This is a genomic window from Blastococcus sp. SYSU DS0539 (assembly GCF_054050855.1).
Map to the genome: position 1 here is coordinate 226052 of NZ_JBJHAF010000004.1, position 82977 is coordinate 309028.

The 82977-nt window shown below is 75.4% G+C and carries 74 protein-coding genes, 1 pseudogene and 2 riboswitches; of the genes and pseudogenes, 39 read left to right on the forward strand and 36 right to left on the reverse strand.

Features of this window, described 5'->3' with window-relative positions; genetic code table 11:
• Positions 1-166: 166 nt before the first annotated feature.
• Complete coding sequence (locus tag ACI790_RS07295; protein ID WP_456569124.1) at positions 167-1786, forward strand: protein kinase domain-containing protein; 1620 nt, start codon at positions 167-169, stop codon at positions 1784-1786.
• Positions 1783-3378, forward strand: a complete 1596-nt coding sequence (locus ACI790_RS07300; protein WP_456569125.1) for a protein kinase domain-containing protein — start codon at positions 1783-1785, stop codon at positions 3376-3378. The genes ACI790_RS07295 and ACI790_RS07300 overlap by 4 nt, the downstream gene beginning before the upstream one ends.
• A 4-nt stretch (positions 3379-3382) precedes the next feature.
• On the opposite strand, the gene ACI790_RS07305 is transcribed toward ACI790_RS07300, so the two are convergent.
• Positions 3383-4108, reverse strand: coding sequence for a hypothetical protein (locus ACI790_RS07305; protein ID WP_456569126.1), 726 nt, complete (start codon positions 4106-4108; stop codon positions 3383-3385).
• Positions 4109-4252: 144 nt separating this feature from the next.
• Between ACI790_RS07305 and ACI790_RS07310 the strand changes: the two genes are divergently transcribed.
• From ACI790_RS07310 to ACI790_RS07340, 7 genes are all read left to right on the forward strand, one after another.
• Positions 4253-5536: a competence/damage-inducible protein A gene (locus ACI790_RS07310; protein ID WP_456569127.1), complete on the forward strand. Its 1284-nt coding sequence runs from the start codon at positions 4253-4255 to the stop codon at positions 5534-5536.
• A 117-nt stretch (positions 5537-5653) separates the two neighbouring features.
• On the forward strand, positions 5654-7282 hold the full coding sequence (locus ACI790_RS07315) for an acyl-CoA dehydrogenase family protein (RefSeq protein WP_456569128.1): 1629 nt from the start codon (positions 5654-5656) through the stop codon (positions 7280-7282).
• 174 nt (positions 7283-7456) lie between these two features.
• Positions 7457-9517 carry a putative bifunctional diguanylate cyclase/phosphodiesterase gene (locus ACI790_RS07320; protein WP_456569129.1) on the forward strand — a complete coding sequence of 687 codons (2061 nt, stop codon included), beginning with the start codon at positions 7457-7459 and terminating at the stop codon, positions 9515-9517.
• A gap of 116 nt (positions 9518-9633) precedes the next feature.
• Positions 9634-10335 (forward strand): NYN domain-containing protein, encoded by a 702-nt coding sequence (locus tag ACI790_RS07325; RefSeq protein ID WP_456569130.1) that lies wholly within the window; start codon positions 9634-9636, stop codon positions 10333-10335.
• 788 nt (positions 10336-11123) lie between these two features.
• The gene (locus ACI790_RS07330) at positions 11124-11762 is read left to right on the forward strand and encodes a flagellar brake protein (protein ID WP_456569131.1); all 639 of its coding nucleotides are present in this window, start codon (positions 11124-11126) and stop codon (positions 11760-11762) included.
• A gap of 53 nt (positions 11763-11815) precedes the next feature.
• Positions 11816-13513: an ABC transporter gene (locus ACI790_RS07335; RefSeq protein WP_456569132.1), complete on the forward strand. Its 1698-nt coding sequence runs from the start codon at positions 11816-11818 to the stop codon at positions 13511-13513.
• Entirely contained in the window at positions 13510-15123 is a 1614-nt protein-coding gene (locus ACI790_RS07340; protein WP_456569133.1) for a GTPase, read from the forward strand. The genes ACI790_RS07335 and ACI790_RS07340 overlap by 4 nt, the downstream gene beginning before the upstream one ends.
• 2 nt (positions 15124-15125) lie before the next feature.
• Here the strand turns inward: ACI790_RS07340 and ACI790_RS07345 are convergent, their stop codons facing one another.
• Positions 15126-15635, reverse strand: coding sequence for an ATP-binding protein (locus ACI790_RS07345; protein ID WP_456569134.1), 510 nt, complete (start codon positions 15633-15635; stop codon positions 15126-15128).
• 126 nt (positions 15636-15761) lie between these two features.
• On the opposite strand from ACI790_RS07345, the gene ACI790_RS07350 reads away from it, so the two are divergent.
• Complete coding sequence (locus tag ACI790_RS07350; RefSeq protein ID WP_456569135.1) at positions 15762-16451, forward strand: ANTAR domain-containing protein; 690 nt, start codon at positions 15762-15764, stop codon at positions 16449-16451.
• Here ACI790_RS07350 and ACI790_RS07355 read toward each other — a convergent pair.
• Entirely contained in the window at positions 16448-17395 is a 948-nt protein-coding gene (locus ACI790_RS07355; protein ID WP_456569136.1) for a nucleoside hydrolase, read from the reverse strand. The two genes, ACI790_RS07350 and ACI790_RS07355, sit on opposite strands and share 4 nt — an antisense overlap.
• A gap of 2190 nt (positions 17396-19585) precedes the next feature.
• Here ACI790_RS07355 and ACI790_RS07360 point away from each other — a divergent pair.
• Entirely contained in the window at positions 19586-22123 is a 2538-nt protein-coding gene (locus tag ACI790_RS07360) for a SpoIIE family protein phosphatase (protein WP_456569137.1), read from the forward strand.
• Between the two features lie 7 nt (positions 22124-22130).
• On the opposite strand, the gene ACI790_RS07365 is transcribed toward ACI790_RS07360, so the two are convergent.
• The 6 genes from ACI790_RS07365 to ACI790_RS07390 all read right to left on the reverse strand — a co-directional run bounded on the left by ACI790_RS07365 (position 22131) and on the right by ACI790_RS07390 (position 26907).
• On the reverse strand, positions 22131-22553 hold the full coding sequence (locus ACI790_RS07365) for an ATP-binding protein (protein ID WP_456569138.1): 423 nt from the start codon (positions 22551-22553) through the stop codon (positions 22131-22133).
• A 256-nt stretch (positions 22554-22809) separates the two neighbouring features.
• Positions 22810-23436 carry a thiamine phosphate synthase gene (locus tag ACI790_RS07370; protein WP_456569139.1) on the reverse strand — a complete coding sequence of 209 codons (627 nt, stop codon included), beginning with the start codon at positions 23434-23436 and terminating at the stop codon, positions 22810-22812.
• A complete protein-coding gene (locus ACI790_RS07375; RefSeq protein ID WP_347058794.1) occupies positions 23433-24260 on the reverse strand; it encodes a thiazole synthase in 828 nt (275 codons plus the stop codon). The genes ACI790_RS07370 and ACI790_RS07375 overlap by 4 nt, the downstream gene beginning before the upstream one ends.
• Position 24261: 1 nt before the next feature.
• Positions 24262-24462 (reverse strand): sulfur carrier protein ThiS, encoded by a 201-nt coding sequence (thiS, locus tag ACI790_RS07380; protein WP_456569140.1) that lies wholly within the window; start codon positions 24460-24462, stop codon positions 24262-24264.
• A 1-nt stretch (position 24463) separates the two neighbouring features.
• Positions 24464-25591 carry a glycine oxidase ThiO gene (gene thiO, locus ACI790_RS07385; protein WP_456569141.1) on the reverse strand — a complete coding sequence of 376 codons (1128 nt, stop codon included), beginning with the start codon at positions 25589-25591 and terminating at the stop codon, positions 24464-24466.
• Complete coding sequence (locus ACI790_RS07390) at positions 25588-26907, reverse strand: purine-cytosine permease family protein (protein ID WP_456569142.1); 1320 nt, start codon at positions 26905-26907, stop codon at positions 25588-25590. The genes thiO and ACI790_RS07390 overlap by 4 nt, the downstream gene beginning before the upstream one ends.
• Positions 26897-27008, reverse strand: a riboswitch (TPP riboswitch). It overlaps the preceding gene by 11 nt.
• 32 nt (positions 27009-27040) lie before the next feature.
• Between ACI790_RS07390 and ACI790_RS07395 the strand changes: the two genes are divergently transcribed.
• The 5 genes from ACI790_RS07395 (at position 27041) to thiD (ending at position 30616) form a co-directional block, all read left to right on the forward strand.
• The gene (locus ACI790_RS07395) at positions 27041-27631 is read left to right on the forward strand and encodes a thiaminase II/PqqC family protein (protein ID WP_456569143.1); all 591 of its coding nucleotides are present in this window, start codon (positions 27041-27043) and stop codon (positions 27629-27631) included.
• Positions 27628-28263 (forward strand): TenA family protein, encoded by a 636-nt coding sequence (locus ACI790_RS07400; RefSeq protein ID WP_456569144.1) that lies wholly within the window; start codon positions 27628-27630, stop codon positions 28261-28263. Before ACI790_RS07395 ends, ACI790_RS07400 begins: the two co-directional genes overlap by 4 nt.
• Positions 28256-28352, forward strand: a riboswitch (TPP riboswitch). It overlaps the preceding gene by 8 nt.
• Positions 28353-28359: 7 nt before the next feature.
• Positions 28360-29130, forward strand: a complete 771-nt coding sequence (thiM, locus tag ACI790_RS07405; protein WP_456569145.1) for a hydroxyethylthiazole kinase — start codon at positions 28360-28362, stop codon at positions 29128-29130.
• Entirely contained in the window at positions 29127-29783 is a 657-nt protein-coding gene (gene thiE, locus ACI790_RS07410; protein ID WP_456569146.1) for a thiamine phosphate synthase, read from the forward strand. Before thiM ends, thiE begins: the two co-directional genes overlap by 4 nt.
• On the forward strand, positions 29780-30616 hold the full coding sequence (gene thiD / locus ACI790_RS07415; RefSeq protein WP_456569147.1) for a bifunctional hydroxymethylpyrimidine kinase/phosphomethylpyrimidine kinase: 837 nt from the start codon (positions 29780-29782) through the stop codon (positions 30614-30616). The genes thiE and thiD overlap by 4 nt, the downstream gene beginning before the upstream one ends.
• Positions 30617-30620: 4 nt before the next feature.
• Here the strand turns inward: thiD and ACI790_RS07420 are convergent, their stop codons facing one another.
• Entirely contained in the window at positions 30621-31913 is a 1293-nt protein-coding gene (locus tag ACI790_RS07420) for an Nramp family divalent metal transporter (RefSeq protein ID WP_456569148.1), read from the reverse strand.
• A 97-nt stretch (positions 31914-32010) separates the two neighbouring features.
• The gene (locus tag ACI790_RS07425) at positions 32011-32730 is read right to left on the reverse strand and encodes a Mut7-C RNAse domain-containing protein (protein WP_456569149.1); all 720 of its coding nucleotides are present in this window, start codon (positions 32728-32730) and stop codon (positions 32011-32013) included.
• A 113-nt stretch (positions 32731-32843) separates the two neighbouring features.
• Here ACI790_RS07425 and ACI790_RS07430 point away from each other — a divergent pair, with 113 nt between their 5' ends.
• Together ACI790_RS07430 and ACI790_RS07435 are read left to right on the forward strand one after the other, a co-directional pair.
• Complete coding sequence (locus ACI790_RS07430) at positions 32844-33647, forward strand: SDR family NAD(P)-dependent oxidoreductase (RefSeq protein WP_456569150.1); 804 nt, start codon at positions 32844-32846, stop codon at positions 33645-33647.
• A 22-nt stretch (positions 33648-33669) separates the two neighbouring features.
• Positions 33670-34254, forward strand: a complete 585-nt coding sequence (locus tag ACI790_RS07435; protein WP_456569151.1) for a GNAT family N-acetyltransferase — start codon at positions 33670-33672, stop codon at positions 34252-34254.
• Positions 34255-34275: 21 nt separating this feature from the next.
• On the opposite strand, the gene ACI790_RS07440 is transcribed toward ACI790_RS07435, so the two are convergent.
• Genes ACI790_RS07440 through ACI790_RS07450 form a run of 3 tightly spaced genes read right to left on the reverse strand, consistent with a single transcriptional unit; the run spans position 34276 to position 36227 of the window.
• Positions 34276-34962, reverse strand: coding sequence for an alpha/beta fold hydrolase (locus ACI790_RS07440; protein ID WP_456569152.1), 687 nt, complete (start codon positions 34960-34962; stop codon positions 34276-34278).
• Entirely contained in the window at positions 34959-35177 is a 219-nt protein-coding gene (locus ACI790_RS07445; RefSeq protein WP_456569153.1) for a hypothetical protein, read from the reverse strand. The genes ACI790_RS07440 and ACI790_RS07445 overlap by 4 nt, the downstream gene beginning before the upstream one ends.
• 42 nt (positions 35178-35219) lie before the next feature.
• A complete protein-coding gene (locus tag ACI790_RS07450; protein ID WP_456569154.1) occupies positions 35220-36227 on the reverse strand; it encodes an NADP-dependent oxidoreductase in 1008 nt (335 codons plus the stop codon).
• A 95-nt stretch (positions 36228-36322) separates the two neighbouring features.
• On the opposite strand from ACI790_RS07450, the gene msrA reads away from it, so the two are divergent.
• The 5 genes from msrA to ACI790_RS07475 all read left to right on the forward strand — a co-directional run bounded on the left by msrA (position 36323) and on the right by ACI790_RS07475 (position 40854).
• Positions 36323-36976 (forward strand): peptide-methionine (S)-S-oxide reductase MsrA, encoded by a 654-nt coding sequence (gene msrA, locus ACI790_RS07455; protein ID WP_456569155.1) that lies wholly within the window; start codon positions 36323-36325, stop codon positions 36974-36976.
• Positions 36977-37069: 93 nt separating this feature from the next.
• Positions 37070-37987, forward strand: coding sequence for a haloalkane dehalogenase (locus tag ACI790_RS07460; RefSeq protein WP_456569156.1), 918 nt, complete (start codon positions 37070-37072; stop codon positions 37985-37987).
• Between the two features lie 8 nt (positions 37988-37995).
• On the forward strand, positions 37996-39126 hold the full coding sequence (locus ACI790_RS07465) for a methyltransferase (RefSeq protein ID WP_456569157.1): 1131 nt from the start codon (positions 37996-37998) through the stop codon (positions 39124-39126).
• A 170-nt stretch (positions 39127-39296) separates the two neighbouring features.
• A complete protein-coding gene (locus ACI790_RS07470) occupies positions 39297-40304 on the forward strand; it encodes an anti-sigma factor RsbA family regulatory protein (RefSeq protein ID WP_456569158.1) in 1008 nt (335 codons plus the stop codon).
• Between the two features lie 46 nt (positions 40305-40350).
• Positions 40351-40854 carry a MarR family winged helix-turn-helix transcriptional regulator gene (locus tag ACI790_RS07475; protein WP_456569159.1) on the forward strand — a complete coding sequence of 168 codons (504 nt, stop codon included), beginning with the start codon at positions 40351-40353 and terminating at the stop codon, positions 40852-40854.
• Positions 40855-40864: 10 nt separating this feature from the next.
• Here ACI790_RS07475 and ACI790_RS07480 read toward each other — a convergent pair whose 3' ends face one another.
• Both ACI790_RS07480 and ACI790_RS07485 read right to left on the reverse strand, forming a co-directional pair.
• Positions 40865-42715: a diguanylate cyclase domain-containing protein gene (locus ACI790_RS07480; protein ID WP_456569160.1), complete on the reverse strand. Its 1851-nt coding sequence runs from the start codon at positions 42713-42715 to the stop codon at positions 40865-40867.
• Between the two features lie 71 nt (positions 42716-42786).
• Positions 42787-43797, reverse strand: coding sequence for an ATP-dependent DNA ligase (locus ACI790_RS07485; RefSeq protein ID WP_456569161.1), 1011 nt, complete (start codon positions 43795-43797; stop codon positions 42787-42789).
• A 104-nt stretch (positions 43798-43901) separates the two neighbouring features.
• On the opposite strand from ACI790_RS07485, the gene ACI790_RS07490 reads away from it, so the two are divergent.
• On the forward strand, positions 43902-44381 hold the full coding sequence (locus ACI790_RS07490) for a DnaJ family domain-containing protein (RefSeq protein ID WP_456569162.1): 480 nt from the start codon (positions 43902-43904) through the stop codon (positions 44379-44381).
• Between the two features lie 175 nt (positions 44382-44556).
• Positions 44557-44733, forward strand: a complete 177-nt coding sequence (locus ACI790_RS07495) for a hypothetical protein (protein WP_456569163.1) — start codon at positions 44557-44559, stop codon at positions 44731-44733.
• Positions 44734-44794: 61 nt separating this feature from the next.
• Here ACI790_RS07495 and ACI790_RS07500 read toward each other — a convergent pair whose 3' ends face one another.
• Together ACI790_RS07500 and ACI790_RS07505 are read right to left on the reverse strand one after the other, a co-directional pair.
• Complete coding sequence (locus ACI790_RS07500) at positions 44795-46666, reverse strand: hydantoinase B/oxoprolinase family protein (protein ID WP_456569164.1); 1872 nt, start codon at positions 46664-46666, stop codon at positions 44795-44797.
• Positions 46663-48735 carry a hydantoinase/oxoprolinase family protein gene (locus ACI790_RS07505; protein WP_456569165.1) on the reverse strand — a complete coding sequence of 691 codons (2073 nt, stop codon included), beginning with the start codon at positions 48733-48735 and terminating at the stop codon, positions 46663-46665. Before ACI790_RS07505 ends, ACI790_RS07500 begins: the two co-directional genes overlap by 4 nt.
• A gap of 193 nt (positions 48736-48928) precedes the next feature.
• On the opposite strand from ACI790_RS07505, the pseudogene ACI790_RS07510 reads away from it, so the two are divergent.
• Positions 48929-49495: pseudogene (locus tag ACI790_RS07510) on the forward strand (peroxiredoxin family protein); the annotation flags it as partial.
• Here the strand turns inward: ACI790_RS07510 and ACI790_RS07515 are convergent.
• From ACI790_RS07515 to ACI790_RS07525, 3 genes are all read right to left on the reverse strand, one after another.
• Positions 49496-50062 carry a DUF421 domain-containing protein gene (locus tag ACI790_RS07515; protein ID WP_456569166.1) on the reverse strand — a complete coding sequence of 189 codons (567 nt, stop codon included), beginning with the start codon at positions 50060-50062 and terminating at the stop codon, positions 49496-49498.
• A 115-nt stretch (positions 50063-50177) separates the two neighbouring features.
• Positions 50178-50594, reverse strand: a complete 417-nt coding sequence (locus ACI790_RS07520) for a MarR family winged helix-turn-helix transcriptional regulator (RefSeq protein WP_456569167.1) — start codon at positions 50592-50594, stop codon at positions 50178-50180.
• Between the two features lie 64 nt (positions 50595-50658).
• Positions 50659-51207 carry a hypothetical protein gene (locus tag ACI790_RS07525; protein ID WP_456569168.1) on the reverse strand — a complete coding sequence of 183 codons (549 nt, stop codon included), beginning with the start codon at positions 51205-51207 and terminating at the stop codon, positions 50659-50661.
• A gap of 182 nt (positions 51208-51389) precedes the next feature.
• On the opposite strand from ACI790_RS07525, the gene ACI790_RS07530 reads away from it, so the two are divergent.
• Positions 51390-53261, forward strand: coding sequence for an ABC transporter ATP-binding protein (locus ACI790_RS07530; protein ID WP_456569169.1), 1872 nt, complete (start codon positions 51390-51392; stop codon positions 53259-53261).
• Positions 53262-53382: 121 nt separating this feature from the next.
• A complete protein-coding gene (locus tag ACI790_RS07535; RefSeq protein WP_456569170.1) occupies positions 53383-54462 on the forward strand; it encodes an alkene reductase in 1080 nt (359 codons plus the stop codon).
• Between the two features lie 64 nt (positions 54463-54526).
• Here ACI790_RS07535 and ACI790_RS07540 read toward each other — a convergent pair whose 3' ends face one another.
• A complete protein-coding gene (locus ACI790_RS07540) occupies positions 54527-55735 on the reverse strand; it encodes a globin domain-containing protein (RefSeq protein ID WP_456569171.1) in 1209 nt (402 codons plus the stop codon).
• Between the two features lie 168 nt (positions 55736-55903).
• On the opposite strand from ACI790_RS07540, the gene ACI790_RS07545 reads away from it, so the two are divergent.
• Positions 55904-56812 (forward strand): GGDEF domain-containing protein, encoded by a 909-nt coding sequence (locus ACI790_RS07545; protein WP_456569172.1) that lies wholly within the window; start codon positions 55904-55906, stop codon positions 56810-56812.
• An 11-nt stretch (positions 56813-56823) separates the two neighbouring features.
• Here ACI790_RS07545 and ACI790_RS07550 read toward each other — a convergent pair whose 3' ends face one another.
• Positions 56824-57465, reverse strand: a complete 642-nt coding sequence (locus ACI790_RS07550; protein ID WP_456569173.1) for an NAD(P)-dependent oxidoreductase — start codon at positions 57463-57465, stop codon at positions 56824-56826.
• 178 nt (positions 57466-57643) lie between these two features.
• On the opposite strand from ACI790_RS07550, the gene ACI790_RS07555 reads away from it, so the two are divergent.
• A complete protein-coding gene (locus ACI790_RS07555) occupies positions 57644-58777 on the forward strand; it encodes a serine hydrolase domain-containing protein (RefSeq protein WP_456569174.1) in 1134 nt (377 codons plus the stop codon).
• A 41-nt stretch (positions 58778-58818) separates the two neighbouring features.
• On the opposite strand, the gene ACI790_RS07560 is transcribed toward ACI790_RS07555, so the two are convergent.
• The gene (locus ACI790_RS07560; RefSeq protein WP_456569175.1) at positions 58819-59079 is read right to left on the reverse strand and encodes an MMPL family transporter; all 261 of its coding nucleotides are present in this window, start codon (positions 59077-59079) and stop codon (positions 58819-58821) included.
• Positions 59080-59162: 83 nt separating this feature from the next.
• On the opposite strand from ACI790_RS07560, the gene ACI790_RS07565 reads away from it, so the two are divergent.
• Together ACI790_RS07565 and ACI790_RS07570 are read left to right on the forward strand one after the other, a co-directional pair.
• The gene (locus ACI790_RS07565; RefSeq protein ID WP_456569176.1) at positions 59163-59717 is read left to right on the forward strand and encodes a hypothetical protein; all 555 of its coding nucleotides are present in this window, start codon (positions 59163-59165) and stop codon (positions 59715-59717) included.
• Between the two features lie 219 nt (positions 59718-59936).
• Positions 59937-60062 carry a hypothetical protein gene (locus ACI790_RS07570; RefSeq protein WP_456569177.1) on the forward strand — a complete coding sequence of 42 codons (126 nt, stop codon included), beginning with the start codon at positions 59937-59939 and terminating at the stop codon, positions 60060-60062.
• A 21-nt stretch (positions 60063-60083) separates the two neighbouring features.
• On the opposite strand, the gene ACI790_RS07575 is transcribed toward ACI790_RS07570, so the two are convergent.
• The 6 genes from ACI790_RS07575 to ACI790_RS07600 all read right to left on the reverse strand — a co-directional run bounded on the left by ACI790_RS07575 (position 60084) and on the right by ACI790_RS07600 (position 67293).
• Positions 60084-60914, reverse strand: a complete 831-nt coding sequence (locus ACI790_RS07575; protein ID WP_456569178.1) for an SDR family oxidoreductase — start codon at positions 60912-60914, stop codon at positions 60084-60086.
• 113 nt (positions 60915-61027) lie between these two features.
• The gene (locus ACI790_RS07580; RefSeq protein WP_456569179.1) at positions 61028-61708 is read right to left on the reverse strand and encodes a CoxG family protein; all 681 of its coding nucleotides are present in this window, start codon (positions 61706-61708) and stop codon (positions 61028-61030) included.
• Positions 61705-64128 carry an aerobic carbon-monoxide dehydrogenase large subunit gene (gene cutA / locus ACI790_RS07585; RefSeq protein ID WP_456569180.1) on the reverse strand — a complete coding sequence of 808 codons (2424 nt, stop codon included), beginning with the start codon at positions 64126-64128 and terminating at the stop codon, positions 61705-61707. The genes ACI790_RS07580 and cutA overlap by 4 nt, the downstream gene beginning before the upstream one ends.
• Positions 64129-64192: 64 nt before the next feature.
• Entirely contained in the window at positions 64193-64708 is a 516-nt protein-coding gene (locus ACI790_RS07590; protein WP_456569181.1) for a (2Fe-2S)-binding protein, read from the reverse strand.
• On the reverse strand, positions 64705-65574 hold the full coding sequence (locus ACI790_RS07595) for an FAD binding domain-containing protein (protein ID WP_456569182.1): 870 nt from the start codon (positions 65572-65574) through the stop codon (positions 64705-64707). Before ACI790_RS07595 ends, ACI790_RS07590 begins: the two co-directional genes overlap by 4 nt.
• Positions 65575-65817: 243 nt before the next feature.
• A complete protein-coding gene (locus ACI790_RS07600; protein ID WP_456569183.1) occupies positions 65818-67293 on the reverse strand; it encodes a uracil-xanthine permease family protein in 1476 nt (491 codons plus the stop codon).
• A 183-nt stretch (positions 67294-67476) separates the two neighbouring features.
• On the opposite strand from ACI790_RS07600, the gene ACI790_RS07605 reads away from it, so the two are divergent.
• The gene (locus tag ACI790_RS07605; RefSeq protein ID WP_456569184.1) at positions 67477-68982 is read left to right on the forward strand and encodes an FdrA family protein; all 1506 of its coding nucleotides are present in this window, start codon (positions 67477-67479) and stop codon (positions 68980-68982) included.
• 61 nt (positions 68983-69043) lie between these two features.
• Positions 69044-70465: a DUF1116 domain-containing protein gene (locus tag ACI790_RS07610; protein WP_456569185.1), complete on the forward strand. Its 1422-nt coding sequence runs from the start codon at positions 69044-69046 to the stop codon at positions 70463-70465.
• 46 nt (positions 70466-70511) lie between these two features.
• Here ACI790_RS07610 and ACI790_RS07615 read toward each other — a convergent pair whose 3' ends face one another.
• Complete coding sequence (locus ACI790_RS07615) at positions 70512-71252, reverse strand: PilZ domain-containing protein (protein WP_456569186.1); 741 nt, start codon at positions 71250-71252, stop codon at positions 70512-70514.
• Between the two features lie 475 nt (positions 71253-71727).
• On the opposite strand from ACI790_RS07615, the gene ACI790_RS07620 reads away from it, so the two are divergent.
• Positions 71728-73410 (forward strand): SpoIIE family protein phosphatase, encoded by a 1683-nt coding sequence (locus ACI790_RS07620; protein ID WP_456569187.1) that lies wholly within the window; start codon positions 71728-71730, stop codon positions 73408-73410.
• Between the two features lie 28 nt (positions 73411-73438).
• Entirely contained in the window at positions 73439-73966 is a 528-nt protein-coding gene (locus tag ACI790_RS07625; protein WP_456569188.1) for an RNA 2'-phosphotransferase, read from the forward strand.
• A gap of 35 nt (positions 73967-74001) precedes the next feature.
• Here ACI790_RS07625 and ACI790_RS07630 read toward each other — a convergent pair whose 3' ends face one another.
• The 3 genes from ACI790_RS07630 to ACI790_RS07640 all read right to left on the reverse strand — a co-directional run bounded on the left by ACI790_RS07630 (position 74002) and on the right by ACI790_RS07640 (position 77423).
• Complete coding sequence (locus ACI790_RS07630) at positions 74002-75090, reverse strand: PP2C family protein-serine/threonine phosphatase (RefSeq protein WP_456569189.1); 1089 nt, start codon at positions 75088-75090, stop codon at positions 74002-74004.
• A 252-nt stretch (positions 75091-75342) separates the two neighbouring features.
• Entirely contained in the window at positions 75343-76446 is a 1104-nt protein-coding gene (bar, locus tag ACI790_RS07635) for a barbiturase (RefSeq protein ID WP_456569190.1), read from the reverse strand.
• Positions 76447-76457: 11 nt separating this feature from the next.
• Entirely contained in the window at positions 76458-77423 is a 966-nt protein-coding gene (locus ACI790_RS07640) for a carbamate kinase (RefSeq protein WP_456569191.1), read from the reverse strand.
• 111 nt (positions 77424-77534) lie between these two features.
• Here ACI790_RS07640 and ACI790_RS07645 point away from each other — a divergent pair, with 111 nt between their 5' ends.
• Positions 77535-78704, forward strand: a complete 1170-nt coding sequence (locus tag ACI790_RS07645) for a benzoate/H(+) symporter BenE family transporter (protein ID WP_456569192.1) — start codon at positions 77535-77537, stop codon at positions 78702-78704.
• Between the two features lie 9 nt (positions 78705-78713).
• On the opposite strand, the gene ACI790_RS07650 is transcribed toward ACI790_RS07645, so the two are convergent.
• Positions 78714-79592 (reverse strand): PHP domain-containing protein, encoded by an 879-nt coding sequence (locus ACI790_RS07650; RefSeq protein ID WP_456569193.1) that lies wholly within the window; start codon positions 79590-79592, stop codon positions 78714-78716.
• A 35-nt stretch (positions 79593-79627) separates the two neighbouring features.
• Between ACI790_RS07650 and ACI790_RS07655 the strand changes: the two genes are divergently transcribed.
• Positions 79628-81844: a DEAD/DEAH box helicase gene (locus ACI790_RS07655; protein ID WP_456569194.1), complete on the forward strand. Its 2217-nt coding sequence runs from the start codon at positions 79628-79630 to the stop codon at positions 81842-81844.
• A 99-nt stretch (positions 81845-81943) separates the two neighbouring features.
• Complete coding sequence (locus ACI790_RS07660; RefSeq protein ID WP_456569195.1) at positions 81944-82570, forward strand: alpha-ketoglutarate-dependent dioxygenase AlkB; 627 nt, start codon at positions 81944-81946, stop codon at positions 82568-82570.
• A gap of 207 nt (positions 82571-82777) precedes the next feature.
• Here ACI790_RS07660 and ACI790_RS07665 read toward each other — a convergent pair.
• A partial coding sequence (locus ACI790_RS07665) for a hypothetical protein (RefSeq protein ID WP_456569196.1) occupies positions 82778-82977 on the reverse strand: 200 nt, incomplete at its 5' end.

Consider the following 82977-nt stretch of genomic DNA (forward strand, 5'->3'; position numbering starts at 1 on the left):
AGCGGGACCGGTCCGGAGCGCCCGCACCCGTCGGGGACGATGACGCCGAACCGTGATGTGTAACCCGGGCGCGGGTTGGACAGGGAACGGCGGGGCGCTGGGCGGCTCCCCGGACGATGACGGTCCGGTCCGTGCGCACGGACCGGACGGACGAGGAGCGACCTCCGTGGTGGAGCCAGGACGCAGGTGCCTGGGCAACCGCTACGAGCTGCACCAGCTGATCGCCGCCGGGGGCATGGGCCAGGTCTGGCGGGCGCTGGACACCGCGCTGCACCGCACCGTCGCGGTGAAGGTCCTGCGCAGCGAGTACACCGGTGACGCGACCTTCGTGGCCCGCTTCCGCGCCGAGGCGCAGCACGCCGCCTCGCTGAGCAACCCCAACATCGCCGCCGTCTTCGACTACGGCGAGGAGACCGCCCAGGACGGGTCGGGGGAGACCCTCGCCTACCTGGTGATGGAACTGGTGGAGGGCGAGCCGCTGTCGGCGCTGCTGCGGCGGGAGGGGGTGCTGGACCCGGAGACGACGCTGTCCCTGCTGCGGCAGACCGCCTCGGGGCTGGCCGAGGCGCACCGGCTGGGCATGGTGCACCGCGACGTGAAGCCCGGGAACATCCTCGTCGGCCCCGACGGCACGGTGAAGATCACCGACTTCGGGATCGCCTGGTCGGCGCGCAGCGTGGCGCTCACCCGCACCGGGCAGGTCATCGGCACCCCCCAGTACCTCTCGCCCGAGCAGGCCGAGGGTCGGCACGCCACTCCCGCGAGCGACGTCTACGCCCTCGGGCTGATCGGCTACGAGTGCCTCACCGGGCGCCCGGCGTTCGAGGGTGACAACGCGGTCACCATCGCGCTCAAGCAGGTGCGGCAGGAGCCGGACCCGCTGCCCGGGGAGCTGCCCCCCGGCGTCCGGACGCTGATCGGCCGCGCCCTGGTCAAGAACCCGGACGCGCGCTTCCCCGACGGCGCCAGCTTCGCCGCGGCCGTCGCCGACCTGCAGGCCGGCCTCCGGCCGGACCGGGGCATCCCCGCGGTGCAGTCGTCGCGGCCGCGGCGGCGGCCCGGTGGATCGCGACCGGCCGGGGCGCAGCCGGGCGGGCCGCCGACCCTGGCCGGCGTCACCCGGCCGCCGACGGCCCGCCGGCGTGGCCGGCTGACCGTGGTGCTCCTGCCGCTGCTGGGCCTGCTCGCCGGCGCGGGGATCACCGCCGTCCTGCTGCAGTCGCTGACCGAGGGCCCGCCGCCGGCGGCCGCGGCGGCCGTCGAGCAGCGCACCGCCGGCAGCATCGTGCTCGCGGAGGACGACTACGTGGGCCGGCCGGTGGGGGAGGTCGCCGAACGGCTGGCCGCGCTGGGGCTGACCGTCTCCGTGCGGGCCGAGGTGCGCGACGACGTCGTCCCCGACCGGGTGACCGGGGTGTCGCCCGCAGGCCGCCCGCTGCGGGACGGGGACCGGGTGGTCGTGCGCTACGCCGCGGCCGCCGCGGGGCAGCGCGAGGAGCCCCGGGCCCCGGCCATGACCGGTGCGGCCATCGACCGGGTCGCCCCGTCGAGCACGGCCCCGCCGCCCGAGCCGGCCGCACCGACGACCACCACCCCGGCCGCGGAGACGACCACGTCCACGCTCCCGGCGACGACTCCCGCCGGGACGCCGGAGGAGACGACGACGCCCGAGCCCACGGAGCCGACCGCGACGACCACCACGACCACGACCACTCCCACGGCCACCACGTCGAGCACCACGACCGCGCCGTCCACCACGTCGCCGACCACCCCCACGGTCCCGTGACGCCGGGGCGCCGGCCGCCCTCGACGAGGTTGCTCGGCGGCCGCTACGAGCTGCTCTCGCTGCTGGCCACCGGCGGCATGGGCCAGGTGTGGCGGGCGCGGGACGTCGTCCTCCAGCGGCCGGTCGCCGTCAAGGTGCTGCGCAGCGAGTACACCGGGAACGACACCTTCCGCGCCCGGTTCCGGGCCGAGGCGCAGCACAGCGCGCTGCTGACCCACCGCAACATCGCGGCCCTCTTCGACTACGGGGAGTCGACCGCCGACGACGGCGAGCCGCTGGCCTTCCTGGTCATGGAGTTGGTCGAGGGGGAGTCCCTCGCGCAGCTCCTGGCGCGGGAGGGCCGGCTGGCGGTCGACCGCACCCTGGAGGTGCTGCGCCAGACCGCCGACGGCCTGGCCGCCGCGCACGCCGCGGGGCTGGTGCACCGGGACGTCAAGCCGGGGAACGTGCTGGTCGGCTCCGACGGCACGGTGAAGATCACCGACTTCGGCATCGCCTGGTCGGCCGCGAGCGCCCCGCTGACCCAGACCGGCCAGGTCGTAGGCACCGCCCACTACCTCTCCCCGGAGCAGGCCGCCGGCAGCAAGGCCGGTCCGGGCAGCGACGTCTACGCCCTTGGCATGATCGGTTACGAGTGCCTCGCCGGGCACCGGGCCTTCGACGGCGAGAACTCGGTGCAGATCGCCCTGCGGCAGCTCCGAGAGGTGCCCGCCCCGCTGCCGGCCGACATCCCGGAGCAGGTCCGCACGCTCATCGACCGGGCGCTGCTGAAGGACCCCGTCGAGCGCTTCCGCGACGGCGCCGAATTCCGGGACGCGGTCGACGACGTCCGCGCCGGACGGCCGCTGCTCCCGGTGGACCCGCGCGGGGACACCCGGCCCTTCGCCGTCGGCGCCACCGCCGCGCGTCCCGCCCGGCATCCGGGCCGCCGGCGCCTCGTCGCCCCGCTCGCCGCGCTGCTGGTCGGCGCGGGCCTGGGCGTGGCCGCCCTGCAGGTGTGGGGAGACCCGCCGGTCGACCCCGGGACCGGGATCACCGAGGCGCCGGAGACGGTGGTGCTCGCCGCCGCCGACTACCTCGGGCGGCCGGTCGCCGACGTGGAGGCCGAGCTCGTCGCCGCCGGGCTGGGCGTCGACCTGGTCGCGGAGGAGAGCTCGGCGGTGCCCGCGGAGCACGTGCTGGACGTCGGCCCGGTGGGCACGCTGGCCCGCGGCTCCGTCGTCACCGTCACCTACGCGATCGCGCCGCCGCCCGCGCCCGAGCCGGCCCCCGCCCCGGCGCCCGTGGTCCCCCAGCCGGTGGACTCCGGCCCGGCTCCCGTCGACGGGGGCGGGGACGCGGAGCCGGCCGAAGAACCGGAGGAGCCCGAGGAGGGCGCCGACGAGGAGCCCGGGAACGGGAACGGCGGCGGGAACGGCAACGGCGGCGGGAACGGCAACGGGGGCGGTAACGGAAACGCCGGAGGGAACGGCAGCGGCGTCGCGAACGGCAGCGGCGTCGCGAACGGCAGCGGCGTCGCGAACGGCAGCGGCGTCGCGAAGGGCAACGGGGCCGCGAACGGCCGGGGCCGCGGTCCGGGCAGGGGGAACTAGCCGCTCACTCCGCGGCGGCCGGCTCCGCGCGGCCCGTGGCGAGCCACAGCGCGCCGCCGAGGGCGCCCAGGGCGGCGGTGAGCAGAAAGCCCCGGTCGCTGTCGGCGTTCGGCAGCACGACGAGCAGCCAGAACACCGCGAGCCCGGCCAGCCCGCCGGCGGCGATCCGCCGGCCGGTGCGTGCGCCCAGCCGCCGGCCGACGGGCACCAGCCCGGCGAACGCGGCCAGCCCGGCGACGACGCAGAGGGTTGCGAACGCCGACCACAGCGGCACGGCCGACCAGAACGAGCCGGTGCCGAACGCCAGTGCCAGCCCCAGCTCGAGCAGCACCAGGGCGAGCAGCACGAGGCCGGCGCCGGCCAGCGCGGTGCGGTCCCGGGGAGTGCGCGGTTCCGCCGGGGTTGCCGCGGCGTCGTCCTCCGAGTCGCCGGCCTCGAGGATCTCGGGCCACGACGACCGGTCCGCCTGGGCCGGCGGGGGAGGCGAGCCTGCGCCGGGCAGGCCCGGCACGAAGTCGACCGGACCGGTGGGCTGCGGCGCCGTGGCGGGGTCCGGCTGCGGCGCAGCGGCGGGCGACGGCGAGGACGGCGGCGGCAGCTGCTGCACCGTCGTCCTGGGCGTGGCGGGCGGGACCACGGGGATCTCTGCCGTCGTGGGCTGCGCGAAGCCCGAGCCGGCGGTGGCGCCGGAACCGGTGCCGGGGGTCTGCGGGTCGGACGGCGTGCTCACGGGTGCCTCCTCGGACGGCTCGGGCGGGGTCACCGGTATGTGCGGTGCGCTCCGCACGGTATCGGCGCGAGGGCGCTCGCGTCCGCACGCCACCCGGAGGCGTCCCCGTCTGCCGGAGCCGGTCCGCGCGCCTAGGGTCGGGCCGTGGTCACCCGAGCCGGAATCGTCGTCACCGGGACCGAGGTCCTCACCGGCCGGGTCGCCGACCGGAACGGCCCCTGGCTGGCCGAGCAGCTGCGGAGGATGGGCGTCGACGTCGGCCACGTCGTGGTGGTCGGCGACCGGCCCGAGGACCTCGCGGCCGCGCTGTCGTTCCTCACCGGCACCGGCGCCGACCTGGTGCTCACCACCGGCGGGCTCGGCCCCACCGCGGACGACCTGACCGCGCAGGTCGTCGGCGAGTTCCAGGGCCGGCCCTCGGCCGTCGACCCCGCGCTGGAGGAGCGGGTCCGGCAGGTCGTCGAGCGGCTGATGGCCCGTCGCGGCTGGCGGTCGGACCCGGCGGCGACCGCGGCCGGCGTGCGCAAGCAGTCCCTGGTCCCCGAGGGCGCCACGGTGCTCGAGCCGGTCGGCACGGCCCCGGGCCTGGTCGTGCCCCCCGCCGAGGGCCGCAGCGGTCCGCCGGTGGTCGTGCTCCCCGGGCCGCCGGGAGAGCTGCGTGGGATGTGGCCGGCGGCGGTCGCCGCGGAACCCACCCGCGCGGCGCTGGCCGGCGCCACGGAGCTGCGGCAGGAGACCGTCCGGCTCTGGGGCACCCTCGAGGCGCAGCTGGCCGCGACCCTCCGGGAGCTCGAGCCCGAGCTCGCCGGCCTGGAGATCACCACCTGCCTGCGCGAGGGCGAGCTGGAGATCGTGACGCGCTTCGCCGCCCCGGCGCAGCCGGCCTACGACCGGCTCGCCGCCGCCCTCGGCGAGCGGTACGCCGGCACGCTGTTCTCCACCGGTGCCACCCTCGACGAGCTCGTCGCCGGGGCGCTGACCGAGCGGGGGCTCACGGTGGCCACCGCCGAGTCGTGCACCGGTGGCCTCCTGGCTGCCCGGCTGACCGAGCGGCCCGGCGCCTCCGCCGCCGTGCTCGGTGGGGTGGTGGCGTACGCCGACGGGGCCAAGCAGCAGTTGCTCGGTGTCCCGGCCGCGGTGCTCGCCGAGCACGGCGCGGTGAGCCCCCCGGTGGCCCGCGCCCTGGCCGAGGGCGCGCGGTCCCGGTTCGCCGCCGACATCGGCGTCGGTATCACCGGCGTGGCCGGCCCCGGCGGGGGGACGGCGGAGAAGCCGGTGGGCACGGTGCACCTGTGCGTGCTCGGGCCGGACGGCGAGCGGACGCGGTCGCTGGCGCTGCCGGGCTCCCGGTCGGCGGTGCGGGACCGGTCCGTCACGATGGCGATGCACCTGCTGCGCGAACTGCTCCTGGGCGGCCCACCCGCCTGACTCCCGCCCCACCGGCCGGCCCCCGTGGCGAGAGCGCAGTTGCTGCCGCCCGCCGCGGCGTGTCCCGGCATGTCGGCGACCACAACTGCTCACTCGTGGGTCACTACGGTGCAGCCCATGGCCGCCACCCACGAGGTCACCAACCAGGTCCCGCCCCTGATCGGGCACGATCCGATCGCCGGGGACGCCGCCCTGGCCGAGGCCTGCGTCCGGCACGCCGACGAGGCGGCGCTGCGCTCCCTGGGCGGGCTCGGGCGGATCGCGGGGAGCGAGCAGGCGCAGGAGTGGGGCCGGCTGGCCAACGAGAACCCGCCGAAGCTGCGCACCCACGACCGCTACGGCCACCGGGTGGACGAGGTCGAGTTCCACCCCGCGTGGCACGAGCTGATGCGCACGGCGATGGAGCACGGCCTCGGCGGTGCGCCGTGGGCGGACGCCGCGGCCGGTGACCGGCACGCCCACGTGCGCCGGGCGGTCGGCTACGTCGGCTGGACGCAGGTCGAGATGGGCCACGGCTGCCCCACCACCATGACCTACGCCGTCGTCCCGGCGCTGCGCCGCGCCCCCGAGTTGGCCACCCGCTACGAGCCCGGTCTGACCGCGCGCGCCTACGAGTTCGGCCTCACCCCGCCCGCGGCCAAGAGCAGCCTGGTCGCGGGCATGGGCATGACCGAGAAGCAGGGCGGCTCCGACGTCCGCGCGAACACCACGCGCGCCGTCGCCCGAACCGACGGCAGCTACGCGCTCACCGGCCACAAGTGGTTCACGTCGGCGCCGATGAGCGACCTGTTCCTCGTGCTCGCGCAGCTGGACGAGGGCGTCTCCTGCTTCGCCGTCCCGCGGGTGCTGCCCGACGGCAGCCGCAACGTGCTCCGGCTGCAGCGGCTCAAGGACAAGCTCGGCGACCGCTCCAACGCCTCCAGTGAGATCGAGTTCGACGGGACCACCGGCTGGCTGGTGGGGGAGCCCGGCCGCGGCGTCCCCGCGATCATCGAGATGGTCAACATGACCCGGCTGGACTGCGTCCTCGGCTCGGCCGCGACGATCCGGGCAGCGCTGACCCAGGCGATCCACCACGCCCGGCACCGCCGGGCCTTCGGTGCCCTGCTGGCCGACCAGCCGCTCATGCAGAACGTGCTCGCCGACCTCGCCGTGGAGAGCGAGGCCGCCACCGCCCTCGGCATCCGGCTCGCCGCCGCGGTGGACGCCGGGGAGGGGGCGTTCCTGCGGCTGGCGGGGGCGGCGGCCAAGTACTGGGTCTGCAAGCGCACGCCCGGCGTCGTCGCCGAGGCCATGGAGGTGCTCGGCGGCAACGGGTACGTCGAGGAGTCGGGGCTGCCGCGCCTCTACCGGCAGGCGCCGCTGAACTCGATCTGGGAGGGCTCGGGCAACGTCATCGCGCTCGACGTCCTGCGCGCGCTGGAGCGCTCGTCGGAGTCGCTGGCCGCCGTCACCGCCGAGATCGAGCTGGCACGCGGCGCCGACCGGCGGTTCGACGACGCCGTCACGCGGCTGTCGGCCGAGCTCGGCGACCGGGCGGAGCTGCCGTTCCGGGCGCGCCGCGTCGCGGGCCTGCTGGCGCTGTGCCTGCAGGGCTCGCTGCTGCTGCGGCACGCGCCGGCGGCCGTCGCCGACGCCTTCTGCGCCTCCCGCCTGGGCGGAGACGCCGGCGCGGTGCTCGGCACCCTGCCGGCGGGGATCGCCGTTCCCGAGATCGTGCAGCGGTCCGGCGTCGCCCTGTCCTGAGGCGGGGCACCGGGCTATTACTCTCGGGGACGGTTCACGTGCTGCCCGTCGACACTGCGAGCGGTTCGTGCCAGAGTCCGCGGGAGCGGACCGGACCACCACCGGACGAGAGCGGGCAGCGTGCAACCAGGTGACGACCGGCCTCCCGAGGGCCGGCCGGACCCGTTGAGCGGCGTGCCCGATGCGGTCTACCGGCTGGACGCGCGGGGGTGCTTCGCCTACCTCAACGAGGCAGCCGAACGCCTCCTCGGGCAGCGCGCCGACCAGTTGCTCGGCCGGGACGCCCGCGAGGCGTTCCCCGGGCTGCGCGGCTCGGTGGCCGAGGAGCAGTACCGCCAGGTGCTGCGGGACGGCCGCTCGCGGGAGTTCCACTTCTTCTACGAGCCGCTGGGCCGCTGGTACGAGGTGCGGGTCTTCCCCGACCCCGCCGGCGCCGCGGTGCTGTTCCGCGACATCGACACCCGCCGGCGCAGCGAGGAGGAGCGGGACACCCAGATCCGGGAGCTGTCCGCCGTGCTCGAGGCGCTGCCGTCGGCGACGGTCCTGGTCGGCCCCGACGGACGCATCCTGTCGGCCAACGGGGCCTGGACGCGCAACGGGGAGCGCCTGCTGCCGGAGGGCGCCTGGCCCGCGCGGGTCGGCGAGGACTACCTGGCCACGATGACCCGCAACCTGGAGCGCTCCGCGCACGCCGACCTCGCCGCGGGCCTCCGATCGCTGCTCACCGACGCCGCGCACTCGGACGGCCGCTCGTTCCACCTCGACTTCTCCTGCGCGACGCCGGACGGGGTGAGCTGGTTCCACCTGCAGGCCACCCGGGTGGACGCCGCGGGGCGCGTGGTCATCACCCACACCGACGTCACCGACCAGGTGCAGGCCCGCGAGGAGCTGGTCTGGAAGGTCCGGCACGACGACCTCACCGGGCTGCCCAACCGGGCACGGCTGCTCGAGCTGACCACGGAGGCGCTGGCCGCCGACCACCGGGCCGGGGTTGCGCTGCTGGTCCTGGACCTCGACGCGTTCAAGACGGTCAACGACTCCCTGGGCCACCAGATCGGCGACGAACTGCTGCGCCTGGTGGCCGGCCGGCTCTCCGAGCAGCTCCGCCCGGGCGACGCCGTCGCCCGCCTCGGTGCCGACCAGTTCGTCGTCCTCGCCCACGGGTGCGACGCGTCGGAGGCCGCGGCGCTGGCCTTCCGGTTGCAGACGGCGTTCGCCCGCCCCTTCGCCGTCGGCACGATCACCGTGCCGCTGAGCGCCAGCATCGGCGTGGCGGTGGCCCGGCCCGATGTCCGCGACGCCCACCACCTGCTCAGCGACGCCGACGCGGCGATGTTCGCGGCCAAGAGCTCCGGCCGGGACCGGGTGCACCTGTTCTCGCCGGCCCTGCGGGAGGCGGCCCGCTGGCGGCTGGAGGTCGCCACCCGGCTGCGCGGGGAGGCCATCGACCAGCTGGTGGTGCACTACCAGCCGGTCGTCCGCCTGGACACCGGGGCGATCGAGGGTGTGGAGGCGCTGGTGCGCTGGCAGCACCCCGAGCGCGGCCTGCTCTCCCCGGACACCTTCCTGTCGGTGGCCGAGGAGACCGGCCAGATCATCCCGATCACCCGCTGGTTGCTGCGGGAGACCACCCGCAAGGCGGCCGAGTGGGCGGCCGAGGGGCTGCGCCTGCGGATGTCGGTCAACGTCAGCGCCCGCCACTTCTCCGCCGAGACGCTGGTCCGTGACGTGCGGGTGGCCCTGCAGCAGTCCGGGCTGCCGGCGGACCAGCTGGTCCTCGAGCTCACCGAGACCAGCGTCGCGGAGGACCCCACCCGGGCCGAGGACCAGCTCTCGGTGCTGCGCGGGTTCGGCGTCCGCGTGGCCATCGACGACTTCGGTACCGGCTGGTCTTCCCTGGCGCAGCTGTTCTCGCTGCCCATCGGCACCCTCAAGATCGACCGCTCGCTGCTCGCCGCGGCCGAGCGGGTGGCGGCCGGGGAGACCGGTGCGGTGCTCGCGGCGATCGTCGGGCTCACCCGGACCCTGGGCATCCGCTCGGTGGCCGAGGGGATCGAGACCCCGGAGCACCTCCGGATGGTCCGCGAGGCGGGGTGCGACCTCGGTCAGGGCTGGCTGCTGGGCCATCCGATGCCCGGGGAGCGGGTGCCGGGCTGGGTCCGCGAGGTGCAGCAGGCCGGAGGCGACCTGTGCGCCCTCGCGACGGCGGGCCACGCCGTTCCCGCGACCGGGTGACCGTCCGCCGACGGGCACGCCGCGCGACCGCGCCCGCCGGCCCACCGCGGGCCGCCGCCGCGCCGGTGCCGTCGCCCATGGGGACGCCGGGAAGCGGCGACGGGCAGACTGTCCCCGTGCTGGACACTTCCGAGGCTCCCGCCGGGATCGGCGAGGAGCCGGCGCGGGCCGCCGACGACGGCCGGCCGCGTCCTCCGCTGGACCTGCTCATCTGGGACGCCCCCAACATCGACATGACCCTGTCGACGGTGATCGGTGCCCGGCCGACGGCGGCCTCCCGCCCGCGGTTCGACGCGATCGCGGCGTGGTTCGTCGAGGGCGCCGGAGACCCGGCCGCACCCGACGCGTCCGACGTCGAGGCCTGCGTCTTCGCCAACATCCCCCCGCAGCCGGGGTCGTTGCAGCGCTGGGTCGAGGCGCTGCGCGGCTTCGGCTACTCGGTGTTCGCCCGGCCGAAGTCGCAGCCCGACGACGACATCGACCAGGACATGCTCGACCACATCGCCGTCCGGCAGCACAGCCACCGGCTGCGGCGGCTCGTGGTCTTCTCCGGCGACGGGCGCAACTTCGCCGGACCGCTGGAGGAGCTCGTCCGGCAGGGCACCCAGGTCGTCGTCGTCGCCTTCAGCGAGGTGGCCGGGTACGCGATCGGCTCGGACCTGCTGGAGTTCATCGACATCGAGGACGTCCCCGGCGCCTTCGTCGAGCCCCTGGACCGGGTCCGTCTCGACGCCCTGCCGCCGGACGGTGCCTGGCTGCGGCCGACCCGCAGCCTGCGCGACTTCGTCGCCGGGTTCACCGCCCGCCGCAGCGGCTGATCGGCCGGGTGACCTGGGCGGATGCCGCTCAGGTCACCCGCCCGGGGTGGGTCGGGCGGGGTTCGCTCAGGGAGGGGGGATCTGCCGATCGCAGAACTGTGCCGTTCTCTTCGTTCGACCGCCTGGTGGAGGTGCTGCGCCGGGGCGACGTGCTGCCCGCGGTGGCGCCCTCACCGTGCCGTCGGGTGAGCGGGCGCGTGCCGCGTCCCTCGACACGCTGGTCCGGGCCGTCCCGGGCCTGGCCGAGGAGCTGACCGAGCGCGCCCTGGCCGTCGTGCAGGTCGAGGTGGCGTGGATCGTGACGCGCTCGGCCGATCCGCAGTACCACCTGCTCGGCTTCACCCTCGCCATCTACGGCAGCGGCTGCGTGCTCGTCGCCCGTCCGCGCTGGACGGTGGCCCTGGTCGCCGTCTCCTGGGCCGCGCTGGGGCTCTTCTCGATCAGCGCGGGCGCCGGGCTGTCGGCCGCCGAGCTGCTCGCCGTGAGCGTCTACCTGGCCACCGCCTCGCTGATCGCCGTGCTGGCCCACCTGCGCCGGCACGCGCTCACCACCCGTGAGCTGACGACCCGCGAGAGCAGCTGCGAACCGCTCCGGCCGTTCCGGAGCTGCGGTCCGCCCGGTGACCGGGACCCGTCCCTCCGCCCCGCCCGGAGGCCCGGCGCGACGGCGTGTCGCCACGGCGTCGCCGGGTGGGCACCCCGGGAGCGGTCGTCCGCCGGGTTACCGTTCCCGCGCGGGTCGGCGGAGCACCAGAGCACGGCGCGAGCACCGATCCGGAAGAGGAGCCATGACCAGCGTTCCCGGCGTCGACCACCCGGCCGAGCAGAGCGAGGCCGAGGTGTGGCCGGCCGGCACCGACGTCGCGGTCAGCGCGCGGGTCGAGGTGGTCCACGCCGGGGTGATCTCCGTGCGCCCCTCCGTGGGCGAGTTCGTGGCGGAGTCCGTGGTCGAGCCCGGTGACGCCGTGGAGGTGTTCTGGCGCACCACGCACGGGCAGCGCGCGCTGCCGGCCGAGGTGCTCGACGTCCAGCACGGCCCGGTCGTGCGCTGGCGGCTCACCGTCACCGGTCCCGCCGAGCACAGCCAGCGGCGGGCGGCGGTGCGCGGCCGGGTGGTCGTGCCCGTGCAGGCGCGGCTGGGCCTCGTGGAGCTCACCGGCGAGACGCTGGACGTCAGCGAGGCGGGCCTGCGGGTGCAGTTCGAGGGCTTCGGCATGGCGCCGGAGGCCGGGACAGCGCTGGCGCTGACCGTCCACTTCGAGGACGGACCCCTCCGGACCACGGGCGAGGTGATCCGCCTGCAGGCCCGCGGCGCCCGCTGGGTGATGAGCATGCGGTTCGTCGACATCGCCGAGAAGGAGCAGGACCGGGTCCGGCGCCGGGTCTTCCAGACGCTGCGCGAGGAGCGGGCGAGGCTCGCGGAGTGACCGCGGCCGGAACCCGCGGGTAGCGGACGGTGTCCCGGGGCAGAGCAGCAGGTGTGACGACGTCCCCGCCTCGCCTGACCGAGGCCCTCACGGCCCTGCGGGACGGGCTGGCCGCCGCCCCCCTGGGCCTGGCGACCCCGGCGCGCGACGACGCCGCCCGGGCCGCCCGGAGCGTCGCCGACCAGATCGACGACTACCTGCTGCCCCGCTTGCTCGACCTCGACGCCCCGCTGCTCACCGTCATCGGCGGGTCCACGGGCGCCGGCAAGTCCACCCTGGTCAACAGCCTCGTCGGGGCACCGGTCACGACCGCCGGGGTGCTGCGCCCGACGACGCGCGCCCCCGTCCTGGTGTGCTCCCGGACCGACGCCGGCAGCTTCTCCGGCGACCGCGTGCTCCCCGGGATGGCCCGGGTCACCGGCGGTGACGGCGGCCCCGGGACGGTGCAGCTGGTCGTCCGGGACGACGTCCCGGCCGGTCTGGCGCTGCTCGACGCGCCGGACGTCGACTCGGTGGTGGCCTCCAACCGCGACCTGGCCGGGCAGCTGCTGGCCGCGGCCGACCTGTGGGTCTTCGTCACGACGGCGGCCCGCTACGCCGACGCGGTGCCCTGGGACGTGCTGCGCACGGCCGAGCAACGGGGGACGGCGCTGGCCGTCGTCCTCGACCGGGTGCCGCCGGAGGCCGCCGCGGAGATCTCGGCGGATCTCGCGGGCATGCTCGAGCGCTCCGGCCTGGCCGCGGCCCGGCTGTTCGTGATCGAGGAGCGCCCCCTGGTCGACGGGCTGCTGCCCGAGGACCAGGTGGCCCCGTTGCGGAGCTGGCTGCACGGCCTGGCCGCCGACCAGGAGCAGCGGGCGGCGGTGGTCCGCCAGACGCTCGGCGGGGCGCTGGACAGCCTGCAGGAGCGCACCGCGGCGGTCGCCACGGCGGTGGACGAGCAGCTCGCGGTGGCCGGTGCCCTGCACGACGCCGCGGCCGCCGCCTACGACGCGGCGCGGGACGGGATCGACCAGGGGGTCCGGAGCGGCAGCCTGCTGCGCGGGGAGGTTCTCGCCCGCTGGCAGGAGTTCGTCGGCACCGGCGAGTGGATGCGGACGCTGCAGAACCGGGTCGGCCGGGTGCGGGACCGGGTCGCGGCGGCGCTGACCGGGCAGCCGGCGCCGGCCGAGAGCCTGCAGGGCGCGCTGGAGAGCAGCGTGGAGCAGCTGCTCCGGGCCGAGGCCGACCGGGCCGCCGAGCGGACCGTCACGGCCTGGCGGGCGCTGCCCGCCGGACCGGCGCTGCTGGCGGGTGAGGAGCGCGAGCTGGCCGGTGTCTCCCCGGACTTCCCCGAGGCCGCCGCGGCGCAGGTGCGCGACTGGCAGGGCACGGTGCTGGACCTGGTGCGCAGCGAGGGGGCGGACAAGCGCTCGCGGGCCCGCCTGCTGTCCTGGGGGGTCAACGGTGCGGGAGCGGTGGTGATGGTGGCGGTCTTCGCCCAGACCGGAGGGCTGACCGGCGGCGAGGTGGCGGTGGCCGGCGGGACGACGGCGGTCGGCCAGCGGGTGCTGGAGGCGGTCTTCGGCGACGCCGCGGTGCGGTCCCTGGCGGAGCGGGCACGCGCCGACCTGGACGAGCGGGCGGAGACGCTGCTGGCCTACGAGCAGGACCGCTTCGACGCGCGGGTGGACGCGGCGGCCCCGGCGCCGGGCGCCGCCGACGAGCTGCGCGTGGCCGCCCGCGCCCTCACCGAGGCCCGCCGGGCATGAGGGGCGCGGAGAGATCGCTGGCCGACCGGCTGGCGGCGTTGCGGGAGGCGGTCGAGGTCGCCGACGGGCGGCTGGAGGTGCCGGAGATCGGCCAGGCCCGGGCCGTGCTGGCCAAGGCTGGTGCCCGGGAGGCCCTCGGGGACGCCACGGTGGTGGCGCTGGCCGGCGCGACCGGCAGCGGGAAGTCGACCCTGTTCAACGCCCTGTCGGGCAGCGAGGTGAGCACGCCGGGCGTGCGGCGCCCCACCACCGGCGTCGCGCACGCCACCGTGTGGGGGCGGCCGGGCGACGGCACCGACCGGCTGCTCGACTGGCTGGAGGTCCCCCGGCGGCACCGCCGGGAGCCGGAGGCCGCCCTGGACGGGCTGGTCCTGCTCGACCTGCCCGACCACGACAGCGTGCGCGTGGAGCACCGCCTGGAGGTGGACCGGCTGGTCGGGCTGGTCGACGTCCTGGTCTGGGTGCTGGACCCGCAGAAGTACGCCGACGCCGCCGTGCACGAGCGCTACCTGGCGCCGCTGGCCGGCCACGCGGGGGTGCTGATGGTCGTGCTGAACCAGGTGGACCGGCTGGACGAGGCGGCCGCCCGCGCGTGCCTGGCCGACCTGCGCGGGCTGCTCGACCGGGAGGGGCTGTCCGCCACGCCGCTGCTGGCGGTGTCGGCGCGCACCGGGGCCGGGCTGGCGGAGCTGCGCGGGGCGCTGGCCCGCCGGGTGGGCGCCCGCCGGGCGGCCGGGGAGCGGCTGCTGGCCGACGTGCGCGGCAGCGCCGCGGGCCTGGCGGCGCACTGCCCGGAGACGGGGGAGGGCGGCGGCCGCCGCTGGGGGCGTTCGGCCGCGGCCCCCGGCGCCGACGGGCTCGCCGACGACCTCACCGACGCCCTGGCCGACGCGGCCGGGGTGCCCACGGTGACCGCCGCCGTCGAGCGCTCGACCCGGCGGGAGGGGACCGGCCGCACCGGCTGGCCGCTGCTCCGCTGGACGCGCAAGCTGCGCGCCGACCCGCTGGACCGGCTGCACCTGGGCGACGCGCGGGCCCGCACCTCCCTACCGGCGGCCGGCGCGGTGGAGCGGGCGCGGATGGCGACCGCGGTGCGCGAGGCCCGTGACGCCGTCGGGGACGGGCTGGCGCCGGCCTGGCGGGACGAGCTGCGGCGGACGGCGGAGGTCTCCGAGGACCGGCTGGCCGATGCGCTGGACCAGGCGGTCGGCGGGACCGAGCTCGGGCCCGACCGGGTGCCGCTCTGGCAGCGGGCCGCCGCCGGCCTGCAGTGGCTGCTGATGGCCGCCGCCCTGGTGGGCGCGCTCTGGCTGCTGGCCCTCGTCGCGCTCGGCTTCTTCCAGCTCGACGACGTCGTGCCGCTGCCCCGGGTCGAGGGCGTGCCGCTGCCCACGCTGCTGGTGGTCGGCGGTCTGCTGGCCGGCCTGCTCCTGGCGCTGGTGTGCCGCCCGCTCGTGGCGCTGCGTGCGCGACGACGGGCCCGGACGGCCGACCGCCGGCTGCGGGCGGCCGTCCGCGCGGTGGCCGAGGAGGAGCTGCTGGCCCCGATGGTCGAGGTGCGCGCTGACGCCGGCCGGTTCTGCGCCGCGGTGGCCGCCGCCGCGCGCTGAGCTCAGTCCCGGGAGATCCCGGGCGAGCGCTGCTCGGGCAGCCGGTCGCGGAGCGGCCCGGCCGTCTCCCGGCCGGTCGGCAGCAGCGCCCAGACGTGCTTGCGGCCGGGCCGCTGCTCCCAGCCGTAGGCGGTGGAGAGCTGGGCAACCAGGTGCAGGCCCATCCCGCCGAGGGCGGGATCGCGGTCCACGGCCGGGACCGGCGGGCGGTCGGGGGCCTCGTCGCTCAGGTCGAGCAGCCAGCCGGCGGGGCCGGCCACCACCAGGGCGCGCACGTCGCCGCCGCCGTGCCGCAGCGCGTTGGAGGCCAGCTCCTCGAACACCAGGAGCAGCCCGTCGCGGGCGTCCTCGGTCGACGCCGCGGAGACCGAGGGGTGGGCGATCCGCGCGCGCAGGTCGGTGCGCACCCGGGAGACCACCTGCATGGCCTCCAGCTGCCAGTGCCAGACGTCGCCGGGGACGGAGGGGACGGGCGCGCTCGGCCACGCGTCGTGGGCCAGCTCGTCGGCCATCGCTTCCTCTCGCGTCTGCCTCGCAGGCGGCACCGGGACCCGGCTTGGTCGCACCATCCTGACCGATGCGGTCCCGGCGCGCGAAGGGGGGCGACCGGCGAGTTCCGCACCGGGCACACTGGGCGGGTGGACGACGCGCTGCGCGAGCTGAGCCGGGTGACCCTGGGCGGGCGGGAGCTCGCCGACGTCCTCGGGGAGATCACCCGCATCGCGGCCCGGGCGATCCCGGGTGCCGAGTCGGTCTCGACCACCCTCGTGCGGGGCGACACGGCCTTCACCGCCGCCCACCACGGCGCGATGTCGCTGGAGGCCGACGAGCTCCAGTACGCGGAGAACGGCGGCCCCTGCATCGACGCCGGCCGGGGCGGGGTCGTCCTGCGCATCGACGACGTGCACACCGAGGAGCGCTGGCCGACGTACATGGCCCGGGTCCGCGAGACCGCGGTGCGGAGCTCGCTGTCGGTGCCGCTGCCCTACCAGGGTGCGAGCATCGGGGCGCTGAACGTCTACTCCGCGCAGCCGGCGGCGTTCGCGTCGCCGGACTCGCTGGCCGCAGGGCTGGGCACGGCGGAGCTGATCGCGGTGGCGGTCGCCAACGCCGACGCGCACGCCCGGCTGGCCGACGACGCCCGCAACATGCGCATCGCCATGGAGTCGCGCGCGGTCATCGAGCAGGCCAAGGGGGTGCTCATGGCGCAGCGGCACGTCGACGCCGAGCAGGCGTTCGAGATCCTGCGGCAGGCCTCGCAGCGGTACAACCGCAAGCTCCGGGACATCGCCGCCGGCATCGTCGAGGGCACCCGGGCGGGCGGCTAGCGCCGATCCAGCGCCGCGAGCCGGGAGACGAGGAACTCCACGGCGGCGTCGCTGTCGACGCTCTCCGCCACCTCCACGGCCGTGCCGGTGGAGGAGACCGACCGGCGGTCGACCAGCGTCTGGCCCCGGCCGGCACCCAGCGTGGTGTCGACGACGACGTCGCGCCGCACCGTGCCCACGGTGCCGGGGACGATCGCCTCGGAGAGGGCCAGGGCGTCGTGCACCACGACGCCCGCGGTGCCGTAGGAGTCGCGGGCGTGGTCCACGTACTGCTGCAGGATCGCCGCGGCGGAGCGGCCGATCGGGCCCGCCGCGGCGAAGCGGGCGATGCCTTCCTCGGTCAGGACCGTGGGCAGGGTGACGTCCAGCCCGACCATCACCGTGGGCAGCCCGGAGATGAACACCGCCTGCGCCGCCTCGGGGTCGGACCAGATGTTGAACTCCGCCGCGGCGGTCACGTTGCCGCCCCGGCCGGCCGACCCCCCCATGACGACCAGCCGCCCGATGCGCGCGGCCGCCTCCGGGCGGACGGCCAGCAGCAGCGCGATGTTGGTGAGCGGGCCGATGGCGGCCACGGTCACCGGCACCGGGGACGCCAGCAGCAGCTCGGCCAGGGCGATCACGGCGGGGCGCGGGTCGGCCCCGGCCGGGGACGGCGGGAGCTCCACGCCCCCGAGCCCGGCGGCCCCGTGCACGTGCCCGGCCCGCTCCGGCTGGGGGTGGACGAGCGAGGCCCGCGCCCCGACGGCGACCGGCACGTCCGAGCGGCCGGCCAGGTGCAGCACCCGCAGCGCGTTCTCGGTGACCTGCTCCAGCTCGACGTTGCCGTGCACCGTCGTCACCAGCCGCAGGTCCACCTCCGGGCTGGCCAGCGCCAGGAGGACGGCGAGCGCGTCGTCGATGCCCGGATCGGTGTCGATCACCAGGGGGATGCGGTCGGTCACCGCAGCATCCTCCCAGCCGGCTCCGCGGGCGCCCGGGGCCGGTCGGGCCGGCGCCGTCCCACCACCACGGCGCCCGCGCCGATCCGGCGTGCGGCCGATCGGGCGGGAGCCCCCGACACGCCGGGCGCGTCGCGACGGTCCGGGGACGACCGGACCCGCGATCGGCCAATTCCACGCTCACGGGGCACCGCCGAGTCGACAAGGAAATGCGCTGGGAAAAGGGTCACCGGCCGTTCGGGAATGGCTCGGCAACGGTTCGGTCACGCGCATCCGGAGAGGTGTCCGAACAACGCCGTCCGGACGCGCCGGGTCCCTACCTTTCTCCTTGTCCGCGGCACCTTCCCCTGCTGCGGACACGACTTCGGGAGGCGACATGAGCAGCAGCCGGCGGGCCGTCCGGCCGGCTACCGCGGTTGTGCGCGCCGACCTGTCCGGTGGTGAGCCGGCCAGCACCCTGGCGGGCCTCATCGGCGTCCTCGACCGCGCCGACGACGCCCGACCGCGCCACCGCCCGCGTCCGGCTCCGCACCGCTCGGCCGCCCGGCCCGTTCCGCTGCGGTCGGTGCAGCCTGCGCCGCCGGCCCGCTCGGCGCGGATGCCGGCCCCGCGCGTGGTCGTGGTTCCCGAGCGCGTCCGCCGGCCGCTGGGCGGGCTGCGCGGCATCACCCGCCGGATGGCGCTGTGGGGCGCCGGCGAGCAGGGCGAGAACCTGGCCTGGCGGGTGCCCGCGCACGCCGCCCCGGTGCCGGGTCGCCGCCGCGCCACCGTGCGCGCCTTCACCCGCCGGATGGCCCTGTGGGGCGCCGGGGACGGTGCGCACCTCGCCTGGGGTGGACCCGCCCGCCCGGCGCCGCGCGACGTCGACGCGCCCGTGGTGCTGCGCGAGCTGCCCAGCACCCCCTCGATCCAGCCCGTGGCGTCTTCCCCCGCCGCGGCGCTCCTTCCCGCGGGACCGGCCTCGTCGCCGGGGTCGCGAACCGGTACGGCCGCACCTGACGCGACCGCCCGTCCCACCTCCCCGAGCTCTCCGGAACCCCCGGCACGGTCGCAGCCACGCGTCGGCTCGCGGCTCCCGCGGGACCGGTCGTCCTCGGGTCGGTACGGGGCGCGGTCCACGCCGCCGTCTCTCCCGGTCCGCACCTCCGGCCAGGGCCGCACCTCCGGGGTGCCGGCACCGAGATCCCCCGGAGGGTCCGGTGGCGCCGGGGCCCGGGGCGATCCGTCCGGCCACCCGGTCCGGGGTTCGCCCCTCCCCCCGCGACGAACCTGGCCCGCGAACGGCTCCGATCCCGGTCCGTTCCCCGTGCGGGCACCCTCGTCGCACCCCCGCCCGGCGCCGACCGCGCCGAGCTGAACGCGCCGCGCGACCACGGCATCCAGCCGCGGACCGCCGTCCTCCGCTCTCCTGTCGAGCACGCCGGAACCGGCCACCCCCTTCCCCGGGTGGCGCGGATCGTCGACTCGGTTCCCGAGCACGTCCCCCCCTCGGCCGACCTCGGCCGCACCTGGCCCACCTCCGACGGTGCCCCTCCGGGCGCCCGCAGACCGCTCCGCCCGACGTATCCGGCCTCGTCCCCCCCGCACGGCTCCTGCTCGCCAGGCAGCGCGCGGACCCTCCAGGGAGGCACGGATCGCCGGCGGTCCGGCCCGCGGACCCGGAACCGTCCCGCGAGGTGGACGACAGGTCTCCTGCCGGTGCCCGCTGGCGCGATGCTCCTCGCGACCAGCCGGGTCTCTGACCGGCCGGGGCCTGGCCCGGTGCGGCCCGGTGCGCCACCGGCCCGCCCGCCGGCAGGGGTGCGGACGTCCCGGGTCCGGGCCGGACGTCCAGGGACCGGCGCTCCGGGACAGCGCCGGGACGACGCCCCGGGAACCGTGGGCACGCGCCGGTGGACGGAGCCTCCCGTCCGCTCTTCCCGCCGGACGGCGGGCGCCCCGCCGGAGCGGGCCGGACCGCTCGACGGCCCGGCCCCCGGCCGGGCGCCCGCCCCGGCCCCCGGCCGGGCGCCCGCCCCGGCCCCCGGCCGGGCGCCCGCCCCGGCTCCCGGGCAGCGCCCGCCGTCCTGCCTCCGCTCCCCCCGCCCTCGACGCGCACCGCCGGTGCGGCGGTGTGAAACGATCTACCCCTCGCCGCGTACCGGAGCAACCGTGCCGTCGGCTACCGCGGACCGTCTGTGGAGGGAAGCCCCCGTGACCGCCGCCGAGCTCTCCGACGGGCCGGCCCCCCAGGGGGCCCACGCCGGAACGGGCGACCGCGCGGACCTGGTGCGCCGGCTGGCCGGGGAGGCGCTCGGTTCGCGCAGCCTGCAGCGGCTGACCGACCTGGCCACCCGGCTGCTCGACTGCGACTCCGCCCAGGTGTCCCTCGTCGGCGAGGTGCAGACCGCGGTGGCCGGCACCGGGTTGCCGCCGGGCGGCATCGGGGCCCGGCTGCCGCTGGCCGACTCGCTGTGCGCCGTCGCGGTCACCCTCGGCGAGCCGCTCGTCGTGCCGGACGCCACGCGGGACGAGCGGGTGTCCGACCGCGCCCCCGTCCGGTCGGGGGAGGTCGGCGCCTATCTCGGGATCCCGCTCGGGATCGCCGGCGGCGAGCCGATCGGCGCGCTGTGCGCGTACGGCGCCCAGGCACGCCCCTGGACCGACCGAGACGTCGCCCTGCTCCGGCAGCTCGCCGACTCCGTGGGCACGGAGCTGCAGCTCATGGCGCTCACGGCGGAGTACGAGGCCCACCGGCTGCGCTTCGAGCTGGCCATCGACGCCGCCGGCATCGGCAGCTTCGACTGGAACCTGGAGACCGGGCGGCTGCTCTGGGACGACCGGCTGCTCGCCCTGTTCGGCTACGAGCGGGCCGACTTCGACGAGACGATCGACTCGTTCGCGGCGCGGGTGCACCCCGACGACCGGGAGCGGACGATGGACGCGCTGCAGGCGGCCGTCGACGAGTGCGGGGAATACGACGCCGAGTTCCGCGTCGTGCTGCCGACCGGGGGGACCCGCTGGGTGCGGGGCAGCGGCCGGGCGGTCGCCGGCGACAACGGGACCGCCGTCCGGCTGCTCGGGGCCAGCTACGACACCACGCCCCAGCGGCAGGAGGACGTCCGCATCGCCCGCCTGCTGGAGGCGATGAAGGCCTCGTTCTTCTCCCTGGACCGGGAGTGGCGCTTCTCCTACGTCAACGCCGAGGCCGAGCGGGTGCTGGGTATCCCGCGCGAGGAGCTGATCGGCGGAGTGGTCTGGGAGCTGTTCCCCGCGGCCGTGGGCAGCGACTTCGAGCGGCACTACCGGGCGGCGGTGTCGACGGGCCGGGAGCAGGTGTTCGAGGCGTACTACCCGCTGCCGCTGGACGCGCTGTTCGAGGTGCGCGCCTGGCCTACGCCCGACGGCCTGTCGGTGTCCTTCCTCGACGTGACCGAACGGCGGGCGGCCGAGGAGCAGGCGCGGCGCAGCGCCGCCCGGCTCGCGCTGGTCGCGCACACCACGACGGCGATGGCAGCCTCGCTCGACAGCCGGGTGGACGAGGAGGCCGCGCTGCAGCGGGTCGCCGGGCTGCTCGTCCCGGAGCTGGGGGACTGGGTGATCCTCAGCTTCGTCGACGCCGACGGCCGGATGCGCGACGTCGCCAGCTCGCACCGGGACCCGGACCTCCGGGAGCTGGTGGCCCGGTACGCGGCCACCCGGCTGGCGGCCCTGCAGCCCGACGCCCCCGTCCTGCGGGCACTGGCGTCCGGCCAGGTGTTCGTCGTCCCCGACGTCGCCGCCGCCGTCGGCCGCACCCTGCCGCCGGGCCCGGTGAGCGAGGCGTTCTGGGCGCTGGCCCCCCGGTCGGCGGTGACGCTGCCGATGGCGGTCCGCGGCCGGACCCTCGGCGCGCTCAGCATCTACCGCTCGGCCGACCGGCCGGTGCCCGGGGACGAGGACGTCGCGACGGCCCGGGACGTCGCCGGGCGGGTAGCGCTGGCGCTGGACAACGCCCGCCTCTACGAGCAGCAGCGGCGGCTGGCCGAGGGGCTGCAGCGCAGCCTCCTCACCGCCCCGCCGCAGCCCGACCACTCCGAGATCGTCGTGCGCTACCACCCGGCGATGGCCGTCGCCGAGGTCGGCGGCGACTGGTACGACGCCTTCGTGCAGCCGTCGGGCGCCACGATGCTGGTGATCGGCGACGTCGTCGGCCACGACACCGAGGCAGCCGCGGCCATGGGGCAGCTGCGCGGCATGCTACGGGGGATCGGCTACCGGGCCGGCATGGGGCCCGCCGCCGTCCTGACCGACCTCGACGCCGCCGTCCAGGGGCTGGGCATGGGCACGCTGGCGACCGCGGCGATCGTGCGCATCGAGCAGACCGCCGGGGAGCGGGCCGCGGGCGTGACGCGGCTGCGCTGGTCGAACGCCGGGCACCCGCCGCCGCTGGTGCTCCGGCCGGACGGCCGGATCGAGGAACTGGCCGGCGAGCGGGCCGAGCTCATGCTCGGGGTGGATGCCGGGGCGCGGCGGACCGAGACGGTGGTGACCGTGCCACGCGGCACGACCGTGCTGCTCTACACCGACGGCCTGGTGGAGGGCCGCGACCTCTCGCTCGACGAGGGCACGGCCCGGCTGAGGGCGGCGCTGGGCGAGCTGGCCGGGCGGCCGCTGCCGGAGCTGTGCGACGCGGTGATCGAGCGGCTGCGGCCCGAGGGGCTGCAGGACGACGTCGCCCTGGTGGCCATCCGGCTGCACCCGCAGGACTGAGACGGGCTCAGTCCGCGAGCAGGGCCCAGACGTGCTTGGCGCCGTCGCCGACATACCACCCGTGCTTCGGCGCGAGCTCGGCGATGAGGTAGAGCCCCAGGCCCCCGAGGCTGGGGTCGCGGCCGACCGCCGGCGTCGGCGGGGTCTGCGCCGCCTCGTCGGAGACCTCGACGACGAACGCGCTGCCGGTGCTGCGCAGCGCCGCCCGGACGTTCCCGCCGCCGTGGCGCAGCGCGTTGGAGGCCATCTCGTCCAGGGCCAGCACCAGCTTGTCGAGGAGGTCCTCGACCGCGGACCCGTCCACGCGCTCCCGGACCTCGGCGCGGACGGCGGGGAGCTCCGCGACGGTCCGCAGCTGCCAGGAGAGCACGGTCTCGGCCGGAGGCGGGAACGCCGACGGCCAGATGGTGCCGGCCGCCTGCCCTGTCACCCGTGCTCCTCGGTCTCGGGCCGACGTGCTGCGTGTGCCGACCGAACAACCTCGTATCGGCTCCTGCGGGCCGGATCAAACCTGAAGTAGCCCAGATCACAACACCGGAGAGGGTCAGCCGATTCGGCGTGCTTCTCGCGAGCACCCTGGGTCAGACCGCTGACGACGCGCGGCGAAGGACCACAGCGTTCCCGTGCGGGCGTGGTGGAGCGCCATGTCCGGCGTCGCCGTGGACAGTCGGGCGAGCACGCCCGCATCAGGCTCCCGCACTCCCAGCGCCGAGGCGGTCCCCTGCTGCGCCCGTGGCTCTCGCGAGCGCAGCGAGGTGGTCGGCCACGACGGCGGGCTCCCGCATGGCCGCTCCCATGACGGCGACGCCGTGAGCGCCGGCAACCAGGCAGCCGGGGACGTGCTCCGGTCGCACGCCGCCCAGGGCGAGCACCGGCGGCGCCTCCGGGACCAGTGCCGCCAGCCCGTCGAGTCCGAGCGCCGGGCCGTAACCGGGCTTGGACGACGTGGGGAAGATCGGGGAGAGGGAGACCCAGTCACAGCCCTCGGCTGCCGCCCGGGCCAGTTCGGCCGCCGAGTGGCAGGAGCGCCCCACCAGCGGAGGGCGCACCGCTGGGAACGGGTCGTCGGCCGACAGGTGCACCGCCGTGCCTGCCGGCGCCCCGGCCGCGCCGCCCCACACCAGCAGGCCGCCCACCGGGTCGAGCACCGCACGGACCTTCCCGGCCAGGGCGCGCCGATCCCCGAGGGACAGGTCCTTGTCCCGCAGCAGCACCGCCCGCGCGCCGGCGGCCACGGCTGCGGCCACCACGTCCGGCAACGGCCGGGACGCCTGTGTCCGGTCGGTGATGACGAGCAGTCGGGGAACCGTCACAGCCCGGGCAGACCCTCGAACGACGTCGAGGCCTCGGCGTGCCAGCGGCGCGGGATGCGACCCGCGAGCTTCGCCGAGCGGCCGCCCTCGACCGCCTGGCGCATCGCCAGCGCCATGCGCTCGGGATCGCGGGCGCGGGTGACGGCCGAGGCCAGCAGCACCGCGTCACAGCCGAGCTCCATGGCCAGCGCGGCGTCGGAGGCGGTGCCGATGCCGGCGTCGAGGACCACCGGTACGGCGACCGCCTCGCGCAGGAGGGCGATGTTGTGCGGGTTGCGGATCCCCAGACCGCTGCCGATCGGGGAGCCCAGCGGCATGACCGCGGCACAGCCGGCGTCGGCGAGGCGGCGACCGAGCACCGGGTCGTCGGTGGTGTAGGCGAGCACGGTGAAACCCTCGGCGACCAGCTGCTCGGCGGCGTCGAGCAGCTCGACGGCATCGGGGAGCAGCGTGCGGTCGTCGCCGATCACCTCGAGCTTCACCCAAGGGGTGCCGAACGCCTCGCGGGCCAGCCGGGCGGTGCGCACGGCTTCCCTGGCGGTCCGGCAGCCGGCGGTGTTGGGCAGCAGCTGGACCCCGGCACGCTCCAGGACCTGCATCATCGAGCCGGACGCCGAAGCCTCCACCCGGCGCAGCGCCACGGTGACCAGCTGGGTGCCCGACGCGCGCACCGCGGCCTCGAGCGCCTCCAGGCTGGGTACCCCGCCGGTGCCGAGAAGCAGCCGCGAGCGGAAGGTCTGCCCGCCCAGCAGGAACGGGTCGGCCGTCTCCTCCCGCGCCAGCGCGGACGCCAAGCCCTCGGTGTGCACGTCGTCGGTCGTCATCTCAGCCTCCTGCGGTCGGGGCCAGCACCTCGACGGCGTCGCCGGGTGCCAGCGGGGTCTGCGCCCAGCTGCTGCGCGGGACGACGTCGCCGTTGCGGGCCACGGCGACGCGGTCGTGCCCGCCGGCACGGGCCGCCACCAGGTCGGCCACGGTCGCGCCGTCGCCCAGCTCGACGATCTCGCCGTTGACGGTCACCTGCATCTCAGCGTCCCTCCGACGTGCCGACGGCGAACCGGTCGGCGGTGAACGGCGCGGCCACCTGCGGCAGCGCGCCGGTGGACAGCAGCTCGCCGGTCGCCTCCGCCGTGACCGGGGTGAGCAGCACACCGTTGCGGTGGTGGCCGGTGGCGAGCACCAGGCCGGGCAGCGACGACGGACCCAGCAGCGGGGCGTTGTCCGGGGTGCCCGGGCGCCAGCGGGCCAGGGTCTCGGCCAGCTCCAGCTCCTCCACCTCGGGCACGACCTCGATCGCGTCGTGCAGCAGGTCGTGCACGCCGCCGGCGGTGACGCGGGCGTCGAAGCCACGGTCCTCCACGGTTGCCCCCACGATCAACCCGCCGTCGCCGTACGGGACGAGGTAGACGTGCCGGCCGCGGACCAGCGCCCGGACGGTGCCCTGCAGCAGGCCGTCGGCCCCGGCCAGCCGCAGGATCTGCCCCTTCACCGGCCGCACGGGCAGCGGCGGGACGCCGGCGAGGGCGCCGCTGTGCGCGCCGAGGGCCAGCACGGTGGTCCGGGCCGGGACGAGCCCGCCCGACACCAGCCGCACGCCGACGGCCCGGTCGTCCTCGACGACGACCTCCGCCACCCGCTCGCGCACCAGCTCCACGCCCGTCGCCCCGGCGGCGACCAGCAGCGCGGCGTGCACGGCGCGACCGTCCACGGAGTGGTCGCCCTCGACCAGCAGCCCACCGCGGACGCGCGGGGTGAGCGCGGGTTCCCGGCGGCGGGTCTCCCGAGGGGGGAGCCGCTCGGCGGCCAGGCCCAGCTCCCGCTGGAAGCTCAGCAGCGAGTCCAGCTCGCGGACGTCGTCCTCGTCGAAGCCGAGCACCAGGGTGCCGGCGGTGCGCAGCCCCACCGCGACGCCGGAGGCCGCCTCCAGCTCCGCGGCGAACGCCGGCCAGCTCGCCAGCGAGGCCAGGCCGAGCCGCAGCAGGCCCTCCTCGCGGTAGCCGGCCTCGGCCACCGGCGCCAGCATCCCGGCCGCGGCGGCCGACGCGCCCGCCCCCGGGGCGTCGTCGACGACGGTCACCGACAGGCCCCGGCGGGCGGCCCGCCAGGCCACCGCCAGCCCGATCAGCCCTCCGCCGGCGACGACGACGTCGGTCATCGGCGGCGTCGGGCGGCCAGCGCGACGGGCACGGTCAGGGCGACGGCCACCGCCAGACCGACCAGGGACGCCGACCACCCGTTGCCCGGATCGATGCCGAGGTCGGCCTGCCGCGCGCCCCACCACGCCGTCCAGCCCGAGCCCGGCCCGGGGAAGTAGGTGGGCAGCGTCAGCTGGTAGGCGACGAACCCGGTGACCCACGGCAGCAGGTACAGCGGCCGGGCCGGCGCGGTGTCGGAGGTGTCCCAGCCCCCGCGCGGGGTCAGCCAGTACGCCACCAGCAGCACGCCGGCCAGGGGCACGAACACCGCGCCGATGAGGAAGAGGAACGGCTCGTAGGCGACCACGTCGAGGCTGAAGGCCAGCAGCGTCGCGACGCCGCCGACGGCCACCGCCAGCACCCGCCGGTCGAGCCGGCCGACGACGTTCTGCGCGGACACCGCGGTCGAGTAGACGTTGGCGAAGGCTTCGTCGAGCTCCACGGTGACCAGCACCAGCACCGCCAGCGCGCCGAGCGGCACGGCCAGCAGCGCGTCGATCACGTCGAGCCCGCCGCTGCCGTAGGCGGCCAGCGCCAGCACGCCGAGGGTGAACATGGCGACCGTGGCGAGCCCGTAACCCACGCCCGCGCCCACGCCGGCGGCCCGGGTGCTGCGCGCGTGGCGGGTGTAGTCGGCGGCCAGCGGCAGCCACGAGACCGGTAGCGCGATGACGATGTCGGCCGCCGTCCAGAACGACGTCGCCCCGCCGCCCTCGAGCGGGGGCAGCGGCTCGGCCAGCACCTGCACGAACAGGTAGACCACGGCGGCCAGCGCGGCCCAGACCGCGTAGCGGGCCAGGACGCGGACGACGCCGAGCGGCCGCAGCGCCATCGCGGTCGCGAGCACCCCCGCGGCGAGGACGAACGGCCAGCGGGGTGCATCGAGCACCCGCGACGCGGCCTCGGCGATGATGACGATCTCGAACGTCGCCCAGCCGATGCACTGGACGAGGTTGAACGCGGTCGGCAGCCAGGACGTGCGCCGGCCGAGCAGGCCGCGCAGCAGCACCATCCCCGGTACGCGTTCCCGCGCACCCGCTGCCGCGACCAGCCCCAGCAGGACCGATCCGATGACCGCACCCACGGCGATGGCGGAGAGGGTCACCCACAGCGGCCGGCCCGGCAGCACGACGAAGACGGCCGCGACCGGCAGCAGCAGGCTGACGCCGAGGTTCGCCCAGAGGCCGAACGTGTCCCGGAGGCCGAGCGTGGGTGGTGGCGCCTCGCCGAGGGTGAGGGGTGCTTCTGTGGTCCGGACGTCGTCCGACGTGCTCATGGTCGCTCCCTACGCCGGCATTACCCGGACAGGTTCCAGCGGTCGGCGACGTGTCCAGTCGCCCTCTCAGCCCGGTGACCCGAGCTCCCGCACATGGCGCTGCCACCATACGCACGCCGTAGGGTTCCCGGCCGTGCCGGTCATCGACCTGCTCGCCCGCCACGCCGGTGCGTGGGGCCGAGCCACCCGACATCCCTTCCTCTCGGCCGTCCGCGACGGCACCGTGCCCGAGGCCGCGTTCGACACCTGGCTGGTGCAGGACGCGCACTTCGTCGCCGACCTGCTGCGCTTCCAGGCGCGGCTGCTGGCACGCGCCCCACGCGCCGCGCAGCCGGTGCTGGCCGCGGGGTGCGTCGCGCTGGTCGAGGAGCTGGCCTGGTTCGACGGGCAGGCCGCCGCGCGGGGGCTGGACCTGGGCCGGCCGCGGCTCCCGGCCACCGAGGCCTACGCGCGGCTGCTGGCGCGTCTCGACGACGCCGACGTCCCGACCGCGCTGACCGCCCTGTGGACGATCGAGCGGACCTATCTCGACGCCTGGTCGTGGGCCCTGCCCGGCGCACCGGCCTACCGCGCGTTCGTCGAGCACTGGACCGTTCCCGGGTTCGCCGCGTACGTCGCCGGGCTCGAGGCGGCCGCCGACGAGGCGGGGCCGGCCGGGGACGGGGTCTTCCTCGAGGTCGTCGACGCCGAGACGGCGTTCTGGCAGACGGCGCTGCCCGCATGACGCTTTCAGCCGCGCTGTGGTCCGGCAGCGCCGACCTCGCGCGGGCCGCCCTGGCGCACCCGCTCGTGACGGGGATCGCCGACGGGTCGCTGCCCCGCGAGCGCTTCGCCGGATACGTCGCCCAGGACGCGTTCTTCCTGGAGGCGTTCGCCCGCGCCTACGCCCTCGGGGTGGCGCACAGCCGCGACCGGGGCACGCTGGAGACGTTCACCGACCTGCTGGGCGGCGTGCGGGACGAGCTGCGCCTGCACGACGGCTACGCCGCCCGGTGGGGCATCGACCTGGCTGACGTGGAGCCCGCGCCGGCGACGCTGGCCTACACCGAGTTCCTGCTGGCCACGGCCGCGCTCGGCGACGTCGGGGAGACCTGCGCGGCCATGGTCCCGTGCATGCGGCTCTACGCCCACCTCGGCCAGGCGCTGGCGCCGCGGGCGGGCGGGCCCTACCGGGAGTGGGTGGACACCTACGCCGACCCGGGGTTCGAGCAGCTGGCCACGACGCTGGAGGCGCTGCTCGACCGGACGGCTACGGACACCCCGGCGGTGCGGCGGGCGTACCGCCGGGCGATGCAGCTGGAGGTGGACTTCTTCGGCGCCGCCGCCCGGGGGTGGGGTACCGTCGCCGCCGAGTGACACGGGGTGTCCGCCGTCGTGCGGACTGAGAGCACACCCGTCGAACCTGACCAGGTCATGCTGGCGAAGGGATGTCACGGCGTGGATGCCGCTGCGTTGACCACTGCCCGATCGGCGCTGACCGATGCCGTGCCGCTGGTGCACTGCCTGACCAACACCGTGGTGCAGACGCTCACCGCCAACGCGCTGCTCGCCGTGGGAGCCGCTCCGGCGATGGTGGACGAGCCGCTGGAGGCCGAGGGCTTCGCGGCCGTGGCCTCGGCGGTGCTGGTCAACCTCGGCACGGTGCACGAGCGCACCGCTGCCGCCATGCGGCTCGCGGCGCGGGCGGCCGCCGCGGCGGGGACGCCCTGGGTGCTCGACCCGGTTGCGGTGGGCGGGCTGGCCTTCCGCACCGACCTGGCCGCCGAGCTGCTCGACTCCCGGCCCGCCGTCGTCCGCGGCAACGCCTCGGAGGTGCTGGCGCTGGCCGGCGCCGGGGCGGGCGGGCGCGGGGTGGACTCGACGGCGACCGCCGACGACGCGCTGGAGGCCGCCACGGTGCTGGCGGCGCGCACCGGCGGGGTGGTGGCGGTCAGCGGGCCGGTCGATCTGGTGACGGACGGGTCCCGCACCGTGCGGATCGGGGGCGGGTCGGCCCTGCTCACCCGCACCACCGGGGCCGGGTGCGCCCTCGGCGCGCTGGTCGCCGCCTACGTCGCGGTCGCCGGCGACGCGCTGACCGGAGCAGTCGCCGCCCACGCGCACGTCGCCCTAGCCGCCGAGGCCGCGGCCGCCGTCGCCGCCGGGCCCGGCACCTTCGCCCCGCTCTGGCTCGACACCCTCGATGCGGTGACCGACCTCGGCCCGGCGCAGGTGACGGGGTGAGGCCGGCCTTCGACCCCACGCTCTACCTGGTCACCGACACGGCACTGGCCGGGGCCCGGGGCGTCCCCGACGTCGTCCGGGCCGCGGTGGCCGGCGGCGTCACGGCCGTGCAGGTCCGGGACAAGACGGCGTCGCGGCGGGAGCTGTACGACCTGACGGTGGCCGTGCGCGAGGCGCTGGCCGGCACGTCCGGGGTGGCGCTGTTCGTGAACGACGCGGTCGACGTCGCGCTCCTGGCCGGGGCGGACGGGGTGCACGTCGGCCAGGACGACCTGCCGCCCGCGGAGGTGCGGGCGCTGATCGGGCCGGACCGGCTGCTCGGTCTCTCGACCGGCGACGAGGCGGAGCTGGCCGTCGCGCTGGCGCTCCCGCCGGGCACGGTCGACGTCGTCGGCGTCGGCCCGGTGTGGTCGACGCCGACCAAGCCCGACGCCGGCGCCGGCCTCGGACCGGCGGGGGTCGCCGCCCTCGCCGCCACCGCCCGGCGCGGTGGCCTGCGCACGGTGGCGATCGGGGGCATCGACGCCGTCCGGGCTCCGCAGGTGACCGGTGTGGACGGGATCTGCGTGGTGTCCGCCATCTGCGCCGCCCCTGATCCGCAGGCGGCGGCCCGGTCGCTGCGGTCGGCCCTCGCCGGGCGGGAGCCGGCATGACGCCCGTCGCGCTCACCGTCGCCGGCAGCGATCCCAGCGGCGGGGCCGGCATCCAGGCGGACCTGAAGACCTTCAGCGCGCTGGGCGTCTACGGCACCGCCGTCCTCACCGCGCTGACCGCGCAGAACACCCGGGGCGTCACCGGAGTGCACCCCGTGCCGGCGGCGTTCGTGGCCCAGCAGATCGGCACGCTCCTCGACGACGTGACGGTGCACGCCACGAAGACCGGCATGCTCGGCACGGCCGACGTCGTCCAGGCCGTGGCCGCCGCACTGACCGGCCGGGCCGCCGGGCCGGTGGTGGTCGACCCGGTGATGGTCGCCACCAGCGGTGACCGGCTCGTGGACGAGGACGCGATCGCCGCCGTGCGCGACGTCCTGCTGCCGGTGGCCGACCTGATCACACCCAACGTGCCGGAGGCGGCGGCACTGCTCGACGTACCGCCGGCTGCAACGGCCGCCGAGCTGCCCGCCCAGGCACGGGCGCTGCTGGAGTTCGGCCCGCGGGCGGTCCTGCTCAAGGGCGGGCACCTCGGCGGGGCCGAGAGCGTCGACGTCCTGGCCACCGCGGACGACGTCCTGACGTTCGTGCGGCCACGGCTGCACACCCGGGCCACGCACGGCACCGGCTGCACGCTGTCGTCGGCGATCGCCGCCCTGCTGGCCCGCCGTCGCGCCGGGTCGGTGGACGTCTCCGTCGAGGTGGCCGACTGGGCGCCGGTCGTCGAGGGTGCCCGCGACTACCTGCAGGTCGCGCTGGCAGGGGGTGAGGCGCTGGGCGTCGGTTCGGGGCACGGGCCGGTGCACCACTTCGCCGGCATCTGGGACGCCTAGCGGGTCAGCCGGTCACCAGGCCGAGGAGCAGGTGGGCGTTGAGCCCGATGATGAGCGCCGCGATCACGGCGCCGGCGATCGTGGTGATCCGGCGGTTCACCCAGCCGGCCATCAGGTCGCGGCGGCTGGTCAGCCACAGCAGCGGGACCAGCGCGAACGGGATGCCGAAGGAGAGCACCACCTGGGACCACACCAGGGCGGTCGTCGGGTCGCCGCCGAGCACGAGCACCGCCAGCGCCGGGGCGAGGGTGATCAGCCGGCGGGTGAGCACCGGGATGTGCTTGCGCAGGAACCCGGCCATGACCACCTGACCGGCGTGCGTGCCGACCGAGGAGGAGGCGAACCCGGAGGCCAGCAGCGCGAGGGCGAAGGCGAGCGCCGCCCCGGTGCCGAGCTGGTCGCCCAGCCCGGCGTGCACGCCCTCGAGGGTGTCGGCGCCGCTGCCGCTGGTGAACAGCTGCGCGGCGATGATCAGCATCGCGGCGTTGACCAGCCCGGCCAGGCCCATCGCCAGCAGCACGTCCAGCCGCTGGGCCCGCAGCAGCCGCCGTCGTCCCTGGTGGGTGCGGCCGGCGGTGACCGCGTCGCCGTAGCGGCCGGGGGTCAGCGCGGAGTGCACGTAGATGACGTGCGGCATGACCGTGGCGCCGAGGATGCCGGTGGCCAGCACGATGCTGTCCGCACCCTCGAACGAGGGCACCATCCCGCCGGCCACGCCGCCCAGGTCGACGCCGGCGCCGATCAGCGTGTAGCCGAAGCCGAGGCCGACGACCAGCAGCAGCCCGGTGATGACCCGCTCGAAGGGCCGGTGCCCGCGGGACTGGGCCGCCAGCAGGACGAAGGCGACGACGGCCGTGATCAGCCCGCCGATCGGCAGCGGCACCCCGAACAGCAGGTTCAGCGCCACCGCGCCGCCGACGATCTCGGCGAGGTCGGTGGCGATGGCCACCGCCTCCGCCTGCAGCCACAGGCCCCAGGTGACCGGCCGGGGGAGGCGCTCGCGGCAGAGCGTGGCCAGGTCGCGGCCGGTGGCCAGCCCGAGCTTCGCCGTCAGCGACTGGATGAGCATCGCCATGAGGTTCGCCGCGACGATGACCCACAGCAGCGTGTACCCGAACGCCGCACCGCCGGAGAAGTTGGTGGCGAAGTTGCCCGGGTCGACGTAGGCGACGGCGGCGACGAAGGCCGGGCCCAGCATCGACCACAGCCGGCGCCGGCCCGGAGCGGGCGGTGCGGGGCGCGCGGGCGCCCCCAGCGTCGTGGGGAGGACGGCGGCCTCGGTCTTCGACAGGTACACGGCGGCCTCGCAGGCGGTTCGGGACTGGGCGGTCGCTCCTGTCCTGCCCGGCCGGGGTGTCACGCCGGGGCCGACCGGTGGCCCCCGGGGGCCAAGGTCAGGCTGGCCTTGCCCGCGCCCCCGCTGCGCGCACGAGGGCGTCGATGCGGCGGGCGTGCGCGCCGCGCCAGTACACCTGCCCGCAGGCGGTGCACCGGGCGAACTCGTCGACGCTGCGCCGCGTGCCCGGCTCGAGCAGCTCGGCGACCTCGGCCTTCGGCACCGGCCGGACGACGCCGCCGCAGGCGGGGCACCGGGTCAGCGGCGCCAGCGCCGGCGCGAAGCGGTCCAGGACGTCGGCGAGCTGCGCCTCGGTGCCCGCGCCGCGGACGAGGGCCCCGTGCCGCACGGCCGCGCGCATCAGCAGCCCGCGGTCCTGGGTGAGCAGCACCCGGTCCTCCGCGGCGGCGCGGGCCACGAGGTCGGCGTCCTCGGCCCGGTTCGACCAGGACGCGTCCAGGCCGAGCAGCCGCAGCCGGCGGGCCAGCGCGCCGAGGCCGACGTCGAGCAGGTAGCCGCCCGGCGGCGCGGCCTGCGGGCGGGCGCGCTCCTCGATCACCAGGGTGCTGCCCGGCCGGGCCCGGGCGGCGGAGGCGGCCGGCTCCCCGTCCAGCCGCAGGGAGCCGACCTCGGTCGGCGGCACGCCCGCTGCGCGCACCAGGTGGCCGAGCGTCGCGTCGGGATCGAACCGCAGCCGCCGGACGCCGACGGCGCGGTCCCGCGCCGGGAGCAGGAACCGCAGCGCGGGTGGCACCGCGACGGCGACGTCCACGGCCATGCCGGGGCCCCTACCCGGCCGGTCCGCCGGGCGACACGTGCGGCCGGCCCAGGAGTGGACCGCGCCGTCCCTGGGCACGGATCAGCCGTTCCCCGTCCGACCGTGGAGGTCCCGTGCCCGACACCGCAGTCCGCCCCCTCGCCCTCGTCACCGGTGCCTCCAGCGGCATCGGGTTCGAGCTGGCCAAGCAGTTCGCCGAGCACGGCTACGACCTGATCGTCGCGGCCGAGGACACCGGGCTGGAGGCGGCGGCCCTGCAGCTGCGCCAGCGGGGCGCCGCCGTCTCCCCGGTGCGCGCCGACCTCGCCCGCCGCGAGGAGGTGGAGAAGCTGGTGGCCGCCGTGCGTGGCGCCGGCCGCCCGCTCGACGCGGCCGCCCTCAACGCCGGTGTGGGCGTCGGCGGCCGCTTCGTCGAGACCGACCTCGAGGCGGAGCTGCGCCTGGTCGCGCTGAACTGCGTCTCGACGATGCACCTGGCCAAGCGGATCGCCCAGGACATGGTGGTCCGCAACGAGGGCCGGATCCTGTTCACCTCGTCGGTCGCGTCCCAGGCGCCGCAGCCCTTCCAGGCGGTCTACGGGGCGTCGAAGGCGTTCGTCCAGTCGCTGGCGCTGGCGCTGCGCGAGGAGCTCGCCGACACCGACGTGACGGTCACGACCATGCTTCCCGGTCCGACCGACACCGAGTTCTTCGACCGCGCCGACCTCACCGACACCAAGCTCGGCGCGTCGGACAAGAAGGACGACCCGGCGCAGGTGGCCGAGCAGGGCTTCGCGGCGCTGATGAAGGGCGAGGCCACGGTGTTCGCCGGCTCCCTGGCCAGCAAGGCCATGGGGCGCATGTCGGCGGTGACCCCCGACACGGCCGCCGCGAAGACGATGAAGCCGATGGCCGCCCCGGGCTCCGCCGAGGGGTGAGCCGTCCGGCACGATCGGGGACGTGACGCCGCCGCAGCCGCCCGGGCCGCTGGAGCCCGTCGAGCTGCCCGTCGGCCCGCTCCTGCTGCGGCCCTGGCGGGAGGACGACGTCGAGGCGGTGTGGGCGGCCTTCCAGGACCCCGGCATCCGGCTCTGGAACGGCGGCGGCGTGGCCTCCCGCACCGACGCTCTGGTGCTGCTCGGCCGCCGGATGGACTGGACGTCGGGCGACCACGCGTCGTGGGCGCTGGTGGAGCCGGTGACCGGGGAGCTGCTGGCGTCGGTGTCGCTGCACTCCATCGACCGGCTCCAGGGCGGTGCCGAGGTCGGCTACTGGACGGTGCCCGCCGCCCGGGGCCGGGGTCTCGCCGCCGCGGCGGTCGACGCCGTCTGCCGGTGGGCCTTCCGGGCGCTGCCGATCGACCGCATCGAGCTGTGCCACGCGGTGGAGAACACCGCCTCCGGGCGGGTCGCGGAGAAGGCCGGCTTCGGCTACGAGGGCCGGCTGCGGCGGTCCTTCCGCTACGGCGACGGCGTGAAGCACGACGAGCTGCTGTGGGCCCGGCTGGCCGGTGACCCCGCCCCGGAGGTCGCCGTCCGCGGCTGAGCTCCGGAGCGGGCGGCGTCCTCAGAGCGGAACGGCCAGGCCCTCCGGCGCCGGCCGGGCCAGCGCCTCGGCGACGTCGGGCCGCATCGGCGCCAGCCCTGCCCCGGCCAGGACGACGTCGCGGGTGAAGCCGTGCCAGCGGTGCGCGGAGCGCACCATGCTGTGCCCGCCCGCGACGGTGAACCGGGCCACCCGCGCCCCCGCCTGCTGGGCCCGCACGGCGAAGTCGGCCGAGAGCTGCGCGGGCACCCAGCGGTCGCCCCGGCCGTGCAGGATCGCGACCGTGCGGCCCCGCAGGTGCGCCACCGGCTCGCCGGGCGGCGTCCAGGGCGCCAGCGCGCACACCGCGGTGACGCCGTCGTGCCCGCCGGCGCGCAGCGCCGCCCGGCCGCCCATCGAGTGCCCGACGAGGACGACCGGCAGGTCGCCGTGCTCGGCGCGGATCCGGTCGAGGGCCCACCGGACGTCGGCGTAGGCGTCGGCCGCCGCACCGTTCCAGCCGGCCACCCGGTAGCGCAGCAGGCTGGTGGTGAGCCCCCGGCCGGCGGCGGCCGAGGAGACGAAGTGCTCGATCGCCCGCATCCGCACCAGCGACAGGGCGCGCTCCTTGGGCGGCTCCACGCTGGCCACCGTCCCGCCGTGGCAGAACAGCGCGACCGCGCGGGGTCCGGTGGTCGCCGGCCGGGTCTCGAGGACCGGCCCGGTCACGCCCGGCGGGATCGGCGGGACCGGCGGCCGCCGCCCAGGCTCGCCCGGGCGCGGTCGCCGAGGTCCCCGGCCTTGAGGAGCGCGTTGCTGACCGTGGAGGGGCCGCGGCGCTGCTCGAGCGCCCGCCCGAGCCGGCGCAGCACGCCGGTGGCCAGGGGGACGACGACGGTCAGGATCAGCCACATGCGCAGTCGGCGGGTGAAGAAGAGCCACATGAGGTGCACTCTGCCCCGTCGTCGTCCCCGGGAACCGCGGGGTCAGTCGGCCAGCTTGACGACCATCTTCCCGGTGTTCCCGCCCCGCAGGAGGTCGAGGAAGGTCTCCACCGCGTTGTCCAGCCCCTCGCGGACGGTCTCGCGGACCACCAGCTTCCCCGAGGTGAGCAGCCCGCCGACCTGCTCGGTGAACTCGTCGCGCAGGTCGGCGTGGTCACCGACGATGAACCCGCGCAGGCTGAGCTTCTTCGTCACGAGCATGAACATGTTGCGCGGCCCGGGCTGCGGCTCGACGGCGTTGTAGCCCGAGATGGCCCCGCACAGCGCGGCCCGGCCGAACTCGTTGAACGCGCCGATGGCGGCCTCGAGGTGCTCGCCGCCGACGTTGTCGAAGAAGACGTCGATGCCGCCGGGCGCCGCCGCCGCGAGCTGCTTCGCGACGGGCCCGTCGTGGTAGTCGAAGGCCGCCGTGAACCCCAGGTCCTCGGTCAGCCAGCGCACCTTCTCCGGCGTGCCCGCGCTGCCGACGACCGCCGAGGCCCCGAACAGCTTCGCGAACTGGCCGACCAGGCTGCCCACCGCGCCGGCGGCGCCGGAGACGAAGACGGCGTCGCCCTCCCGGAAGGCGGCCAGCCGGAACAACCCCGCCCAGGCGGTGAGGCCCGGCATCCCGAGGACGCCGAGGTGGTAGCTGGGCGGGATGCCCGGCAGCTCGGGCAGCACCCGGACGTGCGCGGCGTCGAGCACGGCGACGTCCCGCCAGGCCGCGTCGGCGAGGACCAGGGCGCCCTCGGGCACGTCGGGCGAGCGGGAGGCGACCACCCGGCCGACCGCGCCGCCCTTCATCGTCTCGCCGATCTCCCAGCTGGCGGCGTAGGACTTCCCGGCGTTCATCCGCCCGCGCATGTACGGGTCGACGCTCATCACGAGCATCCGGACGACGATCTGGCCCTCGGCCGGATCGGGCCGCTCCAACTCGACCAGGCGGAAGTCGTCGGGGGTCGGCTCGCCGTGCGGCCGGGCCGCCAGCTGCCATTCACGCGTCGTCACGGGCACGTCCGCCACTCTGCCCCGTGCAGGTCAGGGCTGCAGCGGGCGGTCCGGTCGTGCGCCGCCGGGTTGCGGCCGACGCCTACGCTCGGGGCATGTTGTTCTCCCGGTTCAAGACGCAGCCTGTCTCGGCCGAGGACGCGCTGCCCGGCCGTCCCGACCCCCTGCCGCACGTGCCCGAGGTGCACGCGATCAACGGCAACCGCATCCAGCCGCCGTTCCCGGACGGCATGCAGACCGCCGTCTTCGGCGCCGGCTGCTTCTGGGGCGTGGAGAAGGTGTTCTGGGAGCTCCCCGGGGTCTACTCGACCGCGGCGGGCTACGCCGGCGGGTACACGCCGAACCCGACCTACGACGAGGTCTGCTCGGCGCGTACCGGGCACACCGAGGTCGTCCTCGTCGTCTTCGACCCCGCCGTCACCTCCTACGAGCAGCTGCTCAAGGCGTTCTGGGAGGACCACGACCCGACGCAGGGCATGCGGCAGGGCAACGACATCGGCACCCAGTACCGCTCGGCGATCTACTACGCCTCGCCGGAGCAGGAGGCCGCCGCGGTGGCCACCCGCGACGCCTACCAGGAGCGGCTCAAGGCCGCCGGCTACGGCGAGATCACCACCGAGATCGCGCCGCTGGGGGAGTTCTTCTACGCGGAGGACTACCACCAGCAGTACCTCTACAAGGTGCCCAACGGCTACTGCCCGGTGCACTCGACCGGCGTCTCCTGCCCCGTCGGGCTGCCCGGCGTCTGACCCGCCCCACCTGCGCCCAGGGAGCTGTGCCTACGGTTCAGGCCCCGAGACCGTAGGCACGGCTTCCTGTGCCTGGAACGGAGAGGCCGGTTCATGGACATCCTGCGGACGCCCGACGAGCGGTTCACCGACCTGCCCGACTTCCCGTACGAGCCCCGCTACGTCGAGGTCGACGACGGCGAGGGCGGGCGGCTGCGGGTCGCCTACCTCGACGAGGGGCCGGCCGACGGCGAGACGGTGCTGCTCCTGCACGGCGAGCCGTCGTGGTCGTTCCTCTACCGGCGGATGATCCCGGTGCTGACGGCGGCGGGCCTGCGCGTCGTCGCCCCGGACCTGGTCGGCTTCGGCCGCTCGGACAAGCCGGCCGACCGGGCCGCCTACACCTACGCCCGGCACGTGGCGTGGATGCGCCAGGCGCTGCTCGACGAGCTCGACCTGCGCGACGTGACGTTCGTCGGCCAGGACTGGGGCGGGCTGATCGGCCTGCGGCTGGTCGCGGAGCACCCCGACCGCTTCGCCCGCGTCGTGGTCGCCAACACCGGCCTGCCGACCGGCGACCAGAAGATGAGCGACGCCTTCCTGGCCTGGCAGCAGTTCTCCCAGGAGAGCCCGGAGTTCCACATCGGCCGGATCGTCGCCAACGGCACCGTCGGCGGGCTCTCCCCCGAGGTGGTCGCCGCCTACGACGCACCCTTCCCGGACGACCGGTACACCGCCGGCGCCCGGCAGTTCCCCGCGCTGGTGCCGACCTCGCCCGAGGACCCGGCGGCGGCGGCCAACCGGGCCGCCTGGGAGGTGCTGTCGCGCTGGGACAAGCCGTTCCTGACGGCGTTCTCCGACGGCGACCCGATCACCGGCGGCGGCGACCGCGTGTTCCAGAAGCTCGTGCCCGGCGCCCGCGGGATGGCGCACACGACGCTGCCCGGGGGCGGGCACTTCCTCCAGGAGGACGTCGGCCCGGAGCTCGCCCGGGTGGTCGTCGACCTCGTCGCCGCCACCCCCCGACCCTGAACGCGGACGTGCCCGACTCCGCGGCGGAGGTGCTCGGGGCGCTGCGGCGCGCACCGGACGTCGAGGCGCCCGACCTGGTCGCCGTCGACGCGACCGACCGGCTGCTGCTCGACCTCGCGGCCGAGCTCGTCGCCGGCTGCGGCGGCGGGGAGGTCGCCGTCGTCGACGACTCCTACGGGGCGCTGGCCCTGGGGCTGGCCGCCCGGCACGGGCTCACCGGCATGCGGGTGAGCCAGGACCTGCTGGTGGGGGAGCGGGCGCTGGCCGCGAACGCCGAGCGGGTCGGCCTGGCCGGTAGCTACCGCTCGGTGCCACTGGGCCCGGAGCTCGCCGCCGGCGCCCGGGTGGTGCTGGTCAAGGCGCCCAAGGCGCTCGACGCGCTGCGCGAGATCGCCGAGGTGGTCGCCGCCTCCGCGGCCCCCGACGTCACCGTGCTGGTGGGCGGCCGGGTGAAGCACATGACGCTGGCGATGAACGACGTCCTCGGGGCGTCGTTCGGGGAGGTGTCGGCGACCCTGGCCCGGCAGAAGTCGCGGGTGCTGGTCGCCCGCGGGCCGCGACCGGGGCCGTCGTCGTTCCCCCGGCAGCAGGTGCACGGCGACCTGGGGCTGACCGTCTGCGCCCACGGCGCCGCGTTCGCCGGGACGAAGATCGACGTCGGCACCCGGGCGTTGCTGCGGTCGCTGCCGGAGCCGGCCGCCGACGTCCGGACGGCCCTGGACCTCGGCTGCGGAACCGGCGTGCTGGCCACCGTGCTGGCGCGCAGCCGGCCGGAGCTGCGGGTGCTGGCGGTGGACCAGTCCGCGGCGGCGGTCGCCTCCGCCGCGGCGACCGCCGCCGCCAACGGGGTCGCCGACCGCGTCGTGGCCCTCCGGGACGACGCCGCCGCCACGGTGCCCGACCGCAGCGTCGACCTCGTCGTCTGCAACCCGCCCTTCCACGTCGGCGCCGCGGTCGTGACGACGGCGGCCGACCGGCTGTTCGCGGCGGCGGCGCGGGTCCTGCGGCCCGGGGGTGAGCTCTGGACGGTCTACAACTCCGCGCTGCGCTACCGGCCGGTGCTCAACCGCGTGGTCGGGCCGACGCGGGTGGCCGGGCGCGACCCGAAGTTCACGGTCACGGTGTCCCGCCGCCGCTGACGTGCTCCACGTGGAACATCCCGCCCGCGACGTCGGCACCGGTAGCCGCCCCAAGGGGTGAACCAACCCGGTCTCGCCGTGCCCCGGCGGCGGAGCGTGACGGATGATGTCGCAGAATGCTCAACCAGTCGGCCGGGTCGGTCCCGGTCCCGGATGGCGCAGGGGGCTGGATGTCTCAGGTGGCGGAAGGGGATGCGGCCGTCGTCGGCCCGGTGCCCCCGCACGTCACCGCCGGTGGGCATCCGCTGCGCACCCACCTGGCCGCCCTCGTCGGCTCCGACGACGACCTCCTCGCCTGCACCCTGCCGTACCTGGACGAGGGCCTGCGCGGCGACGAGATGGTCGTCCTGTCCTGCCCGCCGGACACCGCGGCGCTGGTCTCGTCGGCGCTGGGCGAGCGGGCCGGGTCCGTCCGGTCCGACACGCGGTTGTGCCTGCTCGACACCGCCGTCCCCGACGCCGTCGCCGCCACCTGGGAGCTGATGCGGCGCGCGCGGGAGACCGGCTCGGGCCGGCTGCGCATCGCCGGCCAGATCGGGTTCGGCCCCGAGCCGCGGAACTGGCGGGAAGGGCTCCGCTACGAGGCCGCGGTGAACCTGCTCCTCGCCGCCCGGCCGGTGTCGGCGCTGTGCCTGTTCGACCGGCGGGTGCTGTCGCCCGAGGTCCTGGCCGGGGCGGCCGCCACGCACCCCGAGCTGATGGCCGGCAGCCACCCTCGCGCCAGCACCGAGTTCCAGGAGCCGGCCGACTTCGTGCGCCGGTTGCCCCTGCCGCGGGAACCGATGGAGGCGGCCGCGGCGGACGTCGCCATCGCGGACGCCCCCTCGCTGGCCTGGCTGCGCCGGGAGCTGCGAGGGGTGATCGAGGCGCGGGTACCGGATCCGGACCAGGCGGCCGATCTGCACTTCGCCCTCAGCGAGATCGCCTCCAACGCCTTCCGGCACGGATCCCGGCCGGTCTCGGCCCGCGTGTGGGCCGCCGCCGACCGGCTGGTGTGCACGGTGACCGACCAGGGCAGCGGCTTCGACGTGCCCTTCGCCGGTTTCCGCCCGGCCCACGGCGTGGACCTCGCCAACGGCGGCATGGGGCTGTGGCTGGCCCGCAAGCTGTGGGACCACGTCGACGTGCTCCCGGGGACGGCGGGGTGCACCGTCCGCCTCAGCACCCGGCTGCGCTGACGCGCGGCGCCGGGGTCCCGTGAGCCAGGCCACTACGGTGAGCGACGTGGATGACGCCGTCGACCTGATCCTGCGGCAGTGGGCTCGGGAGCGGCCGGACCTGGACTGCTCCCCGATGGGCATCGTCGGGCGGATCACCCAGCTCCAGCGGGAGGTGCACCTGGCGCAGCGGGCCACCTTCGCCCGGCACGGCCTGGACGCGCCGTCCTTCGACGTGCTGGCGGCGCTGCGCCGGGCGGGAGAGCCCTACCAGCTCACCCCCACCGCGCTCATGCGCACGGCGCTGGTCACCTCGGGGGCCATCACCCAGCGGCTGGACCGGCTCGAGGAGAAGGGCCTGATCACCCGCGAGCGCAGCGAGGCCGACGGCCGGGCCGTCGTCGTCACGCTGACCGAGGCCGGCCGGGCGGCGCTGGACGCCGCGCTGCCCGACCACCTGGACACCGAGCGGCGGCTGCTCGACGCGCTCCCGGCGGAGGACCAGGAGCAGCTGGCGACGCTGCTGCGCCGCGTCCTGGTCGGCCTGGGCCGGGTGCCGCAGGAGCCCTAGGGACTCCGGCTCAGGACAGCGCGGTCTCGGGGGCGCCGAGCAGGGCCCGGGAATCCTTGCCGGCCCGCTTGGCGGCGTACATGGCGGTGTCGGCCCGGTGCAGCAGCTCCTCGGCGGTGCAGCCGGCGTCGGCCAGCGCGCCGCCGACGCTCGCGGTCACCGTCAGCGAACGGCCGTCGAGCTCCACCGGGTCCCGCAGCGCGGCGAGCAGGCGGTCCGCGACGTCGCGCAGCCGCGCCCCGTCGGCGTCGGTGAGCAGGAGGGCGAACTCGTCCCCGCCGAGGCGCGCCACCACGTCGTCGCCGCGGACGGCGGCGGAGAGCCGGGCGGCCACCGCCAGCAGCAGCTCGTCGCCCGCGGCGTGCCCCAGGGTGTCGTTGACGCCCTTGAAGTCGTCCACGTCGACGAAGAGCACCGCCGGCGGGGCGGCCGGGTCGACGGCGGCGGTGGCCTCGGCCAGCCGCTCGTTGAAGGCCGCCCGGTTGAGCAGGCCGGTGAGCGGGTCGGTCCGGGCCTGGCGGCGGAGCTCCTCCTCGAACAGCTTGCGGTCGGTGACCTCGCGGAGGTTGACCACCCAGCCCTCGAACCCGGCGTCCTCCACCTTGCCGCTGATCCGCACCTCCACCCAGCGGCTGCCCCCGGAGCTGTGCTGGACCCGGATGTCGGCGTCCACGAAGCCGGCGACGGCGGCGCCGGCGGCACCGGCCGCGGCCACCGCGGCCCGCAGCCGGACCTGGTCGCGCGGATGGGCCAGCTCGATCGCCGAGCGGCCGACGTACGCGCTGCCGGGGCGGCCGAACAGGGTCTCCGCCGCGGGGCTCATGTAGGTGATCGTGCCGGTGGGGTCGATGGTCGCGATGACGTCGGTGGCGTTGGCCAGGAGCAGCCGCATCCGCGCCTCGCTGGCGGCGAGGGCGGCCCGGGTCCGCTCGCGCTCCCGGTTCAGGGCGGCCAGCCGCCACAGGGCCAGCCCGGTGAGCAGCGCGCTGCCCGCGCCGAGCAGGTAGCCGATGCCGCCGTGCCCGGAGCTCCAGAGCAGCAGCAGCGCGGGGCTCACCAGCAGGGTGACGCACAGCCCCAGGAGCCGGCCCGACGCCGGGTCCTGCGCGGACTCCGGGTGCCGGCCGAGCGCCGCGACGGACGGGTGCCGCCCGGCGAGGACGAGGGCGGCGACCGCGAGCAGGGGCAGCGGGTCGAGCAGCGGGGCCTCCCGCAGCGCGCCGAACAGCATCCGGCCGGTGTAGCCGGCGACGGTGAGGAGGGCGGCGGCCAGCAGGGCCGTCGAGCTGACCGAGCGGCGCCCGCGGGAGACGGCCAGCGGCACGCAGACGAACAGCAGCAGCACCGTGAGCAGCGGGGTGCCCACGCCCGTCTCGACGTGGTCGGCGGTGACCACGTGGTCCCGACCCTGGACGGCCAGCAGGGCGAGGCCGGCGGCCAGCAGGAGCGTGGCGGTGTCGGCCCACGCGCCCCGGTCCCGGGTCCGCCGACCGTCGCGCACCACACCGAGCGCCCCCACCACCATGGCCGCGTAGGCCGCGATGTCGAGCGCGGACTCCAGGCTCGCGAGCGGACCGGGGAGGACGCCGGCCAGCGCGGGGGCCTCCACGGCGGAGCTGAGGGCGAACAGGACGAGTGCGGCGGTGAGCGCCCGCCAGGCGACGACCTGGGGCGCGGCGTGGCGGCGGAGCGCGGTGAGCGTGCCGGCGGTGCCGAGCAGGAAGAGCGGGATCTCGGCGGTGGGCCGCCAGGGGCCGATCGGCACGAGGGGCACGACGGCGGCGACCACGAGCACGGCCAGCCCGGCGTGCAGCCAGGCCGCACGCGCGGTGGCCGGAACCGGGGACGCGGAGGTGGTCACCCGGTCCCATCGGCGGTCGGCCGCCACGGGTCGAGCCCCGGTCACCCGCCGGAGGGATGCGGCGCGCCGGCTCAGACCTGGGGCAGGTCCTCGGGCCGGAGGTCGGGGCGGACCCGGACGAAGCGCAGGGGGTGGCGGAACACCCCGGCCTGCAGCGCGGCGTCGGCGCTCACCTCGACGACGGCCGCCGGCTCGACGCGGGTGAGCGGGACCGACAGCCGGCCGCCGCCGAACCGGCCGGTGCCGATGCGCTCGGGCCACGGATGGTCCGCGCCCGCCGGGCGCAGGACGGCCGCCAACTCGGCCGACTGCCGGGGGGAGAGCGGACCGGTCCGGCCGACGACCACCAGCTCGCCGTCGCGGTAGCGGCCGGCCACCAGCTGGCTCGGCCGTTCCAGGGAGCCGATCACCCCGCCGGCGAGCACCTCGGTGGTCTCCCAGCTCTTCACCTTGAGCCACTCCCGGCGGCCGGGGGCGTAGCGGGTGGCCGCCCCCTTCACCACCAGGCCCTCGACGCCGGCCGGCCGGAAGTCGTCGAACCACTGGCGCGCCTGCGCGGGATCGGCGGTGACGGGGGAGAGCTGGAGCGGCGGCGCCCACCGGCCGGCCAGCTGCTCGAGCGCGGCGCGGCGGCGGGTGAGGGTGCGACCGCGGAGGTCCTCGCCGCCGACGGCCAGCAGGTCGAAGGCGACGTAGGAGGCGGGCGTGGCCGCCACCTGGGCCGCGATGCGGCCGGCGGTCGCCACCATGCGGCGCTGGAGCAGCCCGAAGTCGAGCCGGTCGCCGTTCCAGATGACGACCTCACCGTCGACCACCGAGCCCGCGGGGATCTGCGCCAGGGCGGCCGCGGCGACGTCGGGGAACCGGTCGGTGAGGTCCCGGCCCTGCTTGGACCACAGCCGGGTGGCGCTCCGGTCGCGCACGATCACCAGCCGGTAGCCGTCCCACTTGGGCTCGTAGCGGCAGCCACCGGACAGGGCACCCGGGGCCGGGATCTCCCGGACGGGCTTGGCCAGCTCCACGGCGACCGGCCCGGCCAGCTCGGGCGGCAGCCCGGGCAGACCCGGGACGGACAGGGGCACCCGCCCAGCCTGCTGGGCCGCCGCGCCGCGCGCACCCCGGCGGGCGCGGGCGCCACCCGTTCGGAGGGCGGTGCACCATGGGGAGGGCGAGGAACGGGGGTGCGATGACCGACCGCAAGCCGACCGGGATGTCGTTCGAGACGTGGGTGGACAACCAGATCGCCCGCGGGATGGCGCGCGGGGACTTCGAGAACCTGTCCGGCGCCGGCCGGCCGCTGCCGCGCGAGGCCCTCTCCCAGGACGCCTACGACTGGGCCGTGGCGAAGGCGCGGCGCGAGGGCGTCGAGACCGCCGCCATGCTGCCGCCCGGGCTGGCGCTGCGCCGCGAGCGCGACCAGCTGCCCGAGCGCGCCGCACGGCTGCGGTCCGAGGCCGAGGTCCGGGCGCTCGCCGAGGACTACAACGCCCGCGTCGAGGCCTTCTGGCGCCGTCCGCAGGAGAGCCGCTGGGCGCCGGTGCCCGGACTGGCCGACGTCGAAGCGCTGGTCGCCGGCTGGTGGCTGGCCCGGCCACCGGAGCCGCCGCCGTCGCCCCCGGTGGTGGAGGTCGCGCGGCGTCCCTGGTGGCGCCGCCGCCGGGCCTGAGCCGGCTCAGTCGTCTGCCGCGGCGGCCTCCCGCGCGTGCGCGGCGAGCTCCCGGGTGGCCATGCCGCCGGTCCGGCACGGCGACCGGCGACCCGGCGTGCGCCGGCAGCGAACGCGCGCCTGCCCGCCGGCCTTCCGGGTACGGGGACGGGCACCCCATCCCGAGGAGGTCCCGATGACCGAGGTGCCCGGCACCGACCGCGACCAGGCCCGCGAGAACGTGGAGGAGCAGACCCCGCTCGTCCCCGAGGACATGGCGGACGTCGACGACGAGGCGCGCCCGACGGGGGACGAGGGCGTCACGGGCGACGACGCCAAGCCGTCGTCGGGGAGCACCGACCCCGTTCCCTGATCTGCGGACAGTCCGTCTCTGCCCAGCTGTGCCGGGCAGAGACGGACTGTCCGCGGAGCCCCTACAGGACGTCGAACTCGTTGAAGGCCGCGCCGCCGGAGAGGGTCGCGTAGCCGGGGCCCCGGTCGAAGAACGGCTCCTCGCCGGTCCGCGCGCCGCGCAGCTCCGCCCGCAGCGCCTCGGTGGCGGCCTCGTCGGCGGTCCCGTCGGCCAGCACGACGACGCCGTAGTCCGCGCGGGCGCCGTCCACCGACACCTTGCGCCAGGCGATGTCCCGCAGGACCTCCTCGACCGGCCGGTCCAGCGGGTCGCCCCAGCCGCCGCCGCCCGTCGTCCGGATGCGGACCACCGTGCCCGCCTTCAACGGCTCGGCGTCGGCCAGCGCGTCGACCTCGTGCTCGTCGGGGCCGCCCGGGTCGACGGTGATCTGGAACGGACGCCCGGCCTTGCCGCCCTTGACGCCCCAGCAGGCGAGGATCGAGCGGTCGGCGATCGACATGAAGTGCGCGTCGCGGAGCACCCGGATGTGCTTCTCGTAGCCGCAGCCACCGCGGTAGCGGCCGGGGCCACCGGAGTCCATCGCCAGGCCGAGCCGCTCCACGCGCAGCGGGAAGCGCCCCTCGGTGAACTCGGTGGGCAGGTTCCGGGAGTCGGGCACGACGTGGATCGTGTCCTCGCCGTCGGCGTAGTACCGCCCGCCGGAGCCGCCGCCGAGCACCTCGCGCATGAGGTACGGCTGGCCGTCGAAGTCGGTGCCGTAGACGCCGGTGTAGCGGATCGTCTCCTGGTCGGCCGGCATCCGGCCGCCGGTGGCCTTGGCGAGCACGCCCGCGAGGACGCCGAGCAGGCGCAGGATGACGAAGGTCCGGGCGTTGGTGGGCGCCGGGAAGATCGGCGTGAGCAGCGTGCCCTTCTCCGGGAACCGCATCTCGATCAGCGGCACGACGCCCTCGTTGACGTCGAGCTGGGCCATCCGCTCCGGGCTCTCGGCCAGGTTGCGCAGGATCGGCGCCAGCCACTTCTTCAGGAAGTTGCCGTCGGCGTAGTCGCCGCAGTGGTTGATCGGGCCCTTGGCCTGCGGGCCGGTGCCGGTGAAGTCGATGACCAGCGGGGTCTCCCGGGTGGAGTCCATGATCAGCGTGATCCGCTGCCGGTGCAGCTGCGGCTCCTCGACGCCGTCGTGCTCGGCGTAGTCCTCCCAGACGTAGGTGCCGTCGGGGATCTGCGACAGGATCTCGCGCCGGTAGATCTCGGTGGAGCTGTCCAGGATCGCGTCGAAGCAGGCCTCGACCGCCGCGACGCCGTACCGGTCGAACAGCTCGCCCAGCCGCCGGGCGCCGGCCAGGCAGGCCGAGCACTCGGCGTCGAGGTCGGCGGCCAGCGAGTCGGGCATCCGCGAGTTGCGGGTCATGATCTTCAGCGCGCTCTCGTTGGGCACGCCGCGGTCCCACAGCTTGATCGGGGGGACCATCAGGCCCTCCTCGTACACGCTGGTCGCCGCGCTCGGCATCGAGCCGGGCACGGCGCCGCCGATGTCGTCGTGGTGCCCGAACGCCTGCACGAAGGCGACGACGCGCTCCGCGCCGTCCACCTGCGCGAAGACCGGGACGGTCACACAGAGGTCGGGCAGGTGGCCGATCCCGCCCTCGGAGAGGTAGACGTCGTTGTGGAAGTAGACGTCGCCGGGGTGCATCGTCTCGAGCGGGTAGTCGCGCACCACCGGGTGCACCAGTGCCGAGTACGAGCGGCCGGTGAGCTTGCGCAGCTCCCGGTCGTGGATGCCGGCCCGGAAGTCGTGCGCGTCGCGGATCATCGGCGAGCGCGACGTGCGGCCGATGGAGGTCTCGACCTCCTTCTCGATCGCCGCCAGGGTGCCGGCGACGATCTCGACCAGGACCGGGTCGGCGGCGACGGTGCCGTCGGTGAGGCTCATCGGCCGGTCTCCTTCGTGAGCAGCAGGTTGCCGTAGGCGTCGACGGTCGCGGCGAAGCCGGGGTGGACCGGGACGGTCGAGCCGAACTCCTCGACGATCGCCGGGCCGGGGACGACGTCACCGGGCGCGAGCCCGGGTCGGTCGTAGGTGGGGGTGTCGACCCAGTCGTCGAAGAAGACCGGGCGGGAGCCGGTGCGGGCCCGCTCGGGCCCGCCCTCCCCGGCGGGGAGCTCCACCAGGTCGGGACGGCGGATCGGCCCGATCCCGCTGACCCGGAGGTTCACCCACTCCACGGCCTGGCGCGGGTCGTCGGCGAAGTCGTAGCCGTAGAGCTGGTGGTGCGCGGCGTGGAAGGCCTGGGCGACCTCCTCGGCCGCGGCGCGGTCGAGCTCGCCGTCGGCGACGGGCACCCGCACCTCGAACGCCTGGCCGACGTAGCGCAGGTCCGCCGTCCGCTGCATGCGCTGCTCGTCGCGGCCGAAGCCCTCGCCGTCCAGCGCCGTCTGGGCCTGCGCCTCCAGGTCGGCGTAGACCGAGCGCACCCGGTCCAGGTCGAGATCGAGGTGCTTGCTGACGACGGTCTGCACGTAGTCGTTGCGGACGTCGACGGTCAGTAGCCCGAAGGCGCTGACGTTGCCCGGGTTCGGCGGCACCAGGGTGCGCGGCAGGTTCAGGATGTCCATCAGCCGGCAGGCCAGAAGCGAGCCGGAGCCGCCGAAGGTGGTGAGCGTGAAGTCCCGGACGTCGAGGCCCTTGGCCACCGTCACCTGGCGCAGCGCGTTGGCCTGGTTCCAGGCGGAGATCTCCAGGATGCCGGTGGCGGTGCGCTCCAGCGAGAGGTCCAGCTTGCCGCCGAGCTGCTCCAGGCCCGCGCGGGCGCTGTCCACCGACAGCGGGATCTCCCCGCCCAGCAGGTGCGGGGGGATCCGGCCGAGGACGACGTGCGCGTCGGTGACCGTCGGCTGGTCGCCGCCGTTCGGGTAGCAGATCGGGCCGGGGTCGGCACCGGCCGACTTCGGGCCCACCTTCAGCGTGCCCTCGGGCGACAGCCAGGCGATCGAGCCGCCGCCCGCGCCGACGGTGACGACGTCGATCATCGGGATCTTGGACGGGTAGTCGCCGACCGAGCCCTCGGTGGTGAGGGCGGGCTCCCCGTCGATGACGACGGTGACGTCGGTGGAGGTGCCGCCGCCGTCGCAGGTGAGCACCCGGTCGAACCCGGCGGTGCCGGCGATCAGCGCGGCGCCCAGGGCGCCGGCGGCCGGGCCGGAGAGCATCGTGGTGATCGGCTGGTGCACCACCTCGGCGGCCGACAGCACGCCGCCGTTGCTCTTCATCACGTAGAACGGCACGCCCGGCGCGATCTCGTCCAGCCGGGTGCGGATGTTGGTGACGTAGGCGCCGACCTTCGGCTTGACCGCGGCGTCGACCAGCGTGGTCACCGACCGCTCGTACTCGCGGTACTCGCGCAGCACCTGCGAGCTGATGCTCACCACGGCGCCGGGGTGCTCCTCGCGGATCACCTCGAGCATTCGCTGCTCGTGGGCGTCGTTCGCGTAGGCGTGCAGGAAGCAGACGCCGATGGTCGTGATGCCGGCGTCGCGGAAGAACCGGGCGGCCGCGCGGGCGTCGTCCTCGTCGAAGGAGCGCACCTCGGCGCCGGTGTGGTCCAGCCGCCCGTGCACGCTGCGCACCAGGTCTGCCGGGACGATCCGCGGCGGCTTCACCCAGAAGTAGCTGTTGCCGTAGCCGTCGGGCACCGACTGGCGGGCGATCTCCAGCACCGACTCGTAGCCCTCGGTGGTGATGAACCCGATCCGGTCCAGCTTGCCCTCGAGCAGCTGGTTGGTGGCGACCGTCGTGCCGTGGCTGACCGCGGTGACCGACTCCCCGGTCAGGCCCATCAGGTCGAGCACCTTGCGGACGCCGGTGAGGAAGCCCTCCGCCGGATCGGCGGGCGTGGACGGGGTCTTGGTGGTGGTCGTCGCGCCGGTCTCCTCGTCCACCGCGACGACGTCGGTGAACGTCCCCCCGGTGTCGATGCCGATGCGGACGCGGCGGGCACTCATGGCAGAAACCTTAGCGCTGAGATACCTGCGCGGGAAGTGCCGGGGACCAGTTCGCGTGCCGCCGGTCGCGGTTCCCGGGGCAGCTCCCTACCGTGGGGGGATGGACACCGCTGATTTGCTCGCGCTGCGGTCCGACGACCGTGCGGCCCTCCTCCTCGTCGGACTGCGCGGGGACTGGTAGCCCTACTGCTGCGCCCAGGCGGTCCGCCTGGCCCGGTCCCTGCCCCGGCTCGCCGCAGCCGGCACCGAGGTCGTCCTCGCGTCGGTCGAGCCCCCGGAGGTGCAGCTGGCGTTCGACCGCACCTGGCACGTCCCGTTCCGCTGGGCGAGCGATCCGGACGGTGCTCGCCTGGCGAAGCCGCTGGGCGCCTGGGACGAGGACGCCGCCATCTTCCGGCCGGTGGTCGTCGCCGTCGCCCCGGACGGAACCGAGGTTTTCGCCGAGCTCTCCCGCGACTTCACCGACCGCACCGACGACGAACCCTTCCTGACCGCGCTCGAGGGGCTGGGTCTCCCGGCGCTGGAGCAGCCCGCACCGTGGGCACCGGAGGGCGTCGAGCCCCGGCCGTCGAAGCGGGCCTTCACGCCCGCCTCCTTCATCCCCTACTTCCGCGCCATCAAGTTCAACACCCTGGCGCTGGCCGACCGGATGCGTGACGAGCAGGACCGGGACGAGGTGCTGACGGAGCACCGGATGGCCGTCTCGTTCCTCGACGCCTTCGACGACTGGCGCGCCGAGCACCCACCCGGGCGGCAGTAGTCAGGACGACGTCCGCCGGGGGCCGGGCTCCTCCGCCGCCGCGCAGAGGCGCTCGGCACCGGGGACGTCGGAGAACAGCCACGGGTCCAGCGGCTCGGTCCGGCGCACCACGCTCACCGCCCCGGTGCGCTCGAGGACGACGCAGCGCACCTCGGTGAGGTTGCGGATGCCGGCCAGCCGCAGCTTCTGCCGCAGCTCGTCCTCCGCGACGTGGGCGGCCCGCATGTTCTCCCGCAACGGGGTGTCCCCGGCCATGAGCAGGACCGGAGGGCGGTTCATCAGCCGGTCGACCCACCGGCTCTGCCGCAGCCGGGCGAGCGCGGTCTGCGTCGCGAACAGCGTGGCCATGGCGATCGCGCCGGTGAGCAGCGTGGGATCGAGCAGCAGCACGGTGCGGCCGACGACCGCGCCCAGCGCGATCGCGCACCCCAGGTCGAAGCTGGACATGGTGGCGAGGCTGCGCTGCCCCACGAGCCGGACGCAGAGCACCAGCAGCAGGTACATCGCCACGGTGGTCAGGACCACCAGCCCGGCCGTGTCCCAGTCGATCCCCAGCTGGTCACTCATCGGGCCTCCCCGGACGGCGGCGGACGGGTCCGCCCCATTCTCGGGGTGCTGCCGCGGCGCGGCCGTGCAGACGCCGGGCGCACCGGCCCGGGAGGGGCCCCGTCAGGTGCACGGCTCAGTCGGCGAGCGTGCGCAGGATCCGGGCGAGCGCCGCCCGGTCCTCGGGACCCAGGCGGGCGAAGAGCTCCGCGGAGTCGGCGGCCCGGGCGCGCCCGACCTCGCCGCGCACGCGCCGGCCCTCGGGGGTGGGCCGCAGCAGCACCGCCCGGCGGTCGCCGGGGTCCGGGCTGCGCTCGACCAGACCGCGGTCCTGCAGCCCGTCGGCGACCTCGGTCGCCGAGCGCGGTGCGATGTGCAGGGACTCGGCGAGGTCGGAGAGCCGGACGCCGTCGCGCTCACAGACCACCCGGAGCGCCCGGGCCTGGTGCGGCGAGAGGTCCCAGGGGGCGAGGGCGTCCCGCCAGCGACGGCGCTGCGTGCGGGCCACCCGCATCAGCAGGTCGCCCAGCTCGCCGGTCCCGTCGTCCGCCACGGGCGCAGCGTAGCGACGAACGGGGGTAACCGGATCATGAGGCAACCTCAGCAACTCGCCTGGCTCACCGCGTCCGGGTGATGTCCTCGACCCGGACGTAGAAGTCGCCGGCCTCCCGCTGCGCCGCGGCGTCGTGCAGCCGCAGCTCGGAGAGGAGCCGGTCGTCGACCTGCTCGAGGGTCCCGGTGAAGCTCACCGTGTCCCCCGCCTCGACCTCGAACGGGGACCCGGTGGCGTCCGCGGCGGCGACGGTCTGCAGCCGGACGAGGATCGTCCGCCCGGCCTCGGGCCCGACGTAGAACGCCTCGTCCGCCACGACCTCCCGGACCTCGACGGCGTCGCCCTCGACCGGCTCGCCGACGTGCCCGCTCAGGTCGACGTCCGGCGCGAGCGCGTCGAGGTCCCCGACGAGAACGGCGCCCGGAGGCGCGGCGGGCGGGGCGGTGGACGTGCCGGGCACCGCTCCGCCGTCGCGATTGCCGCCGCCGGCCAGCGCCGCGACGAGCCACCAGCCGAGCGCTCCGGTGATCAGGGCGGCCAGCAGCAGCCAGGGCCACAGCAGCCGGCTCTTCTCGCCTGCGGCGGTGGCGCCCGAGGGGCGGGGCTGGGTCATGGGGCGGGGTCCTCGATCGGCGACGGGTGCGTCGCCTCTTCCTTCCCGGTCCGCGCTGCACGGTTGCCCCGATCGGGTGAACGTCACCCGATCGACATGCGGTTAACGACCCCGTGGAACAGCGGCGGAAGAACTGCGGGCACCGCATGGTGAGGTAACCTCAGCAACTGACGACCGGAGAGGTGGCGGACATCAGCGAGATGGCGATGGGCGGCGGCCGCGGCGGTGGCCCGGGCGGGGGTGGCGGCGGCAACGCCGGGCGCAGACCCGACCCGGCCGACCGCGCCCAGCTCGAGCGCTCCCCCGTCCGCTGGAGCCGCGTGGCCGCGCTGTTCCGCCCCTACCGGTGGCAGCTGGCCGTGGTGGTCGCGCTGATCGTGACCTCCTCGGCCGTCGCGCTGGCCACCCCGTTCCTCATCCGGCTGGTCATCGACGAGGCGATCCCCGAGCAGGACGTCCCGCTGCTGCTCTGGGCCGTCGGCGGGATGCTCGCGGTCACGGTGGTGACGGCGGTCTTCGGCGTCGTCCAGACCTGGCTGTCCACCACCGTGGGCCAGCGGGTCATGCACCGCCTGCGGACGGCGGTCTTCACCCACCTGCAGCGCCAGTCGCTGGGCTTCTTCACCCGCACCAAGGGCGGCGAGGTCCAGTCCCGGCTGATGAACGACATCGGCGGGATGCAGTCGGTGGTCACCTCGACCGCGACGTCGTTCGCCTCCAACGCCACCACGGTCATCGGCACCGTGGTCGCCATGGCGGTGCTCAGCTGGCGGCTGTCCCTGCTGTCGCTGGTCGTGCTGCCACCGGCGGTCTGGCTCACCCGCCGGGTCGCCCGCATGCGCCGCGCCATCACCGCCCAGCGCCAGCGGCACCTGGCCGATCTCCACTCGCAGGTCGAGGAGGGGCTGAGCGTCAGCGGCGTCCTGCTGGGCAAGACCCTGGGCGCGGGGCCGGCGCAGTCGCAGCGGTTCGCCGGGACGTCGGAGTTCCTGGTCGACCTGGAGGTGCGCTCGCAGCTGGCCGGGCGCTGGCGGATGGCGACGATGAGCATCGTCTTCGCCGGCATCCCGGCGCTGATCTACCTGGCCGCGGGCCTGCCGGCGACGTCGGGCGGCATGACCATCGGCACCCTCGTCGCCTTCACCACGCTGCAGGGCGCGCTGTTCCGCCCGCTGATGCAGCTGCTGGACATCGGCGTCTCGCTGACCGCCTCGATGGCGCTGTTCAGCCGGGTGTTCGAGTACCTCGACCTGCCCGTCGACATCGCCGACCCCGCCGACCCGGTCCCGCTCGGCGCCGGCTCCGCGCGGGGTGAGGTGCGCTTCGAGCACGTCGGCTTCCGCTACCCCGACGGCGTCCGGCCCGCGCTGACCGACGTCGACGTCACCGTGCCGGCCGGCTCGACGCTGGCGCTGGTCGGCGAGACCGGCTCGGGTAAGAGCACGCTGGCCTCGCTGGTGGCCCGGCTCAACGACCCCACCACCGGGCGGGTGCTGATCGACGGGATCGACGTCCGGCGGGTGACGCTGGCCGACCTCGCCCGCGTCGTCGGCGTCGTCTCCCAGGAGACCTATCTGCTGCACGGCACCGTCCGGGAGAACCTCCTGCACGCCCGGCCCGGCGCCACCGACGCCGAGCTGGTCGACGCCGCCCGCCGCGCCCAGGTGCACCAGGTCATCGCCGCGCTGCCCGACGGCTACGACACCGTGGTCGGTGCCCGCGGGCACCGGTTCTCCGGCGGGGAGAAGCAGCGGCTGGCCATCGCCCGCACGCTGCTGCGCGACCCGCGGGTGCTGGTGCTCGACGAGGCGACCAGCGCCCTGGACAACGAGACCGAGCGGGCCGTGCAGGCGGCGCTGGACGAGGCCGGCCGGGGCCGGACGACGATCACCATCGCGCACCGGCTCTCCACCGTGCGGAACGCCGACCGGATCCTGGTCCTCGACGCCGGGCAGGTGGCCGAGCAGGGCACCCACGAAGAGCTCCTGGCCCTCGGTGGCCGGTACGCCCGGCTGGCCGGCATGGCGCAGCGGGACGCCGTCCTGGCCGGCTGACCGCTCGCGACCGCCCGTCCAGCCGCCCGTCCGCCCGTCCGCGAGGTCGGTGCGGGTGCGCGGGGAAGTGACGAGGGCCGCTCCCCGGAATCCGGTCGCACCCGGCCCGGTTGCGCCCGGCATGGACCTGTTCTCCCCCGTGCGGCTCGGTGAGCTCGAGCTCGCCAACCGCGTCGTCATGGCCCCGCTGACCCGGATGCGCTCCGGCCGCGCCGGCATCCCCCGCGACATCGTCGTCGAGCACTACGCGCAGCGCGCCGGAGTCGGCCTCATCATCACCGAGGGCACCTTCCCGAACGACGAGTCCCGCGCCTTCGCCGGCCAGCCGGGCATCGTCACCGACGAGCAGGTCGAGGGCTGGCGGCAGGTCGCCGACGCCGTGCACGCCCGCGGCGGCCGCCTCGTCATGCAGGTCATGCACGGCGGCCGGGTCTCCCACCCCGAGCTCACCGGCACCCGGGTGGTCGCGCCGAGCGCGCTGGCGATCCGGGGCGAGGTGCACGTCGGCGGCGGCGTGAAGAAGGCCTTCCCGGTGCCGCACGCGCTCACCACCGAGGAGGCGCGCGCGACGATCGCCGACTTCGTCGCCGCCTCCGAGCGCGCCGTCGCGGCCGGCCTGGACGGCGTCGAGCTGCACGCGGCGAACGGCTACCTGCTGCACGAGTTCCTGTCGCCGGCGTCCAACCAGCGCGACGACGTCTACGGCGGCAGCCCGGAGAACCGCGCCCGCTTCGTCGTCGAGGTGGCCACCGCCGTGGCCGCGGCGATCGGCGCCGGCCGCGTCGGCATCCGGATCTCGCCGGAGCACAACATCCAGGACGCCCTGGAGACCGACCGCGCGGACGTCCTCGCCACCTACGGCGCGCTCATGGACGGGCTGCGCCCGCTGGGCCTGGCCTACCTCAGCGTGTTGCACGTGGAACCTGCCGGGGACCTGGTGCAGGAGCTGCGCCGCCGGTTCGGCGGGCCGCTGATCGCCAACAGCGGCTTCGGCACCGTGACCACCCGCGCGGAGGCGCTGGCGCTGATCGACGAGTCGCACGCCGAGGCCGTTGCCGTCGGGCGCCCCGTCCTGGCCAACCCCGACCTGGTCGAGCGGTGGCAGGGCGAGCACCCCGAGAACGAGCCCGACCCGCTCACCTTCTACGCGCCCGGACCGGAGGGGTACATCGACTACCCCGTGCTGGCCGCCGCGCGCTGATCCACCGGGTGCGCTCGTCGGAGCCCCTCCCGGGCTCCGACGAGCGCGCCGCCCGCGGCCGCGCTCAGTCCAGGTCGGCCTGCCACAGGTCGGGGCCGAACACCTCGTACTGGATGTCCTTCGCCGGGACGCCCCGGTCGATGAGCGCGCTGCGCAGCGCCTGCATGAACGGCAGCGGGCCGCACAGGTAGTAGACGGCGCCCCACGGCAGCTCGACGTCCTCGAGGCTCATCTGCCCCGCGTGCACGCCGTCGACCGGCAGCGAGCAGTCCGCGCCCTGCTCGAACCAGACGTGCGCCGACGCGTTGGCCAGCTTCCGAACGTCGTCCACGACCTGCTGCCGCAGCGCCCACGAGCTCTCGTCGACGTCGGCGTGCCACAGCCGGACGTCGAGGCCCGAGCCGGCGTGCGCGAGGTGCGAGAGCATCCCGGCCATCGGGGTGATCCCGATGCCGGCGCTGGCGAACACCACCGGGCGCCCGGAGTCGTCGAGGACGACGTCGCCGAACGGGACGGAGAGCTCCAGCCGGTCGCCGACGTCCACGGTGTCGTGCAGCAGGTTGGAGACCTCCCCGTCGGGCTTGTCGCCGCCGTGCACCCGCTTGACGGAGAACTGGCGGTGCTCGCCGTCGTCGGCCCTGGTGAGGCTGTACTGCCGGGGCTGGCGGACGCCGTCGGGCATGACCGGGCGCACCGTCACGTACTGGCCGGGCAGCGAGGTCTTGACCAGCCGGTCGTCGACCCGCCGCACCCGGAAGGTGACGACGTCGTCGGTCTCCTTGGACTTCTCCGCGACCTCCCACGGCCGCCAGACGGTGTCCGCCCGCACGCCGCGGGCGCTGTAGAGGCCGCGTTCCTGGTTGATCAGCGCGTTGGCCATCAGCCAGTAGACCTCGTCCCAGGCGGCGGCCACCTCGGGCGTGACCGCGTCGCCGAGCACGTCGACGATCGCCCAGAACAGGTTGTCGTGCACGACCTGGTACTGCGCGGGCGTGATGCCCAGCGAGGCGTGCTTGTGCGCGATCCGGCTCATCAGGTGCTCGGGCAGTCGGTCGGGGTGGTTGACCAGGGCGCTGGCGAAGACGGCCACCGACCCGGCCAGCGCGACCTGCTGGGTGCCCTCGGCCTGGTTGCCGCGGTTGAACGTGCCGTCGAACAGCTCGGGGTGCTCGCCGAACAGGTGCGCGTAGAACCGCCGGGCGATCTCCTGGATGTTCTCGGCCACCACCGGCAGCGTCGCCTGGATGACGGGTGTGGACCTCTCGGACAGCATGCGGATTCCTTCCCGCTGGTCTCTCGGCGTACTGGTTCCCCGATCCACGTTAGGCACCCGGGGGTGGCGGGGCAGCTCCTGAAGGAGCCCCGATGCGTCGCTTCGCCGCGTCTTCACGGCTCCGCGTACGGAACGGATCCGTGCGATCACCGCCGGGAGTGGAGCCTGATGTCTGCGCAGGGAGGGTGGTCCCCGCGGGACGACGCGGGCCCCGACCTGCAGCAGGTGCAGCTGGCGCACGCCTTCGTCGAGGCGGTCGACGCCCTGCTGTGCATCATCGACGCCGAGGGCCGCATCGTGCTCAGCAACCCGGCCCTGCAGCGCTTCACCGGCCACGACGGCGAAGCGCTGCGGGGGCGGCGGTTCGTCGACGTGTGGGTGGTCCCGGACGACGTCCCGTACGCGGAGGACGCCGTGCGGCGGGCGATGGCCAGCGGCACGGCCAACCCGCAGGAGGCCGACTGGATCGACGCCCGGGGCGAGCTGCGCCGGGTGACCATGCGCAACACCGTCCTGTTCGACGATGACGGGCGGCCCTACGGGATCGCCTGCGTCGGTCTCGACGTCACCGACGACCGGGCCCGCGAGGCCCGGCTGCACGAGCAGACGCGGACCGACCTGCTCACCGGCGTCGCCAACCGGGGGGCGCTGTTCGACGTGCTCGGGACCTGGCTCGCGGCGGGGGGCTGCGGGGTCCTCTTCTGCGACCTCGACGAGTTCAAGGCGGTCAACGACCGGTACGGGCACGGAGTGGGCGACCGGCTGCTCGCCGAGGCGGCCGCCCGCCTGGTCGAGGTGACCGGCGCCGAGCACCTGGTGGCGCGGTTCGGCGGCGACGAGTTCGTCATCCTCTGCCCCCGGGGCAGCGAGGCGGAGCTCGCCGAGCTCTCCCGCCGCGTGGTCGCCCGGCTGGGCGTGCCGTTCCCCGGGCCGTCCGGGCCGCTGGTGATCGGGATGAGCGTGGGCGCGACCGTGGGGCGCCCGGGGGAGGAGGCCGACGACGTGATCGCCCGCGCCGACCGCGCCATGTACGGGGCGAAGAGCTCCCAGCGGCGGCGGACGGCACGCCCCTCCTGAGTCCCCGGTGCTCAGTAGGCGACGGTGAACCGCGCCCGGCGGTGCGCCGGCCGCTCGATCTCGTCGACCAGGGCGAGGGCGAAGTCGGCCCCGCCGATGAACGACTCGCCCTGCTCGTCGGTCAGCAGCACGTCGTCGCCCACCCGGTAGGTGCCCTGCGGCTCGCCGGGCGCGAAGGCGCCGAAGGCCGCCGGCGGGCAGACGTAGAACCAGTCCAGCGTGCCGGTGGCCCGCAGGTCGTCCAGGGCGTCGGCCATCTCCAGGCTCTCCGGGCGGTACTCGGCCGGGAACCCGTCGGTGTCGAACAGCCGCGGTCCGCCCTCGGTGACGTGCAGCGACCCGGCGCCCCCGACGACGCCCAGGCGGACGCCGGCCCGCTCGGCCTCGGCGGCCAGCGCGGCGATGCCGCCGCGCACGGAGCCGGCCATGTCCCCGCGCGGGGCGACGGCGACCACGACGACGTCGGACGCCTCGAGCGCGGCGCGCCGGGTGTCCTCGTCCAGCAGCGACCCCGCGACGTACTCGACGCCGTCGACCCGCTGCTCGGGGAGGCTACGGCTGTAGGAGGTGACCGCGTGACCCCGTCGGGCCGCCTCGGCGACGAGTGCGCCTCCCGCGTAACCGGTTCCGCCGAACACGCCGATCCGTGCCATGTCGATGCCTCCGTGCCGCTCGTCTCGATGCTTCCGGGCGGATAACCGGCTCGAGTGGTTGAGCATTCCACTACCGGGCGTTCCACCGCGCGCTGGCGGTCCCCGGTCCCGGCGGGAAGTGTGTCCGTGGTCTCATCGGGGCAGGCGGCGATCGCCGGTGCGACGACGGGGAGGTTTCATGGCCGAGGTCCACGGCAGGTGCGACGAGCGGTTCGCCGGGGTGCGGGAGGCGCTGGCGGAGCAGCTGGACGGCGAGGAGCTCGGCGCGTCGATCGCCGTCGACCTGGGCGGCGAGACCGTCGTCGATCTCTGGGGCGGCTACCGCGACGAGGCGCGCACCCAGCCCTGGTCGGAGCACACGATCGTCAACGTCTGGTCCACGACCAAGTGCGTGCTGGCGCTGTCGGCGCTGCTGCTGGTGGAGCGGGGCGAGCTCGACCTCTACGCGCCGGTGGGCGACTACTGGCCGGAGTTCTGCGCCAAGGGGAAGAAGGACGTCCAGGTGCGGCACCTGCTGTCGCACACCTCCGGCGTCTCCGGCTGGGAGCAGCCGTTCTCCATCCGCGACATGTACGACTGGACCTCGGCCACCGAGCGGCTGGCCCAGCAGCGGCCGTGGTGGGAGCCGGGCACCGCGTCGGGCTACCACGCCAACAACCAGGGGCACCTGGTCGGCGAGGTCATCCGGCGGATCACGAACACGACGTTCAAGAAGTTCGTCGCCGACAACGTCGCCGACCCGCTGGGGGCGGACTTCCAGATCGGGGCGCGGGAGTCGGAGGTCTCCCGGATCGCGCCGGTGGTGCCCCCGCCGCGTCCCGACGTCGACCCGCGCACGCTGGACGCCGAGTCGGTGAGCGTGAAGACCTTCACCGGGCCGACGGCGTCGGCGAAGGCGGCGAACTCGGCGCCGTGGCGGGCCGCCGACCTGGGCGCGCTCAACGGGCACTCGAACGCGCGCGGCGTGATGACGGCGCTGCGGGTCCTGTCGCTCGGCGGCGAGGTCGGCGGGATGCGGCTGCTGTCCCCGGAGACGGTCGAGATGGTGTTCGACCAGCAGGCCGACGGCGTGGACCTGGTGCTGGGGGAGCCGTTCCGGTGGGGGATGGGCTTCTGCCTGGGCTCACCGGTCGTGCCCTACGTGCCGTCGGGCCGGACCTTCTTCTGGGGCGGCTGGGGTGGCTCGCTGGTCGTGCTGGACCTCGACCGCGGCCTGACGATCAGCTACATGATGAACAAGATGGGCGCCGGGCTGATCGGCTCGCCGCGCAGCGAGGCGTACGTCCGCGCCGTCTACGACGCCCTGGGCTGACGCGGGAGGGCCCCCGGACGACGTCGGGGGCCCTCCGCAGCTCAGCGTTGCGCGGGAACCAGTTCCTGCTCGGCCGGGGGCGCCGACGTGGCGCGCTCGAGGGCGGCGCCCCTCGATGTCGAGTCGGGCAGGGCCCGGTCCAGCCAGCGCGGCAGCCACCAGGCGGCCGTGCCGAGCAGGGGCACGACCGCCGGCACGATCGCCATGCGGACGACGAAGGCGTCGACCAGCACGCCGAAGGCGAGCGCGAAGCCGATGCTCTCGATGGTCGCGTCGTGGCCGAGGACGAAGCCGCCGAACACCGACCCATGATCAGCGCCGCCGCGAGGCCTGACCGCCGCAGGATCCATGCGTGCCCGCCGGCGCTGCGGGAAAGGTAGCCGCCGTGGATCTCGACGACGTCCTGCCGCGGCCGGAGCACGTGACCCGGCAGGCGCGGTGGATCGCGGCTCCGCCGTCGGTGGTCTGGGACGCGCTGCACGGGGTGCGGCTGTCCGGGCTACCGGTGACGCTGGCGCTCGGCGCCGCCCGGTTCCTGCCGGTGGTGCTCTCCGGCCGGGGGCTGGGCCAACTGCACGACCGGCCGTTCCTCGACGCCCTGCCGGTGCCGCTCCTGGGCTCCGAGGCGCCGTCGTCGGTGGTGTACGGGGGCGCGCTGCAGGCCTGGCGGCCGGCCGGCGGCGACGACGGGCCGGCGCTCGACGCGCACGCGTTCCGCCGGTTCACCCAGCGCGGCTGGGTGAAGGCCGCGATGGACTTCCGGCTGACGCCCCGGGACGGCGGCACGGAGCTGAGCTCGGAGACCCGGGTGATGTCGACCGACGCCGCGACCCGGCGGCGGTTCGACCGCTACTGGCGGGTGATCCGGCCGGGCAGCTCGGCGATCCGCTGGGAGGTGCTGACGGCGGTCGAGCTGCGGGCCACCGGCCGCCTGCCCTGAGCGCCCGACCTCGTCGACGTTGTGCGCTGGCGCCGAGGTCCGGGGCGTAGAACCGCGCATCAGCGCACATCGCTGAAGGGTGGAGGTCAGCGGGGCAGCGGGCCGTGCCCCGGCTCGCTGCCGCCGTCGCTGTTCGCCGTCCGCACCCGTGCCGGCGGCGATGCCGGCGGTCGAGCTGACCGCGCACCTCGCGGGCCCGGTGCCCGGCCCGGGGCGTGGGTGCGGGTCGACCAGCGGACCGTGTGGTGCCACGCCGACGTGGCGATCGACGGCGTCGAGCTGCGGAACGAGGACGGTTCGCTCGTCGCCCGCGGGCGGCAGACCCGGCGGTTGCTCGGCGCCTAGCCAGGTGTACCCGGCGGCGGCTCAGCCCTTGGTGCCGTGCGCGGCGACGGAGAGCGGCTCCCAGCCGCGCCACTCGGCCAGCCGGGACTCGTAGTCGCGGGTGGCGATCGCCAGCGGGCCGTCGCCGAAGAAGATCCGCAGCGGCGGGTTCTTCGCGTCGACGAGCTGGAGCACCGCCTCGCGCGTGGCGAGCGGGTTGCCCGGGTTGCCGGCGCGGGCCTTCCGCTGCTCGGCGGCCTTCTCGCGGAAGGCGTCGTAGGCCGGCTCCGGGGTGGCGTGCCTGGCCGAGGTGCCGCCCCAGTCGGTGGAGTAGGCGCCGGGCTCGATGATCGTCACCTTGATGCCGAAGTCGGCGACCTCCGCGGCCAGCGACTGGCTGAAGCCCTCGAGCGCCCACTTCGAGGCGTTGTAGATGCCGATGTTCGGGAACGCGCTGATCCCGCCGATGCTGCTGACCTGCAGGATGTGCCCCGACCCCTGGGCGCGCAGGTACGGCAACGCGGCCTGGGTGACGAACAGGGCGCCGAAGACGTTGGTGTCGAACTGGGCGCGGGCCTCGGCTTCGCTGATCTCCTCGACCATGCCGAACTGGCCGTAGCCGGCGTTGTTGACGACGACGTCCAGCGAGCCGAAGCGGTCGTGCGCCTCCCGCACGGCCGCGAAGACGGCGTCGCGGTCGTCCACGTCGAGCTGGATCGGCAGGACCTTGTCGCCGAACTGCTGCACCAGGCCGTCGAGGCTGGCCGTGTCCCGGGCGGTGGCGGCGACGTCGTCACCGCGCTCCAGCGCAGCGATCGACCACTCGCGGCCGAAGCCGCGGGATGCACCGGTGATGAACCAGGTCCTGGGCATGCGGAGATCTCCTTCGTCGGGCGTCCGCGCTCGTCAGCGCCTCGTGTCCCGGTCCTGTTCCCCGCGCCCGCCGGCGGGGGCGGTGACCGACGCCACCGCCCCGGCCCGCACCGTTACGCCCGGCGGCCCATGCGGTAGCCGACCAGGACGCCGATCAGGGTCAGCACGGCGCCGCCGACGGCGCCCAGCGCGAGCGTCTGCACGTCGCCGGGCGTTCCCGCCGGAACGCCGGCCTTGCCGGCGAAGACCGCCGGCGCGGCAGCGGGAGCAGCGGCGGCCGGCTCCCCGGGAGCGGCCGGGGCCGCCGTCGAGCTCACCGCAGCGGCCGACGGAGCGGCGGCCGCCGGCACCGCGGCGCCGGTCAGCTCGCCGTCGATCGCCTTGAAGAACTGGCCGGCCATCCGCTTGGCGACACCGGTGATCATCCGCTGGCCCACGCCTGCGACCGGTCCGCCGATGACGGCGTCGGCCGAGTAGGTCAGGTTGGTCGTGCCCTCGTCGGCCGGCGCCAGGGTGATCGTCACCTGAGCGCGTGCGTTGCCCGGCGCACCGGCGCCCGACGCGTGCATGACGTACGACGTCGGGTGCTGCTTGTCGGCCAGGCGGACCTCGCCCGCGTACGTCCCCTTGATGGCGCCGACGCCGACGGAGACGTTCATCTTGTACTCGTCGTCGCCGACCTGCTCGAGCGTCTCGCAGCCCGGGATCGTCCGCGCCAGCACGGCCGGGTCGGTGATCACGGCCCACACCTGCTCGGGGTCGCCGTGCAGAACCGCAGAGCCGTCGAGCTTCACGCCATCACTCCAGTCCCCGCGCGGCGCTGCGCCGCGGCGGTCATCTCCGACGAGTCGTTCCGAACCAGGTCGTACAGCTCCGTGGGCGAGATCGGCATCGAGGCGATCCGCCGTCCCACCGCGTCCTCGATCGCCGAGGCGATCGCCGCCGTCCCCGGGATGACGCCGGCCTCGCCGGCGCCCTTGATGCCCAGCGGGTTCAGCGGCGACGGCGTCTGTTGGTGGTCGATGTCGATGTCCGGGACCTCCGACGCGTACGGCATCAGGAAGTCCATGAACGAGGCGTTCTGCAGCTGCCCGTCGGGGTCGTAGGCCATCCGCTCGTACAGCGCCCCGCCCACGCCCTGGGCGACGCCGCCCTGCACCTGGCCCTCGACGATCATCGGGTTCACCACGTTGCCGCAGTCGTGCACCACCGCGTACTTCGCGATCTCGATCTCCCACGTCGCCGGGTCGATCTCCACGATCGCCGCGTGCGCCCCGGAGGCGAACGTCGACCGGATCGGCGAGTAGTAGTCGCGGTGCTCCAGCCCCGGCGCGTCACCGGGCGCCACCGGCGGCTTCGAGTCGTCGCCCGCCCCGGCGAACTGCGTCGCCTGCTTGGCCGCCTCGTCGAAGGCGTACCGCAGCGGGTTCGACAGCACCGCCACCGTGCGCAGGGGGATCGACGTGCCGGGCACGCCCTTCACCTGGACCACGCCCTCCTCGATCTCCAGGTCCTCGGGGGCGGCCTCCAGTGCCTCGGCCGCGATCCGCAGCGCCTTCTCCTTCACGCCGCGGGCGGCCAGCGCGATCGCGTTGCCGCTCATCACCGCGGCCCGGGAGGCGAACGTGCCGACGGCGTAGCCGAAGCGCCGGGTGTCGCCGGTGGTCACCTCGACGTCCTCGATCGGCACCCCGAGCTCGGAGGCGACGATCTGCGCGAACGCCGTCTCGTGCCCCTGCCCCTGCGAGGTCAGGCCGGTCGAGACCAGCACCTTGCCGCTGCCGAGCACCTGCACGTGCCCGCCCTCGTACGGGCCGGGCCCGGTGCCCTCCACGTACATCGCCATCCCGATGCCGAGCAGCTTCCCCCGCGCCGCCGCCTCGTTCCGCAGTCGGTCGGCCTCCGACCAGCCGACCAGCGTCTTCAGCTTGTCGAGCAGCCCCGGGTAGTCGCCCGAGTCGTAGATGACCGGCCGGCCGTCCTGGAACGTCAGGTGGTGGTCGTAGGGGAACTGGTCGGGCTGGATCAGGTTCCGCTCCCGGACGACGGCCCGGTCGAGCCCGAGCTCGTCGGCGATGCGGTCCATCGTCCGCTCCATCGCATAGCAGGCCTGCGGCCGCCCGGCGCCGCGGTACGGCGTCACGATGACGGTGTTGGTGTAGACGCTGTCCACGCGCACCCGGTAGACCGGCAGCGCGTACGGGCCGACCAGCTGCGTGGCGGTGATGATCGGGACGATGATCCCGTAGGGGGTGTACGCGCCGTTGTCGTGCAGCACGTGGACGTCGAGCGCAGTGATCCGGCCGTCGTCGTCGTACCCGACGGTGATCTCCTGGCGCTGCTGCCGCTCGTGCGCCGAGGAGATGAAGTGCTCGCGGCGGTCCTCGACCCACTTCACCTCGGCACCCAGCGCGATCGCCGCCATCGGCACCAGCAGCTCCTCCGGCCACGGGTGCATGATCTTCACGCCGAAGCCGCCGCCCACGTCGGGGGCGACGACCTCGACCGTGTCCACCGACAGCTCCAGCTTCGCCGCGATCGCCGCGCGCACCGACGTCGACGCCTGGGTGCTCGTGTAGACCCGCAGCGACCGGTCGTCGGCGTCCCAGCGCGCGTGCACGCCCTTGCCCTCCATCGGCATGGACGCGCTGCGCTCGATGTACTGCGTGAAGCTCAGCGTGCGCGGCGACGCGGCCAGCACCGGCTCGACGTCGCCGGTCTCCTGGTGGTGCCGGGCCGCCACGTTGTCGGGGACGTCGTCGTGCACGGTGGCCGCCGCCTCGTGCGCGGCGTCGACCCCGACGACCACCGGCAGCTCCTCGTAGCTGACGACGATCCGTTCGGCGGCGTCCTCGGCCACGTACCGGTCGGTGGCCACCACCATGACGACCGCCTCGCCGACGTGGTTCACCTCGCCGTTGGCCAGCGGGAAACCGGTGCGCGGGGAGTGCAGCTGCGGGTGCGGGATGAGCACCGGCATCGGCTCGGCCATCGGGCCGGTGAGGTCCTCGTAGGTGTAGATGGCGACCAGGCCCTCGACCTCGAGGGCGGCGTCGACGTCGATGTCGGTGACGCGGGCGTGCGCGTGCGGGCTGCGCACGAAGGCGGCGGCGAGCGCCTTCGACCCGATGTCGTCGAGGTAGCGGCCCTTGCCGGTGATGAGCCGGGCGTCCTCGCGCCGGCGGACCGGCTCCCCGAACAGCTTCGTCGTCACCGCTGGCCCTCCGTTCCCCGGGTGCTCGCGGAGGAGTGCGGTGGGTTTCCGCGGAAAAGCGTCATCAGGCGTCGTCCTTCATCGCGGCGGCGGCGTGGTGCACGGCCTTCTTGATGTTGGCGTAGCCGGTGCACCGGCAGAGGTTGCCGCTGACCATCTCGTCGACCTCCTCCTCGGAGACCTCCACCGAGTTGTCCCGGCCCTCGAGCCCCGCGGCGATCGTCATCATGAAGCCCGGCGTGCAGAACCCGCACTGCAGGGCGTGGCACTCGCGGAAGGCCTCCTGCACCGGGTGCAGCACCTGGCCGCCCTGGTGGTCCTCGCGCGCCAGCCCCTCGACGGTGCGCACCTCCGCCCCGTCCACCTGGACGGCGAGCATCAGGCACGAGCGCACCGGGGCGCCGTCGACGATCACCGTGCAGGCCCCGCACACGCCGTGCTCGCAGCCGACGTGGGTGCCGGTCAGCCCGAGCTCGTTGCGCAGCGCGTCGGACAGCAGCCGGCGCACCGGGACGGTGGCTTCACGTGGAACACCGTTCACCGTGACGGTGATCCTCCGCTCCGTGTCGACACTGGTCATGCGGCCCTCCCAGCGGCCTCGGCGGCAGCCTCGGCCAGAGTGCGTTCGGTCAGCACGCCGACCAGCAGGCGCCGGTAGTCGGCGCTGGCGTGGATGTCGGTGTCCGGGTCGACCAGGGTGCGCGCCAGTGCTCCGGCGGCGGCCCAGTCGGCCTTCTCCACCGGCGACCCGGCGACGGCCTCGGTCAGGTCGTGCACCTCGGGGGTCAAGCCCACCGAGACGTAGGAGGCGCGGACGGATGCCACGCGCCGGTCGGCGTCCAGCGTGACGACGACGCCGGCGCCGCAGACGGCGTAGTCGCCCTTGCGCCGGGCGACCTCCTGGAACGCGGTCCCGGAGCGCGCCGGCAGCGCCGGGAAGAAGGCGGAGGTGACGACGGCGGGGCCGGCGATCGACGTCTCCAGCGGGCCGACGAAGAAGTCGCGCCAGCCCACGGTCTCGGTTCCCGCGGCGCTCGCCACCGTGACCGTGCCGTCGGTGAGCGCGAGCACCGACGTCATCTCGCCCGACGGGTCGGCGTGCGCGATCGAGCCGACGGTGGTGCCGCGGTTGCGGATCGCCGGGTGCGCGACGTTCGCCGTCGCCCGCGCCAGCAGCGGCTGGACCCGGGCGGCGCCGTCGTCGTGCAGGAGCGCGTGGTGGCGGACCAGCGCGCCCACGGTGACGCCGTCGTCGGTGACGTCGACGGCGTCGAGGCCGGGGACGCCGTTGATGTCGACCAGCGTGGCCGGCGCCGCGAGGCGCATCGAGAGCAGCGGCAGGAGCGACTGGCCCCCGGCGAGCACCTTGGCGCCCTCCTCGGCGAGCACCTCGAGTGCTTCGTCCAGGGAGCCTGGGTCTGCGTATCGGAAGGGGGCGGGCTTCACCGGCTGCGGTCACCTCCGTGCGAGCGGCTGCGGTGAACTCACTCTGTCACCGGCCGGAGGCGGGCGAAAGTACCTCAGCGCTAAAACTTCGGCGGGTTGCCGACGGCCGTCCGGAACGGCCCGGAGCCGGTACCGCGCGGTCCCGGCGATCCGACCCCGGACGCACGCCGTCCCCGGGCCCGGACGGGGTCGGGAGACCTCGTCCGGACGCCGGGGACGGCGGGGTGCGGTGCAGCGGTCGGGCTACCGGTTGTGCGAGTCCCGGCCGGGGGTGGAGCCGCCGAGCACGCCGGGGCGGCCGACCTCGTCCACCGACGACGGGTCCGCGGACACGTCGTCGCCGGGCCCGTGGCCGAGCGTGCTGCCGGTCGCGGGGTGGGTGCCCTCGCGGAGCAGCGCGGCCTTCATGTCGGCCGGGGCGAGCCAGCGGGCCAGGTGCCATGCCACCACCGCGACGATCGAGCCCAGCGCGATGCCGTTGAGCACGTAGTCGTCGGAGAAGACCAGGGTCACGTTGCCGATCCCGATGATGATCCCGGCGGCCAGCGGCACCAGGTTGATCGGGTTGGCGAAGTCGACCCGGTTCTCCTTCCAGATCTTGGCGCCCAGCAGGCCGATCATCCCGTAGAGGACGACCGTGATGCCGCCGAGCACGCCACCCGGCACGATGTTGATCAGTGCGCCGAACTTGGGGATCAGACCCAGCAGGATCGCCACGAGCGCGGCCACGTAGTAGGCGGCGGTCGAGTAGACGCGGGTCGCGGCCATGACGCCGATGTTCTCGGCGTAGGTGGTCGTCGGCGAGCCGCCGACCGAGGTGGCGACCACGGTCGCGAAGCCGTCGGCGAAGACCGCGCGGCCCATGACGGGGTCGAGATCGCGCTTGGTCATCTCGGCGACCGCCTTGACGTGACCGGCGTTCTCCGCGACCAGGGCGATGACGGCCGGGATCACCAGCAGGCTGAAGTTGATCGAGAACGACGGTGCGGTGAAGTCCGGCAGACCGAACCAGTCCGCCGCGCCGACGGACTCGAAGTTGATCCGGTCGCGGGTGGACACCGCGCCGGTGCCGTCGACCGAGGTGATCTGGCCGGCCGTCGCGTCCAGCAGGATCGACAGCAGGTAGCCGAAGATCAGCCCCAGCAGGATCGAGATGCGGGCGATGAAGCCGCGCAGCGCCAGCGAGGCGACGATGACGAAGGTCATCGTGGCCAGCGCGACCCACTGGTCCTGCGGCCAGTAGACCCCGGCCGCCACCGGGGCCAGGTTGAAGCCGATCAGCATGACCACCGCGCCGGTCACGGCCGGCGGCAGCACCCTGTTGATGACGCCGAGGCCGGAGAAGTGGATCACCAGGCCGACGAGCGCGAGCACCACGCCGGCGACCAGCAGGGCGCCGACGACGTCGCTGGAGTCACCGCCGTTGGCCCGGATCGCGGCCACGCCGCCGACGAAGGCGGCGCTGGTGCCCAGGTAGCTCGGTACCTGGTTCTTGACGATCAGCAGGAAGATGATCGTCGCGATACCGCTCATCATGATCGCCAGGTTGGGGTCCAGCCCCATGACGATCGGGAAGACGAACGTCGCCCCGAACATCGCGACGACGTGCTGCGCCCCGATGCCGGCCGTGCGCGGCCAGGAGAGGCGTTCGTCAGGGGCGACGGCCTCTCCCAGCGGGGGGGTCTTGCCGTCCCCGTAGAGCTTCCACCCGAACGCCATGAGTGCCTCCTCGACGTGCACGTGCGATTCGTGCCGGTGCTGGTCGACAGGGATGTCGGCGCAGCGAGAGGCGTCAATGTGGCACGGCTCGCACCGTGGGCGGAAGTACCTCAGTGCTAAATCGTTATTGCGGGGAGATGTCGATACTTCACCGCTGAGAGATCTGTCGGTACCGTGCCGAGGATGAGCCCCTCAGCCCCCTCCGGTGGAGATGCCGCGGTCTCGGTCCAGCTGCGATCCGGGGTGTACGCAGACTCGGTCCGGCTGATGCAGGTGAGCCGCCGCATCGGGGCCCGCGACGGCGTCTCCGCCGTCCTCGTCGCCATGGCGACGCCGCTCAACCTGGAGCTCGCCGCCAGCATGGGCCTGGCCCCGGACGGCGCGACCTCGCCCGAGCAGCTGCTGATCGCCGTCCGCGCCGATGACGACGCTGCGCTGGCCGACGCGCTCGCCGACGTCGACGCCGCGCTCGCCGAGCGGGAGCGCTCCACCGGCACCGCCACCGCCGTCGCCCACCGCACGGTCGGCGCGGGCCTCGACGAGCTGGCGCCCGAGTCGCCGGCCCTGGCCATCGTGAGCGTCCCCGGCCAGTACGCCGTCGCCGAGGCGGCCGACGCCGTCGCCGCCGGGCGCAGCGTGCTGGTGTTCTCCGACGGCGTCCCGGTCGAGCACGAGGTCGCGCTCAAGCGCGCCGCGCACGACGCCGGTGTGCTCGTCATGGGCCCCGACTGCGGCACGGCGATCGTCTCCGGCGTCGCCCTCGGCTTCGCCAACGTCGTCCGCCCCGGCCCGGTCGGGCTGGTCGCCGCCTCGGGCACCGGTGCCCAGCAGGTGTCCTGCCTGCTGGACATGGCCGGGGTCGGCGTCTCGCACGTGCTCGGTGTGGGCGGCCGCGACCTCTCGGAGGCCGTGGGCGGTCTGGCCACCCTGGACGCGCTCGCCGCGCTGGACGCCGACCCCGCCACCGAGCGGGTGCTGGTGGTCTCCAAGCCCCCGGCGCCGTCGGTGGCCGCCGCGGTCACGTCGTTCGCCGAGGGGCTGTCCGTCCCGGTCCGCACCGCCGCGCTGTCCGTGGAGACGCCCGACCTCACCGCCGCCGTCGAGGCGCTGCTCACCGACATGGGGCTCGACGTCCCGGTGTGGCCGTCGCGCCCCGGGCCCGCCGAGGCGGCCGTCCCCGGCGCGGTGCTCAAGGGCCTCTACTCCGGCGGCACGCTCGCCGACGAGGCGATGCTGCTGGCCGCCCCGGCGCTCGGCGGCATCCGCTCGAACACGCCGCTGGAGCCCGGGCTCGACATCGGTACGGACCTGTCCGCCTCCGGTCACCTGGTCATCGACTTCGGCGACGACGCCCTCACCGTGGGCCGCGCGCACCCGATGATCGACCCGACGCTGCGGCTGGAGGCCATCGCCGGCCTGGCGGCCTCCGACGAGCCCGCCGTCCTGCTGCTCGACGTCGTCCTCGGGTACGGGGCCGACCCCGATCCGGCCGGGGCCCTGGTCCCGGCGCTGCAGACCGCCCGCGAGCAGCGCGCGCTGCCCGTCGTCGTGGCGCTGATCGGCACCGAGGGCGACCCGCAGGGCTGGTCGAGCCAGGCCGATGCCCTCGCTGCCGCCGGCGCCGCCGTCTTCTCCTCCAACGCCGCCGCCACGCGGTACGCCCTCAGCCTCCTCGGAGCGGCCTCGTGACGTCTCCAGCCTCCAACGCCGCCGCCACGCGGTACGCCCTCGACCTGCTGGGAGCCAGCGCATGACCCTCGGGAACCTGCTCACCGGCCCGCCGTCCATCGTGGCCGCCGGGGTCGACGTCTTCTCCGATGCGCTGCGCGCGCAGGGCGCCGAGGTGGCCGACGTCGACTGGCGGCCGCCGGGCTTCGGCGACCCGGCCGACCTCGCCGCGCTCGCGCTGGACGCCCGCCGCGCGTCGGCCAACCGCACCGCCGTCGAGCGGCTGCTCGCCGCCGGCTCGGTGCTGGTCGACGTCCGGCCGGCCCGCGAGGTCATCGGCCTGCCGGACCGGATGCTGCTGCACTCCGGCCCGCCGCTGACCTGGGAGGCCGCCTCCGGTCCGATGCGCGGCGCGCTGATCGGCGCCTGCCTGTTCGAGGGCTGGGCGGCCGACGTCGAGGAGGCGGAGATCCTGCTCTCCACCGGCGCCGTCACCCTCGACCCCTGCCACCACCACCGCACGGTCGGCCCGATGGCGGGGGTGACCTCGCCGTCCATGTGGATGTGGTGCCTGGAGGACCCGGTCACCGGCGGGCAGGCCTTCTGCAACCTCAACGAGGGCCTGGGCAAGGTGCTGCGGATGGGTGCCTTCAACGAGGAGGTGCAGGCCCGGCTGCGCTGGATGCGCGACGTGCTGGGCCCGGTGCTGTCGAAGGCGGTGCGCGGCTCGATCGACGCCGGCAAGGACCCGCTCGACGCGAAGGCGATCCTCGCCCAGATGCTGCAGATGGGCGACGAGGGGCACAACCGCAACCGCGCCGGCTCCCTGATGGCGCTGCGCGAGCTCTCGCCGTCGATCGTCGCCGTCGAGGGCGTGCCGTCGTCGGACATCGCCGAGGTGCTGCGCTTCATCGGCGGCAACGAGCACTTCTTCCTCAACCTCGGCATGCCGACGGCGAAGCTCGCGCTCGACGCCGCCCGCGACGTCCCCGGCTCTACGATGCTCACCGTGATGTCGCGCAACGGCACGGAGTTCGGCATCCAGACCGCCGGCACCGGCGACCGCTGGTTCACCGGCCCGGCCAACACCCCGGTCGGCCTGTTCCTCGGCGACTACGGCCCGGACGACGCCAACCCCGACATCGGCGACTCCGCGATCATGGAGACCTACGGCATCGGCGGCTTCGCCATGGCCGCGGCCCCGGCGATCGTCCGGTTCGTCGGCGGCACCGTCCCCGACGCCCTGGCGACGACGGAGCGCATGTACCAGCTGACGCTCACCGAGAACCCGGCGATGGCGATCCCGATCATGGGCTTCCGCGGCTCGCCGACCGGCATCGACGTGCTGAAGGTGGCCCGCACCGGCTGGCTGCCGCAGATCAACACCGGCATGGCCGGGCGGGTCGCCGGCACCGGCCAGGTCGGCGCCGGCCTGGTCCAGCCGCCGCAGGAGTGCTTCGAGCAGGCGCTCGCCGCGCTCGCCGAGGAGGCCCGCACCGCCTGACGGCGTCGAGGGCGGCGGGCGGGGCCGGCGGCGGCTCGCCCACCGCTCAGAGCAGCCCGCGGGCGCGCAGCGAGCGCAGTTCGGTGAAGACGTGCCGGCGGATCAGGTCCTGGGTCCGCTCGGGCATGTCGACGAAGCGGAAGCAGAGCTCCGCGCGGTCGTCCTGCCGCGGGACCCGCCGGGTGATCTCCCCGCGGCAGGGCACCTCGGTCTGGTCCAGGCAGAGGACCAGGGGGAGGACGGCGCCGACGCGCAGCGGCTCCTCCTTCCCCGGCCGGGCCCCCTCCTGCTCGCCCGCACCCTCGGCGGGCGCCTCGACCGGCTCCTCCACCGGCTGTGCCGGGGACGGCCCGTTGCGAATCCCGGCGAGCGATCCGAACAGCGCTCGCATCCCGCCCTCGCTGACATCGAGCGTCGAGCCGTGCAGCGGCTCCGCGCCGACGGTCATCCGCACCTGCAGGCTGAGCGGCGCCCGCACCGACGACCTGCGCTGACCGCGGGTGGCGGGCCCGGTGGGACGCAGCCGCCACTGCGGGGGATCGAGCTGCGTCGCGATCAGCTCCGTCGGCCGGGACCGCATCTCCTCGGGACCGCGCCAGACGACCTCGACGTGCTCGCCGGCCTCGAGCCGGACCCGCCGCCTCGACCGGTCCTCCCCGACCGTCACCACGAAGTCGGCGCCCTCAGCGGCCTCGACCCAGCTCAGCAGGACGTCGCCCCGGCTGGTGACCAGCAGGTCCACCACCGTCGCCGGCTCCGGGAAGTCGATCCCCGCGGTCTCCGCCACTCGTGTTCCCACCTGTTCCAGAACCCGTTCGTCTTGGTCGGGGGCAGGCTAGCGGTGCGGCGTCCGGCCGGGAGGTAGAAACGCTGGTCCGAGCCGGCGTGTCGGGTGTGACCCGGGTCTGCTGCCGCAGCGACCGCAGCCGCCCGACCTGCCGCCGGACAGCTGGTTCGCGCTGAGTCAGGCGGCGGCGAGCAGGTCGTCGACGGCGGTGACGAGCGTGGCCCGCGCCGCCTGCGAGTCGGCGAGGTAGCCGGCCACCATCGCGCCGTCGCGGAAGACCACCGTCGCCTGATCCCGGCACCAATCCGGTAGTGCCCAATCCGCCTGTGGCACGCGCAGGTGCGAGGATGCGCACAGCACGAACGAACGGCTGCCCCCACGGCGGCGTGGCGCGTGCCGGGCCGTGGGGAGAGCAGCGCTGAACAGGCACCTGGCGGAACTGATCCCTGGCGGGCCCCGGACGGAGCTCCAGCGGATGGTCCTGGAGCACGACTGGGGAACCACGGCGCTCGGCCCCCAGGCGGACTGGTCGCCGACGCTCCGGACGGCGGTCAGCAGCACGCTGAACTCGCGCTTCCCGTTCCTGCTCATGTGGGGCCCGGAGCTCGTCATGATCTACAACGACGACTACGCCCCCATGCTCGGTGCGCGGCACCCCGCCGCCCTGGGCCGCTCGGCGCGGGAGGTCTGGTCCGACATCTGGGCCGCCCTCGACCCCATGGTCGCCGAGGTGATGGCCGGGCGGCCCACGTACTCCGAGGACCTGCTCCTGGTCATGACGCGGCACGGTTTCGAGGAGGAGACCTACTTCTCCTTCTCGTTCAGCCCCGTGGTCGAGCCGGGCGGGCAGGTGGTGGGGCTGCTGGACACGGTCGTCGAGACCACCCACCGCGTGCTCGCGGCCCGGCGGCTCGGCGTCCTGCAGCGGCTGGGCAGCCTGCCGCGGGCCTCGCACGGGGACACGGCGGAAGCGGTGTCCACCGCGCTCGGGGTGCTCGCCGACGCCCGGACCGACTGCCCGTTCGGGCTCGTCTACCTCGCCGACGACGCCGGGATCCCGCGGTTCGTCGCCGGGCAGGGCCTGGGCGTGCACGGGGACCTGGCCACCAGCGCCATCCCCGCGAACGTCGCCCGGGTGATGGCGACCGGCGAGCCGCAGACGGTCACCGGGCTCGCCGCCGTCCTGCCGGGGCTGTCCACCGCCGGGGCGAGCCCCGCCGGGCAGGCCGAGGTCGACACCGCCGTCGCCCTGCCGCTGGCCGCCGCCGGCGCCGAGCAGCCGATCGGCGCCCTGGTCCTGGGCGTGAGCCCGCACCTCCCGCTCGACCACGACTACCGCGTCTTCCTGGCGCTGGCCGCGGGGCAGGTCGCCGCGGCGGTCGCCGACGCGCAGGCGGTCGCCGCCGAGCGCCGCCGGGCGGAGGAGCGGGCGCGGTCCGATCGCGCGCGGGCCCAGTTCTTCACCGGCGTCGCCGTCACGCTGCAGCGCGCCGTCCTCGGGCCGACCGCGCTCCCCGACGGCTTCGCCGTCCACTACGAACCCGCCACCGGCACGCTGGAGGTCGGCGGCGACTGGTACGACGTGGTGGACCTCCCCGACGGCGGCTACGGCGTGGTGGTGGGCGACGTCGTCGGTCGCGGCCTGCCCGCCGCGGCGGTGATGGGCCAGCTGCGCAGCGCCGGCCGGGCGCTGCTGCTGGAGAGCCGGTCGCCCGCCCACGTGCTGTCGGCTCTCGACCGCTTCGCCGCGCTGGTTCCCGGTGCGGCGGTGAGCACCGTGCTCTGCGCCGTCATCGATCCCCGCGGGGGCCGGCTCTGCTACAGCAGCGCCGGGCACCCACCGGCGGTGCTCGTCGAGGACGACGGTGCCGTCCGGCTGCTGGAGGACGGGCGCGGACTCCCGCTCGCCGTGGCGGAGGGGTGCGCGCGCCCCGAGACCGAGGTGGCGCTGCCCGCCGGTGCCACGCTGCTGCTCTACACCGACGGCCTGGTCGAGCGGCGGGACGAGGCGCTGGACGAAGGGATCGACCGGGCCGCGGCGGCGCTGGTCGAGGGGCGGCACCTGGGCCCGGCCGAGCTGAAGGTGCGGCTCACCGAGCAGTTGCTCGGCGACGCGCCGGACGACGACGTCGCCTTCGTCCTGTTCCACCGCAGCTGAGGCCCGGCCACCGGTGGACGTCGTGCGGATGAGCAAGCGGTTGTCCTTCGTGCTGCGCCACCGGCCCGACTCGGTCGGGCTCACCCTGGACGCCGCCGGCTGGGCCGATGTCGACCAGCTGCTCGCCGCCCTGCGGATCACCCGCGAGCAGCTCGAGCACGTCGTCGCCGCGAACGACAAGCGCCGGTTCGCCTTCGACGACACCGGCAGCCGCATCCGGGCGAGCCAGGGGCACAGCGTCGTCGTCGACCTGGGCTACCGGCCCGAGCGTCCGCCGGCCGAGCTGTTCCACGGCACGGTGGAGCGCTTCCTGCCGGCCATCCTCGCCGAGGGCCTGCGGCCCGGCCGGCGGCACGCGGTGCACCTGTCCGCCGACGTCGCCACCGCCCGGGCCGTCGGCGGACGGCGGGGCCGCCCGGTCGTGCTCCGGGTGGACGCCGGAGCGATGGCCGCCGGCGGGGCCGTGTTCAGCCGCTCGGCCAACGGCGTCTGGCTCGTCGACGCCGTCCCCCCGCGGTTCCTGACCGTCCGGGACGGACCGCTCCCGCTCGGCTGAGCTCGGCTCGCTCAGCCGGTCGTCACGGGCGCCGGTCAGGCAGGGAGCCGGACCGCCAGCAGCGCGATGTCGTCGTCGCCCCGGGTGCCGAGCGCGCTCAGCAGTCCGTCGCACATCCGGTCCAGCGGTTCGCGGCCCAGGTCCCGCAGCGACCGCACCAGCCAGGCGGTGCCGTCGTCGAGGGTCATGCCCCGCCGCTCGACCAGCCCGTCGGTGTAGAGCAGCAGCGTGTCGCCCCGGCGGAGCAGCAGCTCGTGGTCGCTGCGCGGAACGCCCGACGGGATGGCCCCGAGCAGCCGGTCGGGCACCCGCTCGAGCACCTCGGCGCTGCCGTCGGCGCGGACCAGCACGGGGGGCGGGTGGCCGGCGTTGGACCACCGCAGCGGCACGGCGTCCCCGGACCGGCCGCGCACGTCGACCGTGGCCACCGCGACGGTCACCAGCGTCTCCAGCGACAGCCCCGACAGGACGTCGTCCAGCGCGGTCAGCGCGCCCGCCGGCGAGCTGTGCCCCGAGCGGGCCAGCGCCCGCAGCATGCCGCGGGTCTGCGCCATCGTGGCCGCGGCGGGTGCGTCGTGCCCGGCGACGTCGCCGATGACGAGCATGGTCTGGCCGTCGGCGAGCGGGAAGGCGTCATACCAGTCGCCACCCACGTAGGCCTCCCGGGCGCCCGGCAGGTAGCGGGCGGCGGTCTCCAGGCCGGGCACCGACGGGGCGTCGCCCAGCAGTGCCCGTTGCAGGGTCTCGCCGGTGCGGACGACGGCCCGCGTCGCGGCCGCCTCGGCGCCGAGCCGGGCCATCTGCGCCTCCCGGCGCAGCCGCAGCTCGCAGGTCACCACGGCGAGCACCCCGCCGAGGGTGACGGCGACCAGCCGGACGGTCTGCGCGACCGCCGTCTCGGCCGTGTACTGCTGCCCGTAGAGCCCGAGCAGGGTGGCGACGACGAAGGCGAGCGCCGCGTAGCCGACGGTGGACCGGCGGTCGAGGAAGGTCGCCGAGGCCAGGGGCGCGATGACGCTGAGCCCCAGGACGACCTGGTCGCGGCCGCTGACGACGTCCGCGAGCACGACGAGCAGGAGCACGACGGCGGGCAGCGCGACGGTGACTCGCCTCGACCGGTTCACCACATCCCCCTCGTCCGGCCCAGCGGTGCCGCACCGGCCCCCAACCTAGAGGACGGCGCCCGCGGCATCGGGATCCCGCGCGCCCGACGCCGGGCGCGTCAGCGGCCCGGACCCGGCATCGGGCCCGAGGGGAGGCCGATGTGGAGGCGCCGGGTCGGGGCGGCCCGAGCTCCCGGGAACGACTTCGGGGAAGCAGGGCTCCGGGACGTCGTCGTCCGGAGCCTGCTTCCCCGAAGCGGGCCGACGGGCTGATCAGGCCTTAACGATGGCGGCCACCGGGCCGCCGCCGGACGGGCCCTGGTGCACCGCGGCGACCGAGACGAAGACCGCCGGGTCGCCGGTCACCGACGCCGTCACGCCGCCGACGGTGGCCTTGATCTGGCGGTGCCAGGAGACGTCGGAGTCGTCGAGCATCGCGTTGCGCCGGCCGCGGACCTTGCCGTCGGGCGAGGCCTCGCACTTGAGGAACACGTTGACCAGCCGGTCGCCGAGGTCGGTGTGGTGCGGGCGCTCGGGCAGCTCGAGGCCGGCGTCGCGGATGGCGTTCCAGATGCCGTCCTGGTCCAGGGCGTCCTTCATCACCGAGTGGCCCACGCGGTAGTTGCCGCCGTGCCCGCGGGCGTTGCCGACGACGACGATCTGCGCCCGGTCCAGCTCCACGCCCGACGAGCAGGAGGCGACCGCGCTGTAGAGGGAGAGGTCGCGCATGATCTGCTCCTGCGTCGGCATCTCGATCTCGCCGAGCGCCACCGCGATGCCCAGCGCCGTCGTGCCGTTGGAGATGTCCATCGAGCCGTGCGGCTCCTCCAGGATCGTCGTCTCCCCGCGCTGGTGGGCGTCGCGGATCGTGTCGATCGTCAGCAGCGGCGTCTTCGTCTGGACGTAGTGGACGTCGGCCGGGTCGGTGATGCCGGCGGCCTCCATCGCCTTCTTCACGCCCTCGGCGACCTTCGCCACCATCGCGACGCGGCCGATGTCCTCCGGTAGCAGGACGTCGCTCATGGCGTAGCCCACGGTCAGCCGCGGCTCGTCGGTCTTCTCGACCGAGTCCTCCGGCAGGGTGGCGAAGACGGTCGCGTGCGGGCTGATGACGCCGTCGGTGCCACCGGACCACACGATCGGGATGTCACCGACCTCCTCCTTCGACCGGCTGCCCTTCTCGAGCAGCACCTCGCGGAAGGCCCGGTCGGCGATGATCCGGGTGTAGTCGTTGATCCCGCCGTTGCCCTCGGTCTTCCCGATGACGGCGATGACCCGGTCGGCCTCCATGACGCCCTCGTCGATGAGCTTGGCCAGCTCGGAGGCGTCACTGACGTTGTGCAGCGGGACCTTGCGGACCTCGATCGGTGCGGGCATGCGGGTTCCCTTCAGGAGTTGGTGACGACGGTGCCGACGCCGTCGCCGCTGACGGCGTCGGCGATGTGCTCGAGAGAGGTGACGACGGCGCGCCGGCCGCCATGGTCGAGGAAGCGCAGCGCCGCCTCCACCTTGGGGCCCATCGAGCCCCGCGCGAACTGCCTGGCCGCGGCGAACTCGCGCATCTCCGCCGCGGTGATCCGGCCGAGCGGGCGCTGCGACGGCGTCCCGAAGTCGACCATCACGTTCGGGACATCCGTGGCGATGACCAGGGTGTCGGCCCGGACGTCGCGGGCCAGGATCGCGGCGGTGAGGTCCTTGTCGATGACGGCCTCGACGCCGCGCAGCGCGTGCCGGCTCCCGTCGTGGTCGCGGCCGTCCTCCACCACGGGGATGCCGCCCCCGCCGGCGCAGACGACGACGAAGCCGGCGCCGGCCAGCGCGTGGATCGCCGCGGAGTCGACCACGGCCTTCGGCTCGGGCGAGGCGACGACCCGGCGCCAGCCGCGCTCACCACGGTCCTCCCACGTCTGGCCGAGCGTGACGAACCGGTCCGCCTTCTCGCGGGGGAGGTAGCGGCCCACCGGCTTGGACGGCACGGCGAAGTTCGGGTCGTCGGCGTCGACCAGCGTCCGCGTGATCAGGCCGGCGGTGCGCTGGGGGAGGCCGCGGGCGCGCAGGGCGGCGTCGAGCTCGTCGGCGAGGGTGAAGCCGATGGTGGCCTGCGTCTGCGCGACGTTCCAGTCCAGCGGCACCGGCGGCACCTCGTGCGCGGCCAGCTCGTTCTTCACCAGCAGGTTGCCGACCTGCGGGCCGTTGCCGTGGGTGAGCACCACCTCGACGCCTGCGGCGACGACCTCGGCGATGTGCGTGGCCGCCTCGGCCAGCGCTCGGCGCTGGGCCTCCGGCGTCGCCGACCCGTCGGCTCCGGTCATGGCGTTGCCCCCGAGGGCGATGACCACGCGATGGGACGTCACCCCGACGACCCTAGACGGATTTTCCTTAGCGGTGAAGTACCTGGGCGGATCGGCTCCCCGCGGATCCGCCGCCGGGCTCGTGCGGCGGCGGCTCCGCTAGCGTCCCGCGCCGTGCCCGCTGCCCCGTCGTCGACGACCGTCGCGGGGCTGGTGACCGCGCTCGTGGGGTTCCTCAGCTCCTTCGCGGTCGTGCTCACCGGGCTGCGTGCGGTCGGGGCCTCGCCGGCCCAGGCGGCGTCGGGGCTGGTGGTCCTCTCGCTCGCGATGGGGCTCGCCACCGTGCTGCTGGCCCAGCGGACGCGGATGCCGATCACCGTGGCCTGGTCCACGCCCGGCGCCGCCCTGCTCGCGACCGCCTCCGCGCCGACGTGGCCGGCCGCCGTCGGCGCCTTCGTCCTGGTCGGCGCGCTGGTCCTGCTCACCGCGGGGTGGCCCCGGTTGGGCCGTGCGATCGGGGCCATCCCGCCGGTGCTGGCGCAGGCGATGCTGGCCGGCGTCCTCGTCCCGCTGTGCCTCCAGCCGGTCAGGTCCGCCCTGGAGATGCCCTGGCTGGTGGTCCCGGTGATCGGGGTCTGGGCGGCCCTGCTGCGGTTCTCCCCGCGCTGGGCCGTGCCGGCCGCCTTCGCGGCCACCCTCGGCATCATCGGGTGGCTGGCCTCCCAGGAGGGCGGCGTCCCGGTCGCCGCGCTGGTCCCCGCCCTCGAGTGGACGACGCCGGACGTCACGTCCCCCGCGGCGATCGGGCTGGCGCTGCCGCTGTTCCTGGTCACCATGGCCTCGCAGAACGTGCCCGGCATGGCCGTGCTCGCCGCCTACGGCTATCGCGCGCCCTGGCGGCCGGCGATGGCCGTGACCGGCGTCGGCACGGTGCTCGGCGCACCGTTCGGCGGGCACGCCATCAACCTGGCCGCCATCAGCGCCGCCCTGGCGGCCGGCCCCGAGGCGGACGCCGACCCGGGACGCCGCTACCTCGCCGCCCGCACCGCCGGGCTCGCCTACGTCGGCTTCGCGCTCGTCTCGGCGGCGGTCGCCGCCCTCGTGGCCACGGCACCCGCCGGCTTCGTCGCCGCGGCCGCCGGCCTGGCGCTCTGGCCGGTGCTGGCCGCGTCCCTGAGCGGGGCGCTGGCGCGGCCGGAGGACCGGATCCCCGTCGTCGCCACCTTCCTCGTGGCGATCAGCGGCGTCACCGTGGGCGGTGTCGGATCGGCGTTCTGGTCGCTGGTCGTCGGGCTGGCCGCCTGGGCCTGGTTCCGGCCGCAGCCCGCCGTCTCCCCGGTCTGAGCCGGTGCGTCAGCGGCGCCAGAAGTCGAACCGGTCGCGCCCCGGCCGGAACCCGGCCGCCTCGGCGACGGCCACCGCGAGGTCGAACTTCTGCCCGACCGCGGTCGGGGCGTGCGCGTCGCTGCCGAAGCTGACCGCCTCGCCGCCCTCCTCGCGGAACCAGCGCACCTGGTCGGCCGAGGCGAGCGGGCTGCTGGTGTTGATCTCCAGCGCGCGGCCGCTGCCGGCCAGCGCGCGGAACACCGCCCGGTACTCCTCCTCGTAGTCCTTCTCCACGTACCGGTGCGACCCACCGGGCCAGTACCGCCGCGGGAAGTCGACGTGGGCCAGCACCTGGAAGACGGCGCTGCTCTCGACCATCCCGACCATCTCGCCGAGGTAGCGGCGCATCGTCGCGTCGGCGTCGACGTGCAGCAGCCGGCCGACGCCGACGAGGCGGCCCTGGTCGGACAGCGAGTGCAGCGAGCCGAGGATGCGGTCGACCGGGGAGCTCTCCAGGTGGCGGGCGATGCTCACGGCGAAGAGGTGCGGCTCGCCGGTCTCGATGCCCGACAGGATGCGCAGCTCGGGGAACCGGTCGCGCACCTCCTCGAGCTCGGCGAAGTAGCCCTCGACGTCGATGGGCAGCTGGTGCGCGGGGTGCCGGTCGAGCAGCCCCTCGGTGGTCGCGCGGTCGTCTGCCTCCCAGACGGTGAAGTCCAGGTGCTCGGTGAACGCGATCGCGGGCAGGCCCTCGGCGAGCGCCCGCTCGCACGCCCGCCGCATGGTCGAGGAGTCGGGGGTGTCCCACGACCAGTGGGTGTGCACGTGGTTGTCGGCCGGTCGCTGCCCCTGGTGTGCCATCGCCTGTGGATTCTCCACCGTCGTCCCCAGGTCCCGCGCGGGCACCCGTTCTGTCCCTCCGGATGCCTACTGTCGTCGGCATGAGCACCGCCGCACCGCCGTCCTCGATCGCCGACGAGGCCCTGGAGATCCTGCGGGAGCTCACCGGCCGGCCCGACGCGGTCTTCCGGGAGGGGCAGGACGCCGCCGTCGCTGCGCTGGTCGAGCGCTCCGAGCGGGCGCTGGTCGTGCAGCGCACCGGGTGGGGGAAGTCGGCGGTCTACTTCGTCTCCACCGCGCTGCTGCGCCGCCGCGGCGCCGGCCCCACGCTCCTGGTGAGCCCGCTGCTGGCCCTGATGCGCGACCAGGTCGCCGCCGCCGCCCGCGCCGGCATCCGCGCGGTCGAGATCTCCAGCGCCAACATGACGGAGTGGGACGACATCGCCGCGCGCCTCGCCGCCGACGACGTCGACGTCCTGCTCGTCTCCCCCGAGCGGCTCACCAACCCGCGCTTCCGCGAGGAGCAGCTGCCCGGCCTGGTCGCCCGCTGCGGGCTGGTCGTCGTCGACGAGGCGCACTGCGTCTCCGACTGGGGGCACGACTTCCGGCCCGACTACCGCCGCATCCGCGACCTGCTCGGCACGCTGCCGCAGGGGACGCCGGTGCTCGCCACGACCGCGACGGCGAACGAGCGGGTGGTCGCGGACGTCGCCGAGCAGCTCGGCGCCGGCGGCGTCGGGGTGACGACGGTGCGGGGCCCGCTGTCCCGCGACTCGCTGCGGCTGGGCGTGCTCCGGCTGCCCACCGACCGGGCGCGGCTGGCCTGGCTGGCCTCGCACCTGGGCGACCTGCCGGGCAGCGGCATCGTCTACACGCTCACCGTCGCGGCGGCCGAGGAGACGGCGAACCTGCTCCGCGACGCCGGCCACGAGGTGCGCGCCTACACCGGCCGGCTGGACGACGCCGACCGCAAGGACGCGGAGGAGGCGCTGCGGAAGAACGAGGTGAAGGCCCTCGTGGCCACCTCCGCGCTGGGCATGGGCTTCGACAAGCCCGACCTGGGCTTCGTCGTCCACCTGGGCGCCCCGTCGTCGCCGGTCAGCTACTACCAGCAGGTCGGCCGTGCGGGCCGCGCCGTCGAGCACGCCGACGTCATCCTGCTGCCCGGGCCGGAGGACATCGCGATCTGGCAGTGGTTCGCCACGTCCTCCATGCCGCGGGAGGACCACGCCGCGGCGGTGCTGACGGCGATGGCCGACGGGAAGGCCTGGTCGGTCGCGCGGCTGGAGACGGTCGCCGACGTCCGGCGCTCCCGGCTCGAGCTGCTGCTCAAGGTGCTCGCCGTCGACGGCGCGGTGGAGCGGGTGCAGGGCGGCTGGCGCTCGACCGGGCAGCCGTGGGTCTACGACGCCGACCGCTACGCCCGGGTCACCCGCACCCGGGAGGCCGAGCAGCGCGCGATGCTCAGCTACGCCGAGCCGGTCGACGAGGCCGAGTGCCGCATGGCCTTCCTCCAGTCCGCGCTCGACGACCCGACGGCCGCGCCGTGCGGCCGCTGCGACGTCTGCGCCGGCCCCTGGTACGCCACCGACGTCCCCGCGGCTGCCTCCGAGGCGGCGTCCGCCGCGCTCGACCGGCCCGGGGTGGAGCTGGCGCCGCGCGCGATGTGGCCCACCGGCGCGGACCGGCTGGGCGTCGACGTCAAGGGCAAGATCCCGCCCTCGGAGCAGCTGGAGACCGGTCGCGCCGTCGCCCGCCTCACCGACCTGGGCTGGGGGCAGCGCCTGCGCACCCTCCTCGGGGACGACGGCGTCGGCGGGGTGGTCGACCTGGAGGCGCCGAGCATCGAGGAGGACCCGGATGCGGCGTTCGACGTGCCGGTGAAGCGGTCGGTCTCCGACCTACCGCCGGACGAGGAGCTGCTGCGGGCGTGCGGCCGGGTGCTCGCCGCCTGGGACTGGAAGCAGCGGCCGGGGGCCGTGGTCGCCATCCCCTCGCGCCGGCGCCCCGAGCTCGTGCGCGGGGTGGCGCAGGGGCTGGCGCGCATGGGCCGGCTGCCGTACCTGGGGGAGCTGTCGCTCGCGCACGGCGGCCCCACCGGCCAGCCCGGTGGCAACAGCGCCTTCCGGCTCGCCGCGGTGTGGGACCGGATCGTCGTCGGCCCCGAGCTGCGCGAGGCCCTCGCCTCCGTGGACGGTCCCGTCCTCCTGGTGGACGACCTCGCCGACTCGCGCTGGACGGTGACGGTCGCCGGTCGCGAGCTGCGCCGGGCCGGCGCGTCCGCCGTCCTCCCGTTCGCTCTCGCGCTCACCGCCTGAGCACGAGCGGCGCCTCCACCGCGCGCGAGCGCGGTCGGCCGGGCGCTCCATCCACAGCTTTTCGCACACATGTGCGAAAAGTCGGGGTAGCGTGCCGGCATGACGCTGGCGCACCAGCCTTCGATGTGGGATCTCGCCGAGCAGGCGACGCTCGAGCCCCTGGGCGGGATCCGTCGGCACGTCCTCGGCCGCGGGGCGTGGGTCGATCACCTGCCGGGCTGGGTGTCCGGCTCCGACGAGGTGCTCGAGGCGCTGCTCGGTGACATCGGCTGGCGGGAGGACCGCCGCCAGATGTACGAGCGGGAGGTCGCGGTTCCGCGCCTGCTGCGCTGGTACTCCGGCCGGGAAGAGCTGCCCCACCCGCTCCTGGCCGAGGCCCGCGCGCAGCTGAACCGCCACTACGCGCCCGAGCTGGGGGAGCCCTTCGTCACCGCCGGGATGTGCCTCTACCGCGACGGGCGGGACAGCGTGGCCTGGCACGGCGACCGCATCGGACGTGGCCGGTCCGCCGACACGATGGTCGCGATCGTCGCCTTCGGCTCGCCCCGCCCTCTCCTGCTGCGCCCGGTGGGCGGCGGCGAGTCGCTGCGCTTCCCGCTCGGGCACGGCGACCTCGTGGTGATGGGCGGCTCCTGCCAGCGCACCTGGGAGCACTGCATCCCCAAGACCACCAAGCCGGTCGGGCCGCGGGTGAGCGTCCAGTTCCGGCCTCGCGGCGTGGCCTGAGCCGCCCGGCCGGTCGCCGGGAGGAGCCGAGCTCCCGGCGCTGCGCCACCCGGACGCGTCCCGCCCGGCCGGCCGGTCCGGGGCACAGGGGGGAGCCTCGGGACCCCCCCTGCAGACCCTCTGGAAGCCGTGTATGGTTCCTTCTGCACCGAGCGAGAACGGACCGGGCCGCGAGGCCCGGGAAACCGCCGGAGGAACCCCCGAGGTTCAGCCGCTGCGGAGTCCGGTGTACATTGAGAAAACCGCCTCGAGCAAAGGCCGAGAAATTGGCCGGGTTTCGTGCGCGTCCGCTCCTTGAGAACTCAACAGCGTGCCGAAAGTCAGTGCCAAGTAATACCCCGTGCCATGGCTCTTGTGGTTGTGGCAGGGATTCCTTTGGTTGATTGATATCGCGAGTGTCAGCTCGC

Coding starts and splice junctions, on each gene's coding strand:
- ACI790_RS07315 (WP_456569128.1), top strand. CDS start 5,654: ATGGCCGCCACCCACGAGGTCACCAACCAGGTCCCGCCCCTGATCGGG.
- ACI790_RS07330 (WP_456569131.1), top strand. CDS start 11,124: ATGACCAGCGTTCCCGGCGTCGACCACCCGGCCGAGCAGAGCGAGGCC.
- ACI790_RS07340 (WP_456569133.1), top strand. CDS start 13,510: ATGAGGGGCGCGGAGAGATCGCTGGCCGACCGGCTGGCGGCGTTGCGG.
- ACI790_RS07345 (WP_456569134.1), bottom strand. CDS start 15,635: ATGGCCGACGAGCTGGCCCACGACGCGTGGCCGAGCGCGCCCGTCCCC.
- ACI790_RS07375 (WP_347058794.1), bottom strand. CDS start 24,260: ATGACGACCGACGACGTGCACACCGAGGGCTTGGCGTCCGCGCTGGCG.
- thiS (WP_456569140.1), bottom strand. CDS start 24,462: ATGCAGGTGACCGTCAACGGCGAGATCGTCGAGCTGGGCGACGGCGCG.
- thiO (WP_456569141.1), bottom strand. CDS start 25,591: ATGACCGACGTCGTCGTCGCCGGCGGAGGGCTGATCGGGCTGGCGGTG.
- ACI790_RS07390 (WP_456569142.1), bottom strand. CDS start 26,907: ATGAGCACGTCGGACGACGTCCGGACCACAGAAGCACCCCTCACCCTC.
- ACI790_RS07400 (WP_456569144.1), top strand. CDS start 27,628: ATGACGCTTTCAGCCGCGCTGTGGTCCGGCAGCGCCGACCTCGCGCGG.
- thiD (WP_456569147.1), top strand. CDS start 29,780: ATGACGCCCGTCGCGCTCACCGTCGCCGGCAGCGATCCCAGCGGCGGG.
- ACI790_RS07425 (WP_456569149.1), bottom strand. CDS start 32,730: ATGGCCGTGGACGTCGCCGTCGCGGTGCCACCCGCGCTGCGGTTCCTG.
- ACI790_RS07445 (WP_456569153.1), bottom strand. CDS start 35,177: ATGTGGCTCTTCTTCACCCGCCGACTGCGCATGTGGCTGATCCTGACC.
- msrA (WP_456569155.1), top strand. CDS start 36,323: ATGTTGTTCTCCCGGTTCAAGACGCAGCCTGTCTCGGCCGAGGACGCG.
- ACI790_RS07460 (WP_456569156.1), top strand. CDS start 37,070: ATGGACATCCTGCGGACGCCCGACGAGCGGTTCACCGACCTGCCCGAC.
- ACI790_RS07470 (WP_456569158.1), top strand. CDS start 39,297: ATGTCTCAGGTGGCGGAAGGGGATGCGGCCGTCGTCGGCCCGGTGCCC.
- ACI790_RS07490 (WP_456569162.1), top strand. CDS start 43,902: ATGACCGACCGCAAGCCGACCGGGATGTCGTTCGAGACGTGGGTGGAC.
- ACI790_RS07495 (WP_456569163.1), top strand. CDS start 44,557: ATGACCGAGGTGCCCGGCACCGACCGCGACCAGGCCCGCGAGAACGTG.
- ACI790_RS07500 (WP_456569164.1), bottom strand. CDS start 46,666: ATGAGCCTCACCGACGGCACCGTCGCCGCCGACCCGGTCCTGGTCGAG.
- ACI790_RS07505 (WP_456569165.1), bottom strand. CDS start 48,735: ATGAGTGCCCGCCGCGTCCGCATCGGCATCGACACCGGGGGGACGTTC.
- ACI790_RS07515 (WP_456569166.1), bottom strand. CDS start 50,062: ATGAGTGACCAGCTGGGGATCGACTGGGACACGGCCGGGCTGGTGGTC.
- ACI790_RS07525 (WP_456569168.1), bottom strand. CDS start 51,207: ATGACCCAGCCCCGCCCCTCGGGCGCCACCGCCGCAGGCGAGAAGAGC.
- ACI790_RS07535 (WP_456569170.1), top strand. CDS start 53,383: ATGGACCTGTTCTCCCCCGTGCGGCTCGGTGAGCTCGAGCTCGCCAAC.
- ACI790_RS07540 (WP_456569171.1), bottom strand. CDS start 55,735: ATGCTGTCCGAGAGGTCCACACCCGTCATCCAGGCGACGCTGCCGGTG.
- ACI790_RS07545 (WP_456569172.1), top strand. CDS start 55,904: ATGTCTGCGCAGGGAGGGTGGTCCCCGCGGGACGACGCGGGCCCCGAC.
- ACI790_RS07550 (WP_456569173.1), bottom strand. CDS start 57,465: ATGGCACGGATCGGCGTGTTCGGCGGAACCGGTTACGCGGGAGGCGCA.
- ACI790_RS07555 (WP_456569174.1), top strand. CDS start 57,644: ATGGCCGAGGTCCACGGCAGGTGCGACGAGCGGTTCGCCGGGGTGCGG.
- ACI790_RS07575 (WP_456569178.1), bottom strand. CDS start 60,914: ATGCCCAGGACCTGGTTCATCACCGGTGCATCCCGCGGCTTCGGCCGC.
- ACI790_RS07590 (WP_456569181.1), bottom strand. CDS start 64,708: ATGACCAGTGTCGACACGGAGCGGAGGATCACCGTCACGGTGAACGGT.
- ACI790_RS07600 (WP_456569183.1), bottom strand. CDS start 67,293: ATGGCGTTCGGGTGGAAGCTCTACGGGGACGGCAAGACCCCCCCGCTG.
- ACI790_RS07605 (WP_456569184.1), top strand. CDS start 67,477: ATGAGCCCCTCAGCCCCCTCCGGTGGAGATGCCGCGGTCTCGGTCCAG.
- ACI790_RS07610 (WP_456569185.1), top strand. CDS start 69,044: ATGACCCTCGGGAACCTGCTCACCGGCCCGCCGTCCATCGTGGCCGCC.
- ACI790_RS07620 (WP_456569187.1), top strand. CDS start 71,728: ATGGTCCTGGAGCACGACTGGGGAACCACGGCGCTCGGCCCCCAGGCG.
- ACI790_RS07625 (WP_456569188.1), top strand. CDS start 73,439: ATGAGCAAGCGGTTGTCCTTCGTGCTGCGCCACCGGCCCGACTCGGTC.
- bar (WP_456569190.1), bottom strand. CDS start 76,446: ATGCCCGCACCGATCGAGGTCCGCAAGGTCCCGCTGCACAACGTCAGT.
- ACI790_RS07655 (WP_456569194.1), top strand. CDS start 79,628: ATGAGCACCGCCGCACCGCCGTCCTCGATCGCCGACGAGGCCCTGGAG.
- ACI790_RS07660 (WP_456569195.1), top strand. CDS start 81,944: ATGACGCTGGCGCACCAGCCTTCGATGTGGGATCTCGCCGAGCAGGCG.